Genomic DNA, 113,325 nt, shown 5'->3' with positions numbered 1-113,325 from the left:
CAAAGCCGCGCAGGAGACCGGCGAGGAGCAGGTCACCGCTGCCGAGGCCAAGGCCGCCGAAGCGGTCAAGGCCGCCGAGGCCGCCGAGGCCGCCGCCAAGCGGGCAGGCGCCCAGGTCCTCCCGGCCTTCAAGGCCGCCGCCGATGCCGCCAGGTCCTCGGCCAACGCCGCACGTTCCGCGGCCGCGGCCATGAAGTCCGCGGCCGAAGCCGCCGCCGACGGCGCCAAGGCACGAGCCGCCGCGGCGTCCGCCAACCAGGCCGACGCCCAGGCCAAGGCCGACGCCAACCTCGCCCGCCAGGCCGCCAACCAGGCCGCCGCGGACGCGGCCGCCGCACGCAAGGCGGCCAACGAGGCCGAGGCCGAAGCCGCCCGGGCCCGCAACGCCGCCGCCGAGGCGGACCGGCACGCCGCCGCGGCCAACAGCGCCGCCAACCAGGCCGAACACGAGGCCAGCGTCGCCCAGGGCGCCGCGGCCAAGGCCCAGGAAGACGCCGACGCCGCCGGCAAACTCGCCGACTCCGCCGAAAACCACGCCAAGTCCGCAGAAGCCGCGGCCAAGAACGCCAACAAGTACGCCAAGGAAGCGGACGAGGCGGCAAAGAAGGCCGAGGAATACGAGCGCGAGCAGGAACGGAAGCGGCGGGCGGAGGCCGCGAAGCTGGACGGCAAGAACGGCGGCGCTCAGCTGGATGGGGCAGAGAAGCAGGACCTTGAAGACGAGGGCATCTCGCCTGAGGAGTACGAGAAGGCCCGCAAGGCGGCAGAAAAGTCGATCAAGGACTTCCTGCTCGAAAATGGCGGCAAGGTCCTTGAAGAGCTCCTCGGTCTCGACGACATCAAGAAGTGCTTCACCGAAGGAAATATCGAAAGCTGCTTCTGGACACTGATCGGCGCTCTACCGTGGGGCAAAGCCCTCCAGGTGGTCAAGAAGCTTCCAGACGTCTCCAAGGCCATCTATCGCGTTGCCACAGGCATCGGCAAATTCCTCGAAGAGTCCGCTGCGGCAAAGAAGGTGATCGGCAAGAGCCAGGAGTTCCTGGACAAGATCCGGAAGGGCGCTGGGGCCTGCGTATATAAGGCCAGCAGCTTCACGTCAAAAAAATCGGTACTCACGACCGGCAACATACGCCAGCCAGTCAAGGGCATCCACGCATACCATGCGCTGGCGGGCGGGACTCCGATTCTCGCCGCCAACATCACGACCTGCCCGGTCACGCCGAGCGGCTTCACCAACCTCGGAGGGGGGAGTTACCAGTCTCCCGGGGGGCTGGTATACGGCACCGGGTCCGCTCATGGGCACCGCCTGACGCACGTGATGGAGCACGCAAAGCCGGATCCCTCGAAGCCCGCGCACAGCGTTTTCAAGAACAACACACAGAGCGATATTCTCTCACTTCTCGATGAGGGATGGGCTAAGCGAGGCACGCCGGACCCCAATGATCCAGCCAAGTACATCGTGGATATGGGTAAGGTTGTCGGCACGGGAGGCGAGAAGAAACTCCGGATTGTCGTAGCCCCTGGAACGAACAAGATCATTACCGCCTTTCCGCAGGCATAAAGGAAGGAATTAGCATGACATGCTGTCCGAGATGCGGGCAGGGCTGGGTGGTGCTGTGCCGCCTGCCGGGGCAATCAGACACTTTCCGCGTATGCGAAGAATGCGACACGGTATGGACAGAGGGGGAACCGACCAATGAGCCTCCTTTCGTGATCCTCGAAGAATACATGGCCAAGTTCGGAATGCCGCCTCTCTGGTCCAATCTTGAGCGCCTAGAAGGTTAAGCTCAACTTCCTCAGAATGGCCCGCCAGATCACTGGCGGGCCATTCTTTTTTACAGAAATGACCGCCCGGACCGCCCCTTCCGGAGTACGTTACGAGTTCGCCCACGACACCAATCTCCAGCTCACCAAGGTCGCCAACCCACAGGGCCTGGAGCGGAGTTATGTGTACGCCCCGCCGGCCGCCTGATCCCCGAGACCGACTTCGAGCACCCCCACCGAGCTTGTGGACACGGCGGGAGAGAGTACCTGGCGGCCCCGTGCCACCATCTGGGGCACGACCACCTGGACCACCAACAGCACGGCTTACACCCCGCTGCGATTCCCCGGGCAGCACTTCCTACCCGGAAACGGGCCTGCACTACAACGTCCATCGCTACGACGACCCAGAGACGGCCCGCTACGCGAGTTGCGACCCGTTCGGTCTTTCCGCTGCCCTCAACCCGGTCGCCTACGTCGGCAATCCGCACTCGTGGGCAGACCCGCTCGGACCCGCCCCCAAGTGCAACCCGCGACCTCGGGACGGGTATTCGTCCGCCCCGTTCGTGAAGGACGACCCCTATTCACCCGAATCGTTCAAGAAACGCAGCGACGCCAATCCGGCATATCATGAAACGCCGCAGGATATTCATGACCTGGTGGGCAGAGTAGTCGTGGATCCCAACCATCCGCAGCGTGAAACCGGGCCGCGCCATGACCGGCGACTGGACTTCTACGAAGCCCCCGGGGCGTTCGAGGAAGCGCAGAACCCGACGAGCCGCGTCTGTGGCGGTGGGCCAGGGTCTCACTGTCGGATCAGTGGGACATCGCGGGCGCCGGTGCGGCCACCGGAATCCACCACGGAGCCGTCCAAGGCCGCCATCGAACGCTGGCTGACCGCCACTGCGGATTGACGCTCACCGGAAGGGGCATGCCTGCCAGGGTCTGCCTCACCGGACGGACCCCAGTACCCAACCAGTGACAACAAGTGCACAACCAGTGCGCAACCAGTGCACATCCGCGCGGGAACTTGCGGGAAGCCGCAGGTCAGGGAGGGAAGCGCGGCGGGACGCACAACGGCCCCGACCAGGGCGTTTGCCCTGGTCAGAGCGGTAATGGCGGACGAGTCGGCCTGTACGCCGGGTTCTGTCTCCGGGCGACCTTGCGGTCGGCCGGGAGGCGGCCATCCATCTAGGGCTGTCGTTGCCGGCAGCCTCGTGCGGTCTACCCGCGGACTCGGGCGGGCAGCCCTCGATCGTCCGCGCAGGGCCATCAGCCGATGGCCCCTCTTGACCTTGCTCCGGGTGGGGTTTACCTAGCTGCCCAGGTCACCCTGGGCACTGGTGGTCTCTTACACCACCGTTTCACCCTTACCCGGGCCGTGCGGCCCGGGCGGTTTGCTTTCTGTGGCACTGTCCCGCGGGTCACCCCGGGTGGGCGTTACCCACCACCCTGCCTTGTGGAGCCCGGACGTTCCTCGGGGGGATCGATGATCCCCACGCGGCCGCCCGGCCGGCTCGTCCGCCGTGCCGACCATGCTACCTGGCGGATTCCGGCGGCTTGACCTTGCCGTTGCGACAACGTTTCTACTGGGCTCATGCGTATCGGGGAACTCGCCGGGCTTGCCGGCGTCAGCACGCGGACCGTGCGGCACTACCACCACCTGGGGCTGCTTCCGGAGCCGCAGCGGAAGGCCAACGGGTACCGGGAGTACGGGCTGCGGGACGCGGTGGCGCTGGCGCGGGTGCGGCGGCTGACGGAGCTGGGGCTCGGGCTGGAGGAGGTTCGGGACGTGCTGGCCGACGACGCCGGCCGGGAGCTGCGCGAGGTGCTGACGGAGCTGGACGAGGACCTGGCGCGGCAGGAGGAGGCGATCCGGGCCCGGCGGGCGCGGTTGGCGGAGGTGCTGCGGCGCAGCGAGGAACCGGGCGGGCTGCCGGAGGAGGGCCCGGTGTCGGAGCAACTGGCCGAGGTGTTCGCGAAGATGGCGCGGACGTCGGCGACGCTGCCGGAGCCGGCGATGGCGGTGCGGGAGCGGGAGGTGCTGGCCCTGCTGGACGCGTCGGGCGACGGCCGGGCGCGGGGGGCGATGGCGGCGGCGCTGCGGGAGATGTTCGTGACGCCGGGCTCGATGGAGCGGGCGTATGCGGCGTGCGGGCTGCTGGACGAGCTGGCGGGGGCGGCGGTGGACGATCCGCGGGTGGTGGAGGCCGCGCGGGCGCTGGTGGAGTGCGTGCCCGACAGGGTGCTGGCGGCGATCGCCGCCGCGGCCGGGCCGGTGACGGCCCCGGGGCGGGCGACCGAGGTCTGGGCGGAGCTGCTGGTGAGGGAGCTGGCGCCGGCGCAGGCGGAGGCCATGCGGGTGGCGATGCGGATGATCGGGGAGGGAACGCGATGAGCACGAGGAACGGCGCCCGGTTCGGGGAGCGGGTGGGGCGGCTGCTGCGGCACGAGGGGCGGTGGCTGACGAGTCTGGTGCGGTGGGTGGCGCGGCGCCGGGTGGAGGTGCCGGAGGGGGCGCGGGCCCTGCCGTACGCGGGGGCGCAGGCGGCGCTGATGTACGGGCTGACGTTCGTGTTCGTGGTGGAGACGGTCGGGATGGGCCTGCTGTTGCGGGACCGTCCGGGCCTGCACGCGGTGGCGCTGGTGGCCGACGTCTACACCGTGCTGCTGGTGCTGGGCAGCCAGGCCGCGGCGGTGACCCGGCCGCATGTGCTGGGCGCCGAGGACCTGCTGGTGCGGAACGGTGCGCGGATGGAGCTGCGGATTCCGCTGGCGTCGATCGCGTCGGTCCGGTACGACCTGCGGTCCCGGCAGGACGCGGGGAGCGGCGCGGGCGGCGAACAGGGGGACGGCGGGCCGCTGGAGTTGGCGATCGCCGGGCAGACCTCGGTGACGGTGGAGCTGGCCGAGCCGGTGGTCGTGGTGCGGCTGCTGGGGCGGCGGGAGACGGTGCGCACGGTCCGGTTCCATGCGGATGACGCGCGGGGCGCGGTGGGTGCGGTGCGGGGCGCGGTGGACGCCGTGCGGGCGGCGGGGGCCCCGGAGCCGGTCACACCGGGGTGAAGCGGACCGGTTCCCGGCCCGGTTCGGCGCCGGCCAGGCGGACCCTGATGCGCCGGCCGAGGGGCAGCTCGGGGCCACCGGGGGCGGCCTGGACGGGGCCGATGACGGCCGGTTCGCAGAGGTGGACGGTGCCCTGGGTCGGGTCGTCCGCGTGGCGGTCGACGACCAGGGCCTCGAAGGTCTCGCCGACCCGGTCGTGCAGCAGGGCCGCCTCGACGAGGTCGACGCAGGCCCGCTCGACCCGGTTGGCGTGCTGGGCGCCGGTCTCCATCTCGTGCGGGAGGGCGGCGAGGGCGGCGCGGACCCAGCCGGGCGGGGCGTGGCCGGCCGCGGCGGCCAGGCAGAGCTCGGAGGTGTAGCGGTCCACGAGCCGGCGCAGCGGGGCGGTGGCGTGCGCGTACGGGGCGGCGACCGCGGCGTGCACGACGCCGGCGGCCGGCGGGGCGCCGCCGTCGAAGACGGTGTAGCCGGCGCCGCGGAGCAGGGTGGTGCACTCCTGGAGGAACGCGGCGTCGCCGGCGCGGCGCGGGTCGAGGGTGCGGATCAGCGCCGCGTACGAGGTGTGGTGGGGCCATGCGACGCCGAGGGCCTGTGCGGTCAGGCGGAGCCGGGCGACCGAGCCGGTCGGGGGGTTGGGGTCCTCGCCGCTCGAAGGGGGTTGCGGGCCGGGGGGCGGGAGGGTGCGCAGGATGCCGGTGCCGGCGGCGAGCATCAGCTCGGCTGCGGCCATGCCGGTGAGCAGGGAGATCTGGGCGTTCCAGGCGGCGGCCGGGAGCGGGGCGCGGTAGGCGAGGGTGTAGCGGCCGTCGCGTTCGACGATCTCCTGCTCGGGGAGGTTGAGCGAGATCGCGCCGCGGGCCGCCGCCAGCTCCTCGCGGAGCAGCCCGATCTCGCGGAGCAGGGCGAGCGGCTCCTCGGCGGTGCCGTCGTCGAGGACGCGCTGGACGCCCGGGTAGTCGAGGCGGGCGCGGGAGCGGACCAGGGCGCGGCGGACGGTGCTGCCGGTCAGCGCGCCGGCGGCGTCGAGGTCGAACTGCCACAGGACGGCCGGGCGGTCCTGGTCGGGCAGCAGGCTGGCGGCGCCCTCGCTGAGCACGGTGGGGTGCAGCGGGACCCGCTCGTCGGGGAAGTAGAGGGTGGCCACCCGGTGGTGCGCCTCGGCGTCCAGGGCGCCGCCCGGGGTGACGAACGAGGCGACGTCGGCGATGGCGTAGTGGACGCGGAAGCCGCCGCCCGGCCGCCGGGACAGGAACATCGCCTGGTCCAGGTCCTGGGAGCCGGGCGGGTCGAGGGTGAACAGGGGCAGGTCGGTGGCGTCGTCCAGGGTGTGCTCGGTGACGACCTCGCCGTCGCCGGCCGGGATGCGCGGGGCGCGGGCGGCGCTCTCCGCCTCGGCCTGGGCGGTGGGCGGGAAGTGGTCGGGGATCTCCAGCCGCACGCGCAGCTCGTGCAGGGCGGCCCGGAGGGGGGCCTCCGCTGCGTCGGTCACATGCATATGGCGACGGGGCATGGAATCGAGCGTATGACCGCCGGGCGCTCCCGGCGCGGCGTACGGGTGCCGGGCGGGGCCGCGGCGGGGCTGCGGACACGCCCTAAGCTTTCGACGGGGCCGCACCCCCTGCCCGTATTGCCGTGAAGGAGAAACACCGTGCTCGTGCTGTTGCCGCCGTCGGAGGGGAAGGCCGCCGGAGGGACCGGGAAGCCGCTGGACCTGGAGGGGCTGTCGCTGCCGGGGCTGACCGCGGCGCGGACGGAGGTGCTGGCCGAGCTGGTCGAGCTGTGCGCGGCCGACGCGGCCAAGGCGCAGGAGGTTCTGGGGCTGAGCGAGGGCCTGAAGGGCGAGGTCGCCAAGAACGCGGGGCTGCGCACGGCGGGCACCCGGCCGGCCGGGGAGATCTACACCGGGGTGCTCTACGACGCCCTGGGGCTGGCCTCGCTGGACGCCGCGGCGCGGAAGCGGGCCGAGCGGTCGCTGCTGGTGTTCTCGGGGCTGTGGGGCGCCGTGCGGATCGGCGACCCGATCCCGTCGTACCGCTGCTCGATGGGGGTGAAGCTGCCGGGGCTGGGCGCGCTGGGCGCGTTCTGGCGGGGGCCGATGGCGGAGGTGCTGCCGGAGGCCGCCGGGGAGGGCCTGGTGCTGGACCTGCGGTCGGCGGCGTACGCCACGGCGTGGAAGCCCAAGGGCGAGCCGGCCGGGCGGACCGCGACGGTGCGGGTGCTCCAGTCGAAGATCGTGAACGGGGTCGAGAAGCGGTCGGTGGTCAGCCACTTCAACAAGGCGACCAAGGGCCGGCTGGTGCGGGACCTGCTGATGGCGGGGTCCACGCCGGCGGATCCGGCGGAGCTGGTGGAGGCGCTGCGCGTGCTGGGGTACGTGGTGGAGGCGCAGGCCCCGGCGAAGGCCGGCAGGCCGTGGGCGCTGGATGTGATCGTCACGGAGCTGTGAGGGATCGGCGAACCGACCCTCGCATTGCAACATGCGCAACGGCCGTTGCGGAGGATGAGGGCCGGGCGCAGGATGGGCGGCGTGACTGACGCCGCCCCCTCCCCCGTGCCCTCGTCCCCCTCGGTCCTCGACCTCGCCCCGGTCATCCCGGTCGTGGTGCTCCAGGACGCCGCGGACGCCGTTCCGCTCGCCCGGGCGCTGGTCGCCGGCGGGCTGCCGGCGATCGAGGTGACCCTGCGCACGCCCGCCGCGCTGGACGCGATCTCGGCCATCGCCGACGAGGTGCCGGAGGCGGCGGTCGGCGCCGGGACCCTGCTGGACCCGGCGCAGGTCGCGGCGGCCGGGGCGGCCGGGGCGCGGTTCCTGGTGAGCCCCGGTTGGTCGCCTCGGCTGCTCGGCGCGCTGCGGGACTCCGGACTGCCGTTCCTGCCGGGTGTCTCGACGGCCTCGGAGGTGGTGACCCTGCTGGACGAGGGGGTCACCGAGCTGAAGTTCTTCCCCGCGGAGGCGGCGGGCGGCACCGCCTATCTGAGGTCGCTGGCCGCGCCGCTGCCGCAGGCCCGCTTCTGCCCGACCGGCGGGATCGGCCCGGCCTCGGCCCCCTCGTACCTGGCGCTGCCCAACGTCGGCTGCGTCGGCGGCACATGGATGCTGCCGGCGGACGCGCTGGCCGCCAAGGACTGGGCGCGGGTCGAGGGACTGGCCCGGGAGGCGGCGGCGCTGGGCGGCTGACGCCCCGGGCGGCGCCGCCCGCCGTACGACCGGCACCGCCCGCGAACGCGTCCGGCCCGGCACACGATCGCCGTGTGCCGGGCCGGAGGCGTTCGACGCAAGCGCGCCGGGGCGCCGTCTACCGCAGGTGGGAGGTGTCGTTCAGCAGCCGCAGCGAGGCGTTGCCGTCGGCGTAGTACGCGACCGCGGTCAGGGACGCCGCGGAGAGCTCCATGCGGAACAGCGACTCCGGCGGGGCGCCCAGCGCCAGACGGACCAGCGTCTTGATCGGGGTGACGTGGGTGACCAGCAGGACGGTCCTGCCGGCGTAGCGGGAGAGCAGCTTGTCGCGGGCGACCGCGACCCGGCGGGCGACCGCCGCGAAGGACTCGCCGCCGCCGGTGGGCGCCGCCTTGGTCGAACCGAGCCAGGCGTCCAGGTCGTCGGGGTAGCGTTCGCGGACCTCGGCGAAGGTCAGCCCCTCCCAGGCACCGAAGTCGGCCTCCCGGAGCCCTTCTTCGACGCGGACGTCGAGGCCGAGCCGGGCGGCGACCGCCCCGGCCGTCTCCTGGCAGCGGCGCAGCGGCGAGCTGACCACGGCCTGGATGGTGCCGCGGGCGGCGAGCGCGGCGGCGGCCGCCTCGGCCTGCCGGCGGCCGGCGTCGGAGAGTTCGGGGTCGGTCCCGCCGCTGCCGGAGAAGCGCTTCTGCGGCGTCAGGGCGGTCTCGCCGTGCCGGAGCAGGACGAAGGTCGCGGGGACGCCGAGGTCCGGCGAGCCCCAGCCGACCGGCGGGGCGGCCGGTGCGGCGTGCGCGGTCTCCGCGGCCTCGGCGGCGGCGTCGGCCGCACGGGCCGCGGCGCTGCGGGCGGGGGTCGCGTCGACCGGGCCGGCGAGCGCCGCCCGGGAGTCGCGCGGCTCCCACTGCTTGCCGCGCTTGCCCGCGTCCATCGCCTCGTTGGCGAGCCGGTCGGCGTGCTTGTTCCGGGAGCGCGGGATCCACTCGTAGGTGACCTGGGCGGACGGGAAGATCGACGCGGCCTCGGCGGCCAGCGGCTTCATGTCCGGGTGCTTGATCTTCCAGCGGCCGGACATCTGCTCGACGACGAGCTTGGAGTCCATCCGGACGTGGACGGCGGCCTCCGGGTCCAGGGCCCTGGCGGCGCGCAGCCCCGCCAACAGGCCCTTGTACTCGGCGACGTTGTTGGTCGCCGTCCCGATGAACTCGGCGGCCTCGGCCAGCGCCTCACCGCTCGCCGGGTCGAGGACCACCGCGCCGTAGCCGGCCGGCCCCGGGTTGCCCCGGGAACCGCCGTCCGCCTCGACGATCAGCTCGCGCGCCACGGCCTACAGCCCCGAGTCGGGCGTGCGGACCAGGATGCGGCTGCAGTTCTCGCACCGGACGACGGTGTCGGCGGCGGCCGCCCGGACGTCGTTCAGCTCGGTGATGTCCAGCTCCAACCGGCAGCCCTCGCAGCGGCGCTGGTAGAGGCGGGCGGCGCCGATGCCGCCCTGCTTGGTGCGGATGCGGTCGTAGAGCGTGACCAGCGCCTCGGGGATGTCGGCGACGGTCAGTTCGCGCTCCTTGTTGACCGTGGCGACCTCGGCGTCGATCTCGGCGTGGGCGGCGTCCCGGCGGGCGGTGGCGTCGTCGACCTTGGCCTGGATGGCCTCGACCCGGGAGGTCAGCTCGCGGACCCGCTCCTGGGCGCCCTCGCGGCGCTCCATGACCTCCAGGACGACGTCCTCCAGGTCGCCCTGGCGCTTGGCCAGCGAGGCCAGTTCGCGCTGGAGGCTCTCCAGGTCCTTGGGCGAGGTCACGGCGCCGGAGTCGAGGCGCTTCTGGTCGCGGGCGGCGCGCTGGCGGACCTGGTCGACGTCCTGCTCCGCCTTGGTCTGCTCGCGGCTGGTGTCGCTCTCCTCGGTCTGCGCGGCGACGAGCAGATCGCGCTGCTGGGTGAGGTCGGCCTCCAGGGTCTGCAGCTCGGCCAGCTCGGGGAGGTTCTTGCGCCGGTGCGCGAGCTGGGTGAGCCGGACGTCGAGGTTCTGGACGTCCAGGAGACGGATCTGGTCGGCGGGCGCGGCGTTCAGCGGGGGGCTCCTGTGGTGTGCGAATGGTCAAGGGGGCTGGTGAGCGGGGCGGACGCCGCGTGGGCGGTCCAGGGGTCGGTGACCGTGCGGGAGACGTGCGTGCGCAGTCCCCAGCCGTGCCGGTCGGAGACCGCGTCGAGTTGGGCCGCGGCCTGCTCGCACCACGGCCATTCGGTGGCCCAGTGGGCCGCGTCCAGCAGCGCCAGCGGGCTGTGCTGGGTGGCCTCGGAGGCCGGGTGGTGCCGCAGGTCGGCGGTGAGGAACGCGTCCACGCCGGCCGCCCGTACGTCGTCGAAGAGGCTGTCGCCGGAGCCGCCGGAGACCGCCAGGGTGCGGATCTCGCGGTCCGGGTCGCCGGCCGCCCGGATGCCCTGCGCGGTGGCGGGCAGGCGGGCGGCGGCGTACGCGGTCAGCTCGGCGAGCGTCATCGGGTGCGGGAGTTCGCAGATCCGGCCCAGGCCGCGACGGCCGGCCGGGTCGCTCGGGTCCGGCACCAGGGGGCGCAGGATCCGCAGGTCCAGGGCGCCGGCCAGGGCGTCGGAGACGCCGGGGTCGGCGGTGTCGGCGTTGGTGTGGGCGACGTGCAGGGCGATGTCGTGCTTGATGAGCGTGTGCACGACCTTGCCCTTGAAGGTGGACGCCGCGACCGTCGTCGTCCCGCGCAGGTAGAGCGGGTGATGGGTGACGAGGAGGTCCGCGCCGAGCCGCACGGCCTCGTCGACGACCTCCTGGACCGGGTCGACGGCGAACAGCACCCGGCCGACCTCGGTGTCGAGGTCGCCGCAGACGGTGCCGACGGCGTCCCACCCCTCGGCCCGCTCGGGGGGCCAGAGGACGTCGAGCGCGGCGAGGACTTCAGACAGTGCGGGCACGGGGGGAAGGTTACCTCTCCCCCGCGCCCGCGCGCCGGGTCGCGGTCCGCGCGGGGACCGCGGGCCCCTCCGGGCGAAGGATTCCGGCCGCCGATCCGGGCGCCGTGGCCGTGATCCGCCGGTGCGGCGGCGCGACGAGGTGCACGGGTCGCCGCTCCAGGGCCGCTACTTCACGAGGCCGCTGCTACTTCACGAGGCTGCTACTTCACGAGGAGGGCGCGCAGATCGTCCAGGACGCTGTTGGCCGCGGTGACGCCGAGGCCGAGGTACCAGGTCTCGTCCTTCACGTTCTTGGCGTGGCCGTCCTTGACCGCCTTGAGGTTCTTCCACAGCGGGTTCTGCTCGGCGGTGTCGCGCTTGGTGGACTTGGGGTCGCCGTAGACGCCGGTGAAGATCCAGTCGGCGTCGGCCTGGTTGATGTTCTCCGGGCTGACCTCGGTGGCGAGGTCGTCGACCTGCTGGTTCTTGGGGCGGGGCAGACCGACGTCCTTCAGGATGGTGCCGATGAAGGAGCGCTGGGCGTAGAGGCGGGTGAACTGCGGCATGTAGCGCAGCATCGTCACGGTCGGCTTCTTCGGGCCGATGTCCGCGCCGAGCTTCGCGGCCTTGGCCTCGTAGGCGGCGAGGGCGGTCTTGGCCTGCGCGGTCTTGTCCAGGGCCGCGGCGTTGAGCAGGTAGTTCTGCTTCCAGGTGAAGCCGGGGCGGATCGAGAAGACGGTCGGCGCGATCTTGCTGAGCTGCTGGTACTGCTTCTCGGCGCGCAGCTTGCTGCCCAGGATGAGGTCGGGCTTGAGGGCGTTGATGGCCTCCAGGTTGAGGCCGTTGATGGTGCCGACGCTCTTGGGGTGGCCGGCGTCCTTGGCGAGGTAGTCCGGGAGGGCGGCGTCGCCCTCGGTGGGCGCGTAGCCGACCGGCTTGATGCCGAGCGAGACGACGTTGTCGAGTTCGCCGACGTCGAGGACGATCACCCGCTTGGGAGCGGACGGGAGGGTCGCGGTGCCCATGGCGTGCCGGACGGTGCGCGGGAACCGGCCCGGCTCGGCGTCGGTGCCCATCTTCGCGGTCTGGTCGGCGGCCGAGCCGAAGTCCTTGCCGCCCTGGGCCACGGACTTCGAACCGGCGCCGCGGTCGCTGCCGCCGTCCGCGCCGGACGATCCACAGCCGGCGAGGGCGAGCGCGCCGGCGGCGGCGAGGACTATGGCGGCGGCGCCACGGCGGCGAAGGGGCATCACGAACACTCCAGGTCGAAGGCGGGCGCCGCCGGGCGGACCAGGACATCCCGGACCGCCCGTCGACAACTTAGGTCCGCCTAACTTTAAGCATCCTTGAATCGCGAGGCACACCCACCCCTCCCTACACCGGCGAATCGGACAACCGCCACCCTTATGCGTGAAGACCGGCAACTGCCGTTGATCGGCCGGAAGTGCGAAAACTAACGTCCCTCCACTGGAGGTGGCACCTGATGACGATCTGTGCCAGTGAGGACGCCTCGGCGCTCGACAGCCCGCCTCGCGCGGCGCTGACCCTCGCCGCCGACGGCTCGTACGCCGCCCGGCTCGCCCGTCACGACGACGCGGCCGGGAGCTGGTATCCGGAGCGCTGGACGATCGGCGGTCCGGAGCCGTACGCGGTCCCGCTGGCCGGCAGTCAGCCCGAGGAGCCGGACAGCGCCCTGCTGCCGCTCGCGGACGGCCGGGTGGTGATCGTCCGCCGGGTCGCCGACCGCTTCACCGTCTCCCTGCTCTCCCCCACCGGGCCCGGGACCCAGGAGGTGCTGGTCGGCGCGGTGGCGGCGCGGGCGCTGTCCCTGCTGCCGCCCGCCCCCGGCGGGACGCTCGGCTATGCGCTGGCGCCCGGCGCCGAGAGCACCGCGCTGTGGCGGGTGCACGGCGGGACGGGGGGACCGGAGCGGGTCGCCGTGGTACCGGGCCGCTGTACCGGCGGGGTCTGGCTGGATCACGACGGGCGCCTGCTGGCGGTGGACCGGGAGGTGGCCGGCCGCACCAAGACCGTACTGCTCGACCTGGCCCGCGATGCGGAGATCAGCCCGCTGCTGCAGATCACCGAGGAGAGCGACGACCGGCTGCTGCTCGCCGATCCGGACAGCGGGCTGCTGCTCGTCCGGTCGGACGCCCCCGGGCACGACCGGCTGGGCTGGGGCGTCCTGGGCAGCAGCCTGCCGGTGCGCTTTCCGGAGTGCCTGCGGGCGCCCGACATGGCGGTGACGCCGTTCGCGATCCAGCCGGGGCGGGCGCTGCTGCCGGAGAGTTGCGCGGTGGCGTTCCGGCTCGACGGCCCGGCCGGGACCCGGCTGGGCGTATGGCGGCCCCCGGAGCGGCAGTTGCGGCAGTTCCCGGCCCCGGAGGGCTGGTTGGCGGGCAGCGGTCGGTGGACACCGGACGGCGAACTGCTGCTCCCCTACACGACGGCGGCGGTGTCGTGCGGGGTGGCGCGGATGGCGGTGCCGCTGGGGCCGTTGGAGCCGGTCGCGGGGACGGGGGGTCCGCGCACGGAGGAGGCCCCGGCGGCGGGCGTTCCGGTGGCGGTGCGGGAAGAGCGGGAGGGCCCGGAGGCCGCCGTTCCGACAGGCGGCGTTGCGGACGCAAAGATTCCGGAGGTCGCGGTTCCGCCCGATCCGGGGCCGCCGGACGGCGGGGAAATCGTCCTGGAAACCAGCGATATCGTCGCCGACTCCACAGCATCTCCACAACCGAAGCCCCTCGACGCGGAACCGCTCGACCTTCCCCCACATCCCCGGATGTGCAGGCCAGTTCCCCTGCAACAGGCGCCTCTCTCGGCCCGGTAGTCCCCGTGGAGTGCCGAAACCCGCCCCGTTAGTATTCCGGGCGGGGGCTGTGCAGCCGGTTGACCCGGCCACCGACGGCACCGCACGGGTCGCTTCCCGGCGGGAGCCGGGGAGGTCCCGACGCGTACAGCTGTAAGCGATCCGACGGAGTGACTCTTTTCATGTCCGAAGCCCAGACCGAAACGACCCAGGCGCGCCCGTACGAGGCGGCCGCCGAGGCCGCAGGCTCCGGCAGGCACCGCGGTCCGGCCGCCGCCACAGAGGAGGCGCAGGACACCGCGCAGGGGCGGCACCGCCGGGACCACCAGGTCCATACCTTCTGAGCGCCAGACGCCGCAGGCCGTGGCCGCCGCACCGCGAACGCGGGCGGCGGCCACGGCCGTTGTGTGCCCGGACGCCGTCCGGCCGGGCGGCCGTCAGTCGTGCTTGAGGCCCAGCACCTCGGCCGCCGCGAAGGTCTCGTGCGCCGGGCGCTCGGCGAAGTACGGGGTGAGCAGGCCGTCCAGCTCCTCGTAGCTGAAGATCTCCTTTGCGGTGTCGAACTTTGCGGCGATCCGCGGGCGTTCGGCGATCGCGACCATGCCGCCGTGGACGACCAGCAGCTGGCCGTTGACCCCGGCGGCGGCCGGCGAGGCGAGATAGCCGACGAGCGGCGCGACGTGCTCGGGCGCGAGCGGGTCGGGCCGGCCGTCCTTCGCCACCGCGCCCCCCTGAGGGGCGGGAAAGCCGGCGAAGACGTCCTCGGTCATCCGGGTGCGGGCGCGCGGGCAGATGGCGTTGGCGGTCACGCCGTACTTGGCCAGCGCCAGCGCCGTGGACGTGGTCAGGCCGACGATGCCGCCCTTGGCCGCGGCGTAGTTGGGCTGGCCCGCGGAGCCGGCCAGGAACGCCTCGGAGGAGGTGTTGACGATCCGGCCGAAGACCGGTCCGCCGGCCTCCTTTGAGCGGGCGCGCCAGTGCGCGGCGGCGAAATGGGTGGTGTTGAAGTGGCCCTTGAGGTGGACCCGGATGACCGAGTCCCACTCGTCCTCGGTCATCGAGAACACCATCCGGTCCCGCAGGATGCCCGCGTTGTTGACCAGGATGTCCAGCTGGCCGTAGGTGTCGATCGCCAACTGGACGAGCGCGCCGGCCTGTTGGTGGTCGGCGACGTCGCCGGTGTGGGCGACGGCCCGTCCGCCGGCCGCGCGGATCGCCTCGACGACCTCCTGGGCGGGAGCTGCCGAGGCCGCGCCCGTCCCGGCCCGGCCCGGCTGGCCGAAGTCGTTGACGACGACCCGGGCTCCGAGGCGGGCGAGCTCCAGGGCCTCGGCCCGGCCTATTCCGCGGCCGGCACCGGTGACGATCGCGGTCAGGCCCTCCAGTGGCTGTGCCATGCGTGTCCTCTCCTGTGCTTCCGGTGCGGTTCCGCGCGGCCCTCGGCGCGCCGTGCGGACCGCCGCTCAGATCTCGATGCAGGTGCGCAGCGCGGTGCCCGAACGCATCTGGTCCAGGGCGTCGTTGATGCCCTCCAGCCGGACCCGGTGGGTGATCAGCCCTTCGAGGTCGATCCGGCCGGCCCGCCACAGGGCGATGGCCCGCTCGTAGGAGCGCAGCACGTCCGCGCCCCCGTACAGCGACGGCAGGATCCGCTTCTCGTCGAAGAACAGCTCGAACATGTTGACCTGGAAGGTGTCGTCCAGCGCGCCCGCGCCGACCACGCAGAGGGTGCCGCCGCGCCGGGTCGTCTCGTACGCGGTGCGGGCGGTGGCGGACCTGCCGACGACTTCGAAGACGTAGTCGAAGCCCTCGCCGCCGGTGATCCGGGCCTTGGCGTCGGCGAGTTCCTCGGGGGCGACGGCCTCGGTGGCGCCGAACCGGAGGGCGGCCTCGCGGCGGGCGACCACCGGGTCGACGGCGATGATCTGGGCGGCGCCGCAGGCCCGCGCCCCCTGGATGACGGAGATGCCCACGCCGCCGCAGCCGATCACCGCGACCGAGGAACCGGCCTCCACCTTCGCGGTGTTGAAGGCCGCGCCGAGCCCGGTGGTGACCCCGCAGCCGATCAGGGCGGCGATCTCGTAGGGGACGTCGTCCGGAATCGGGACCGCGCAGTTGGCGGCGACCACCACCTCCTCGGCGAAGGTGCCGGTGCCGGCGAAGCCGAACACCTCGGAAGGGCTGGCGCCGGCGCGCTTGAAGTTGGGGGTGCCGGCGTTCATGAACCCGGCCAGGCAGAGGTGGGTCTGGCCGCGCTTGCAGGACGGACAGCTGCCGCAGGCGGGCAGCCAGCACATCAGGACCCGGTCGCCCGCCTTCAGGCCGGTGACCCCGTCGCCGACGTCGAGGATCTCCCCGGCCCCCTCGTGCCCGGGGACGAAGGGCGCGGGCTGCGGCAGCACCCCGCTCATCGCCGAGAGGTCGGAGTGGCACAGGCCGGTGGCCCGGATCCGGACCCTGACCCGGCCGGGGCCGAACCCTACCGCCTCGACGTCGTCGAGCACCTCCAGCTTGTCCCGTCCCGTCTCGTGCTGTACGGCTGCGCGCATCCGAGCGGCTCCTCTCGTACGTACGACATTCCGGCGGGTCCGGCCGTGCTCCGCCGACCGGGCCCAGGCTCTTTGCGGACCCGACCTAGCCGTGCTCGACCACCGTGTCCGCCAGTACCGGCGCGTCGTCCCGCTCGGCCGCGGTGACCGAGACCCGGATGCGACCGCCCGCGCCCGCCTCCGCCGGCTCCCGCCACAGCCGGATCCGCAGCGTCTCCCCCGGGAACACCACCCCCGTGAACCGTGTGGTGTACGACCGCACCCGGGAGACGTCCCCGTCCAGCGCGGTGTCCACCACCGCCTTGAGCGTCACGCCGTACGAGCACAGGCCGTGCAGGATCGGCCGGTCGAACCCGGCGAGCTCGGCGAACTCGGGGTCGGCGTGCAGCGGGTTCCAGTCGCCGGAGAGGCGGTACAGCAGCGCCTGGTCCGCGCGGACGAGGCGTTCGGTGGTCAGGTCGGGTGCCCGGTCGGGCAGTTCGCCGCGGACCGAGGGGCCCCGCTCGCCGCCGAAGCCGCCCTCGCCGCGGACGAAGATCTGGGTGTCGCAGGTCCACAACGGCCCGTCGTCGTCGGCCACTTCGGAGCGCAGCACGATGACGGCCGCCTTGCCCTTGTCGTAGACGGCCGGGACGGTGGAGGTCTGGGTGGCGCGACCGTTCACGGGGAGGGGGCGGTGCACGGTGACGGTCTGCCCGCCGTGCAGGACGGCCGCCAGGTCGACGTCGATGCCCGGGGCGGAGAGTCCGCCGGCCAGGGCCATTCCCCCGCCCGCGACGGTGGCGAAGCTGGGGAGCACGTGCAGGGCGCTCTCCAGGGTGTAGCGGAGTTCGTCGGGGTCGGTGGCGGCGTGCGGCCGCTCCGGGGTGGCGGCGCCGGCGCCGATGCCGAGGTGGTAGAGCTGGACGTCCTTGTGGTCCCAGGCGAGTTCGGTGGTCCGCGGCTCGGCGGAGGTGGCCTTGGCGGCGTCGATGGGCATGGGGGTGCTTGCTCCTTCACCACGGTGTGAGACCCCGGCCCGGCCGTCCGCACCGTCGGCCGCGCCGGGGTCGTATCGGGTCGGCGGGCCCGCGCTCCTCGGCGCACTCCGCCGGCGCCCGGCGCACTGCACTTCTAGAACGCGTTCTAGCCGATGGCAGTCATGTATAGCCGATACGGGCGAGACCCGGAAGACCTCTGACGGTATGTCAGATGCCGGTGGCCGACGCCCGCCCACGGACGCGTCCGGCCGCGCCCCGCCCCGCCTTCCGGCCTCCGACCGCACCGTTCGGCCCACCGACCGATGACATTTGTCAGGGCCGTTCCCCCACATTCGCATCTGCCGCCGCGGCGGCGACTCTCCGTAGCGTCTGAGGCAGCGGGTGACGAGGTCGCCCCACACCGCACGGCGCGGACCTCTCGCGGCCGGACGGCACCGCCCACCGGCGCACGGAGCTGCGTCGACACCACGGGGAGGCAGTTGTGACAGGGACGACGAGCAGGGTGCGGGGGCCCGGCGCGGCACCGGCCGCGGGCCGGGCGGGGGCCGCGGTGGCGTTCACCGGCGTCACCCGGAGCTACGGCGCGGTGCGGGCCGTGGACGGGCTGGAGCTGACCATCGCCCCGGGCGAGACCGTGGCCCTGCTCGGGCGCAACGGCGCGGGCAAGTCCACCACCGTCAACATGCTGCTCGGCCTGCTGCCGCCCACCGAGGGCGAGGTGCGGCTGTTCGGCGACGCGCCCCAGGCGGCCATACGGGCGGGCCGGGTCGGGGCCATGCTCCAGGACGGCAAGCCCGTCCCCCGGGTCACCGTCCGCGAGCTGGTCCAGTTCGTCGCCGCCAGCTACCCCGACCCGATGGACGTCGGCGAGGCCCTGCGGCTGGCCGGGCTCGGCGAACTCGCCGGCCGCCGCATCGACCGGCTCTCCGGCGGCCAGGCCCAGCGCGTCCGCTTCGCGGTGGCGCTCGCCGGCAACCCCGAACTCCTGGTGCTGGACGAGCCGACGGCGGCGCTGGACGTGGAGGCCCGACGCGACTTCTGGAGCTCGATGCGCCGCTACGCCCGGGGCGGCCGCACGGTGCTCTTCTCCACCCACTACCTGGAGGAGGCCGACGAGCACGCCGACCGGATCGTGGTCCTGGACCGTGGCCGGGTCGCGGCCGACGGCAGCGGGGCCGAGATCAAGCAGCGGGCCGGCAGCGCACGGGTCTCCTTCGACCTCGCCGGCGCGCAGACCGGGGCGCTGGCCGGACTGCCCGGGGTGTGCGCGGTGGAGGTCCGCGGCGACCGCGCCCGGCTGCGCACCACGGACTCCGACGCGACGGTCCGCGCGCTGGCCGGCCTGGATCTGATCCGCGGCCTCCAGGTCGCCCCGGCCAGCCTGGAGGACGCCTTCCTCGCCCTGACCACCGCGGCGCCCGCCGCCCGCCCCACGAAGGAGACGGTGTGATGCTCGACTACGTCCGCCTGGAAGTGCGCCGCACCCTGCGCGACAAGACCTTCGCGATCTTCGGGATCGGGATGCCGGTGGTGATGTACCTGCTGTTCACCCATGTCGGCGCCGGTTCCGGCCCGGCGGCCGCGGAGTGGCGGGTCTCCTCCATGGTCGGCCTCGCCGCGTACGGCGCGCTGGGCGCGGCGCTCGGCTGCGGCACCGGCGTCGCCGAGGACAAGTCCCTGGGCTGGCTGCGGCAACTGCGGATCACCCCGCTCCCCCCGGCACAGGTGGTGGCGGGCCGCGGGCTGACCGGCTCGGTGACGGTGCTGCCGGCCATCGGCGCGGTGCTCCTGGTGGGCGCGCTGGTCAACGGCGTCCGGATGGCGGCCTGGCAGTGGGCCGCGCTGGTGGTGCTGCTGTGGCTGGGCTCCGTCCCGTTCACCCTGCTCGGACTCGGCAACGGCTACCGCCTCTCGTCCCAGGCCACCGGGCTGGTCAACACCGGCTGCCTGCTGCTGCTCTCGATCGTCGGCGGCCTGTGGTTCCCGATCGAGGCGTTCCCCGGCTGGCTGCGGACGCTGGCCTCCTGGACGCCCGCCAACCGCTTCGCCGACCTGGGCCAGAGCATCGCCCAGGGCGGCGCGCCGGGACCGGCCACGGTGGCGATACTGGCCGCCTGGCTGGCACTCTTCGGCGGTTACGCGGTGTACGCCTACCGCCGGGCGGCGCGGACACCGTGACCAGCGGCACGAGCGGCGGCGTGACGGCAGGTGCCGTCGGCGGCACGAGCACGGGGAGAGCACGGTATGAGGCGAGGAACGACATGATCCTGACAGGACGGCGGCGGGAGCGGGACGGCGCGCCCGGCTGCGGGCCGGAGCAACGACCGGGCCCGGCGGCGAAGCGGCCGGACGAGCGCGAGCCCAGGGGCCCCGGCCGGGGCGCCTTCCTGCCCTGGCTGCTGATGGGACTGGGCGCGTTCTCCAACATCATCCAGGGCAAGTCCGGCAACCCCTGGCTGGCCGGCGCCGGGCTCCTCGCCTTCAACTCCCTCTACCTCACCGTCGTCTTCGCCGCCTTCAGCCCCCGGCTGCGCGACACCCGCTACCCGGTCTACGCCCTGGCCGCGCTGACCGCCGTCACCGTCGCCGTCGCACTCGGCTTCGGCGGCAACTGGTTCCTGTTCTTCCCCCTGCTGTCGCTGGCCTCCGGCACGGTGCGGGCGCTGCGCGGCAAGCCGCTCGCGATCTGGCTGATCACGCTCAGCGGGTCGGCCGGCTTCCTGTCCGGCTGGTCGGACGCGGGCGCCGCGGGCGCGTTCGGCATCGGCTACGGCACGTTCCTGTCCGGGATGGTGACGGCCACCGTCCTCAGCCTCTTCGACACCATCCAGGAACTGCGCGCCACCCGCCAGGAACTGGCCCGCAGCGCGGTGGAGAAGGAGCGGCTGCGGTTCTCCCGCGACCTGCACGACCTGCTGGGCCACACCCTGTCCGTGGTGGTGGTCAAGGCCGAGGCGGTCCGCCGGCTGGCGCCGCGCGACCTCGACGCGGCGCTGGCCCAGGCCGCCGACATCGAGGCGGTGGGCCGGCAGGCGCTGACCGAGGTGCGCGAGGCGGTCACCGGCTACCGCCAGGGCAGCCTGGCGACCGAACTGGACCGGGCCCGTTCGGCGTTGGACGGCGCCGGGATCGAGCCGGTGGTGCGGCAGTCCGGACCGCCGCTGCCGCCGCAGGCCGCCGCGCTGCTGGGCTGGGTGGTCCGCGAGGGCGTCACCAACGCCGTCCGGCACAGCGGCGCCACCCGCTGCGAGATCACGGTGCACGCGGACGACGACCGGGTGCGGTTGACGATCACGGACGACGGCCGCGGTCCCGTAAGCTCCGGTGCGTCCTTCGCGGACGAGGCCGCCGGGGCCCTCGCACCGCCCGACGCCACCACCGGTCCGGTGGGCGGCACGGGCCTGAAGGGGCTGACCGAGCGGCTGGCCGCGGCGGGCGGCACACTGCGCAGCGGCCCCGACGGGCCGCGCGGCTTCCGCGTCACCGCCGAACTCCCGGTGGGCGCGGGCGATCTGGCGGATACGGAGGAACTGTCCAGGTGATCAGGCTGCTGCTGGCCGAGGACCAGCGGATGATGATGGGCGCGCTGGCGCTGCTGCTCGGCCTTGAGGACGACATGGAGGTGGTGGCACAGGTCCCGGCGGGCGACCAGATCGTCGCGTCCGCGCTGGAGACCCGCCCGGACGTCGCGCTCCTGGACATCGAACTCCCCGGGCGCAGCGGCCTGGACGCCGCCGCCGACCTGCGCGACGCGCTGCCCTCGTGCAAGGTGCTGATCGTGACGACGTTCGGGCGGCCCGGCTATCTGCGCCGCGCCATGGAGGCCGGGGCGTCCGGCTTCCTGGTGAAGGACGGGCCGGTGGAGGACCTGGCGGCGGCGATCCGCCGGGTGCTGGCCGGTGAGCGGGTGATCGACCCCGGCCTGGCCGCCGCGGCCCTGAGCGCCGGCCCCAACCCGCTGACCCCGCGCGAGCGCGATGTCCTCACCGCCGCCGTGGACGGCGCCACGGTCTCCGACATCGCCGCCAAGCTGCACCTTTCGCAGGCCACGGTCCGCAACTACCTCTCGGCCGCGATCGGCAAGACCGGCGCCCGCAACCGCATCGAGGCGGTACGGGCGGCCCGGCGCAACGGCTGGCTGTAGGGCCCGGCGGGGCGCCCCCGGCCGCGGCCGGGGCGCCCGCTCAGCCGTGCGCGGTGTCCGTACGCCGCCGCGGCAGCGCGAGCAGCATCAGCGCGACGCCGCCGGCCAGCACCACCGCACCGACCAGGAAGGCCGTGCCGTAGCCGCTCGCCAGCGCCGCCCGGCCGGAGCCCGAGGCGATCCGGGAGGCCGCGACGGTGGAGAGCACCGACAGGCCCAGCGCGCCGCCCATCTGCCGCGAGGTGTTGATCAGGCCGGAGACCAGCCCCTGGTCGTCCGGGTCGGCACCGGAGGTGGCGATGGCGGCGATCGGCGTCGCGGTCAGCCCGGCGCCCAGCGCCATCAGCACGCCCGGGCCGAGGATCGTCCCGAGATACGTCCCGTCGACCGCCATCGTGCTCTGCCACGCCATCCCGGCCAGCGAGAGCACCGCCCCGCCGACCGCCAGCGTCTTGGCGTCGAGCCGGTGCATCAGCCGGGGCGCGATCTTCGACCCCAGCACGATGCACAGCGAGTGCGGGATGAAGGAGAGACCTGCCTGCAGCGGCGTGTACGACAGGACGTTCTGCGTGTAGAGGGACAGGAAGTACCACATGGAGAACATCGCGGCGCCGGACAGCACCATCGCCGCGTTGGCCGAGGAGACCGACCGCAGTCGGAACAGCCCCAGCGGCATCAACGGCGCCTTGGTGCGCGCCTCGACGGCGACGAAGACCGCGACCACCACCAGCCCCGCGACCAGCGGCAGCAGCGCCGACGCCGACCCCCAGCCGTGCGTCTCGGTCTGCACGATGCCGTACGCCACCAGCCCGAGCCCGCCGGTGACCAGCAGCGCACCGGGCACGTCCAGCCGCCGCGCGGCGCCCTGCCGGCTCTCGGTGAGCCACAGCGCGGCACCGGCCAACACCAGCGCGCCCACCGGGACGTTGATCAGCAGCACCCACCGCCACGACAGGTACTCGGTCAGCACCCCGCCGACCAGGCCGCCCACCGCGCCGCCGCCCGCGCCGACCGCCGTCCACGTCGCGATGGCCCGCGTACGGGCCGGGCCGGCCGGGAACGACGTGGTCAGGATGGTGAGGGTGGCCGGGGAGAGCACCGCGGCCCCCACGCCCTGGATGGTGCGGGCGGCGATCAGCTGCCAGGGCTCCTGGGCGACCCCGCCGGCCGCGCTCGCGAGGGTGAACAGCGCCAGCCCGACGAGGAAGATCCGCTTGCGGCCGAAGATGTCGGCGGCCCGGCCACCGAGCAGCATGAAGCCCGCGAAGGTGATCACGTAGGCGTTGACGATCCACTGCAGGCCCAGCTCGGACAGGCCCAGTCCGGAGCGCATGGCGGGCAGTGCCACGTTCACGACGGAGACGTCCAGCACGACCAGGAACTGTCCGGCGCAGACCAGCAGCATCACCAGCCAGGCCGGCGCGGCCCTCCGGCGCACGGACGCGGACAGCGTGGAGGAGGCGGCTATCGGGGGCATGCGGACCATGCTCGCACCCGGCGCTCGCCTCCCGCATCGGGATATCGGTGCATACGCCGGCCGCTCGGGCCTAGGTCCGGAGGCGTAGGGCCGGGGCGGGCGGCCTGCTGGCTTCGACAAGACGATCTACAAGCGCAGGAACGAAGCCAGCAGACGATCAACGCGTTGAAGAACTTCCGGGCGGTGGCCACGAGGTTCGACGAGAGGGCCCACATCTTTCACGGCACCGTGACCGTCGCAGCAATTCGCCTGTGGCTTGGCTCTTCAACCCGCCAAACCCGCCAAACCCGCCGAAGAGCCTGTGAGTACCCGGCATCACCGGACGAGTCCGATGGCCTCAATCTCGATCATCCACTCAGGGTTGGCGAGTGAGGAGACCTCTACGAACGACTCCGCGAGGTGCGGCTTGTCCGGGAAGTGTTCCGCGCGCAACGTGGCAAAGATGTCCTGCTGCGCTATGTCCGTGACGAACACGGTCGCCTTGATTACCTCGGCGAGGCTGGAGCCCGCGTTGGTCAGGACCGTCGACAGATTCGCGAGCGCCTGACGGGCTTGCGTCTCGAAGTCCCCGGCGCCGACCGTGGCTCCCTGGGCATCGATCGGCGCCTGCCCTGAGGTGAAGACCAAGTTCCCGACCCGGACGCCGAGCGAGATACCGGCCGACTCGTACCAGTCGGGTTCCGCGGAGACGCGCACACGCTCGGCGGCAGGCTGTGTAACGGACATGTTGCTGACACTCCCTCAAAACTGCACACGCGGAGCCGGGCAGCTGTGATCAACCCGGCTTGATCGACAGCCACGAGACCCTGGGATTCATTCCCGAGGGCTCGCAAGACCGCCCCGGCACAGCTCGGGTGGACCAACTGCCTGCCGAGGGGCGGTGGTTAACGTGCGATGCCGCCCCTCGCCGTCGTCACCTGCGCAGCAGGGTCACCACCGCCGCGCCGCCCAGGCCGATGTTGTGGGCGAGGCCGACGCGGGCACCGGGGACCTGGCGCTCGCCGGCCGTGCCGCGCAGCTGCCAGACCAGCTCGGCCGCCTGGGCCAGCCCGGTGGCGCCCAGCGGATGCCCCTTGGAGATCAGCCCGCCGGACGGGTTGACCACCCAGCGCCCGCCGTAGGTCGTGGCACCGTCGGCGACCAGCTTCCCCGACTCGCCCTCCGCGCACATCCCCAGCGCCTCGTAGGTCAGCAGCTCGTTGATCGAGAAGCAGTCGTGCAACTCGATCACGTCGACGTCCTCGATGCCCAGACCGCTGGCCTCGTAGGCGCGGCGGGCCGCGGCCCGGCTCATCGGCGCGCCGACCACGTCGATGCAGGAGCCGGTGGCGAAGCTCTCCTCGGTGTCCGTGGTCATGGCCTGCCCGGCGATCTCCACCGCGCGCGCCGCCAGCCCGTGCGCGCGGACGAAGCGCTCCGAGACGACCACCGCCGCCGCGGCGCCGTCGGAGGTCGGCGAACACTGGAGCTTGGTGAGCGGGCGGTGCACGGTGCGGGCGGCGAGGATCTCCTCGACGGTGTACACGTCCCGGAACTGGGCGTACGGGTTGTGCGCGGAGTGCCGGTGGTTCTTGGCGCCGACCATGGCCAGCTGCTCGGCGGTCGTCCCGTGGCGCGCCATGTGTTCGCGGGCCGCGTTGCCGAAGATCTGGGCGGTGGGCGGGGTCATCTCGAAGCCGTGGGCCGCGGCCATCACGCCGTAGTGGCGGGCGACCGGCGAGGACGCGCCCCCCACATCAGTGGCTCCGCCACGGGCACCGCCGTCCGCGCCGGCGCCCAGCGCGCCGCGCTTCATCTTCTCGAAACCCAGCGCCAGGACGCAGTCGTTGAGGCCCGACGCGACGAACTGGCGGGCCATCATCAGCGCGGTGGAGCCGGTGGCGCAGTTGTTGTTGACGTTGTAGACGGGGACGCCGGTGAGTCCCAGTTCGTAGACGGCGCGCTGACCGGCCGTGGACGCCTGGTAGCAGTAGCCGACCGGCACCTGCTCGACGGCGTCGTAGCCGATGCCGGCGTCGGCGAGCGCCGCGCCGCCCGCCTCCTTCGCCATGTCCCAGTACTGCCAGTCGCGGGTCTCCGGTTTCTCGAACCGGGTCATCCCGACGCCGATGATGTACGCCGTGCCGGCCATGCGAATCCTCCTGGGCCAGATGACGGATACGGATGCAGGTCAGATGAGGGGGCGGGGTTCGGGGTCGCGGGGCAGGCCGAGGAGGCGTTCCGCGACGACGTTGAGCTGCACCTGGGTCGTGCCGCCGGCGATGGTCAGGCAGCGCGACATGAGGAAGCCGTGCAGCGCGGGTGCGCCGGGGCCCTCGCGGACCGCGCCGGCCGGGCCGAGGAGTTCCAGGGCCAGGTCGGCGACCTTCTGCTGGTGGGCGGTCTGCACCAGCTTGCGGATGCTGGCGCCGGCGCCCGGCTCCAGGCCCGACACCCGCTGGAGCGTGGTGCGCAGCCCGATGCAGCCGAGCGCGTGCGCCTCGGCGACCAGCGCCCCGACCCGGGCGCGGACCGCGCCGTCCAGTTCGGCGGTGCGGGCGACGAGCGCCTCCAGGCCGGTGTCGAAGGCCATCTGGTCGGCCATGTGGACGCGTTCGTTGCCGAGGGTGGTGCGGGCGACCCGCCAGCCGTCGTCGACCGCGCCGACCACCGCGTCCGCCGGCAGCGGCACGTCGTCGAAGTAGACCTCGTTGAAGAGGGCGTCGCCGGTGATCTCCCTCAGGGGCCGGACGTCGATGCCGGGTGTCGACATGTCGATGAGGAAGAAGGTCAGGCCGCGGTGCTTGGGCGCGTCCGGGTCGGTGCGGGCGAGCAGGATGCCGTGGTCGGCGGTCTGCGCCGCCGAGGTCCACACCTTCTGGCCGTTGATCCGCCAGCCGCCGTCCGCGGTCCGCTGCGCGCGAGTGCGCAGCGAGGCCAGGTCCGAACCGGCCTCCGGCTCGGAGAACAGCTGGCACCACAGCAGGTCGCCGCGGAGCGTCGGCGGCAGGTACCGCTCCTGTTGGGCGGCCGTGCCGTGCGCGAGGAGCGCGGGCACCACCCAGGTGGCGATGCCCAGTTCGCCGACCCGGACGCCGGCGGCGGCCATCTCCTGCTGGATGGCGAGCTGTTCGACCGGGCCCGCGCCCCGTCCGTACGGGGCGGGCAGATGCGGTGCGGCGTATCCGGTGGGGGCCAGGGCGCGGCGGGCGGCGGGCGGGTCCAGGCCGCGCACCGGGTCGAGGGCGGCGCGCGCCCGGTCCCGGAACTCCGCGGCTTCGGCGGGGAGTTCCAGCCGCAGTGCGCGGCGGGCGCCGGCCGCGGCGTGGCGGGCGGCGCGCAGCCGGTGGGCGTCGCCGCCGCCGAGCAGCTGGCGGGCGGTGATCGCGCGGCGCAGGTGGAGGTGGGCGTCGTGCTCCCAGGTGAAGCCGATGCCGCCGAGGATCTGGATGCAGTCCTTGGCGCAGCCGACGGCGGCGTCCAGGGCGGTCGCGGTGGCCAGCGCGGCGACCAGACCGCGCACCTCGGGCGGTGCGCCGTCGGCCCGGGCCGCGTCCCAGACCAGGGCGCGGGCCTGCTCGCAGCGGACGAGCAGCTCGGCACAGAGGTGTTTGACGCCCTGGAACTGGCCGATCGGGCGGCCGAACTGCTCGCGGACCGCGGCGTGTTCGGCGGCGGTGTGCAGCGCCCAGGCGGCGGTTCCGCAGCCTTCCGCGGCGAACAGCACCCCGGCGAGGTCCCGGACCAGCGCGCCGTCGAGCGTCAGTCGCCGGTCGGCGGGCACCGTCGCCCCGTCCGCGCGGACCTCGGCGGTCGGCCGGGTCGGGTCGGCGCTGTCGTGGACGCGGACGGCGAGGTCGGCGGCGTCCACCGCCAGCCACACCGTTCCGGTCGCGGCCTCCGCGGCCAGCACGATCAGGTCGGCGTCGCCGCCGCCCAGGACGGGCGGCGCGGTGCCGTCGAGGAGGTGGCCGTCGGCTCCTTCGACCGCGGTGAGGGAGCCGCTGTCGAGGGCGACGGCGGCGATCCGCTCGCCGGTGGCCAGCGCCCGGACGAGGTGCCGGGGGGCGCCGCCGCGGTGCAGCAGTGCCGCGGCGAGAACGGTGGGCAGGTAGGGGCCGGGCAGCGCGGCGCGGCCGAACTCCTCCAGGACGACGGCGAGGTCGAGCAGATCGCCGCCACCCCCGCCGTCGGCCTCCGGGAGGTGGAGGCCGAGGAGCCCCTGTGCGGCGAGCCCGTCCCAGTGGGCGGGGCGGCCGGTCCGTGCGGGCGGGGCGTCGAGCAGCTTGCGCACGTCTTCGGGCGGTACGGCGCGTGCGGCCCAGCCGCGCGCCGCCTCCGCGAGGTCACGATGGTCCTGCGTGATTCCGATCCCCATGGCGGGCAGAGTAGAACACGTTTCAATCTGACGGAAGGTCAGCCGAGCGGTGGGTGCCGGGCCGGAACGGCGCGGCACGACACGGCGCGAGGCGGCACCGGCACCGGCACGCCACGGCCCCCGGTGCGGCGACCCCGACGGTCGACGGGAATCGACCGCCTCCGACGCGGACCGGAAACGCACCGCGAATTCGCGCGGGCCGCTCGCCATTCCCCGCGCCCGCCCCGCACGGCGGTTTATCCGCGCGCCTTTATCCCGCACCGTTTCGGGACGCCGCCGGCTTTCCTTCCCGATCCGGTCCCGACACCCGTGCCGGTGCGCGTTCCGGCGCGTGTTCCGGTGCGCGTTCCCCCTTCCGTTCCTCGGACGCCGGAATGCGCGGAATTCACGGATGCCGGGAACCACCGTCCGCTATTGGGAACGGACGACTGCGGAAGCAGCGGGGGCAGGAGAAGCACCCCGGCGGGCACACCGGGCGCCCCGGGCGCACCGCCACCCGGGAACCGGCAAACCGGGAGCCGGAACCGCCGGACCGGAACCCGGAACCCGGAAAACGAACCCCCGTTCCGATATCGCGCCCGCCGTACGGCACGATCCCTACGGCACGATCCGCACGACCCCGTCCGCGCGGCCCGTTCCCCGTACACACCCCGTCCCACCAGGAGGAAGCCCATGACCGCTCCCACGGCCCCGACCGCCCCCCGGCCGGAGATCCTCGCCGCGTTCGAGGCGGCGAAGGGCTTCATGCCGGTGGACGAGGGGCTCGCCCTGTACGCGGCGGCCGGCGAGGCGGCGGCGCTGGGGCTGCCGCTGGTGGAGATCGGCAGCTACTGCGGCCGTTCCACGCTGCTGCTGGCCGAGGCGGCGCGCGCCGCCGGCGTGATGGCCGTCACCGTGGACCACCACCGGGGCAGCGAGGAGCAGCAGCCGGGCTGGGAGTACCACGATCCGGAGGTGGTCGATCCGGTCGTCGGCCGGATGGACACCCTGCCCGCCTTCCGCCGCACCCTGCACGCCGCGGGCCTGGAGGACCGGGTGATCGCCCTGGTGGGCCGTTCACCGCAGATCGCGGCCCTGTGGCAGGCGCCGGCCGGCCTGGTCTTCATCGACGGCGGGCACACCGACGAGCACGCCACCGCGGACTACGAGGGCTGGGCCCCGCACGTCGCGGAGGGCGGGCTGCTGGTGATCCACGACGTCTTCCCGGATCCGGCGGACGGCGGCCAGGCCCCGTACCGCATCTACCGCCGGGCCCTGGAGTCCGGCGCGTTCACCGAGGTTTCCGTCCACCGTTCGCTGCGCGTCCTACGACGCACGGGGCCCAAAATCTGAGGCGGCTACCATCGCGCAGGTGTCGAACGGCAGTACTTTCCCCCCGCCCCGCCGCTCACGCGGCCCCCTGCTGATCGTGTTGGCGGTGGTGGTGGCCGTCGGGGTCGGCGGCTGGCTGCTCTGGCGGCCACCGGGCGGCGGCCTCTTCCCCGCCGGCGGCCCGGCCTCCGGGTCGCCGTCCGCGGACGGCGGCGGGGCCGGCGACGACGCCCCCACGGCGGGTGCCGACCGCCCGGCCCCGGCCGGCGGTCCGCGCCTCAAGGGCAGGACCGTGCTCCTGGACCCCGGCCACAACCCGCGCAACCGGGACCACACCCGGGAGATCGCCCGGCTCGTCGACATCGGCAACGACCGCAAGGAGTGCGACACCACCGGCACCGCCACCGACGGCGGCTACGCCGAGGCGGAGTTCACGCTGGACGTGGTCCGACGGGCCCGGACGCTGCTCCGGGCGGAGGGCGCCCGGGTCGTCCTCACCCAGGACGGCGACCGGCCGTACGGGCCGTGCGTGGACGGGCGGGCGGCGGCGGGGAACACGGCGCACGCCGACGCCGCGGTCTCCGTGCACGCCGACGGCTCGGTCGCCGGCAACCGCGGCTTCCACGTCATCCTCCCGGCGCGGGTCACCGCCGGCGCGGCCGACACCTCACGGATCGTGGGGCCGTCGCGGGACCTGGGCGAGCGGCTGGCCGACCGGTTCGCGGCGGTGACCGGAAGCGCACGTTCCAATTACGTCGGCCACGGGACCGGGCTCGACGTCCGCTCCGATCTCGGCGGGCTCAACCTCTCCACGGTGCCGAAGGTGTTCATCGAGTGCGGCAATATGCGCGATCCGAAGGACGCCGCGCAATTGACCGATGCACAGTGGCGGGAAAAAGCGGCCCGCGGGATCACGGAGGGCATTACGGACTTCTTGACGCGCTGAACACACTCCCGACCAGCCGAACGGACTTCCGGCCGAGGGCCCTACCGATACCCGGGGCGGCCCACAGGATTCGACGATAGGTTCCCTTTACGATGGGGGACCATCGCCGTGCCTCGCACCGCGCCAGCGACAGCGTCGACGCCCTCACGAAGTCGACCAGGAACACGAAACCGACAAAGGACCTTTACGTGAACATCCGCTCCCTCAGTCGAGGCGACGGCGTGGTGATCGGAGCAGCGGTGCTGCTGTTGATCGCCTCGTTCCTCAGTCTCTACGCGTACGGCGACACGAACGCCTGGCAATCGCTGCACCTGCTGATGAGCGTCTACCTGGCCGGCGTCATCGCCGCCGGCCTGATCGTCACGGCGCGGGCGCTGCCGCAGCCCCGGAAGGTCGCCGGGCTGGAGCTCGGGCAGTTCGGAGTGGCGCTGTCCGTGTTCGCCGCCTGGACCGCGTTCTGGGCGATCATCGACAGCCACGGCGCGGGCGCCGGCCTGATCCTCGGCCTGATCGCCGCGCTGGTCCAGGCGGCCGCCGCGGTGGCCACCCCGCTCGTCCCGGCGCTGAAGGTCGCCCTGGTCGGCGCGGTCCGCCCGCAGGTCTCCGGGCCGTACGGCAACGCCGGCGCCACCCAGGGCTACGGCTACCCGGGCGCCCAGCAGCAGGGCGGCTACGGCTACCCCGGCGGGCAGCAGCAGGCCGGCCAGAGCTACGGCGGCCAGCAGGCCCCGGCCGGGGACGCCGGCGCCACGGCCGGCGGCGCGGCGGGCGCCACCCCGGCGGCCGGCGGCCCGGCGGACTTCGCCCCGTTCTGGTTCGCGGTGCCGGTGGCCCGCCCGCTCTACAGCGAGGAGGGCTCGCCGTCGCCGATCGCCGAACTGGCGCCCGGCACCTGGTACCTCGCGGTGGAGCAGCGCGGCGCGGCGCTGATCGCGCAGACCCAGGACGGTCGGCGCGGCATCCTCCAGGACACCACCGGCATCCAGCGCGGCTGACGCAGCCGGCACCCCGCGGTCCTGTCGCGGCCTTCGGGCCGGCCCGGCCCCTCGCCCTCCCGGGCGGGGGGCCGTTGCCATGTCCGCGACGGCGCCGTACAGTGCGGCGGACCAGCGAACTGACGCATCGTCACCTACGGGTGGACCACCGGACGTCGGAGAGAGGCGGGGCCATGCGACTCGGTCTGGCACTCGGCTACTGGGGCCGCGGCCCCGACCCCCGGCACCTCGAACTCGCCCGCGAGGCAGAGCGGCTGGGCTACGACTCGGTGTGGACCGCGGAGGCGTGGGGCTCCGACGCGTTCACCGCCCTCACCTGGATCGCCGCGCACACCTCCCGGATCAAACTGGGCACCGGCATCGCCCAGATGGCCGCCCGCACCCCCACCGCCACCGCGATGCACGCCCTCACCCTCGACCACCTCTCCGGCGGGCGGATGCTGCTGGGCCTGGGACTGTCCGGGCCGCAGGTCGTCGAGGGCTGGTACGGGCGGCCGTTCCCCAAGAGCCCGCTGACCGCCACCCGGGAATACGTGGACGTCATCCGCCAAGTGCTGCGCCGGCAGGGCCCGGTGGCGTCGGACGGCACCTTCCACCCCCACCCCTACCAGGGCCCGGACGGCACCGGCCTCGGCAGACCGCTGAAGCCCATCACCCACCCCCTACGGGCCGAACTGCCGGTCCTGTTGGGTGCTGAGGGACCGCGGAACATCGCCCAGACCACCGCGATCGCGGACGGCTGGCTGCCGCTGTACTGGTCGCCCACCCGCACCGAGGTCTACGCGAAGTCGCTGGCCGACGCCCCGGACGGCTTCCTGATCGCCCCCATGGCGCGCGCCGTGGTCTGCGACGACATCGCCGAGGGACTGCTGCCGGTCAAGGCGATGCTCGGCTTCTACATCGGCGGGATGGGGCACGCGGCCAAGAACTTCCACGCGGACCTGATGGCGCGGATGGGATTCGAGGACGAGGCCCGGCGGGTCCAGCGGCTCTTCCTCGAAGGCCGCCGGGACGAGGCGGTGCGGGCCGTGCCGGACGCCTTCGCCGACGAGATCTCGCTGGTCGGCCCGCGGGAACGGATCGCGGAACGACTGGAGTTGTGGCGCGCGGGGCCGGTCACCGACCTGCTGGTGACCGCCCCTGACCCACGGACGCTGCGGGTGCTGGCGGAACTCAATTCCTGACGCTCTGCCGGTTTCTCTGGCTTCCCACGTTGTCGACTCCCCCGCCGTGGGCCTGCGGCCGGCTGCTTCCCACGTTGTCGACTGCCCCGCCGCGGGGGTTGCTCGTTTTTGCGCCTGCGGCGCGGGGCCGCTGCGCGGGGCTGTCGGGTGCGGTGCCGGGTCTGCGGGGTTGGGGGTGTCCGGACTGCTGCGCTTTACGTCCGGACACCCCAACCCCGCAGACCCGGCACCTCCCGTGGGTGGTCATGAAGACGGTGGGTGGGGGTCGACGTCAGTGGGGCGGTGGTGGTTCAGGAGAAGGAGGCGTAGGTCAGCCAGCGGTCGAACAGCGGGCGGTCACCGAGCACCTCGATGCGCTCGCCGCCCTCGTCGTCGAGGGAACGTCGGCGGTAGAGGGCCAACAGCAGGTCGGTGAGCGGGCCGCGGAGGGCGACCGCGGCCTTCTCGTGGGCGCGGCGGTGGGTGAGCCGGTCGCCCGTCAGGTCCAGCACCCATTCGGCGTGCAGGGCGGGCGGGGCGTCGGTGGCGTGCAGGTGAAGCGTCCGGCCGGGGCCGAACAGGCCCTCGGCGCGGTCCGCCCAGCGCTCCGCCGCCGTTGGCAGCGCGCACAGTTCGAGCCACTCGTCCAGGCAGTCGGCGGCGACCTCCGGCGGGACCTCGTAGGCGGCGCCGGTGGTGAGCGCGGCGTCGGCGCGGTGGATCACCGTCTCGTGGACCATCCGGCGGGCCCAGAACCCGGCCCGGTCGTCCGACGCCCAGGACCAGGCGGCGGTGTCCGGGCCGGCCTCGCGCAGCGCCGCCACGGTGCGCTCGGCGCCCTCCGCCAGCCAGGCGTCGAGCGCCTCGGGGGTGTCGTCGTCCGGCCCGCCGGCGCCCGGAATCGTCGTCGGGTCGATCACGGCGGTGGCGCGGGTGGCGACCAGCTCACCGGCCCAGCGGTGCGCGCCGCCGACGTGCCGGGCGAGGTCGGCCAGGGTCCAGTCGGGGCAGGTCGGCACGGTCGCGGAGAGGTCGGCGTGGCGGATGGATGCCCGGAACTTCTCGGCTTCTGCGAGCAGTTGGGCGCAGTATTCCTCGTAGGTGAGGGAGCCTTGGAGCGACATACGTCGCACAGTAGTGCGCCGCCGCGCGGTTCCACCCCCCATTTGCGGGACGACCGTCACCATGTCGATCCACCCGTCTTCCCGTCTCCGCGTCGCCCACGGTCGGAACGCCGCGGAGATCCGTCGGAAGCGTCCCGGAGTGGGGCCACAGAGTTCCGGCGCCGGAGCCCCTCGACCGACAACGGGTCACCAACCCACCAAGGCGCACCCCCACGGCCTGAAACCCACCCATCAACGGGAGGGGACGGGTCTGTGGGGTGGGGGATGTGCGGACGTAAAGCGCAGCAGTCCGCACATCCCCCACCCCACAGACCCGGCACCGCACCCAACAGCCCCGCGCAGCGGACCCGCCCCGCACCCGACCAGCCCCGCGCAGCGGCACCGCCCCGCGCAGCGGATCGGCCCCGAGCAGCGGAACCGGCACACCCCGCCGTCAGGCGGACCGGCGTCGTCAGCCGCCCAGTTGGGACGTGCTGGGCACCTGGTCCTTCACCTCGGCGCCGTTCTTCTTCCCGACGTCCTTGACGTTGTTGATGACGTTCTGGAACTGGTCGACGTCGGCGGAGCCGGCCTCGCCCTTGCGGAGCTTGGTGCCGAGGTTCTTCAGCGAGTCGATGCCGCTGTTGAGCGGGGCCAGCGCCTTGGAGAGCGTCGGGTCGCCCTCGGCGTTGCGCACCGCGGCCTTGAGCCGGTTGTAGGTGAAGACCCCGGCCAGGCCCGCCTTGACCAGCGCGGTCTTGCGGTGCTTGGCACCCTTGTTGAAGCCGCCGGCCTTGTACGGCTTGATAATCCACTGGTAGGTGGCGCCGGCCGCCAGCCCGGCGTTGGTCACGAAGCGGGTCTTGGCGAACTTCTGCTTCTCCGCCGAGCTGGTGGGGCTGGGGGAGCCGCTGGCCCCGCCCTCGTTCTTCTTCGAACCGCCGCAGGCGACGGCGCCCAGGGTCAGGGTGCAGGCCAGCAGCAGCGCGACGACGCCCCTGCGCAGGGCGGCACGGTCGCGGACGGGGGACTGCGGAACGGTCACGGCGCGCCTCCGGCGGGCTCGGGTCGGCTGGGGAACATCGTCCGCAGCCTGACCCGCCCGCCGGAGGGCCGCCACCGGGCAACGGCCAGATGGGGGTGGCCCGTACGCCGGGCCGGTGGGCGGGTGCCCCCGGGGGGCGACTACCGGCAGCAGTCCGGCGCCAGTCCGGTCGGCAGCCGCTCGCCGCCGAAGACCGAGGTGGTGGCCTCGTCACCGCCGAGCGCGGCGACCGCCAGCAGCACCGAACCGGCGGTCCACGACGTCAGCTCCTGCGGCCAGATCGTCTCGTCCTCGAAGACGTAGCCGGTCCAGTACATGCCGTTGTCGGCGCGCAGGTGCTGGATCCACTTGAGGACCGTCACGGCCCGGTCGGACTCGCCCATCGCCCACAGCGCCAGCGCCAGTTCCGCGCTCTCGCCGCCGGTGACCCAGGGGTTGGGCACCACGCAGCGCACGCCCAGACCGGGGACGACGAAGCGGTCCCAGTCCGCGTCGATCCGCTCCTGGGCCGCCGTGCCGCGCACCGCGCCGCCCAGCACCGGGTAGTACCAGTCCATGGAGTAGCGGGACTTGTCGAGGAACCGCTCGGGGTGGTGGCGTATCGCGTGGCCGAGGCGGCCGACGGCCAGTTCCCAGTCGGGCTGCGGCTCCTCGCGCTGCTCGGCCATCGCCAGGGCGCAGCGCAGCGCCTGGTAGACGGAGGACGAGCCGGTCAGCAGGGCGTCGCGGACGGGCGTGCCGTCGTCCTCCCGCTTCCAGCCGATCTCGCCACCGGGCTGCTGGAGTTCCAGGACGTACTCGATCGCCGCGTGGACCGCCGGCCACATCCGGTCCAGGAAGGTCTCGTCCCCGGTGGACAGGTAGTGGTGCCAGGCCCCGACCGCGAGGTACGCGCAGAAGTTGGTCTCCCGGCCGCGGTCGGTGGGGGCGTTCGCGTCGCCGTCGGCGTAGGCGGCGTACCAGGAACCGTCCGGGTTCTGGTGCCGGACCAGCCAGTCGTAGGCGGCCTCGGCGCGCTCGTGCTCGCCGGCCGCGTCCAGTGCCATGGCGGCCTCGGTGTGGTCCCACGGGTCGAGGTGGTGGCCGCGGAACCACGGGATGGCGCCGTCCGTGCGCTGGGTCGCCAGGATGCCCTCGACCGTGCGGGCGGCCTGTTCGGCGGTGAGCACCCCCGGCAGGACGAGCCGTTCGGTGCGCCCGGGACTCGTCACTTGGCGGCCCCGCGGGCGGTGGCGGGCTTGGCGGCGGCGGTCCTGGTCGCGGAGCGGGTGCGCTTGGCTGCCGGCTCGGCGGCGGCCGTCGTCTCCGGCGCGGTCGCCGTCGCCGTCTCGGGCTCGGCCTCGGCCTCGGGCAGGTGCGGCTTGGTGGCGTAGGCGACGAAGCTCTTGCCGATGAGCGGGTTGAGGGCCTGTTCGGCGAGGCGGGTGGCCAGCGGCTTCTTCATGATGTCCCAGACCAGCAGCTTGTGGTACGCCTTCACCGGCAGCGCCTGGTCGTTGTCCACGCCGAAGGCGCACTTCAGCCACCAGTAGGGGCTGTGCAGCCCGTGCGCGTGGTGGGTGCCGTACGGCTCCAGGCCGGCCTGGCGCATTTTGCCCAGGAGTTCGTCGCCGCGGTAGATGCGGATGTGTCCGCCCTCGACCTCGTGGTAGGCGTCGCTGAGCGCCCAGCAGACCTTCTCCGGGCCGTAGCGCGGGACGGTGACCGCGATCCGGCCGCCGGGGCGCAGCACCCGGACCATCTCGGCGAGCACGCCCTTGTCGTCCGGGATGTGCTCCATCACCTCGGAGATGATCACGACGTCGAAGCTCGCGTCGGGGAACGGCAGCGCCAGCGCGTCGCCCTCCATGGCCACCGCGGAGGCGCCCACCGGGGCCTCGCCGGCCTCCTTCATCGCGGCGAACCACTTGGCGACCTCGCGGATCTCCTCGCCGTTCCGGTCCAGGGCGACGACCTGCGCGCCGCGCCGGTAACACTCGAAGGCGTGCCGGCCGGCGCCGCAGCCCAGGTCGAGTACGCGGTCGCCGGGAGCGAGCGGGAATCGGGAAAAGTCGACGGTCAGCACGGCGTTTACGCTTTCGTCCGGCGGTCAGGGGCGGGGTGAGGTGCGGCGTGGGCGGTGGGAGTGCGGCATGGTGCGGGTCACCGGCGGCCGGCGACCGGCGAGGCGGCGGACCGGCCCGCCTGGCGGGCGATCGCCTCGCGGTAGCGCTCGGCGGTGCCGATGGCGGCCTGCCGCCAGGTGAAGCGGGCCAGCACCCGCTCCCGGCCGGCCGCGCCCAGCCGGCGGCGGAGCGCCTGGTCGCCCAGCAGCCGGAGCAGGCCGGCGGCGAGCGCCCCGGCGTCGCCCGGCGGCACCGCGAGGCAGGTCTCGCCGTCCGGTCCGGCGACTTCCGGGATGGCGCCGCCGGTGGTGGCCAGCAGCGGTGTGCCGGTGGCCATCGCCTCGGCCGCGGGCAGCGAGAAGCCTTCGTAGAGGGAGGGCACGCAGGCGATCTGGGCGCCGCGCACCAGGTCGACGAGTTCGGCGTCGCTGATGCCCTTGACGAACTCGATGGCGTCGGACAGCCCGAGGCGTTCGATGGCGGCGGCGACCGGCCCGTCGTCGGCCCGCTTGCCGACCACGACCAGGTGGGCGTCGGGGTTCTCGGTACGCACCTTGGCCAGCGCCTCGACGAGGTGGATCAGCCCCTTGAGGGGGACGTCCGCGCTGGAGGTGGTGACGATCCGGCCGGGCACCTCCGGGACCGACGGGTCCGGGGAGAAGAGGTCGGTGTCGGCGCCGATGGGGACGACGTGGATTCGGCCGGGATGGACGCCGAGGTCCTCGACGATCTCCTGGCGGGAGGAGCCGGAGACGGTGAGCACCGACGGCAGCCGCCGGGCCACCCGCTTCTGCATCCGGGTGAAGCCGTACCAGCGGCGGACCGAGGCGCGGCGCTTCCAGTCCTGCGCGGCGGCCAGGTCCAGTCGCCGGTCGACGGTGATGGGGTGGTGGATCGTGGTGACCAGCGGGGCGCCGAGCGCGGTCGGGCCGCCGAGCAGCCCGTAGCCGAGGGTCTGGTTGTCGTGGACGACGTCGAACTGCCCGCGGCGGGCGGCCAGATGGCGCCGGGCGCGCAGGGAGAAGGTCAGCGGTTCGGGGAAGCCGCCGGTCCACATCGTGGCGACTTCGAGGCCGTCGATCCAGTCGCGGAACTCGTCGCGCCCGGGGGTGCGGAACGGGTCGGGCTGGCGGTAGAGGTCGAGGCTGGGCAGCTCGGTCAGCGTCACCCCCTCGTCCAGGACGGGGTAGGGCTGGGCGCCGATCACCTCGACGGTGTGGCCGAGGCGGGCCAGCTCGCGGGAGAGGTGGCGGACGTAGACGCCCTGACCGCCGCAGAACGGGTTCCCCTTGTACGTGAGCATGGCGATCCGCAGGGGACGCTCGGGGTCCATCGGGGCGGAGGCCGAGGGGGTCTCCGCCGGGCGGGGCGCGGCTGCCTGGACGGCCTCTGCGGTCACGCACGGCCCCCTTCTCACTGGACTTTCGCCGGAGCGTAACCGCTGGCGGTAATCTAGAACAAGTTTCAGAACTGAAAAGCTACTGATCAGTTCACCGAGTTTCGAATCTACCGGCCGGGAACGGAGCGAAAAGAGCCGCACCAGGTGATTCGCGCCACGACAGGACCCCTGCCATGCTGTGCCGATCACACACCACCGGCACTCACCGCATCGCGGACGGAAAGCCACGGAATGGGACACATGACTACGGAATCCAGGGCGGCCGGGCCGGCGCTTCCGGCGAGTCCTCCCCTGACCGAGCGTCAGGAGGCCCGGCGCCGCCGCATCCTGCACACCAGCGCCAAGCTGGCCAGCCGCGGCGGCTTCGACGCCGTCCAGATGCGCGAGGTGGCCGAATCCTCCGGAGTCGCGCTCGGCACCCTCTACCGCTACTTCCCGTCCAAGGTGCACCTGCTCGTCGCCACCATGCAGGACCAGCTCCAGCACATGCACGAGACGCTGCGCAAGCGCCCCCCGTCGGAGGAGGACCCCGGCGCCCGGGTCGCCCAGACGCTGATGCGGGCCTTCCGCGCCCTGCAGCGCGAACCGCACCTGGCCGACGCGATGGTGCGCGCGCTGACCTTCGCCGACCGGTCCGTCAGCCCCGAGGTGGACACCGTCTCCCGGCTGACCACCGCGATCATCCTCGACGCCATGGCCCCGCCCGTCGCCCACCCCCCGTCGAAGGGGCCGGCGCGCCCCTCCGCCCCGCCCACCCCCGAACAGCTCTCCGCGGTCCGGGTCATCGAGCACACCTGGCACTCGGCGCTGATCACCTGGCTGTCCGGGCGCGCCTCGATCGCCCAGGTGAAGATCGACATCGAAACCGTCTGCCGCCTGATCGATCTGACGACCCCGGGCCGGACGCAGGACCGTCGCCCTCCCTCCGCATAACCTCCCCCCGCACACGGGTAATTGGCCCGCAAGGGGCCCTCCCGCCCCCTACGGGTCCGACCACTCCGCCCCTTACGGGCCCCGCCACGTGCATTTACGGAGCCCGGCCAAGCCCCACGCCCCTCCAGGCTCCGGAGAACCCTGGAGGGGGTGGGGCCTTGCGACGTCCCTCACCGCCGAAGCGGCACCCCGCATACGAGGGCGGACGGGGCCGGAGTCACCACACATCTGCCGTGATCCGGCTGATCCCCGTCGGGAGACGCCGCGCCGCCGCAATGACCGCTCACCGCAGCGGAGTTCATCGGGTCACTCTTCGGGCGTGGCCTGTCGCCCCTTCGCCTTGCAGATCGCACATGGATCTGGACACGCCGGCACTGGATCACCAGGGGGCACGTAGATGACGCCCTCGCCCGTCGCCACCAACGGTGGTCGTAGCTCCGGCGGCCTCAACCTGGCCCGCCCGGTCACGACTTCGCCTTTCGTGCGTGGGGGTGGCGTCGCATCTCGACGTTGCGGTCGATCACCGTCGTCCTGTCTCCGACGGAATACGCCACCGCACGCTGCTCGGCCAGGGCGGCACACACGTCACATCCGGCGACAGGTTCGGGTTCCGGCGCCGGAAACGGGTCGGACAGGTGAACCGGGCGGCACTCGCGGGGCATCAGACCATCGCCTCCACCCCGTAGATCCGGCGCGGGCCGGTATCGATACCATGCGCGGCTGGCCACAGCGCCCGCCGCTCCTCGGGAGTCAGGATGTAGGGGCGGATCAGGGGTACGTCCTCACCGCGCAGCAGCCCCGCGTGCTTGGAGAGCACACGGAGGGGAACGGGTGCCGCCGCGTCCTCGCACCCCGCTTCAGGTGGTGCGTCGGCGGACCGGTGACGCCCTCCTGCGGGCAGGAGCACCCGCAACAGCAGTTCGAAGAGCCACGCGCTATGTTTGCGCATGTCGTCAACCTCCCAGGGGTTGGTGGCCACGCCCCCGGACCGGTCGCACGGTCGCGGGGGTTCGATCGGTCCAACTGTCCACGCTGGTAGGGCCAGTGGCTTCCCGGCCACAGGTATCCCCATCATGGGTAGGCTGAGGCTCTGACCAATGCGGCACTCTGTCACCATCAGTCGCGACGGGGCACTTCATGACCGGTTACGTACCGCCTACCGCGCTCCCGCGCGGACTCCTGGATCATGCGGAGATGAGAGCCGCGTTTGCGGCCCATGATTTCGGGACGGTGTTCCGTCTCGCTCGCAGTGAGGCAGGGATCAGTTACTCGAAGATCGCGGCCGAGTGCGACATCAAGCCGGAACGCGTCGGGTTACTGGCACGCGGCATCGGCAGCGTGACGACCTTCGAGAAGGTTGCGCGGATCGCCGACGCGTTGCGCATTCCAGGAGGCCTGCTCGGTCTTGCGCCCCGCGAGTGGGAGGCACCCGCCTGCCGCGCGCTCCCCACGCCTACACGTGCCACCGCTACGGACGGAAACGGAGACGAAGTGCGGCGCAGAGAGTTCTTCAAGGCAACGGCCGTGACTGGCCTCGCCGTCGGATTGTCCGACCTGGCGCGCCCTCAGACCGGCCGGCGAATCGTGAGCAGTGTCCCCGATCAACTTCGAGAGCGTACGGCCAGACTGCGGCGCCTTGATGACGTGCTCGGCGGAGGTGACACATATCGGGTCTACCTCGGCGAGTACCAGGCCACGAAAGCACTGATGCGCGATGCCACATACACCGAGGAGACAGGCCGAGCCCTCCTCTCCGTGCTCGCCGAGCAGGCGCAGCAGGCCGGTTGGGCGGCATTCGACGGCGGCAAACACGCCGTCGCGAGCAGCCTGTACGAGGCCAGTCACAAGGCCGCGACGGAAGCAGGAGACAAGGCTCTGGCGGGCAACGCGCTCGCCTTCCTCGCTTACCAGAAGGTCAATGGCGACCGACAGGCCGGCATCGAGACCGCCGCCCGCTCCTGCGCAACGGCGGGTGCCGACGCAGCCCCGGGCGTTCGAGCCCTCCTGTACGAGCGGCTCGCATGGGCATACGCGGTCGCTGGGCTTGCCACCGAGACGGAACGCGCGCTCGACTCCGCCGCATCTGCCCTCGCCGAGGCCGACGACACTCCGCAACCGGATTGGGTGGCGTGGGTCGACCGCAATGAGTTGGAGATCATGACCGGCCGATGCTGGACGGAGTTGCGGCGTCCGTTGCGCGCCGTTCCCGTTCTGGAATCAGCACTCGCCGCGTACGACGACACCCACGCTCGGGATAAGAGCCTGTACCTGTCGTGGCTAGCCGACTCCTACCTGACAGCCAGGGAGGTTGAGCAAGCCGCGGCCGTCACCAGCCGAGCGCTGGATCTCTGCGCCGGGGTGGCTTCGGTACGCCCACGGGAACGGCTCGCTCCCGTCCTGCGACGGCTCGGCGAGCACCGGACCGTGCCCGACGTCGCCGAGGTCTTGGAAAAGGCCCGTGCATGACCGTTACTGCTCGCGGACCGGCCCGACGGTAGTGGCGATCCAGCGGAGGTACGCATCCGACCCGGCCACGAGCGGAACGGCCGAGACTTCGGGGTTCTTCCACGGGTGATGTTGCAGGAGGTGCGCCTCCAGCGCGGCGTATCCGTCGGCCCGGCTCTTGAGCAGGAGTTGCCACTCCTCGCCCGTCCCGAACTCGCCCTCATGCCAGAAGGCGGAGACCACAGGGCCAACGATCTGGGCACCAGCCGCGAGACGGCGTGTCACTACGGAACGGGCCAGCTCTACCGCTTGCTCGCGTGTCTCCGTCGCTGTGGAGACCTGCAGGAAGTCAGCCATGCGGCGAGCATAGCCGCCGGCCGTTGGCGTTCTCCGCGGCTACGGGTTCCGGTGCCCGGAGTGAGCGGCCCCGTCGCCGGCGGGGGCCGTTGCTGTGTCGGCATGCGAACGGCCCCCTCCTGGGCCGCCGCTCACTCCTCCGGCGGGAACACCGCCTCCCCGCTCTCCACCGCGGTGATCGCGATGGCCTCCACCGGGCACCCCTCGGCCGCCGCCAGCACCCCGACCGCGGCCTCGGCCTCCGGCTCGACGGGGTGCGACTGCCGCGCCGCGTCCAGCCGGAACCGCTCCGGCGCGGTCCCCGCGCACAGCCCGGACCCGATGCAGACGCCCCGGTCCACCGCCACCCGCCAACGCTCCGCCATCAGGCACCCGCCGGCAGGCGGATCATCTTGTGCTCCAGGTACTCGCCGAACCCCTCGGGCCCGAACTCCCGCCCGATCCCGGAGTTCTTGTAGCCGCCGAACGGCCCGAGCATGTCGATGCTGAAGGTGTTCACCGAGTACGTCCCGGTCCGCACCCGCCGCGCGATGTCGATGCCGCGCTCGACGTCGGCCGTCCACACCGACCCCGACAGCCCGTACTCCGAGTCGTCGGCGATCCGCACCGCCTCCTCCTCGTCCCCGTACGGCAGCAGGCAGATCACCGGCCCGAAGATCTCCTCGCGCGCGATCCGCATCCCGTTGTCGACCCCGCCGAAGAGCGTCGGCTCGACGTACCAGCCGGTCGGCTGCCCCTCCGGCCGGCCGCCGCCGGTCAGCACCTCGGCGCCTTCCTTCTGCCCCAACGCGATGTAGTCCAGCGAACGCTGCTGCTGGCGACGGGCGACCAGCGGCCCGACCTCGGTGGCCGGATCCAGCGGGTCGCCGACGGTCAACGCGCCCGCCGCCGCGGCGAACCGCTCGGCGATCTCGTCGTAGCGGCTGCGCGGGGCGAGGATCCGGGTCTGCGCCACGCACGCCTGCCCGTTGATCATCCAGGCGAACGGCACGATCCCGGCCACCGCCGCGTCCAGGTCCGCGTCCGGCAGGATCACCGCCGCCGACTTGCCGCCCAACTCCAGCGTCACCCGTGTGAGGTTGCGGGCCGCCACCTCCATGACCCGCTTGCCGGCCGCCACCGACCCGGTGAACGACACCTTGTCCACGCCCGGGTGCCCGACCAGGTACTCGCTGACCTCCCGGTCGGCCGGCAGGATCGACAGCACCCCCGCCGGCAGCCCCGCCTCCGTCACGATCTCCGCGAGCAGATAGGCGTCCAGCGGGGTCTCCGGCGAGACCTTCAGCACCACCGAGCACCCGGCCAGCAGCGCCGGCGCGAGCTTGGCGGCGGCGGTGAACTGCGGGACGTTCCACGGCACGACGGCCGCGACCACTCCCACCGGCTCCCGCCGCACCAGCAGCGGCCCGAGCACCCCGGCCCGCCGTTCCTCGAACGGGAACTCCCGCGCCACCGTGAGCGCCGCGTCCCACGCCATCATCGCGGCCAGCGACTGCACCATCACGCCCGAGGTGACCGGCGTCCCGTTCTGCGCCCCGATGACCCGCGCGAACTCCTCGCTGCGCACCGCGAACGCGTCCTTGATCCGGCTCACCACGGCGATCCGCTCGTCCAACGGGGCGTTCGCCCACACCCCCGACTCGAAGGACGCCCGGGCGGCGGCCACCGCCCGGTCCACATCGGCGCGCGCGGCGTGCGGCACCCGCCCGATGACCTGCTCGGTGTGCGGCGAGACGACCTCGATCGTTTCCGGCCCGGCCGGGTCGACCCACTCACCGCCTATATAGAGCTTTCCGTGCTCGACGAGGTCGCTCATAGCTGCCCGCCTCCCGACGGTCTCGACGGATTGCGCTCCGGATGGCGGTTTTCTGACACTCCATCAGAATCGCCATCAGAACTGATACCAGCTCCCTCCCGCGGAGTCCACGCCCACCACTCGAATCCCAACTCCCCGCCCACCACGAGCCGTTCCCCTGGCACTGAAACTCGTTCTAGTTATAGTTGGGGCGACAACGGCGCAGGAGGGGGCGGGACCCATGGCACCGCAGGTGATCGACCACAGGGGCGGGGTGTGGAGCATCGCCGTCCCCATCCCGGACAACCCGCTCGGCCACACCCTCGTCCATCTCCTGGAGACCGACCGCGGCCCGGTCCTCGTCGACACCGGCTGGGACGACCCGGACTCCTGGGACACCCTCACCGCCGGCATCACCGCCTGCGGCTTCGCCCCCGCCGACATCCACGGCATGGTGATCACCCACCACCACCCCGACCACCACGGGCTCTCCGCCGCGGTGCGGGAGACCTCCGGCGCCTGGATCGCCATGCACGCCGCCGACGCCGCGATGATCCGGCGCGCCCGCGAGGCACGGCCCGGCCAGTGGCTCGACTACCTGCTCGTCAAGCTCACCGCGGCCGGGGCACCGGACGACCACCTGGAGCCCCTCCGGGCCGCCCGCGCCGCCCGACGCGGCCGGAAGGCGCCCGCCCGACGGGCCGCGCTGCCCGACCGCGGGATCGAGCCCGGCGCCCTCCTCGACCTCCCCGGCCGCCGCGTCCGCGCCATCTGGACACCGGGCCACACGCCCGGTCACGTCTGCCTCCACCTGGAGGAGGCGCACCCCGCCCAACAGGACGCCCGACCCGCCACCTTCGGCCGGCTCTTCTCCGGCGACCACCTGCTCCCCGGCATCACCCCGCACATCGGCCTGTACGAGGACCCCGACGACGTCGCCCCCGACCTGCACGACCGGGGCGACCCGCTCGGCGACTACCTCGACTCCCTCGAACGCGTCGCCCGCCTCGCACCGACCGAGGTGCTGCCGGCCCACCAGCACGCCTTCCCGGACGCCGCCGGCCGCGTCCGCGAGCTGATCGCCCACCACGAGGACCGCCTCAGCGACCTCCGCACGCTGCTCCGCGTACCGCGCACCGCCTGGCAGCTCGCCGCCGCCATGCAGTGGAACCGCCCCTGGGACCAGATCCCGGCCGCCTCCCGCAACATCGCCGTCTCCGAGGCCGAGGCCCACCTCCGCCACCTGGTCAAGCACGGCCACGTCGAGCCGGTTTCCGGTTCGGATCCGGTCCACTACCTGGCGACATAGACCGGTTGCCGCGGTCAGGTGACGGGCGGGCGGACGGCCACCAACGGCACCCGGGCCGGGCACCGGCGCTGGTGATGCCCGTCCCCCGCGGGAGAGCGCAGAGCCGGCGGCCGGTCCCGAACCGGCCCGGCGGCCCCACCACCCCGGCCGCACCCGGCCCACCCGACCGCCGGCGTTAAGGTGTGCGGGACAATTTCATCCGTACCCGATCGGGGGGAAGCCGGTGCAAATCCGGCGCTGACCCTCCCCCTGGCTCCCGGCTTCGTTCGAGCCCGGCGGCACCTCGTCCGTGAGCACGGCCGCCCCCACCGCGGCCGGACGAGCCGGAGCACCCGATGGGGCACGACCAAGGCTCCCGCCACCGGATCCACCGCCCCCGCGGCCGACCGGTGCGCGGCGCCGTCGAGGTATGCGGAGCCGAGCCCGGTGCCACCGCGCCGCTCGCCGCACGGGCGGCGCGGCCGGTCGCCCGAGCGCGGCTCGGCTTCGTACCCCGCCGCGACCCGACCGACCCGAGAGGCACCCATCCGATGGCCCGCATGGCCCCCACGGCTCCCCTGACCCCCGCGCCGCAGCCGCAGCCGCGCTCCGCCGCCCTCCGGGCGCGCCGCGCCGCCAGGACGCTGGCCGCCGTGGCGACCGCCGCCGTACTGGCCGGCGCCGCGGCCCCCGCCGCGTACGCCGACGGCCCGGCGGCCCCGCCGCAGCCGAAGCAGCAGAAGCTGCCGAAGGGGCTGTACGGCACCACGGACCCGCAGTACGACGGCGTGTGGCGGCAGTCGCTGGCGCTGCTGGCGCAGCACACGGTCGGGGTGCGCCCGGCGGCGAGCGCGGTGGACTGGCTGGCGGGGCAGCAGTGCGCCGACGGCGGGTTCGCGGCGTACCGGGCCGACCCGGGCAAGGGCTGCGACGCCCACACGATGCGGGACACCAACCAGACGGCCGCCGCGGTCCAGGCGCTGGCCGCGCTCGGCGGGCACGGCGACGCGGTGCAGAAGGCCGTGACGTGGCTGAAGTCCGTCCAGCACGCGGACGGCGGCTGGAGCTCGATGCCCGCGGGGCCGGGCGGCGAGGCGAGCGACGCCAACTCCACGGCCGTGGTGATCGGGGCGCTCGCCGCGACGGGCACGAAGCCGGAGTCGGTGACGGCGAAGGGCGGCAAGTCGCCGTACGACGCGCTGCTGGGCTTCCGGCTGGGGTGCGACGCGAAGGAGGCGGAGCGCGGGGCGTTCACCTTCCAGCTGAAGAACCCCGCGCCGAACGCCGACGCGACCGCGGCCGCGGTCACCGGCGCGCTGGGCAAGGGCTTCGTCGTGGCGCCGGCGGGCAAGGACGCCGACCGGCCGATCACGGCACCGGACTGCGCGAAGGGCGAGGTGCGGGGCAGCGACGCGGCGGCCCGGACGGCGGCCGCGGACGGCGGCGCCGCCTGGCTCGTCGGGCAGTTGGACGCCGACGGGCAGCACCTGCGGTCCGCGATGCCGGGCGCCGAGCAGCAGCCGGACGTCGGCAACACCGCGGACACGGTGGTCGCGCTGGCGGCCGGCGCGTACGGCGCGGAAGCACAGAAGCCGCTGGCCTGGTTGGAGAAGAACGCCGGGGGCTGGGCGAAGCAGAGCGGCCCGGCCGCGTACGCCCAGTTGATCTTCGCCGCGCACGCCACCGGCACCGACCCGCGGGCCTTCGGCGGCACCGACCTGGTGGCCGCGCTGAACGCCACCGGGCCCGAGCCGGCCGGCAGCGGTGCGCCGTCCGCGCAGAAGGACGCCGCGGACGGGAAGGACGACGGCGGCATCGGGATGTGGTGGGTGATCGGCGTCGGGCTCGCCTTCGGTGCCGGCATCGGCTTCCTGATCAGCGGTCGCAACAAGAACAAGAACGCGCTGTGAGGGTGCTGCGGCAGGGGCTGACCCGGCGGGTCGCCGGGTCGCTGCTGCTGGCGGGGGTGGTGACCGGTCTGGGTGCCGGGCCCGCGCAGGCGCAGGAGTACCGGTACTGGTCGTTCTGGGACGGCAGGCCGGCCACGGCCGGGGGCACGGGCGCCTCGTGGGGGTACGCCACGGAGGGGCCCGGCACCGCGCGGCCGGCTAACGGCGGCGTCGTCGGGTTCCGCTTCACGGTGAGCGCGGACTCCGCGAAGGCGGCCGGTCCGCGCACCGCCCCGGACTTCGCCGCGCTCTGCGGGCGGACCCCGGCCGAGCCCGGCAGCAAGCGGGTCGGCGTGGTGATCGACTTCGGTACCGCGGGGGACGCGCCGGCCGGCGAGCGTCCGCCGGCGGGCCAGACGGCCTGTGCGCAGGTGCCGACGGACGCCTCGGCGGGCGAGGCGCTGGCCGCGGTCGCCAAGCCGCTGCGGTACGACGCCAATGCGCTGCTGTGCGGGATCGCCGGCTATCCGCGGTCGGGCTGTGCGGAGCAGGTGGACGGCGGCGGGGCGACGGCGGCGAAGCCGACGCCCGGTGCCACCGGCGCCGCGGGCGGGGACGACGGCGGTGGGCCGTCGGCCGGGCTGATCGGCGGGATCGCCGCCGTGGTGGTGCTGGGCGCGGCCGGCGCGTGGCAGGCGCGCCGGCGGCGCGGATGAGCGCCCCGCACGCCACCCGCAGTACCGCGTTGCACGCCGGCGCCTGGTGGGTGTGGGCGCTCGGTCTGGCGACCGCGGCGTCCCGGACCACCAACCCGCTGCTGCTGGGGCTGTTGATCGGGGTGGCCGGCTATGTCGTGGCGGTGCGCCGGACGGATGCGCCGTGGGCGCGGTCGTACGGCGCGTTCGTCCGGCTCGGGCTGGTGGTGCTGGGCATCCGGTTGGTCTTCGCGTTCGTGCTGGGCTCGCCGATCCCGGGTACCCACACCCTGGTGACACTGCCCGAACTCCCGCTGCCCGACTGGGCGAAGGGGGTCCGGGTGGGCGGCCGGGTCACCGCGGAGGGGATGCTCTTCGCGCTGTACGACGGGCTGAAGCTGGCCACCCTGCTGATCTGTGTGGGCGCCGCGAACGCGCTGGCCAATCCGGCCCGGCTGCTGAAGTCGCTGCCCGGCGCGCTGTACGAGGCGGGGGTGGCGGTGGTGGTCGCGATGACGTTCGCGCCGCATCTGGTGGCGGACGTGCAGCGGCTGCGGGCGGCCCGTCGGCTGCGCGGCCGTCCGGACCGCGGGGCGAAGGCGCTGTTGCAGGTCGGGCTGCCGGTGTTGGAGGGCGCGTTGGAGCGGTCGGTGGCGCTGGCCGCGGCCATGGACGCCCGCGGCTACGGGCGGACCGCTCAGGTGCCGCCCGCCGTGCGGCGGTTGACGTCGGTGTTGACCCTGGGCGGGCTGCTCGGGGTGTGCGCGGGGACGTACGGGCTGTTGGGCGACTCCGGGGGCGGCTACGGGCTGCCGCTGCTGGTGGTCGGTCTGGGGGCGGCGATGGCCGGACTGTGGCTGGGGGGCCGCCGGTCGGTCCGGACCCGCTACCGGCCGGAGCCGTGGGGAGTGCGGGCCTGGTTGGTGTCGGGGTCGGGGGTCGCGGTCGCGGCGTTGATGATCGCGGCGAACGGCTACGCACCGGGGGCGCTGCATCCGCCGGCGGTGCCGCTGACGGCGCCGGTGCTGCCGCTGTGGCCGGCGTTGTCGCTGTTGGTGGGGCTGGTGCCGGCGGTGGTGGCGCCGGTGCCGGCGCGGGCCGGGGTCGGCACCGGGGCCGGCCGGTCCGCCCGGTCGTCCTCCCCCGCCCGGTCCGCCCCGTCCGCCTCGTCCGTCCGTCCCTCCGCTTCCGATCCGTTCACGAAGGAGCCCACCCATTGAATCCTCCCCTCCCTGAAGGGGAGGGGCTTCCTCACCCTCCAGGGCTGAGGTGGGGATTTCCAGCTCAGGCTGCCAGGCCAGGCGGCGCCTGGTCTGGTCTTACGCCCTCAACACTGGCCGGGTTGAAACCAGCCCGGACCAGCATCACGTGTGCGGAGTTCTTATCCCGGGGGGATACGGCTCCGCACGCGGTGCAGGCATACGTTCGTTCCGAGAGAGGTAGTGCGTGCTTGGCTCTCGCTCCGCACTGCGCGCAGTCCATCGTGGTGTGCGCGGGGTGCACCAGGTGCACGATGCGCCCGTGCTTACGGGCCATCTCCAACAGGGCCGCCTTCGCGGCGCCGATCGCGGCATCGGCCGCCTTACGAGCCATGGTCGTCTTCGCGAGGAATTTCGGTCGGAAGTCCTCCATCGCGAGTTCGTCATGGTCGCGGACCACGGACTTGGCCCACTTGCGGGCGGTGTCCTGCCGCTGACGGGCCACCTTCTTGTGCAGCTTTGCCGTCTGCGTCTTCGCCGCGCGGTAGCCCTTCGAGGCAGCCTGTCCCCGCTTGGGCTTCCTGCGGGCCATCATCCGCTGGTAGCGGGCGAGTCGCTGCGCGGCCGTCTTCCCATGCTGGGCGTGGGGAAGATCGTGGGTGTCGGATGTGGTGGTCGCGGTTTCCTTCACGCCCCAGTCGATCCCGATCACACGGCCCGTGGGAGCGAGAGGTTCGACCGGTGCGGACACGACGAACGAGGCATGCCACGCGCCGGTGGGGTCCTGGTAGACGCGGACGCTGGAGGGGACGGCGGGGAGAGCCCGCGACCACACCACCCGCAGCGCGATCCCACCGGCGAGGTGCAAGCGCCCGTCTTTGAGGCGGAAGCCACGCCGCGTGTAGTTCAGTGTCGGCCACGCCTCGCGCTTCTTCTTCCAGCGGGGCATCCCTGCCCGGCGATGCTGGGGAAGACGGTCCTTGATGTCTTTCTGCGCCTTCGCACGGGACTTTCCGAAGTCCCGTATCACCTGCTGCTGCGGAACGCTGGAGCCTTCCCGCAGCCACGGCATGGTCTTGCGGGCCTCGGAAAGCACCTTGTCGAGCTGGGCCGGGCCGCAGGTCTCCTTGCCGCCGGTGGCCTTGTTTCGCAGGTACACACCCTTGGACTTGGCGACACATTCGTTCCAGATCCACCGGCACCGGTCCCACTCGGCATCCAGTGCCCGCCGAGCCGTGGACGACAAGCGCACACGAAAGGTGTACCGGGCATACCCGGCGTCCTCCGTGATCGCTCCTGCCGTCATGCATGCGAACCTACCTGGAAGGACTGACAGTTGAGAAAAATCAATCTTGCTCTACCTCGCCCCGCCAGGGGATGGACACCCAGTCGCCCTGGCGGCGATTCGGCTGTACCCGCCCTGCTCCGCAGGAGTCCGATTCTCCCCCGCAAGCGGGAGGTACCCCCACCCCGGCCTGAAGGCCGGGGCATCCTCGGAGGAAGCCAGTGATCCGCTTCGAGCAGGTCTCGGTCACCTATGCGGACGCCGCCGAGCCGGCCGTCCAGGGGGCCGATCTGACCGTGCCCGAGGGCGAGTTGTGCCTCCTCGTCGGCCCGTCCGGGGCCGGCAAGTCGACCCTGCTGAACGCGGTGTGCGGGCTGGTGCCGCACTTCACCGGCGGCACCCTGCACGGCCGGGTGACCGTCGACGGGCGGGACACCCGCACCCATCCGCCGCGCGAACTGGCCGATGTGGTCGGCACGGTGGGCCAGGACCCGTTGGCGCACTTCGTCACCGACACCGTCGAGGACGAGCTGGCCTACGGCATGGAGTCGCTGGGGCTGGCCCCGGACGTGATGCGCCGCCGGGTCGAGGAGACCTTGGACCTGCTGGGCCTGGCCGACCTGCGGGACCGGGCGATCGGCACGCTGTCGGGCGGGCAGATGCAGCGGGTGGCGATCGGCTCGGTGCTGACCGCCCACCCCAAGGTGCTGGTGCTGGACGAGCCGACGTCGGCGCTGGACCCGGCGGCCGCGGAGGAGGTGCTGGCGGTCCTCCAGCGGCTGGTCCACGACCTGGGGACGACGGTGCTGATGGCCGAGCACCGCCTGGAGCGGGTGGTGCAGTACGCGGACCAGGTGATCCTGCTGCCGGGGCCGGGCGCGGCTCCGGTGATGGGTGAGCCGGCCGGCATGATGGCCGCTTCCCCGGTCCGGCCGCCGGTGGTCGAGCTGGGTCGGCTGGCCGGCTGGTCGCCGTTGCCGCTGTCGGTGCGCGACGCCCGTCGGAAGGCGGCCCCGCTGCGGGAGCGGTTGTCGGCGGTGGCCGTGCCGTCGCCCGGCCCGGCGGCGGTGCCGGCGGCGGACGCGGAGCCGGTCGCCACGGTCGCGGGGCTGGGCGTCCACCGGGACCGGACGCCGGTGCTGCACGGGGTCGGGCTGACGGTCCGGCCGGGCGAGACGGTCGCGCTGATGGGCCGCAACGGGGCGGGCAAGTCCACCTTGCTGCGGGCGTTGGTGGGGATGCACCAGCCGTCGGCGGGGTCGGTGCGGGTCGGTGGTGCCGTTCCGCACCGGACCCGGCCGCGGGATCTGCTGCGCCGGGTCGGTCTGGTGCCGCAGGAGCCGCGGGACCTGCTGTCCGCGGACACCGTGGACGCGGAGTGCGCCGCGGCGGACCGGGACGCGGGCGCGCCCGCCGGGACGTGCCGGGAGGTGGTGGCGCGCCTGCTGCCGGGCGTGCGGGGTGCGGCGCATCCGCGGGACCTGTCCGAGGGGCAGCGGCTGGCGCTGGCGCTGGCGGTGGTGCTGACCGCCCGGCCGCCGTTGCTGCTGCTGGACGAGCCCACCCGGGGCCTGGACTACGCGGCCAAGGCACGGCTGGTCGAGGTGGTGCGCGGGCTGGCCGCCGAGGGGCAGGCGTGCGTGTTGGCCACGCACGACGTGGAGTTGGCCGCCGAACTGGCGCACCGGGTGGTGATCCTGGCGGACGGGGAGGTCGTCGCGGACGGCCCGACCGAGGACGTGGTGGTCTCCTCCCCCGCGTTCGCCCCGCAGGTCGCCAAGGTGCTGGCGCCGCTGCCGTGGCTGACCGTCGGGCAGGTCGCCCGCTCCCTGGAAGGAGCCTCGGCGTGACGGCGTCGGCCCCGCGGGTGCGGGCGGTGCGGCTCGGCCCGCGGGCGGTGGCCGCGCTGTGCCTGGTGTCGGCGGTCGGTGTGGTGGCGTTCGGCTGGCCGTTGTTGGCCGGTCCTGGTTCCGGGTTGGCGCATTCGCAGGACGCGCCGTGGTTGTTCGCCGCGCTGCTGCCGCTGTTGCTCGCGGTGGTGGTGGCGACCATCTCGGACACGCCCTCGGCGCGGGCCGCGGGGACCCGCGGTCTGGACGCCAAGGCGATCGCGATGCTCGGGGTGCTGGCCGCGGCGGGGGCCGCGCTGCGCCCGCTCGGCGCGGGGACCGCGGGCATCGAGCCGATGTTCTTCCTGATGGTGTTGTCGGGGCGGGTGTTGGGCCCCGGGTTCGGTTTCGTGCTGGGGTCGGTGGCGATGTTCGCCTCGGCGCTGCTGACCGGCGGGGTCGGGCCGTGGATGCCGTTCCAGATGTTGTCGATGGGGTGGGTGTCGATGGGGGCGGGGCTGCTCCCGGGCGCCCTGGAGGCCCCCGCCGGGCATGGGGGTGCCCCCGCTCGAACGAAGTGGGGAGTGGGGGAAGGATCGAGAGCGCGGGGGCTGCGCGGCCGCCGCGAGTTGGTGCTGCTGGCCGGGTACGGGGCGGTGGCGTCGGTGGGCTACGGATTGGTGATGAACCTCCAGGGCTGGCCGTACATCGGGGGGCTGGCGTCGGGCGTGTCGTTCGTGCCGGGTGATCCGCTCTCCGCCAACCTGACGCGCTTCCTGGCGTACTGCCTGGCCACGTCGCTGGGGTGGGACCTGCCGCGGGCGGTGGTCACCGTCGTGCTCACCCTGACGCTGGGCGGCGCGGTGTTGAAGGCGTTGCGGCGGGCGACCCGGCGGGCGGCGTTCGAGGCGCCGGTGACGTTCGCGGACGAGGCCGGGCGGCCGGGCGGGTCCTGACGGTCCGGCGGCGGGTGCCGGGTGCCGCCCGACGGCCCGGCCGGGTCACTCCTCGGGCGTGCCCTGCCGCCCCTTCCCAGCGCAGAGGGCACACGGCTCCGTGCACGGGGGCACCGGATCGCCGGGAGGCACGTAAACGACACCCTCACCCGTCGCCACCAGCGGTGGCCTCAGCTCCGGCGGCCTCAACTCGGCCTGGTCGGTCATGCCATCGCCTTCCGCCGATGAGGGTGGCGACGCAACTCGACGTTGCAGTCGATCACCTTCGACCTGTCCCCGACGGCTCGCGCTTGTGCACGCTGCTGGACCAGCGCCCCGCACACATCGCACCCGGTAACCGGCTCGGGCTCGGGCACCGGTTTAGGGTCCGGCAGATGCACGGGACGGCACATGCGGGGCATTAGCCCACCACCTCGACCCCGTGGATTCGGCGCGGCCCGGCATCAATCCCGTGCACCGCGAGCCAGAGCGCCCGTCGCCGCCCCCGCTGCAACCGTCGCTCCTCCGCCGTCAGAACGTACGGGTGGAGCAAGGCAGCGTCCTCTCCTCGCAGCAGCCCCGACTGCCGACCGACGGGCCCGCGGGGCAGGACGAGCGTCGGAGCGTCGGTGTACCCAGTGGCGGGTAATTGGCCGGCGGACCGGTGACGCCCCCGTGCAGGCAGGGACGCCCGCAACAACAGTTCGAAGAGCCACGCGCTATGTTTGCGCATGCCGTCAACCTCCTAGCGGTTGGTGGCCATGCCCCCGGGCCGCAGCCACGGTCGCGGGGGTCTGTCATAGCTAGTCAACGGCTCAGGCGGGGAAGCCACTTGCACACTTCTTGCACAGTTGTCGGGCGTGCTGGCTGGATCTTTGGCACGATGGGCAGGTGAGCATGCTGCCGAGCGGGTAAGGCGAAGGACATGGGCGCTACACCACAGGTCCCCGGTCCCGGCACGAACGTGGCCAAGCGACGCAGGGAACGCGGGCTGACCCAGGTGGCCCTAGCCCAACGCGCGGGGTTGTCGGCCTCACTGCTCAGCAAGATTGAAGTAGGCGACCGGGCGCTTACTCAGGGAGTAGCAGCAGCGCTGGCACACGCGATGGGACTCACTCTCAATGAGCTTCTGGGAAGCGCACCGGAAAAGAACCTCAACGAGCTCAACTACGCAATCCGTAGGTTCGATATCCCTGGAGAGCCGCCGGAGCATCCCGAACTCCTGCAGCAACAAGTCGATGAACTGAATGCGCTTCGCTGGAACACGGAGCTTGCCGAGATTCTTCAGCGAATTCCATCAGCACTTACTTCGGTGACCAATCATGCCCATCTTACGGGAAGCCCTAAAGCCTGGAGTCTAGTTGCCGATGTTTACGGCATTATTTACTGGCTGGCGGCCCGTCATAGGTGGATGCATCTCGCCGAATTGGCGACGATGAAACAGCGTATGGCCGCAGAACGAGCAGATCCGATGGCGGCTATCGTTGCGGCACGCGATGACGCGGGCACATTCCTTAACTCTGGCGACTTTGCCGGTGGGCTCGCTGTCATCGACCGCGCCATTGTGCAAGCCGAGTCGGAGCTCAGAGGGCGCGATCGTGCGTTTGGCCTTGGGATTCTGCACCTTCGGGGCTTGACTCTCGCCGGGCGGTTGATGGATAAGCAAACAACCAACAAGCATATCGATGCCGCCTGGCGCGCTTCTGCGGAATTCCGTGAGGATTTCGCCGAGCACGGTATCCACTTTGGCCCTGAGAACACCGCTACGCACATCATCAGTACGGCATCCGACATGGAGCAACATCGCAGGGCGCTAGATACGGCCGAAGATCTGATTCAGAGCGGCTTGACGCTTCCAGCCACCCGGGTAGCCCCCTTGTACATGAATCTCGGGCGTTCGCAACTTGCTCTAGGTGATCGAGATGGGACACTTGAGAGTTTGGAAAAAGCGTGGGCAGTCGCTCCGGAAATGATGACGGTCCACCCGACCAGCCTTGAGCTGACTCGGGTGCTGGTTTCGCAGCACAAACGAAGCAACGAGCGACTTACCCAGATTGCCCAAAGAGTGGGTGTCGCCGTGTGAGCAAGCTACGTTTTTCGGGATTGACCCGACGACCAAGCCCAACGGCCGCCCTCCGACACCACGGAGGGCGGCCGTTCGCGTGCCCCGGAAGCGTTCCGGCTGGGCCACCCGACCGGGGGCCGACCGGAGCGCCCGGCCGGTCCCGTCGGGCGCGGCCTACAGCCGCTGGATGATCGTCGCGGTGGCCAGCGCCCCGCCCGCGCACATCGTGATCAGGGCGAACTCCTTGTCGCGGCGCTCCAGTTCGTGCAGGACGGTGGCCAGGAGGCGGGCGCCGGTGGCGCCGACGGGGTGGCCGAGGGCGATGGCGCCGCCGTTGACGTTGACCTTCTCCAGGTCCTGGTCGAAGACCCGGGCCCAGGAGAGCACGACGGAGGCGAACGCCTCGTTGATCTCGACCAGGTCGATGTCCTTGAGGGACATGCCGGCCTTGCCGAGGACGGCCCGGGTGGCGTCGATCGGCCCGTCGAGGTGGAAGTGCGGGTCGGAGCCGACGAGCGCCTGGGCGACGATGCGGGCCCGGGGCTTGAGTTTGAGGGCGCGCGCCATCCGCTTGGACGCCCACAGCAGCGCGGCGGCGCCGTCGGAGATCTGCGAGGAGTTGCCGGCGGTGTGGACCGCGGTGGGCATCACCGGCTTGAGCCGGCCCAGCGCCTCCATGCTGGTGTCCCGCAGCCCCTCGTCGCGGTCGACCAGCCGCCACATCCCCTGGCCGGCGGCCTGCTCGTCCTCGGTGGTGGGGACCTGGACGGCGAAGGTCTCCCGCTTGAAGCGTTCCTCGGCCCAGGCGGTGGCGGCCCGTTCCTGGGAGAGCAGGCCGAGCGCGTCGACGTTCTCGCGGGTCAGGCCGCGGTGCCGGGCGATCCGTTCGGCGGCCTCGAACTGGTTGGGGAGGTCCACGTTCCACTCGTCCGGCCAGGGCTTGCCGGGGCCGTGCTTGGAGCCGCTGCCGAGCGGGACGCGGGACATCGCCTCGACGCCGCAGCCGATCCCGATGTCGATCACGCCGCCGGCGATCATGTTGGCGACCATGTGGTTGGCCTGTTGGGAGGAGCCGCACTGGCAGTCCACGGTGGTGGCGGCGGTCTCGTAGGGCAGGCCCATGGCGAGCCAGGCGTTGCGGGCGGGGTTCATGGACTGTTCGCCGGCGTGGGTGACGGTGCCGCCGACGACCTGTTCGACGCAGTCGGGCTGGATGCCCGTACGGGCGAGGAGTTCGCGGTACGTCTCGCCCAGGAGGTAGGCGGGGTGGAGGTTGGCGAGCGCGCCCTGGCGCTTGCCGATCGGGGTGCGTACGGCTTCGACGATGACGGGTTCCGCGGCCATGACTCAACTCGTCCTCTCCTCGCGTCCGCGGACGTCCCGGCGCCCACGGAGGGAAGAACTAGTACGCGTTCTAGTTCTGCGCACAGTCTTATGAGCCGTCCGGCACGGCGCAAGAGGGCTGCAGGCCCTTGTGCGCAAGAGGTGTTGCCGTGACCCTTGCCACTTGTGGAACTCGTCACTACCTTCACCGCGACCTGCATCTGATGGCCCGTCAGACACTCGATGGTGGGACGACGGTGCCGTCAGGGCGTCCCACGCCAGCTGGACCAGGAGTCGCCGATGCACTGCCCCGCGCTGCCCGAAGGGTTCGACTTCACCGACCCCGACGTCTACCAGTCCCGGGTCCCGCTCCCGGAGTTCGCACGGCTGCGCCGGACCGCGCCGGTGTGGTGGAACGCCCAGCCGCACGGCATCGCCGGCTTCGACGACGACGGCTACTGGGTCGTCACCCGCCACCAGGACGTCAAGGAGGTCTCCACCAAGCCGGAGGTCTTCTCGGCCAATCTGAACACCTCGATCATCCGGTTCAACCAGGGCATCTCCCGCGACCAGATCGAGGTCCAGAAGCTGATCATGCTGAACATGGACCCGCCGGAGCACACCCGGGTCCGCCAGATCGTGCAGCGCGGCTTCACCCCGCGGGCCATCCGCGCCCTGGAGGACGCCCTGCGCCGGCGGGCCGAGCAGATCGTCGAGGAGGCCCGGCACAGGGGCTCCGGCGACTTCGTCACCGACATCGCCTGCGAGCTGCCCCTCCAGGCGATCGCCGAACTCATCGGCATCCCGCAGGAGGACCGGGCCCGGATCTTCGACTGGTCGAACAAGATGGTCGCCTACGACGACCCGGAACTGGCCATCACCGAGGAGGTCGGCGCCAACGCGGCGGTGGAGCTGATCTCGTACGCGATGAACCTCGCCGCGGCCCGCAAGGAGTGCCCGGCCAAGGACATCGTCAGCCGACTGGTGGCCGCCGAGCACGAAGGGAACCTCGGCTCCGACGAGTTCGGGTTCTTCGTGCTGCTGCTGGCGGTGGCCGGCAACGAGACCACCCGCAACGCCATCACCCACGGCATGCACGCCTTCCTCACCCATCCCGACCAGTGGGAGCTCTACAAGCGCGAGCGCCCGGGGACCGCGGCCGAGGAGATCGTGCGGTGGGCGACCCCGGTGGTCTCCTTCCAGCGCACCGCCACCCAGGACACCGAACTGGGCGGCGCACGCATCAAGAAGGGCCAACGGGTCGGGATCTTCTACTCCTCCGCCAACCACGACCCTTCGGTCTTCGACCACCCCGAGCTCTTCGACATCACCCGCGACCCCAACCCCCACCTGGGCTTCGGCGGTGGCGGCCCGCACTTCTGCCTCGGCAAGTCGCTGGCCGTGCTGGAGATCGACCTGATCTTCCACGCTATCGCGGACGCCGTGCCCGGGATCTCCCTGGCCGGCGACCCGCGGCGGCTGCGCTCCGCCTGGCTCAACGGGGTCAAGGAACTCCGGGTCCACTACCGCTGAGGGAGGGCACCGCCAGGGTGATCGCCGTCAGAGCGAGCACCGCCAGGACGCCGGCGCCCAGCAGCCCGGCCACCATGCGGCGGCGCAGCGTGCGGTAGACGCCCTCGTATTCGGCCCGCAGCGACGCGCTGCGGGCCGCGACGCGCTCCAGATAGGAGCGGGAGACCTCGCGCCGCTCCCGGCAGTAGTGCCGGACGACGTCCTCCCGTTGGGAGTCGGTGAGCCAGGGCAGCCGGGCGCAGAACTCCTCCGCCTGGCCGCGGGCCCGCTCCCGCTCCGCCTCCCACAGCAGATAGCCCTCGATGTCGTTGATCGCCTCCGCCATCCGAAGGTCCTCTCCCCCGCCGGTCCGCTCGGTCATGGGCCTTCCCTCAGTGCTCGATCGCGGCCGCGATGTCGGGGTGGTGCAGGTCGAATGCCGGGGATTCGGTGCGAATGCGCGGCAGGGACGTGAAGTTGTGCCGCGGCGGCGGGCAGGACGTCGCCCACTCCAGCGAACGGCCCCAGCCCCACGGGTCGTCCACCTCGATCTTCTCGCCGTATTTGGCGGTCTTCCAGATGTTGTAGAGGAACGGCAGGATCGACATGCCCAGCAGGAACGAGAAAATGGACGAGACGGTGTTCAGCGCGGTGAAGCCGTCGGCGGCGAGATAGTCGGGAATACGGCGCATCATGCCCTCGGCGCCCAGCCAGTGCTGGACGAGGAAGGTGCCGTGGAAGCCCACGAACAGCGTCCAGAAGGTGATTTTCCCCAGCCGCTCGTCGAGCATCTTGCCGGTGAACTTCGGCCACCAGAAGTGGAATCCGGCGAACATCGCGAAGACGACCGTGCCGAAGACCACGTAGTGGAAGTGGGCCACCACGAAGTACGAGTCGGAGATGTGGAAGTCCATCGGCGGCGACGCCAGGATGACGCCGGTCAGACCACCGAAGGTGAAGGTGATCAGGAAGCCGATCGCCCAGAGCATCGGCGTCTCGAAGGACAGCGAGCCCTTCCACATCGTGCCGATCCAGTTGAAGAACTTCACACCGGTCGGAACGGCGATCAGGAACGTCATGAAGGAGAAGAACGGCAACAGCACGCCGCCCGTCACATACATGTGGTGCGCCCACACCGTCACCGAAAGACCGGCAATGGAAACCGTCGCGGCGATCAGACCGATGTAACCGAACATCGGCTTCCGAGAGAAGACCGGAATGACCTCGGAAATGATGCCGAAGAACGGCAGGGCGATGATGTACACCTCCGGATGGCCGAAGAACCAGAAGAGGTGTTGCCAGAGCAATGCGCCACCATTGGCGGCGTCGAAGACATGGGCACCGAATTTACGGTCCGCCTCCAGGGCGAACAGCGCGGCGGCCAGCACCGGGAAGGCGAGCAGGACCAGCACACCGGTCAGCAGCACGTTCCAGGTGAAGATCGGCATCCGGAACATCGTCATGCCCGGGGCGCGCATGCAGATGATGGTGGTGATGAAGTTGACCGAACCGAGGATCGTGCCGAAGCCGGAGAAGGCCAGACCCATGATCCACATGTCCGCGCCGGCACCCGGTGAGTGCACGGCGTCGGACAGCGGCACATATCCGAACCAGCCGAAGTCCGCCGCCCCTTGAGGGGTGAGGAAACCGCCCACCGCGATCAGCGAGCCGAAGAGGTAGAGCCAGTAGGCGAACATGTTCAGCCGCGGGAACGCCACGTCGGGCGCGCCGATCTGCAGCGGCATGATCCAGTTCGCGAAACCGGCGAACAGCGGCGTCGCGAACATCAGCAGCATGATCGTGCCGTGCATCGTGAACGCCTGGTTGAACTGCTCGTTCGACATCAACTGATGTCCGGGCCGGGCCAGCTCGGCGCGCATCAGCAGCGCCAGCAGTCCACCGACGCAGAAGAAGCCGAAGGCGGTCACCAGATAGAGCGTGCCGATGGTCTTGTGGTCGGTGGTCGTCAGCCACTTCACCGGGTTCCGCGGCACGGCGGGCCGCGCCACGGCGGCCCGCTGCGCGGCGGGCCCGGCCGCCGGGGAGGACGTTGCGGGGAGCTTCATGCCCCGTAGGTGTCCGCCTTCCCGCGCATCGTCACGAGTGACGGGTGCGAAACGGCCCACCACGAGGGTGGGATGTGTCACGCGGGAGGGGTGTGACGATCGGGGCGATGCCGGACACAGGGGTTTCATGAGCACGGACGACGCCTTCGCCGAGGCATATCGCGCGCACTACTGGGCGGTCAGCCGCTTCGTGGCGCGGCGGTTGGACGCCCCGGCCCACGAGGTCGAGGAGGTGGTGGCGGACGTCTTCTCCATAGCGTGGCGGCGGCGCGCCGAGCTCCCCGACGCGCCGCTGCCCTGGCTGTACGGGGTGGCCCGGAACTGCCTGGCCAACACGGTGCGCGGGCTCGGCCGCTACCGGCGGCTGCTGCACCGGCTCGGCAACCACGAGGCGGCGCACGGCCGGGGGACCGTTCAGAGCCCGGACGCCGAGCGGCCCGGCTCCTGGGTGCACGAGGCGCTGGACCGACTGCCCGTCGGCGACCAGGAGGTGCTGCGGCTGACCGCCTGGGAGGAACTGACCGTCGAGGAGCTGGCGGTGGTCCTCGGCTGCGGCCGGAGCGCGGCCGCCATGCGGCTGCACCGGGCCCGGCGCCGACTGCGCGCGGAGATCGACCGTACCCGGACCACTGTGTCCGTTCGAGGAGGAGGCGACGGCCATGCGTGACGAACTGGAGCTGCTGCGGGCGGCCAACCCGGTGCCCGCCGACGACGGCCGCTGGCGGGACCGCCCGTTGGACGCCACCGCGCAGCGCGCCCTCAACCGCCTGCTGCACAGCACCCGCACCCGGCGGGCCCGCCGCCGTCTGGTGCTGCGCGCCGAGGCGGCCGTGCTGGCCCTGGTCGCGGTGCTCGCCTTCACCCTGACCGACGCCGGCAGCAGCCCGGCCGTCGCGGCGCCGTCCGCGCTCGTCCCGCACGCCGGCCGCCCCGTGCCCTCGCTGGACGGGCTGGCCCGCATCGCGGAGGCCCTGGCCCGCACGGCCGGCCCCCAGGACGGACCGCGCCGCGGCAGTCATCTGCAGAGCTGGAGCCTGTCCATGGGGACCGGCCCGGACACGGCGTCCCCGGTGACCGTCCCCGAGGAGCGCATCACCCGGTGGAACGCCGACGGCAGCGGCTCCGAACTGGTCGTGGCCACCGACCCGCAGCACCCGGGCCGCCCGGTCATCCACGACGACGACGGCAGCTGGCGGACCGTCGGCGACGGGAAGGTGCTGCACCGCGCGACCTATCCGGCGGGGTCGGGCGCGCGGCACGACGGGCTCGCCGCCCGGACGAAGCCGCCCACCGACCCCACGGCGCTGCGGGCACTGCTCGCCTCCCTCTACGGCGCGGCGGACGGCGACGGCAGGGACACCGGCGCGGCGGCCGTCCCGCAACTACTGATGGCGCTCTCCTCGTTCCGGCAGGAGTGGACGCCGGGGCCGCGGGAGACGGCGGCGATCGTACGGATGCTGGCGGACACCAAGGGCCTGCGGCCGGTCGGCGCGGTCACCGACCGACTGGGCCGGCGCGGGCAGGCGTTCGTGCACGACGGGCCCGACGGCGCGATGGACGCCACCCGCCAGATGGTGATCCTCGATCCGCGCACCGGCCAACTCCTCGGCACGGAGATCACCTTCACCAAGGACCTGCCCGACTTCCGGATCACCGCGGGCGAGGTGATGTCGTATGAGGCGTGGATGCCGTGAGACGTCCACCGGGAGGCGCCGGCCACACGGCGCGTGCGGCGGGGCGACCGCGCCCGCCCGGTGACCGCCCCGGCGACCGCCCGAGTGGCGGGGCCCGGGCCCATGGCCGATCCTGGAGGGACGCGACGATCCTTCGGCGCGGTGGTGCGGGTGCACCGCCGCGCCGTTTCCGTATGCCGCGCCCCCGGACCCCGGCCCGCCCCTCCCCCTGTCGTTTCCGTGCGCGAACGAACACGCCCCGAATCCGCACCCACCCGTGACGCGGGCCACACATAGCCCCTCGGTTGCGGTCGATCCCCGCGAGATGGATCACAAACAAGGGCCGGGCAAAAAAGTTCGCGGATGCATGTTTGCCCAGCGAGGAGGGGGTAGGCGGACGACTGTGCAGTCATCTGCACACTGTCCGTGATGACCCGGTCTGCCCGTATGGTCGTCCTTTGCCTCGTCGCGCCACGGCGGGGCAGGTCCTTGTAGTCGTCCCAGAGAGCGCAGGCGAGCGAACACGTGCCGACGCAGTCCCCCCTCGCACCCGGGTCCCGTACGGGCGACGGCGGAATCGCCGGCGCCGCCACCGGGCCGCAGCAGACGGCCCCCCGGCCGCAGACCCCGGGCGAGGTGACGGTCGTCGACCCCGCGATGGTCAAGCGCGCGGTATCGGCGGCCGCCCTCGGCAACGCGATGGAGTGGTTCGACTTCGGCGTCTACAGCTACATCGCGGTCACCCTCGGCCATGTCTTCTTCCCGTCCGGGAACCCGACCGCGCAGCTGCTCTCGACCTTCGGCGCGTTCGCCGCGGCCTTCCTGGTGCGCCCGCTCGGCGGCATGTTCTTCGGCCCGCTCGGCGACCGCATCGGCCGCCAGAAGGTCCTCGCCATCACCATGATCATGATGGCCGTGGGCACCTTCGCCATCGGCCTGATCCCGTCGTACGCCTCGATCGGCGTCGGCGCGCCCATCCTGCTGCTGGCCGCCCGCCTGGTGCAGGGCTTCTCCACCGGCGGCGAGTACGGCGGCGCCTCCACCTTCATCGCCGAGTACGCGCCCGACAAGAAGCGCGGATTCCTCGGCAGCTGGCTGGAGTTCGGCACCCTCGCCGGCTACGTCGGCGGCGCCGGCCTGGTCACGCTGATGACCGCGCTGCTGTCCACCGAGGACCTCCACTCCTGGGGCTGGCGGATCCCGTTCCTGATCGCCGGTCCGATGGGCATCATCGGCCTCTACCTGCGGATGCGGCTCGAAGAGACCCCGGCCTTCGCCCAGTTGGAGAAGGAGGCGCACGCCAAGGAGAAGGAGCGCCGCGCGGCCGAGAAGCGGATCGGCATCCGCGAGATGGTCTTCGGTCAGTGGCGGGCGATGCTGCTGTGCATCGGCCTGGTCCTGGTCTTCAACGTCACCGACTACATGCTGCTGTCGTACATGCCGAGTTACCTCACCTCGGAGCTCAAGTACGACGAGACGCACGGGCTGTTGGTCGTGCTCGGCGTGATGGTCGTGATGATGGGCGTGCAGCCGTTCGCGGGCAAGCTGTCCGACCGGTTCGGTCGCCGCCCGGTCATCGGCGCCGGCTGCGTGGGCTTCCTGGTCCTGTCCGTCCCCGCACTGCTGCTGATCCGGCAGGGCTCGCTGATCGCCATCGCCCTGGGCATGGGCGCGCTCGGCCTGCTGCTGGTGTGCTTCACCGCGGCGATGCCCTCCGCGCTGCCCGCGCTCTTCCCGACCAAGGTGCGCTACGGCTCGCTGTCGATCGGCTTCAACATCTCGGTGTCGCTCTTCGGCGGCACGACGCCGCTGGTGGTCACCGCCCTGATCGGCGCGACCGGCAACAAGATGATGCCCGCCTACTACATGATGGCGGCGGCCGTGATCGGCGGCATCGCGGTGCTGCTGATGTCGGAGAGCGCCCGCAAGCCGCTGCCCGGCTCGCCGCCGGCGGTGGAGACCGAGGCCGAGGCCCGGCAGCTCCTCGCGGCGACCGCGGCGCGCTGACCCGCCCCGCACGCGCACCACGACCCGCGCACGGCCGGTCGTCGGACCCCACCAGGGGCCCGGCGGCCGGCCGTCGCCGTACCGGATGGCGGTACAAGGGGAACCGGTGACACCGCTCGCCCCGTCTGTGACCCTGGCGATCGCGGGGATCGCCGGCACGGAACGGGGGACCACCATGCGGGTGGCGGCAGACGCGACGACGGGGACGACGGCCGCGGCCGGGCGGCGACGGGCGCTGTGCGTCGTCCTGCTCCTCCTGGCGGTGCAGCTGGTCTGGCTCGCCCGCCCCGCCTACGCCTGTGGCTGCGGGGCGATGGTGCACGGCCCGAACACCACGATCGGGGTGCACCACGAGACGTCGGTGGTGCGCTGGGACGGCGCCACCGAGCAGATCTCCATGAGCCTGTCGGTCTACGGCACCGCCCCGGACGCCGCCTGGATCATGCCCGTCCCGCACCGCGCCACCGTGCGACTGGGCGATCCCGAACTCGCCGACGAGCTGAGCCGGATCACCGAGCCGGTCACCGAGTACCGGCACTACTTCTGGCCGCACGCCGGCGACTGGCCCTTCAGGTCGGACTTCGGCGGCGCCGGCGACGCGGCCGCCCCGCCCGCCGACTCGTCGGTCGGCGTCGTCGGCCGTGAGCGGCTGGGCCCCTTCGACGTCGCCCGGCTGACCGCCACCGACCCCGACGCGCTGCGCGGCTGGCTCGCCGCCAACGGCTTCACGCTCCCGCCCGCGCTGGCCACCGCCCTCCGCCCCTATGTGGACCGGCACTGGGAATACGTGGCGGTCCGGCTCGCCCCCGCCGACCACGGCACCCGCCTCACCGGCACCCTCGACCCGCTCCTGCTCTCCTTCGCCTCCGGCCACCCCGTCTACCCCATGCGGCTCTCCCGCCTCGCCACCACCCCGCAGGAGCTGAGCCTCTACCTCCTGGCACCCCACCGGATGGCACCGCGCAGCGCCATCGGCGGAGCCCCGCCGCACGTCAGCTACGCCGGCCGGATCCAGCCGCAGGGCGCCGTCCGCGACTTCGCCGGCCCCGCGCCGGCCTTCCTCACCACGTTCGACCAGAGCTTCCCCCGGCCCCAACGCATCGACGACGACCACGAGTTCCGCCGCACGGCCGCGGACACCCCGTACCACCGGGTGCACTACGCCTACTCCCTCCTCCAGGTGGGCGGCATCCCCCTCTGGATCCCCACCATGGGCGGCGGCACCCTGCTCCTCCTCATGGCCGCCGCGGCCCTGACCGCCGGCCGACGCCGGCCGACGGCCACCCCGGCACCGCCACCCGCGTCCCCCGTGTGAGCCGCGCGACTACGCCAGGTCCGCCATGCCCTTGACGAGTTCTGGGACCTCCGGGGATTCCAGGGCGTCGGCGTAGGCGCCCGCGGTCGCCGGCCGTGACGTCGCCGACCATCGAGGTTCTTTCTCCTACGCCAGGTGATCCACCTCGTACGCTGCCACAGCCCCCCACCGGACGGACCACCGTCCCCGCGCGGGGACGGCACCCCGCCCACGCCACCGGGCGGAGCCCCACGCGCCGACGGACGAAGCCATGCGGCACGATGGGCCCATGAGCATCGTGAAGATCAATGTGCTGACCGTGCCGGCCGAGCAGCGCGAGGTGTTGGAGAAGCGCTTCGCGGCGCGCGCCGGGACGGTTGATTCGTCGGACGGCTTCGAGTGGTTCGAGCTGCTGCGCCCCGTGGAGGGGACCGACCAGTACCTCGTCTACACCCGGTGGCGCGACGAGGAGTCGTTCCAGGCGTGGATGGAGGGGCCGATGAAGGCCGCGCACCAGCACGGCGGCGAGGGCGGCGAGCGGCCGAAGCCGGCCGCCAGCGGGTCGACGCTGTGGTCCTTCGAGGTCGTGCAGCAGGCCGCGCCCAAGAACGCCTAGCCCGAGCTTGTCCCATCCTGGCGCGAACCGCGCGGCTGCTTCGTCACGGCCGCGCGGTTGCTGGTTTTCGCGTGTTCACACGAAGGCCGGCTGGAGGTACCGGACGCCGATGGAGTCGATCTCGGCCGCGGACGGGTCCGGTGTGTCCGGCGGGTCAGCCGTTCGGCGGATGCCTGATCGCGGGCGGCCTCACGCGTTGCCATGGTGGACGAGGTACCCCGTGGCCGGCAGCTCGTCGGTACACACGAGCTGGTCGACTTGGACGGAGGCGCGCAATGAAGGTCAGGCTCGTGGACGAGCACTTCATGAAGGCCCGATGGGACGACATCGAGTCGACACTGCGCCGTACGTTTCACGACTCGCAGTTCAACGATGACGGGTACACGGTCGACAACCCCGTGGACTTCACACGTTCCGCGATCGAGGGCGGGCTGGGCCCCGGCGTCAAACACCTGGTGGCACTCGACGACTCGGGGAACATGATGGGTGGTTTCTTCTGTATCCCGACGGAACGGAAAGAAGGCCAGGAGGCGACTGATCTCGGCTGGTTCTTCGTCGTTCCGGAAGTCGATCGTGACACCCGGCGGGAGATCGTCGACACCTTCCTGGAACGGGTTTTCCACATGCTCCGCGACGCGGGGTTCAAGCGGATCGAGTCGAACATGGGAACCCCGGCCGGCGCCAAGTCACTCGGCCGACGCTATGGCTTCGTGCACGCGCCCACCGCCGAGTGGTCGAATCGTTGGCTCAAAGAGCTGTAACGCGCCTCGCTCCCTGGGGCGCCGGAGGGCCAGTACCTGGTCTGCACCCGTCCTTCGAGGTCGTGCAGCAGGCCGCGCCCGAGCAGGGCTGACGGCTTCGCAGCGCGTTCGGCAGGGGTCCCGTCCGTATGGTCCGTATGCGGCGGGGCCCTTTGCGTGGGGCGGCGGGGCCCGGGGGCAAGGCGAAAAGCGATTGACGGCGAGGTCCGTGCCGTCGTGACAATGCGGGCATGAGCGATGTCGCCGCCCCGCCCTGGACGATCACCGCCGAGTCGGTCGACGCGCCGGTCGCGCGGGCCCTGTTCCGCGAGTACTACACCGAGGTCGCCGACCGCTATTTCGCGCTGTACGAAGGGCGTCGCGCGAGGCCGGAGGAGATCGACGAGGGCGTGGCCGGGCACCAGGGCGCGGTGCTGATGCCGCCGCACGGGGTACTGCTGGTGGCCCGGCACGGCGGCGAGCCGGCCGGTTGCGCCGGGGTCCGGCTGTGGGACGCCCGGACCGCCGAGCTGAAGCAGGTGTTCGTCCGGCCCGGCGCGCGCGGCCTGGGCGTCGCGAGCGGGTTGGTGGGGGCCGCGGAGGCGGCGGCCGTGCGGCTGGGCGCGGAGCGGATCCGGCTGGACACCCGGCTGGACCTGACGGAGGCCCTCGCCCTCTACCGGCGACGCGGTTACGTCGAGATCGCCCCTTACCACTACGGCGACCCCTACGCGGAGATCTTCTTCGAGAAGCGGCTGGCGGGGCCGCGGCGGTCGGGGGCCGGCGCCGGGCGGCCCGACGGGGCCGAGCCGACGCTTACTCGGTGAGGTCCGGCGGCTGCGGCGAGCGCGGCGTGGTGCGGGCCGGGGTGCGCGGCACCGGTGGCCGGGCGTCGCCGTCGTGCGGTTCCTCCTCGTCCGAGCCGCACAGCTCCGCCGTCAGCTCCTGGACGAGTTCGGTCAGGTCGGTGGGCCGGTCCTTGGTCCACCAGTCGCCCAGCAGCTCCGCCAGCGACTCCTGGCGGGCCGCCGAGAGTTGTTCCGCGGCCTCCTTCCCGCGGTCGGTGAGCAGCAGCATCAGCCCCTCGCGGGCGGCCAGGCCGCGCTCCTCGATCTGCCGGACGCCCTCGGCGACCACGCCGAGCGGCACCCGGCTGCGCTCCGCGAGCAGCGCGGGTTCCACCGAGCCGTAGCGGTGGGTGCGCAACACCAGCCAGCTCGCGGCCGGTTTGAGGTCCAGGCCGGCGCGCGCGGTGATCCGCCGGTAGATGTCCTTGCGGCCCTCCATGCTGCCGAGTTTGGACAGCGCGCGGGCGACCTCCTCGCGGGAGGACCGCTCGACGGGGTTGGAGCAGAGGACCTCGCTGGTGTCGGGGGCGGTGACGCTGCCGCGCAGCGGCTCCTCGCGGAGGAACCAGGCCAGGGCGAAGGCGACGAGGACGACCGGGACCGCGTAGAGGAAGACGTCGGTGATGGAGGAGGAGTAGGCGCCGAGGACGCCGGCGGCCTGTGAGGGCGGCAGTTGGGCGATGGTCCGCGGGTCCTGGGCGACCTTCGCCGGGGAGATGCCGGGCGGCAGCGACGCACCGGCGAGCACGGCGGCGATCCGCGGGCCGAGCCGGTTCGCGAAGATCGTGCCGAAGATGGAGACGCCGAACGAGGCGCCGATGGAACGGAAGAAGGTGGCGCCCGAGGTGGCCACCCCGAGGTCCTTGTAGGGGACGGCGTTCTGCACGATGAGCACCAGGACCTGCATGACCAGGCCGAGCCCGAAGCCGAAGACGAAGAAGTAGGTGCTCATCAGGGCGACGCCGCTGGACGGGTCGAGCTGGTGCAGGAGCAGCAGGCCGAGGGTGACCACGGCGGTGCCGGCTACGGGGAAGACCTTGTAGCGGCCGGTGCGGGAGACGATCTGCCCGGACGCGGTCGAGGAGAGCAGCATCCCGAACACCATCGGCAGCATGTGCACGCCGGACATGGTCGGCGAGACCCGCTGGACGACCTGGAGGAACGTCGGCAGGTACGTCATCGAGCCGAACATCGCGAAGCCGATGACGAAGCCGATGACCGAGCAGAGGGTGAAGGTGCGCGAGGTGAACAGGCGCAGCGGGATGACCGGTTCCGCGGCCCGGCGCTCGACGAGGACGAAGGCGACCAGCAGCACGACGCCGAGTCCGGCGAGCAGGGCGGTCTGCCAGGAGGCCCACGGGTAGCTGACGCCGCCGAGCGAGGTCATCAGGACCAGGCAGGTGGCGACCGCGGCGATCAGCGCGGTGCCCAGGTAGTCGATGCGGTGCGGGGTGCGGTGGACCGGTATGTGCAGCACGGCGGCGATGACGGCGAGCGCGACGGCGCCGATGGGGAGGTTGATGTAGAAGACCCAGCGCCAGCTGAGGTGGTCCACGAACAGCCCGCCGAGCAGCGGCCCCAGGACGCTGGTGCCGCCGAACACGGCTCCGAACAGCCCCTGGTACTTGCCGCGTTCGCGGGGCGGCACGATGTCCCCGACGATCGCCATCGACAGCACGATCAGGCCGCCGCCGCCCAGGCCCTGGAGCGCCCGGAAGCCGATCAGCTCGCCCATGTTCCGCGCGAGACCGCAGAGCACCGAGCCGATCAGGAAGATCACGATGGCGGCCTGGAACAGCTTCTTGCGGCCGTACTGGTCGCCGAGCTTGCCCCACAGGGGCGTCGCCGCCGTGGACGCCAACAGATAGGCGGTCACCACCCAGGAGAGGTGGTTGAGGCCGCCGAGGTCGCTGACGATGGTGGGCAGCGCGGTGGCGACGATGGTCTGGTCGAGTGCCGCGATGAGCAGGCCGAGCAGCAGCGCGCCGATCGCGACCAGGACCGTCCGCCGGGACCGGTCCTCGCCGGGAACGGCAGGAGCGCCGGTGTGCTGCGCCATGAGCGTCGTCTCCCTCGTGTCCGGCAGGTACGTGCTCGCGTCCGGCACGTACGCGCGTCGCCGGCCGTCCGTGCGGTCGCCGTGCGGCGGTCCGTACGGCAGTCCGCGGTGGCCTCGGGCCTTCTCTCCATCGTGGGCGGTTCCGCCCGATCCGGCCCGCCGAGCGGGCCCGGCCACACCGGGGGCGGGCGGGAGACGTGGGGCGGATCTCGTGGAGCGCCTGCGGGGACGGCGGGCGCTCTGCATAATCGGCTGCCGGTTCGCGCCTCCAGAGAGGGGACCTTCGTGACGGCAGCATCCACCTGCCCGCACTGCTTCGCCCCGGTACGCGGGGACGGCCGGCCGACCTGCCTGTGCGCGGCGGCCGAGGCGGAGGACTTTGATCCGCTGCGCTTACGGCCGTACGTCTCCCTGCCGGACCGGGTCGCCGCGCCCGACGAGGGCGGGGAGGGCGGGGACGCTCCTTGCGCGGGCCCCGGCCCCGGCGGCGGCGAACGGGACTGGCGGGGCTCGCTGAACCCGCTGGAGGACTTACCGGGGGTGGACGCCGCGGTCCACAGATTCCCCCGTCCCGCCGGACCGACATCCAGGACCTTCCATACGTCCGGTCCCTTATCCGGTCCCTTGTCCGGCCCCTTATCCGGTCCCTTAAGGGAGGACGAGACGTCCGACTCGTTCCCGGAGGGCGAGACGTCCGACTCGTTCCCGGAGGGCGAGACGTCCGGCCCGTTCCCGGGGGACACGGCACCCGGCCCGTTCCCGGAGGACGCGACGCCCGGCCCGTTGCCGCGGGTCGCGGCGCCCGACGGGAGCGGCCCTCCCGCGGGGCGTCGCCGGGCCCGGCCCGTCCTCCTGGCCGCCACCGGCACCGCCGTGACCGCCGCGGCGATCATGGTCGGCACCGGGCTGCTCCCGGACGGCGACCGCGACCGTGTGGCGCCCCCGGACCGCGGCACCAGCGCCCCCACCACCACCGCCCCCGCCACCCCCACGCCGACGCCCGTCCGCCCCTCCCCCGCCACCTCGCGCTCCAGGCCGCCCGGCACCCTCCCCCGCCCCTCCCGGTCACCGGCCCCTCCCCTGCCGCCCCCGGTACGGGCGTCCGGCAGCGTCGCGGTCCCCTCGGGCGACGCCTCCCCCAGTACGGCCCCCACCGGGCCGATCGTGCTCCGCGAGGGCTCCAGCGGTCCGGAGGTGCTGGAACTCCAGGGGCGGCTGCGGCAGTTGGCGTTCTATACGGGGGCGGTGGACGGTCGGTACGGCGCGGAAGTACGGGACGCGGTGGCGCGCTACCAGCAGACCTATGGGGTGCACGACGACCCCGACGGCGTCTACGGGGCCGCGACCCGGGCCTCCCTGGAGGCGCGCACCCAACAGTCGTGAGCCCGTCGCCTCCTCAGGTGCGCCACACGCCGGTGGCAGGTACGCCACGGGGCGGCCGCGGGTGCGCCATGGAGCGACATGGTCGGACATGTCAGCCCGAGCGTGACGAATGCCATGCCGATCCGAGGGGTCCGTCGGTTGTCGCCGCCCGCCCTCGTTTTGTATCGTGAAAAAACAAAGTGGTTCCGCCCGCACTCCCTGACCAGCGGGCGGGACCGCTTGTGTACTCCCCGCACGTCCTGGCAGTCCCGCTGCCGGCCCACCGCGCCCAGGAGCCCGCCGATGACGTCCACCACCACGCTCATAGCCCGCGCCCTGCTGCTGGACATGGACAGCACCATCGTGAACTCCGAGGCCGTCGTGGAGCGCTGCTGGCGGCGCTGGGCGGCCGAGCAGGGGCTGCCGGCTGAGGACGTCCTCAAGGTCGTCCACGGGCGACAGGGCTGGGCCACCATGGCGGCGCTGCTGCCGGACCGCCCGATGGAGCAGAACCTGGCGGACAACCGCCGGATGCTGGAGCAGGAGACCGCCGACGTCGAGGGCGTGGTCCCGGTACCCGGCGCGCCCGCTTTCATGGCCGCCCTCGCCCGGCTCCCGCACGCCCTGGTGACCTCGGCCGACATCGCGCTGGCCGAGGCCCGCATGGGGGCGGCCGGGCTGCCCATGCCGGACGTGCGGATCACCGCGGAGAGCGTGAGCGCCAGCAAGCCGGACCCCGAGGGCTTCCTCAAGGGCGCCGCCGAACTGGGCTTCGCCCCCGAGGACTGCCTGGTCTTCGAGGACTCCGAGGCGGGCATCGAGGCCGGCCGGGCCGCCGGCATGCGGGTCGTGGGGGTCGGCGAGCGCGCCGCCCGGTTCGCGCCCACCGCCCACGTCCGCGACCTCACACAGATCCGCATCGAGGGACTGGTCGACGGCGGGATCGCCGTCCGGATCACGGCCTGAACGACCCCAACGGCCTGAACGACTCCAACGGCCCCAATGGCCCGAACGGCTGAGTAGTCGGCGCCGTAAATCCTTCGGGGGTTGTTCACGGCGCCGGTGCGACAACCGCCGCGTCCGTAGGCGTGATTGACGCGCATCGCCCTGGCCTTGCCGGGGGCGAGGGCGGGGTGGCAGCGGCACCGGGCCTGGATGAAGCTCTTCTCGTCCGCGCGGATCGCGTACTCGTCATCGCCGAGCCGTTCGCCCTGCCAGGTGCGGGCGTACAGGTCCAGCACCCAGGCGGCCTTCAGCCGGAAGCCGGGGCGTGCGGCAGCACCCCGCAGCCCGCCCCGCCCGTCACCGCCCCACCCGTCACCGCCCCAGCCCCCGCCAGGGCCTGTGCAAGAAGCCACTTGGACAGGGAAAACGCAACTTCGACAGGGCCCGCAAAGGCAGCTACCTTCACCTGGTCTTCGGCGATCGCCCACGGTCGCACAGGAGTTCCTTCAGGCTGAGCCACCCGCAACGGGATGAGTCGGTCACGCCCCACTAGGGCTCGCCCCCATGCGCAAGCCACCGAACCGGGTCCACACCAGGCACCCTCGACCAGGGAGAGACGCATGCCCCATCTTGCTCTGTACACATTCGGCGTCCTGAAGTCACCCCTCGCCGATCCGGCGCCTCTCACGCGCGAGTTCTACGACATCGGTGAGGCCGTCTACCGGAAGATCAGTCAGCACCCCGGATACCTCGCGCATGCTGAAGCGGGAGACGGCAACCGGGGCTCACACTTCGACTTGGACTGGGGTGCATGGGGAGAGTTCGCCGTACCGACCTGGTACGCCAAGGGCCGCACGGCGGAAACCACCGCCCTGGCCACGACCCTCTCGCTCTGGACCGACCTGCGCCCCGCCTTCGACGCCATCTACACCGGTCTGCACCGTGAGGCGCTGAACAGGCGTTACGACTGGTTCGAGAGGACAGAACACCCGAATTACGCGTTCTGGTGGGTCCCCGACGGCGTGATACCCACCTGGCAGGACGGGGTTTCCAGGCTGGGGCACCTCCGCGACCACGGCCCCGCGCCGCACGCCTTCACCTTCCACCACTCGTTCGCCCCGGACGGAACTCCGACCAGGATCAAAGACATCGGGCCGAAGAGCGACCAGGTCCGCTGACAAGGAAGCCCGAACGACCGGGTTCGCCGTCACACGCCCGTACGACGTGAGCAGCCCGTACAGCCCGACCCCTGGGGCCCGTCCGACCGACCGCGGTCGAACGGGCCCCACGTTTTTCCCCGCGGGCGCCGGACCGTACCGACCAGCACGAGCAGCTATGTGACGCACCGTCACTAGCTGCTTCCGTACGGCTGTTGGCTGCCCATCCCCACGGGGAGCCGCCACCCTCACCCCACTTGAAGCGACGTGAGCATGTCGCCACGCTGTCACCCGGTGCCCATGTGCCGGCAACCCCACGAACCCACCATGGGCCCGACCGCACGCCAACTTCCCCCCACTTCAAGGGAGTTCCGATGGCATTGGGCTACGCGCGTCGCGTGTCCCTCGCCGCGGCCACGGCCGCCGCCCTGACCAGCATGCTCGTCCTGAGCGGCCAGACCGCCGAGGCCGCCCCGCCCGCACCGCCCGGCGCGGCCACCGCGCGGACGTACCTGGCGCAGATCAAGGAGCAGCCCGAGGGCCCGCAGGACGGCTACAGCCGCGCCAAGTTCCCGCACTGGACCGACCAGGGCCACCACTGCAACACCCGCGAGGTGGTGCTCAAGCGCGACGGCAGGAACGTCCAGCAGGACGGCAACTGCGCCGCGGTGAGCGGCACCTGGGTCTCCGCCTACGACGGGGCGACCTGGACCAAGGCGTCCGACCTGGACATCGACCACGTCGTCCCGCTGTCCGAGGCGTGGAAGTCCGGCGCCGCGCAGTGGACCACCGCGCGCCGCCAGGCGTTCGCCAACGACCTGACGCACTCTCAACTGATCGCCGTCACGGACAACGTCAACCAGGCCAAGGGCGACAAGGACCCGGCGGAGTGGCTGCCGCCGAAGGCGTCGTACCACTGCGAGTACGCCCGGATGTGGGTGTGGGTGAAGCACACCTATGGGCTGACCGCGGACAGGGCGGAGAAGGCCGCGCTGAAGAAGATCCTCGACGGCTGCTGAGGTCCGGGCCGGACGGGCGGGCCCGCCACCGGGGCGCGACCGATACAGGCTGATTCTGCACCGTATGCGGCCGTTGCCGGTGAAAGCCCGGGTGCGGTGCGGTTCGCCGCCACGGACACCCGGCCCACCTGCGAATCCCGCGGAATCTTTGCCCACCCGGGTGCCGCACCGGCGCCTCGGGCGGTGATGATGGGGCGCACATTTGCCGTCGTCCGCCCCTTGACGGCCGGCGCGCCCTCCCGCGCGCCGGCCGTCCGCCGCCCCAGGGAGAGCAGCTCTTGGCCGCCGCCCACCCCGTCGACCACCCCACCCGCCCCGCCGCCCGTCTCGCCGTCGTCGGCGCGGGACCGCGCGGGACGAGCGTCCTGGAGCGGATCTGCGCCTCGGCCGCCGGGCTGGTGCCGGGCACCCGGCTGACCGTGCACGTCATCGACCCCGCGCCGCCCGGCGCCGGCCGGGTGTGGCGCCCCGATCAGCCCGCCGACCTGCTCATGAACACCGTGGCGTCGCAGGTCACCCTGTTCACTGACGACAGCGTGGAGTGCGATGGCCCGATACGCACCGGGCCGAGCCTCCACGACTGGGCGGGCCGCGACGTCGGACCGGACGACTATCCGGGGCGCGCGCTGTACGGCCGCTATCTGGAGTGGGTGTTCCGGCGCACGGTGCGGACCGCGCCGGAGGCGGTGACCGTGGTGACGCACCGGGCCCGCGCGGTGCGGCTGGCGCAGGCCCCCGACGGCACCCAGGAGCTCGCCCTCGACGACGGCCGGACGCTGACCGGCCTGGGCGCGGTGGTCCTGGCCCAGGGCCATCTGCCGACCCTCCCGGACGCCGGACAGCGGGAGTTGGCCGGCTACGCCGCCGCCCACGGGCTGCACTACCTGCCGCCCGCCAATCCGGCCGACCTCACCGCCGAGCTGGCCGCGCTGCCCGCGGGCCGGCCGGTCCTGCTGCGCGGCCTCGGCCTGAACTTCTTCGACCACCTGGCGCTGCTGACCGCCGGCCGCGGCGGCCGCTTCGTCCCCGGCCCCGACGGCACCCTGACGTACCGGCCGTCGGGCCGCGAGCCCCGGCTGTACGCGGGCTCCCGGCGCGGCATCCCGTACCAGGCGCGGGGCGACAACGCCAAGGGCCCGCACGGCCGCCACCTGCCGCTGCTGCTCACCGCGGACGTGATCGCGGCGTTCCGCAAGCGGGCGGACTCCGGGGATCCGCCGGACTTCCTGGTCGAGGTGTGGCCGCTGGTCGCCAAGGAGGTGGAGGCGGTCTACTACGAGGCGCTGCTGGCGCGCCGGGCCGCCGCCCCGGGCGGCCCGTCCGGCGCGGAGCGGGACCGCTTCCGGGAGCGCTTCCTGGCCGGTGCGCACCGCAGTCCGCAGGAGGCCGCGAGCCTCGACGCCGTCGGCGTGGCGCCCGCCGACCGCTGGGACTGGGACGCCGTCGCCCACCCGTATCCGGATCTGCCGTTCGCCGACCGGGCGGCGTTCCGCGCCTGGCTGCTGGACCATCTGCGGGCGGACGTCGCACACGCCCGGCTGGGCAACGTGGCCGGCCCGGTGAAGGCGGCCCTGGACGTGCTGCGGGACCTGCGGAACGAACTGCGGCAGATCGTCGACCACGGCGGGCTGGCGGGCGCGTCCCGCCGCGACCACCTGGACCGCTGGTACACGCCGCTGAACGCGTTCCTGTCGATCGGGCCGCCGCGCCGCCGGACGGCGGAGATGGCGGCGCTCGTCGAGGCCGGCGTACTGGAGGTGGTCGGCCCCCGTATGGAGGTCCGGACGGGGGCCGGGGACGGGGCGGCGCCCGGTTTCACGGCGCACTCCCCGGCCGTCCCGGGGTCGGGGATCACCGCGGAGGCCCTGATAGAGGCCCGGCTCCCGGAACCGGACCTGCGGCGCACCGGGGACGCGCTGTTGGCCCGGCTCCTGACGGACGGCGGCTGCCGGCCGCACACCGTGGACGGATACGAGACCGGCGGCCTGGACGTGACGCCGAGTCCGTACCACGTCATCGAGGCGGACGGCCGACCGCATCCGCGGCGGTTCGCGGTGGGGGTGCCGACGGAGGGGGTGCACTGGGTGACGGCGGCGGGGGCCCGCCCAGGGGTGGGGTCGGTCACATTGGCCGACACGGACGCGGTGGCGCGGGCGGCCCTGCGTGCCGCGGGAGCCATGCCGCACCCCATTGGTTCGGACCAATAGCCCCCCTATTCCCAGAATGTTGAACTTGCAAGTACTAGTTAGGGGGGCCTAATCTACAAGACTCCGACGGGCGCGCCCGTCCCCCGCGCCCGCTCGTCCCCCCAAGACCTAGGAGTCACCGCAATGTCCGCTCCCCTGAACTCCCTCACCCAGCGCAACACCCCGCACGTCCTGGCGCTGTTCCGGGTCGTCATCGGCCTGCTCTTCGCCTGCCACGGGGCGTCCTCGCTGTTCGGCATCCTCGGCGGCGCGATGGGCACCGGCCACACCGTCCCGACCGGCACCTGGCCCGGGTGGTACGCGGCGGTCATACAGCTGGCCGGCGGCGTCCTGGTGCTGCTGGGCCTGGGCACCCGCGCGGCGGCGCTCGTCAGCTCCGGCTCGATGGCCTACGCCTACTTCTCGATGCACCAGCCCAACGCGCTGTGGCCGATCCAGAACGGCGGCGAGGCGGCCGCGCTGTTCTGCTGGGCCTTCCTGCTGATCGTCTTCACCGGCCCCGGCTCCTGGGCACTGGACCGGCTCTTCTTCGGCGGCGCGCAGCGCGAGCAGGCGCCCACCGTCGAGCGCGCGCCGAGCACCGTCTGACGCGCGGCAGCAACGAGCGACCACGGGCCGGGACGGGCACAACCGCCCCGGCCCGTGGTGTCTTTTCGGCCAGGCGTACGCTGTATGGCCGTAGTGCCGCCCCTGCCGCGCCGAGCGACGTCGCGGCGGGGTCCGGACCGGGAGCAAGACGTTGGTGGAGAGCCTGGGGTCGCTGAGCGGCACCCCGTGGGTGTATGTGATCGTCGGCCTCTCGGTCGTCCTCGACGTCTTCGTCCCGATCCTGCCGAGCGGGATCCTGGTGATCACCGCGGCCACCACGGCCGCCGGATCCGGCACCACCGCCGACGTCGCCGCCACCGTCCACAGCGGGAACCAGCTGGCCGAAATGGCCTCCCTGGTGCTCTGCGCCGCCACCGCGTCCGTCCTCGGCGACCTGGTCGCCTACCGGCTGGCCTGGCGCGGCGGGGACCGCTTCGACCGGGCCATCAGCCGCTCCCGGCGACTGACCGCGGCCCAGCAGCGGCTGGGCGCGGCACTCACCCGGGGCGGCGGCGGCATCGTCGTCCTGGCCCGCTTCGCGCCCGCCGGACGCTCCGTGGTCAGCCTGGGCGCCGGCGTGGCCCACCGGGCGGCGCGCGATTTCCTCCCCTGGTCGGCGCTGGCCGGCCTGGTGTGGGCCGCGTACAGCGTCAGCCTGGGCTACTTCGGCGGGCACTGGCTCGGCGCGTCCTGGGTGAGCACCGCCCTCTCCGTCCTCGCGCTGTTCATCGCCGGCTCGGTGGCCGTCTACCTCGTCCGGCGCCCGGAGCGGGAGACCGCCGCCCGCTGACCGGCGACCGCCCGCGTCACTCCCCGGCCGCGCCCTCAGAAGCGTCGCCCTCGGCCCCGCCGCTCTCGGCGGGGCCGTTCTCGTCCCGGGTCTCCGGCACCACGGCGATCGGGCAGATCGCGTGCAGCAGGACCGCGTGCGCCACCGAGCCCAGCCGCGGCCCGATCGGCAACCGGCGCCGGTGCCGCGCCACCACGACCAGGTCGCTGCCGGCGGACGCCGCCACCAACTGCCCGGCGGCGTCCCCTGCGCGCAACTGGACCGCCACCTCGACCCCCGGATACCGGACGCGGTGCGGGGCGAGCGCGTCCACCAACTGGAGGCCGAGCGCGTCCTCGTACTCCTGCTGCGTGGACTCGTAGACCGCCGCGTACTCGAAGGCCGGCGGCAGCAGCATCGGCCAGGTGTAGCCGGAGACGACCTGGAGGCGGGCGCCGCGCCGGGCGGCCTCGGCGAAGGCGAAGCCGATCGCTGCGGGCTCGTCGGAGGACGCGTCCACGCCCAGCGTCACCTGCCGGACGGCCGGCGGCACCAGTTCGCCGTCCGGGCCCCGCTCGGCGCCGGCGCGGTCCGGGCGCGGCACCACCACGACCGGGCAGGCGGACCGGGCGGCGCAGGCCAGGCCGTTGGAGCCGAGCAGCAGGCTGGCGAACCCGCCCCGGCCGCGCGACCCCAGGACGAGCAGCTGGCCCTCGGCGCCGAGCGCCGGCAGCTCGGTGTCGGCCAGCCCGCTCAGCCCGCGGAACGCCACCTGCGGCAGCTCCGCGAGGAAGGGCCGGTCCCGGAGGTCGGCCAGCACCGGGTCGCCGCCCTGCTCGCCGGCCGCGGCGCGCTCGGCGGTGGCGTACGGCCAGACGTGCACCACCTGGAGCGGCGCCGACCGCTCCCGGGCCGCGTCCGCCGCCCAGCGCAACGCCCGCTCGCTGTCCGGCGATCCGTCCACGCCGACGATGACCGGCAAGGTGCCCATACACGCCTCCGCCCATGAGTCCGTACACGCCCGTGCATACGAGTGTTTTGCCCCGATTCACCACCATGAGTTCATGTTCAGGACGAATTGACCGCACTGGACAGCTTTTGGGCGACTGCCCCCATCCTGTCGCGGAGCCGGTGGCGGAGACAGGGACAAAGGTCCCGCCCCGGGCACCGAGTAGAGTCGAACGTCCCCACCTCCCCCCTCCCGCCCCGGAGGCGCGGGTCCGAACCACTGACGCGAGGCACACTGCGGTGAACCACCCCCCGGTCGTCGAATGGACCGAGGACGAGCAGGTCCGTACCGCCCGTTGGCATTCCGAGAACGGCGCCCGGCCACCCCGCCGGATCGTCGTCGCGGACGACCGCACCCGGGCCGACGAGGCGTACCGGCTCGCCTGCGAGGGCACCGCGCTCCTGTGGCGCGGCGACTTCCACAACGCCCGCCAGCTGCTGACCGCACTGGCCCGCCGGGTGGACCGCCGCCCGCGCAAGGCGCCGCCCGCCGACGTCACCCAGGCGTTCCACCTGCACCGCGCCGCCCAGAACCAGCGCGCCCGGATCCTCGGCATGCTGCTGATCCCGCTGGACGCGGACCTGGCCGTCCCGTTGCCGCGCGCCCCCGACGTCCGCGAGGCGTGCGCCCGGGCCTACGGTCCGCCGGAGGGGGCGGAGCCGCCCGCCGGCGCCTCCGGGGACACCGCCACCCTGGTCTCCCTACGGGAACTGCTCGGCGTGATCGGCGCCGACGAATGGCGCCGCAAGGGCGTACAGATCCCGGCCCTCGGCGGCGACCGGATCCATCCGCACTACGGCGTCTTCTCCCCGGCCCGCGGCGAGTACGTCGACCTGGTCGCCGAGGCCCCGCTGCCCGGCCGCGACCTGGCGTTCGACATCGGCACCGGCACCGGCGTCCTGGCATCGGTGCTGGCCCGTCGCGGCGTGCGGCGGATCGTGGCCACCGACCAGGACCCGCGCGCCCTGGCCTGCGCCCGCGAGAACACCGCGCGGCTGGGCGTCGCCGAGCAGGTGGAGATCGTCGCGGCCGACCTGTTCCCGGCCGGCCGCGCCCCGCTCGTCGTCTGCAACCCCCCGTGGGTGCCCGCCAAGCCGACCTCTCCCGTGGAGCACGCGGTCTACGACCCCGGCAACCGGATGCTGCACGGCTTCCTGACCGGTCTGGCCGACCATCTGACCCCGGGCGGCGAGGGCTGGCTGATCCTCTCCGACCTGGCCGAACACCTCGGCCTGCGGTCGCGCGCCGAACTCCTCGACGCCTTCGCCCGGGGCGGCCTCACCGTCCTCGACCGGCTCGACATCGCCCCCCGGCATCCGCGCGCCCAGGACACCTCCGACCCGCTCCACGTGGCCCGCGCCGCGGAGGTCACGTCCCTGTGGCGGCTGGGCGCGGCGGACTGAACGAGGACGGGGCGGCCGGGCGAGCCCCCCAGGGGCGGCCGACGGGAGTACCGGAAGTGCGCCGCCCCGGGCCGCCGGGCCGCCCCGGGCGGTCCTCCCCTGCTGCCCCGCCGCCCCGCCGCCCCGTTTTCTCGTCTCCGCGTCTCCGCGTCTCCGCGGACAGTTCCTACGGCCGCAGCCCGGCGCAGACGGTGCGCACATAGCGGTGCCAGTCGCCGGCGTCGTTCCGGATCACCGCGGCCAGTCCGCACACCGCCATCACCACGTCCTCGACCTCGGCGTCCGCCCGGACCGCCCCCTCCTCCTTGCCGCGGGCGAGGAGTTGGGCGGCCACCTCCTCGGCGCGCTCCCGGCCCTCACCGGCCGGTTCGGTGGAGCCGAACGCCGCCTCGATCGCCGCGGAGAGCCCGCGCTCGGCGTCGAGCACCTCCCCGATGTGCGTGAGATAGGCGGCCAGCCCCTCGGCGGCGGTCGGGCAGGCCAGGCAGCGGCTGCGCCCGAACTCCACGATCTCCGCCTGCCGTTGCTCCCCCACGGCCGCGATCAGCGCGGCCCGGTTGGGGAAGTGCCGGTAGACCGTCCCGATCCCGACGCCCGCGGCACGCGCGATCTCGGGCATCTGCGCCTCGTCGCCGTGCGCCCGCAGCATCTCCCGTGCGGCGTCCAGCACCCGGCCGCGATTGCGCTCGGCGTCGGCGCGCGGCCGGCGCCGCGGGGCAGGAGAGCTGGCGGAGGCGGCGGTACGGGGCACACTGCCGATGCTACTGGCCGCACACCGGGCGGAATCGGACGACGTCCGGCGGGCCGGGCCGGTTACCCGGCGCCAACCCCGCCCCATCAGGCACGATGGACCCATCATGAACCTCGACGACCTCGCGGCCCGGGCCCGCCGGCTCGCCTCTTCCGCGACGCCCGGCCGGCGCCGGCTGCTCGGCATCGCCGGGCCTCCGGGTGCCGGTAAGTCCACCCTCGCCGCCTGGCTGGCGGCGGAGCTGACCGGCCAGGCGGCGCTCGTCCCGATGGACGGCTTCCACCTCGCCGAGACGGAGTTGCGCCGCCTGGGCCGCATGGACCGCAAGGGGGCGCCGGACACCTTCGACCCGGCCGGTTACGCGGCCCTGCTGTCCCGTCTGCGCTCCCCCGAACCCGGCACGCCCGTCTACGCCCCCGCGTTCGACCGCCGTATCGAGGAGCCGGTCGCCGGCAGCATCCCGGTGGCCCCGCACATCCCGCTCGTCATCACCGAGGGCAACTACCTCCTGCTGCACTCCGACCCCTGGGCGCGGATCCGCGAACTGCTCGACGAGGTCTGGTTCATGGAACTGGACGGCCAGGAGCGGGTGCGGCGGCTGATCGCCCGCCACGAGCGGTTCGGCCGCCTGCGCATCGACGCCGAGGACTTCGTCCGCACCTCCGACGAGGCCAACGCCCGCCTCGTGGCGGCCACCCGCCCCCGGGCCGACCTCGTCGTGACCTTCACCGAGGACGAGGCGCCGCCCCGGTCGGACGACTGACCCGCCCGGACCCCACCGCCCCTGCCCCACCCCTCCGCCACCGGTCCCGACTCGGCCCCAACTCGGCTCCGCGCCAGGTCCCTTCTCCTCGGCCGGGTATCAACACCCCTTCCGAAATGACATCATGGATGTCATCATGACAGCATGAGTGTCATTGAGGGGGGTGCCGGCCAGGGTGCCGGCCAGGGCATCGGCCCGGATTCCGATGCCGTCGACACCCGGCGGACCGCCGACCCGCCGGCGGCGACCGAGGAGCTGTTGTACGGCGTCATCCGGCGGCTGTGGCCGCTGCACCGGACGATCGTGCGCGCGGTGGAGCGGGAGCTGGAAGGCACCGGCATGACCGCCGGCGAGCACGCCCTGCTCGACGCGCTGCGCACCCACGGACCGCGCACCGTCCCGCAGTTGGCGCGCTCCCTGGGCCTGGACCGACAGCCGGTGCAGCGCTGGGTGAACCACGCGGCGGATCTGGGCCTGGTCGTGACGGCTCCCAATCCCGCGCACCGCCGCTCGTCGCTGATCCGGCTCACCGACGAGGGCACCGAGGTGATGCGCGGGATACAGGACGCCGAGGCGGCGGAACTCCGCCGCGGGCTGGCCGACCTGTCGCCCGGGGAGGTCCGCACGGCGCTGCGGGTGCTGGATCGGCTCGGGGAGGAATTCCGGCACTTGGCGGACGGCTCGCGCGTTCCCCCGGAGGAAAGCGGCAATCCCGAAATGCCGGACGCTGCCGACCAGGAGGCCGCACAGGCCGCGATACCGCCCGCACAGGGGCACCGACCGCCGGTGCCCGCCCGACCAGCCGACCGCCCGACGCAGACAGAAGGCCCCGCAGCATGACCCACGACTTCCAGGCATGGTCCGAGATCGACAACGGCACCGTGCCGATCGCCGACGACGGCGAGCTGTTCTACGAGACGGCCGGCTCGGGACCTGCGGTGGTGCTGCTGCACGGCGGCATGCTCGACCAGCACATGTGGGACGAGCAGTTCTCCTGGCTGGTCAACTCCGGCCTGCGGGTGGTCCGCTACGACTCCCGCGGCCACGGCCTCTCCTCCACGGTGACGGGCGACTGGGCCAACCACGACGACCTGGCGGCCCTGCTGGACGCGCTCGACATACCGCGCGCCGTCCTCGTCGGCCTCTCGCACGGCTCCCGGGTCGCGCTGGACACCGCGCTCGCCCACCCGGACCGGGTCTCGGCCCTCTTCCTCGCCGCCCCCGGGGTCAGCGGTCGCCCCTTCACCGACCCCTTCGTCCTGGAGCACATCCGGGAGCAGGTCGCCGCGATCGGCGCACCGGACGGCGCGGAGCGCTATGTGGAGCACTTCCTCCGGATGTGGGTGGACGGGCCGTACCGCGCGCCGTCCGCCGTGCACCCCGGCTTCCGGGAGCGGATGCGCGCCTCCGCGAGCGCCAATGTCGAGGTGCACGCCGACGGTGTGGGCGCCGGCATGCCCCTGGAGGTCGGCGCCGCGGACCGCCTGACCGAGATCAAGGTGCCGACCACCGTCCTCGACGGCGACCTCGACTCCACCGACATATCCGCCAACGCCCACGCCATAGCGCTCCAGGTCCCCGGCGCCCGCCGTGTCCGCATCCCCGCCGCGGGCCACATGGTGAACCTGGAGAACACCCCGCTCTTCGACCAGGAACTGCACGCCTTCCTGTCGTCCTTGGCCCTCTGAGACGGCCCGCCCCGCCCCGGGCGAGGGCCCGGGGCGGGGCGGGCCCGCCCGCTCTCCCCGGCGCCCGCTAGAGTGACCGGGCCGTGGTGATCGGGAAGACCGGTGCAGGACCTTGTGTCCCAGGCCGGCGCGGCCCTCGCCACTGTGATCGGGGAGTTTCCACCCCTCTCCGTACGCGCCCGGTGCGCGTACGGCGCCACTGACCGCAGCCTGCGGCCGGGAAGGCGGGGCGGACGCGTGCACCCGTAAGCCAGGAGACCGGCCACGGCATCTCACGAACTGATCCACGAGGTGCTGGAGCGTGATGGCCGAATGGCCCTGTCCACGAATACCCCGGGAAATTCCCCTTCCCCCCGCGACGCGTCCCCTGGCGGCATATCCGGATCCACCGGTTCCTTCCGCTGGCAGCGCCGGGACACCGTCCGCACGGCCGGACTGATGACCGTGATCGCCGTGCTGCACATCGTCGCCTTCGGCGTGCTGTTCCTGCTGGTCGTGCCGGGCCACTACACGGTCGGCAGCCAGGTGTTCGGTGCCGGCCTCGGCATCACCGCGTACACCCTGGGCATGCGGCACGCCTTCGACGCCGACCACATCGCGGCGATCGACAACACCACCCGCAAGCTGATGGCCGACGGCAAACGGCCGGTCTCGGTGGGCTTCTGGTTCGCCCTCGGCCACTCCAGCGTGGTCGTCGTGATGGCCGCGCTGGTGGCGGGCGGCGCCCAGCTCGCCGGCACGCTGATGAACGACAACTCCCGCACGCACCAGGTGCTCGGCCTCGTCGGCACCACCGTCTCCGGCACCTTCCTCTACCTCATCGCCGCCCTCAACCTCATCGCCCTGGTCGGCATTCTGAAGGTCTTCCGGGCGATGCGGGCGGGCGCGTACGACGAGCAGGAGCTGGAGCGCCACCTGGATTCCCGGGGCTTCATGAACCGGATCCTGGGCCGTCTCACCAGGTCCATCAGCCGGCCCGGCCAGATGTTCCCGCTCGGTTTCCTCTTCGGCCTCGGCTTCGACACCGCGACCGAGGTGACGCTGATGGTGATGGCGGGCAGCGGCGCCGCGGCGGGCCTGCCCTGGTACGCGATCCTGTGCCTGCCGCTGCTGTTCGCCGCCGGGATGAGCCTGTTCGACACCCTGGACGGCACGTTCATGAACTTCGCCTACCAGTGGGCGTTCTCCAACCCGGTGCGCAAGGTCTACTACAACCTCACCATCACCGGCCTGTCGATCGCGGTCGCGTTCCTCATCGGCACCATCGAGCTGGTGACCGTGCTGCACGACAAGTTCGGGCTGGACGATCCGCTGACGGCGGGGATCTCCTCCCTCGACCTGGACAACGTGGGCTTCATCATCGTCGGCCTGTTCGTCGTGGTGTGGGCCGCGGCGCTGGCGTACTGGCGCCTCGGCGGCGTCGAGAAGCGCTGGACGGCCCGCACGGCGAACGCCCGGCCCGCCGACGACACCGTCCCGGCACCCCGCACCGGAGACACCGACACCCCGGCCCCCGACACCCCCTGAGTACCACCGCCCGTGGGGTGCGGCCCCCCTCCTCTTCCCCCCTAAAAGGGACGGACTCTTCCCCCTTGAAAGGGATGGCAGGAAAGGCCGCACCCCACCGGCAGCACGCACACCGGCAGCACGCACACCGACAGTGCTCGTCCCGGCGGCGCGTCAGGTGGCCGAGCCGGCCGCCGCTCCGGTCAGCAGGTCCGGGCCCCAGCGCTCCAGCGCCGCCGCCAGGTCGAGCGGCCGCAGCCGGTCCGCCACCTCCGCCCCCGGCCAGTCCTCCCGCGGCACCCGCCACATCACCTCGAACTCGTTGCCGTCCGGGTCCCGGGCGTAGAGCGACTTGGAGACCAGGTGGTCGCTGGTCCCCACCAGCGCGCCCCGCTCCTGCAGCCGTCCCGCGATCACCGAGAGATCGCCCAGCGTCCCGACCTCCCAGGCCAGGTGGTACAGGCCGATCCGGCCGCCCTCCGGCCCGGGCGCGTCCGGCCCCACCGCGAACAGCCCCAGATCGTGGTCGTTGTGCGAGTCGGGCGCGCTCAGAAAGGCCGCCCGCCCCGGAATCTCCACGTCGACCGTGAACCCCAGCACCTCGGTGTAGAACGCCACCGACCGCGCCACCTCACGGATGTACAGCACCGCGTGATTGAGCCGCCGTACGGACATCGGTCCTCCATTCCTTACCTCAACTCGTCCCCCGCCGTTTTCCTGCCGCCACCGCGCCGAGGCCGGGTCCGCGCCGCCGTCGCCGCCGTCGCCGCCGTGGCGATGACCAGCACCTCGCACTCCACGCACTCCACGCCCGCGGGCGCGATTTACTTGAAACTTCAAGTCATTAGCCACGATACACCTCCCTCCGAGGCCACCGAAGCCCCCATTCGCCGCCAAACAAGGACCTTCCGACACCCACCCCCTCCCCGAGACAGCGCCACCACTTTTGTTTTCCAAGCGTCTACTTGGAAAACAAAAGCAACATCACTACGATCCCACCATGACCACAACCAGGGAAGACGGATACGAACTGTCCACGGACCCGAACCGGCTCGACGTCGACCTGGTCCACCACTGGCTCTCCACGGACGCGTTCTGGGCGCTCGGCCGCAGCCGGGAGACCGTCGAACAGGCCGCGCGCGCCTCGGTCAACTTCGCCGTCCACGGCCCCGACGGCTCCCAGGTCGGCTACGCCCGGGTCGTCACCGACCGGGCGACCTTCGCCTGGCTGTGCGACGTCTACGTCGCGCCCGAGCACCGCGGCAGAGGTCTCGGCACATGGCTGGCCGGCGCCGTTCGCGACCACCTCGCCCCCTACCGGCTCAAGCGCGTGCTGCTCACCACGCTGGACGCCCACGACATCTACGCCCGAGCCGGCTTCGTCCCCTTCCCCACCCCCGAGAACCTGATGATCCTGGACTCGGCGGCATGAACGACCCGGGCAAGCGCGTGGTGGTCCTGTGCGGCGGAGAGAGCGCGGAACGCGACGTCTCCCATGCTTCGGGCCGGTCGGTGGCCCGAGCCCTGCTGGAGCGCGGACACGAGGTGACACTGATCGACCCGGCCGCCGCCGTGCCGGTCGTGGCCGGGCCGCTGCGCCCCGGCGACGACGTCAAGGAGTGCGCGGTCGGCACGACTCCGCCACCGCGCGCGGACCGGCCACGATTGCGGCGGCGGATGCACGCGGCGCTGACCGGCGGCCCGGTCCTGGAGCTGCTGCGGGACGCGGAGTTGGTCTTCCTCGCGCTGCACGGCGGCTGGGGCGAGGACGGCCACGTCCAGGCACTGCTGGAGATGGCGGGCCTGCCCTTCACCGGCGCCGGCAGCGCCGCGTGCGCGGCGGCCTGGCACAAACACCGGGCCCGGGCGGTGCTGGCCGCCGCGGGCCTGCCGGTGACCGAGGGAGTGCTGTGGCGCCCAGGGACGGACGAGGTGCCACCGGACGTGCAGCGCCTGCTGGCCCACGGCCCGGTGGTGACCAAGCCGGTCGCGGACGGCTCCAGCGTCTTCGTCCACCGGGTCGCGTCACTCCCCCACCTGGCACAGGTCGCCGCCGACGTACCCGCCGACGAGGAGCTCCTGGTGGAACCGTTCCTCCCGGGGCGGGAGTTCACCGTGGCCGTCGTCGGAAGCCGACCGCTCCCCGTGGTCGAGATCGAGCTGACGACTCCGTTGTTCGACTACGCGGCCAAGTACCAACCCGGCGGCGCCAGCGAGATCTGCCCGGCCCGGATACCGGCCGACTTCGCCCACCGCCTACAGGAGATGGCCCTCCGCGCGCACCGGGCCCTCGGCTTCGGCGCGCACGCCTACTCGCGCACCGACTTCCGCTGCGACGCCCACGGCGAACCCCACTGCATCGAGGTCAACGCCCTCCCCGGCCTGACGCCGACGAGCCTCCTCCCCCTCGCAGCAACCGGCGCCGCCTGGACCTACCCCGATCTGATCCACCGCCTCATGAACCTCACACAACCCTGAACCCGCCCCCGCGACACCGCCCCACCCCGCCCCTGCCTCGACGACCGTCACCAGCCCCGAGATTCACTCAACTCGCCACCCTTCAAACGACGTTGAGACCAGCCGACTACGTCCACGAACAGGGCCTCGCCGCACTCCACAACGGAACCGCCCCCCAAGACACCCGCACCGCACGCGCCCGGCCGGCACCGGCCCGAGTCGCCCGCCCGGCTGCGCCCCGAGGTTCGACTGCCCACCGGTACGGACTGCTGACGCAGTCCCCATACGGGAGGGGGAGCCTGCGGGCTAAGGGTGAGTGCGGACGTGGCACGGGAGGCGCAGCGTTGGAGTGACATGGCCGCCCGCCTGAGGTGGCTGGGGCGATGAGGGGAAGGATGGCGAAAGATTCTGCCGATGAGTTGCCTCGACGAGTGGAGATCCCCATGAAGCGCCTGCCCGCGCTCGCTACCGCGGTAGCGGCCTCAGTACTGATCATCCTCGGAGCCGGCACCGCCAGCGCCGACGGCAAGCCCGACAACGGATCTACTCGGATCGGAACCGCCCCGATCACCGAAGGTCTGCAAAAACTCGTGAGCGGCTCGTTCCTTCTGGACATGTGAGCCCCTCAGGGACAGGTCCGTAGCCATCACCCCGCGCCCAGCCCGGGCGCGACACCCCCGTTCATGCCCGCCCAAGGGCGAGGACGGGGGGCACAGTCGTCTGCGGTACCGCGGCGTTCCGTAAGTCACGGTCGGACGGATCCCCACACCTCGCCCACGGGACCGGCTCAATGCAACCAAAGGCCCCTGCCGCTCGGCCTGCCGGTGCCCTCCGAGGACATGTGGTCCCTCAACCGGCTCCGGCCAACCAGCTCCGGCCAACCGGCTCCGATCACGGAAACGGCCCCTCACTCAGTGGAGTGGGGGGCCGCTGACCTCACGGTTCACCTGTGTGGGCACAGACGGATTTGAACCGCCGACATCTGCTTTGTAAGTTCCGCCCGGGTGCGGTAACGGCCACCGTCCCGAGGGGCTGCGCGGCTACTCAAAACCGCTCGACGCTGCCGCTGTGCACCAACGTTGATGTCAGCCGTGGATGTCAGCAACCTTCGCTAGCAGCCTCAATGACGTCGGCCCAGACGTGGGATTCCCAGGGATTGCCGCCCAGCCCGAGCCGCGCTGCCACCACGTCATCCAGGAAGCGGGCGGTGGCAGCCTCCACAGCCTCGTGCGGCCACCAAAGGGAGTCACACTCAGTACACAGCGAGAAGGCCGCCCCATCGCCTTTGAAGCGATACGGGTGGACCCAATCCTGATCACACCGCGGACACGGGGGCAAAGAAGCCTGCATGCAGATCAGGCTACTAGCACCCCTCGTTGTGAACTACATGCAGCGAGGTTGCTGGGGTCATCCCGCCTGATCAATCAGTCTGTACAGGCCGACGACAGGCGCCGAAAGTCGTCACGGTTGTTGTACTTCGCTGCTGTACCGCAGCACTGCCACGGAGCACGCGAGGGAGTGGGTCCATCCGCTGTAGCGTTGCGATCATGATGCTTTCGATCTCTATCGCTTTGGCCACCATAGTTCTCGGCAGCGTGACAATTTGGCTGTCTTTGCGCAGCAGGCGTGAGCAGCAGGAGAGCGTTACCCGGTAGCGCTGCTACGGCTCTCCTGTACCGCGATCGACCGGCCCGCGTGTGCGGGGCCGGCGGGGTGTAATCCGTAGCGGCGGCTGGCAAGCCGCTGGCCTGCGCGCCGGATGCTGAAAGCAAGAGCCCCCGCAAGGCCCGAACCGCGTGCCGTACGTCCCTTCCGGGCACGGTCGCGGGGCATCGGCCAAGGGGAAGGGAGAGAAGGCTGCTTGCTCGTCAGCTCCGGTGGTGTCGGATTGTGGCTACCTGGCATCGGCACAGGGAGGCCCGGCAAGGAAACGGCATCCCCGCGAAACCCCTCAGGCTCCCCCATACCTCTCCTCCCCGGCCGAAGGGCGGGGCTTGATGAGGTAGAGAAACCTGTAACAGGTCACGCTCGCTTGGCAGTCTTGCCGGACTGCGGGATGGCTGATGCCATGTATGTGGGGACGGCACAGATTCGGGGGCGAGCCATTGAGTGATCTCACGGTGAATCCGTGGAAGCGGCACGGCAAGGACCGGCTCTACGTGAACCTCCCTGGTGGGGTTGCCGTCGCTTGGGCGGATCGGCCGACGAAAGTCGTCACGATCAAGGTAGAGAAGTACCGAGACGAGGCACTGGCTCTGCTGCGGCCATACCTCGGTAACTCGATGACAGTCCGCCCTGCACCCTCGCGGTCCACCAAGGCTCCTGAAGCATTGCGCGCGAACCCGGACCGGCGGTCCGAGCCACCGCGGCAGCGCGATCCTGCACGACCGGTGCAGCTGCCCAACCTCACTGTCGCTGACGACCTGGCAAGGAACCCTCCAGGTGCAGCGCTATTAGAGGCAATCGCCGTACGCGGTCCGTCGCCGGTTCAGCGACTCTGGACGAAGGTGCTGCGGCGCCCTTCGGAGTGGGACAGCTGGTACGCCGGGTTGGAAGGCGAGCGACGGGTAGGCCGAGAGCTAAAACGTCTGTCGTCCTGCGGCTGGCAGGTACTGCATGGCGTGCCCAAGCGCAACGGCGGCGATATCGATCACTTACTGATTGGCCCTGGAGGCGTGTTCAGCATCAACACCAAGTCCCACCCTGGTGCTTCGGTCTGGGTCGGCGACACCATGGCGAAGGTCAACGGTGGCCAGCCAGTTCCGTACGCCGCTGCGAGCAAAGCAGAAGCCGCCTATGCCCAGGGCGTATTGGAGCGGTATTGCGGATTCGCTGTCCCGGTAGAACCGGCTCTCGTGTTCGTCGGCGTCGCTTCCTTGCGTCGCGCTGCCACGCAGTACACCGTGCGGATCTACCAAGACCGCGAGGTTTCGGCGTTGGGCCCCCTTGGAGGCAAACTCACTCCGGACCGGATTGAGAGGGTGTACACGGTTGCCCGCCACCGCCGCGTCTGGCTGCAATCCTGATCTACACAGTTGATCGTGGCAGCCAACGTCATCGGGGCCATCCAGGTTCCCTCTACGCGATGAGCCTCTGGCCATCGTGAGAGCGAACCTGTGGGTCGTCGTTCCTGAAAGCATCGAGAACGCGAATCGCGTAGACGTCTCCCATGAGCTCGCTGATCTCTTCGCGCGTCAGCCACTCAACCGCGGCGGACTCGTCCGAAAGGCGCTCGTGACCGCTCTCTGCATGGCAGCGGAACACCATGGCGACGACTCCGCGAGACATGTTCTTGTACACCCCGGTCAACCGATCCACACGGACCGTGATCCCGGTTTCCTCGTAGACCTCGCGGCATACGCCGTCCTCAGCTGTCTCGTCCAGCTCCAGCACACCGCCCGGCGGGAGGTAGGGCGTAAGCGGTCCACGGCCACGGCCACGGCCACAGCCACAGCCACAGCGAAGGAATCGCAATGAGTGAGTGGAGACGGGGTACGCGGGGTCGCTCCCCGGGTCGTCATGGAGATCTTGGGACACCCCCAGATCGCCATCACAATGAACACGTACACGCACGTCGTGCAAGACACCCAACGTAAAGCCGTGAGCCACATGGACCGGCTTCTGAAGCGGTGACCCGTCTCGGGCTGATCACCGCCGTTGATGTCACTTATGGATGTCAAAGACCCCCCGCCATGATCGACGGGGGGTCTTTTGACTGGTGGGCACAGACGGATTTGAACCGCCGACATCTGCTTTGTAAGAGCAGCGCTCTACCGCTGAGCTATGCGCCCTGGCCGAGCCGACAGACTACCTTGCCCTGGGGTCGGGACCGCAAACCCGGGCCAGGGGGCGGGCGAGCGTGCGGCGGGGGGTCGTGGGGCGGGGTGGGGCGGGCGTGAACTCACCGGTCGGGATGTTCGTTGGGGCGGGTGGGAGAATGTCAGCCGGTCCTGGGGCGATCCGATCGGGAGAGGGATGTGACGGCGACACACATGCAGCCGCAGCCGCGGCCGTCCGGACAGGGGAGCCGTCGTCGCAGCCGCGGGGGCCGGTTCGGTCGAGCGGTGCGGGAGACGGTGGGGCTCGTCCTGCTGCCGTTGCCACTGCTGGTGGCGGTGGCGCCGATGGCGTTCGCCGGGGGCGGCACCCGGCGCTGGTTCGGGCGCGGGGAGAGCCAGCGGGCCGATGCCCAGGCCGCGAAGGACGCCGCCGCGGCGGCGTTCTACGACCTCGACACCGCCCACCGCGACCTGCGGATCTCGGTGGAGACGATCACCGCCGTCGACGACTCCCAGCGGGCCCGGCAGGCCGCGGCGGAGTACGAGAGCTTCGGGCAGCGGATCGACCAGGTCAGCCAGGGGTACATCACCGCGGTCGACTCACATGATCTTGACCGGGACGACATCGACGGCGCCGCGCTCGCGCGGGCGCGGGCCGATCTGACCCGGGCACGGGAGGAGCTGGAGCGGGTCCGCGGGGAGCTGGACTGGTTCGCACAGAGCCTCGCGCCACTGCTGGAGAACGCCGAGACCCAGCTGGCACGCGTGGCCCCGGCCGTGGAGCAGGCCCGGCAGGCGCTGCTGGCGGCGAGCAACGGGCTGGACGCGGTCCGGGCGCAGGGCCTGCGGGCGGACGACCTCGCGGCCCGGCTGGCGGCGCTCGGCCCGGAGCTGACCCGGCTGAACCAAGGGGCCGCGCAGCACGGCGTACCGGACACGATCCGGCGGGCGGAGGAGGTGCAGCGGCAGGCCGGGGCGATCCGGTCGGAGGCCGAGCGGCTGCCGGCGACGGCCGCGGAGATCGACAAGCGGCTGGTGTCGCTGCGCACCCGCGCGGAGGCGATCACCACCCGCGCCCAGCAGGTCGCCCCGGTCCTCAGCGAGTTGCGGCGGCGCTACAGCGCGGCGTGCTGGCAGGACCTCCAGAAGGTGCCGGAGCAGGCGGTGGACTCCGTCGAACAGGCCCGGACGGCGCTGCAGGAGGCCGGGCAGGCCCGCGCGGAGCAGCGCTGGGCGGACGCCACCAGCCGGCTGGCGACCGTACGGGCGCTGCTCAACACCACCGACGAGGCGGTGTCGGCGGCCGGCGACCGGCTGCGGCGGCTGGACGCGGTGGCGGCCGACCGGCAGCAGGAGGTCGAGCGGACCCGCTTCGCGCTCCGGGACGCACAGCGGCTGGCGATGGCCGGCCGCAGCACGCCCGACCCCCGGCACGCCGGGCCGCTGGACGAGGCGGTGGCGCGGTTGGACCGCGCGGTCGCGGGCCTGGAGGGGCGGCATCCGGACTGGTGGCACTTCCTGACCGAGACCGAGGCGGTGCGGGAGACGGCGGCGCGGGTGGTGCAGGAGATCCGCGACCAGCGGGGCGGGGCGACGACCGGCCGCTGAGGCCGGCGGGCGCTCTCCGGAAGCCATCGATCCGCCGCCGGGCCGTCGCCGGTTCACCGCCGGCCCGTCGCCGGTTCACCGCCGGGCCGCCGTCCGGTCCTCCGCCGGGCCGCCGTCCGGTCCCTGTCCACGGCCTTCCCCCTCGCCTCCCCTGCCCCTTCCTCTCCCTTCCCCTCTCGTTCCGCGATGGCATGAAATGTCCCCTTGGCGGATGCTGGAGTCCTGGAGTGAGTACGGCCCAGGCTGCTCATCTGCGCGAAGGAGGCCGGACATGGCTGCTACCGGTGCAACCGACCACGTGCTGCACGGGCCCGCTAACCCCCTCCGCCGGTTCAAGCGGCGGCGCACCCAGTTCAACGAGCACCTGCCCGTGGACCACCGGCTGAGCCGGGTCTACCGCATCGGTGCGGGACTGATGGGGCTGGTGCTGGTCGCGTTCGGCATCCTCGGTCTGACCCATCACATCGGGTTCTTCGACACCGGCGGCTCGACCGTGGCGGGGCTGAACACCAACGGCTCGCTCAGCGTGCTCTCGATCGTCGTCGGCGCGATCCTCTTCGCCGGCATGGTGATCGGCGGGAACTTCGCCTCCACCCTGAACATCGTGCTCGGCGGGCTCTTCCTGCTGAGCGGATTCGTGAACCTGGCGCTGCTGCAGACCGACGCCAACTTCCTCGCCTTCAAGATCCAGAACGTTCTGTTCAGCTTCGTGGTGGGGGTGCTCCTGCTGGTGTTCGGGATGTACGGGCGGGTCAGCGGCGGACTGTCGCACGACAACCCCTACTGGCGCGCCCGGCACCCGGAGGAGGCCGAGCGCTTCGAGCGCGGCGAGCTGCACCCGGTGTCCGGGATGACGGCCGGCCGGCAGTCGGCGCGGGTGCGGATGCAGGGCGCCTGGCACGGCGGGATCGGCTCGCTCGGCCCGGGCACCAGCCGCACCGGCCCGCACCCCCGGCACGCCGCCGCCCGCGTCGAAAAGGGCCCGGGCGCGCTCACGGCGGACACCGGGACGGAGAAGAAGGGCGCGGGACCCGGCGGCGCGCCCCCGGCCGGCAGCGCCGAGGAGCTGTGAGGGCACGGCGGGAACGGAACGGCAAGGAGTGGTGAGTCGGACGGCGGGACTTCAGGGCGTACCGAGGCGGGGTCGTGTGCTCGGTACGCCCTGACGGCTGCGGGGCGGGCCGACCGGCGACCGACGGGAGCACCGAACGGCAGGCGGAGTACGGGTTCCCGGGAGTACCGGGCATGTGGGAGCGACCATGGGGCAGTTGGGCAATCCGGCGTCGCAGGCGGGGCACGGGCTGCACGGAGCGGCCGTCGAGGCGCTCGCCAAGCGGATCTTCGAGGGCGGTTACGGCGAGGGCGAAGTCCTGGCCATGCCGGAGCTGATGGCGGAGCTGGAGGTCAGCCAGACCGTGCTGCGCGAGGCGGTGAAGGTGCTGACCACCAAGGGCCTGCTCGCCACCCGCCAGAACCACGGCACCTATGTGCGGCCCCGGGAGGAGTGGAACCTCCTCGACTCCGACGTGCTGCGCTGGAAGCTCGCGGTCGGCGCCTCCTCCGACTTCTTCGCCGACATGCTCGAACTCCGCCGGTCCATCGAGCCCGCCGCGGCCGCCCTGGCCGCCGAGCGCCGTACCGACGACGACCTGGACGCCCTGAACGCCGCGCTGACCGCGATGTCGGCGACCGAGGACGATCCCGTGCTGCTCGTGCGCGCCGACGCCTCCTTCCACACCGCGATGCTGCTCGCCTCCAACAACCGCTTCTACGCGCAGATGCACCGGGTGATCGTGCCCGTGATCATCCAGCGCGGCCGGGAGGTGTACGCCTCCGGCGACGCCTTCGAGCATCCGTACGGCGTCCATGCGGCGGTGGCCGAGGCCGTCCGGGACCGGGACCTGGACGGGGCGTACATGGCGATGCTGGAGCTGCTCGACAAGTCGGCGCGCGAGCATCCGTAGCGCGGGACCGGGGCAACGGCGGTCGGCGAGGGGCCGGGGGCGCCGGGCGCGGGTAGACCGGGTCGTACGGAGGGGCGGGCGCCCCTCGACGGACCCGCGACGGAAGGACGGTCCCCGCGCCATGGCCGGATCCCCGAAGATCACCCGCATCGAGACCTTCCTCGCCCCGCCGCGCTGGCTGTTCGTCCGGGTGGAGACCGACGACGGCGTCGTGGGCTGGGGCGAGCCGGTGGTCGAGGGGCGGGCCGAGCCGGTCCGGGCGGCCGTGGCGGTGCTGGCGGAACACCTCCTCGGGCAGGACCCGGCGCGCATCGAGGACCACTGGCAGGTGATGACCAAGGGGGGCTTCTACCGGGGCGGCCCGGTGCTCTCCTCCGCCGTCGCCGGCCTGGACCAGGCGCTGTGGGACATCAAGGGGAAGCGCTGCGGGCTGCCCGTCCACCAGTTGCTGGGCGGGCCGGTGCGCGATCGGGTGCGGGCCTATGCCTGGGTCGGTGGCGACGAGCCGGCGGAGATCCGGGACGCGCTGGCCGCGCAGATTGAGGCGGGCTTCACCGCCGTGAAGATGAACGGCTGCGGGCGGATGTCCCCGCTGGCGACCCGGGCGGAGGTGCGCGCCTGCCTGCGACGCGCCGAGACCGCCCGTGAAGTCCTCGGCGACGAGCGGGACTTCGCCCTCGATTTCCACGGCCGCCTCTCCCCCTCCAATGCCCGCAGGCTGCTGCCGCTGCTGGCGGAGTACGCGCCGCTGTTCGCCGAGGAGCCCGTCCTCCCCGAGCAGGTGGAGGCCCTCCCCGGCCTCGTCGGCGCGTCCGGCGTTCCGCTCGCACTCGGTGAACGCCTCTACACCCGCCGTGAGTTCCTGGCTCCGCTCCAGGCCGGGGTCGCGGTCGTGCAACCCGACGTCTCGCACGCCGGCGGGATCTCCGAACTGCGCCGGATCGCCGCCCTGGCGGAGACCTACGGGGCGCATCTCGCCCCGCACTGCCCGCTCGGCCCGGTCGCCCTCGCCGCCAGTCTCCAAGTGGCGTTCACCACCCCGAACTTCCTCATCCAGGAGCAGTCCCTGGGCATCCACTACCACCGGGGCGCCGAGCTGCTGGACTACGTCGTGGACTCCGCGCCGTTCCGCTTCGACCGCGGCGCACTGCTGCGGACCGACCGCCCGGGGCTCGGGGTGGAGGTGGACGAGGCGGCCGTCCGGGCGGCGGACGCGGCGGGCGGCCACACCTGGCGGAACCCGGTCTGGCGGTACGAGGACGGCGCGTTCGCCGAATGGTGACGGGCGCCCGGACGGCGGCGGTACGGGGCGACGCCGTCCGTCGGCGCGCCGCGTGGCAGGGTGGCGCCGACGCACCGTTCGCACGCCCCAGGGGAGGACACGTGGACGCCACCGCGCAGGACGGCACCGGGACACCGGACGTCACCGGGACACCGCCCGGGCCCGCCGGTCCCGACGTGCTCACCTTCGGGGAGACCATGGTGGCGCTGCGCGGCGACGGCCCGTTGAAGCTCGGTGGCACCCTGCGGGTCTCGGTCGCCGGCGCGGAGAGCAACGTCGCGATCGGCCTGGCCCGGCTCGGCCACCGCGTGCACTGGACCGGTGCGGTCGGCGCGGACGAGGCGGGGGAACTGGTGCTGCGGACGCTGCGGGCCGAGGGCGTCGAGGTGTCCGGCGCCACCCGGGACGCCACGGCGCCGACCGGTCTGCTGCTCTTCGAGCCGCGGCTGCCGGAGGTCACCAGGGTGCACTACTACCGCACCGGCTCGGCCGGTTCCCGGCCGGCACCGGCCGCCGTGGAGCGGGTCTTCGCCACCGCACCGCCGCGGGTGCTGCACCTGACCGGCATCACCCCGGCGCTGGGCCCCGCGGCGCGCGCGACGGCCCGGCACGCGCTCCGGCTGGCCCGCCGGCACTCCACGCTGGTCTGCCTGGACGTCAATTTCCGGGCCCGGCTGTGGACCGCGGACGAGGCCGCCGAGGTGCTGCGCGGCTGGCTGCCCTGGGTGGACGTGCTGATCGCCTCCGGCGACGAGCTGCCGCTGTGTCTGCCGGGGCCGGCCGGCGAACCCGGCGAGGACGCCGCCCGGCTGCTGGCCCTGGGCGTCCGCGAGGTGGTGCTGACGCACGGCGCGGACGGCGCGACGGCGTTCACCGGCGCGGACGGCCCGCACCACCAACCCGCCGTCCCCGTCCGGGCGGTGGACCCGGTGGGCGCCGGCGACGCCTTCGTGGCGGGGTACCTCTCGGCGCTGCTGGACGGCGCGGACCTCGCCGGGCGGCTGGCGCGGGCGGCCACCACCGGCGCGTTCGCCGCCGCCTCCCGGGGCGACTGGGAGGGCGCGCCGACCCGCGCGGAGCTGTCCCTGCTGGGCGCGCCGCCGGGCACCGTGGTGCGCTGACCGCGGGCGCGGCGGGGCCCGGCCGGCGGCCCGGACCCGACGGGCGCCCCCGAGCCGCGGCCGTGCCCCGTAATCTGTGGCCATGCCCCGTTACGAATACCGCTGCCGTCCCTGTGGGACCACCTTCGAGCTGAACCGGCCGATGGCCGAGTCGTCCGCCCCGGCCGCCTGCCCGGAGGGCCACCAGGACACCGTGAAGCTGCTCTCCACCGTCGCCGTCGGAGGGACCGCGGCGGCCCCGGCCGCCCCGCGCGGCGGAGGCGGCGGAGGCTGCTGCGGGGGCGGCTGCTGCGGCTGACCGCGGCCCCGGCCCGTCAGAAGCGCCCTAGCGTCTACGGGCCAGCGTCAGCCCGTCGGCCACGGTGAGCAGCACGGCCTCCATGCGGGTGTCCGCCAGGACGTGGTCGTTGAACTCCCGGATCGCCAGGGCCGATCCGGTGGCCGCGGGGTCGACGACCGCGCCGTGGAACAGGACGTTGTCCGCCACCAGCAGGCCGCCGGGCCGCAGCCGCGGCACCAGCTCCTCCCAGTACGCGATGTAGCCGCTCTTGTCGGCGTCGAGGTAGGCCAGGTCGATGTGCGGCTCGGCCGGCATCGCCCGGAGGGTCTCCAGCGCGGGCGCGATCCGCAGCCGGATCCGGTCCGCGACGCCGGCCTTCGCCCAGGCGTCCCGGCCGTGGGCGGTCCACTCCTCGGAGACGTCGCAGGCGGTCAGCGTCCCGCCTTCGGGCAGCGCCCGGGCCATGGCCAGGGTCGCGAAGCCGGTGAACGTGCCCACCTCGACCACGTGTCGGGCTCCGGTCAGACGGACCAGGAAGGCCAGCAGCGACGCCTGTTCCGGTGCCGACAGCATCCCGGCCGCCTCGGGGAACCGCTCGCGGGTGAGGTCGGCGAGGTCCTGCAGTACGGGGTCCAGCGGTGGGTTGTGCGCCAAGACGTAGTCGTACAGCTCCGGGGTGATCGGTGCGCTCTTGGGCTCTGCCATGTGCTCTCCTCCCAGTCGCGGGCAGCCTATTGCGGGCACCCGCGGGGTGTCACCAGGCTCGCCCCGGGGCCGTGACGCCGTCCAGGAAGGCGCGGGCGATCATCTCGCCGGCGGCCACTCCCCGTTCGTCGAGCGCGGTGACGTGCGGGGCCCGCCAGCCGGTGTCGGCCAGTTCGCCGTGGCCCGGGCGCCAGCCGCGGTCCGCGGCCAGCAGCAGGTCGGTGTCGAGCAGCGAGTCGCCGGCCGCGAGGATCCCGGGGGCGCCGGTGCGGCGGGCCACCTCGGCCACCGCGGCGCTCTTGGTGAGCGGCCGGGGAACGGCGTAGATCTTGCGGCCCTGGAGGGAGACCGTCCAGCCGCGCGGCTCGGCCCAGGCGGCCAGGTCCTTCACCCAGGTCTCCGGGAGCAGGGACCGTTCCACGACGAGGTAGGCGAAGAGGTCCTCGGCGGTCCGCTCCCTGCGCAGCCAGGCCGGGTCGGCGGTGCGGACCAGGTGCGCGCGGATCTCGTCCAGCGGCGCGCACTGGGCGGCGAGCCGGGCGGCGACGGTGCGCTGCCAGTCCGGGTCGGACTCGCCCCGGACGAGCAGGTGGCCGCCGTTGGCGCAGACCGCGAACTCCGGCGGCGGGCCGGGGAGACGGATGCGCCGGTACTGCTCGCGGGTGCGGGTGGTGGCCGGTACGAAGGTGGTGCGCCGGGCCAGTTCGGTGAGCAGCGCGGCGGCCGTCTCGGTCAGGTAGGAGAGCGGCCGGCCCTCGTAGATCTCGACGCACAGCAGCCGGGGGGCCGCGGCGTCGGGGCCGGTGAGGTACAGCGCGGCGGCCGAGTAGATCAGGGTGCGGTCGAGGTCGCTGGCGACCAGCGGTGCGGACGTGGTCATCAGCAGGCCACCGCCTTGCCGTCGGCGCCGGTGGCCCCGCGGGTGAACCGGGGGTGGATCAATCCGACGCAGGTGTACGGGAGTTCGTCGACCTCCTCGACGGGCACGCCGCGCTGTTCGGCCAGCAGGCGGACGTGGTCGAGGTCGCTGCCGGCGCCGCGCCGGGCGAGGATCCGCCAGGGCACCCGGCGCAGCAGGACCCGGGTGGTCTCGCCGACGCCGGGTTTGACGAGGTTGATGTCGTGGATGCCGTACTCCTGGCTGATCCGCTCGACGGCCGCCCAGCCCGCCCAGGTAGGGGTGCGGTCGGCGGCGGCCAGTTTCCGCACGTCGTCGGCGACCGCGTCGGCGACCGCGGTGAAGCGGGCGGCGACGGTGTCCAGGAACTCCGCCGACAGGTCGGCGCCGGCCAGTTCGCGGTAGAACTTGGCGCCGTGGAAGTCGTCCGGTCCGACCAGGTCGGCGCGGAGGACGGTGCGCGAGACCAGCCCGGAGACGGTGGAGTTCAGGCAGGCGGACGGGATGAGGAAGTCGTCCCGGGTGCCGTAGGTCGTCACGCAGCCGCCGGGGTCGGCGAGCACCGCGATCCGCGGGTCAAAGCCGGAGCCTTCGGCGGAGCCGGGGTACTCCGCGGAGCCGGGGTACCCCGTGAAGTCGGCCAGCGCACCGGCGAGTTCGCGGGTGATCGCGCCCTTGCCCGTCCAGCCGTCCACGAACACCACGTCCGCCGGGTCGTGGTGGGCGGCCAGCCAGCGCAGGGCGGTGGTGTCGATGCCCCGGCCGCGGACGATGGAGACGGCGTAGTGCGGCAGGTCCAGGCCGCGGGTGTGCGCGGCCCAGCGGCGCATCAGGATGCCGACGGGGGTGCCGGCCCGGGCCAGCGAGACCAGGACCGGGCGGGGGCCCCGCTCGGCGAGGACGGTCTCGGTGACCGTCCCGACGGCGCGGGCGATCCGGCCGGCGGAGGCGTCCAGCGCGGCGCGGAACAGCTCCTGGTACTCCTGGCTGGGCTGGTACTCGACCGGCAGCGACTCCGCGTAGTGGGCGCCGCCGCGCTGGATCGCCTCCTCGCGCTCCTCGGTGGGCGCCTCCAACGTGACGTCGGACAGGTCCTGGAGCAGCCAGCCGACCTCCTCGGGGGCGTAGGAGGAGAAGGCGGGGCCGCGCAGCGGGCCGGGGAGCGCGCCGCGCGGGGTGTGGGCGGGGACGACGGCCAGCAGCAGCCGGTCGGTGTGGCCGGCGAGCCGGTCCAGGAGGCCGCCGGGGGCGTGCAGTTCGGGCCGGTCGCCGGCGGAGTCGACGACCGCGACGACGGCGTCGAAGCGGCGCCGCGGGTCGCCGCCGGGGGCGACGTTGTAGGCGTAGCGCTCCCCCGGGCCGTCCGCCGGGCGGTCGTGGGCGGGGAACGCCAGCCGGGTGCGGATGGCGTAGCCGGGGTCGTCCACGGCGAGCACCGGCGAGCGGGTGGTGGTCGAGAAGTGGACGGTCGCGCCGGTCCCGGCGACGTGCGCGTCCAGGGCTCCGGCCAGCCGCAGCGGGGCGTACATCAGCTCCTCGTTGCCGAGGACGAGGATGCGGCGGGCGGCGCCGAGGTGCCCGGCGAGCCGCTCGGCCATGGCGGGCAGGTGCTCCTCCAGGCGCGCGCGGTGGGCCGGGGTGAAGCCGTGCCGTCCGCCGTCGGGCAGTCCGGCGGGCCAGCCGAGGTCGACGCGCACCGCCTGCGGGGGCGCGGCCGCGGCGCTCCCGGGGAGCGCGGGCGGCTCCTCGTGGGCGGCGACCAGTTCCCGGCCGCGCTCCAGGACGTCGTCGGGCAGCTGGACGCCGCCGCCGGCCAGCGCGATCAGGTCCACGCGGGCGCCCAGTTCGGCGGCGCACTCGGCCAGTCGCACGCGGTCGGCGGCGGAGCGCATGTCCACCAGGGCGACGACGACGTACCGCGTCCGCGGATGGCGGGCGTGCAGCGCCCGGATGGTGTTCAGCACCGTCCGCCCGGTGGAGAACTCGTCGTCGACGAGGACCAGGGGGCCGTCGCCGGCGAGCAGGGTGCGGTCCTCGGGGAGCAGCAGGTGCGAGGTGGCGTGGCTGTGCTCCTCCTCGAAGCCGGCGGTGTGCGGGACGCCCGGGACCGGGCGGCGGGTGGAGTGCAGGTACGGCGCGAGCGCCAGCCCGTCGGCGACCGAGTGGCCCAGCCCGGTGGCGGTCTCGGCGTAGCCGAGGACGACGGCGCGGGCGGCGTCGGCGTCGCCGAGCAGCGCGCGCACCCGACGGCCCAGCCCGACGCCGGCGCCGTGCACCACGTCCGGGCGCTGCGGTACGTGCTTGCCGAGCACGTTGGAGACCAGCAGGTGGGCGCGCTTGGGGTTGCGCCGCAGCGCCAGCCCGAGCAGCTCCGGCAGCTCGTCCCCGCCGCTCAGCGCGACGCCGAGCCGTCCGGCGACCCACTCTCCCGTCCACACCACGTGCTGCGTCTCCTCCGTCGTCGCGTCCATGCCGTCGTTCATGTCATCGCTCTTGCCTGTCGTGCTTGCTGTCGTGCGCGGTGCTGGTCCCACGGGGTGCTCAGGCCGGTTGGAGGCTCGCGGTGAGCAGCTCCACGAAGCCGATGTCCTCGCGGGCCACGCCGAACACCTCGGCGCGCAGCAGCGTCCGCTCGGCCCAGGCGCGGTGCGGCTTCACCTCGTTCATCTTGTTGGTGTACGAGGAGCGCAGCACCCCGCCGTCGCCGCGCTCCGGCCGCAGGATGTCGGTGGCGTCGCTGTATTCCTCGTGGCTGACGACCGACAGGGCGTGCACCGGGGCGACGTGCGAGGGGTGGATGCAGGTCTTGCCCTGGAGGCCGTTGGCGCGGTCCAGTTCGATCTCGCGCAGCAGGCCGTCCATGGCGTGCTCGATCAGGCTGGTGCGGAGCTCCTCGGCCTGCCCCAGGAACGGGCTGCGCCGCAGCTGCGGCTTGAACATCCGCTCGTGCAGCCGGAAGTACTCCCACACCGGGCCGGTGACCGTGAAGCCGGTGCCGTCCGCGCGGCCGAGGACGTTCACCACGTCGGCGATCACGGAGGCGACGATCTGGACGTCGTAGGCCGTCATGTCGGGGGCCCGGCGCAGGCCGTAGGCGGAGCAGAAGTCGGTGACGCCCAGGCGCAGGGCGAGCACCCGGTCGCGGTAGCCGCCGACGGCGCGGGCGATGCCCTGTAGGGTCGCGGCGCGGCTCTCCAGATGGAGCAGCTGCGGGGACTCCAGGACCGGCATGGCGAACAGCCGTCGCCCGCAGGCGGATTCGGCGGCGGCCAGCGCCTCCAGGAAGGGCACGCCGCGCTCGGCGGTGAACTTGGGAAGTACGAATCCGGACAGCCTGCGCACGGCCGGCCCCAGGCGGCCCACCAGGTCCGGGATCTGGGCCGGTTCGCGGACGCGGATGAAGAGCAGCGGCAGATCCTCGCCACGGTCGGCGGCCTCGTCGAGCAGGGCGAACTGCCGGACGAGGTTCTCCTCGCCGGCCGCCACGTCGCCGTCGCCTATGGAGTCTTCGAGGCAGAGCACCATGGACGTGACGCCGAGGGCGACCTGCTTGCGGATGTCGGCGGCGAGCCGGGGGCGGGTGGCGGGGCTGTAGAGCGTGGCACCGAGGGCGGCCGCGAGCGTACGGGCCGAGGAGTCGGCGGTGAACTCCACCGGCTCCTTATGGAACAGCGTCTTCCGAATATCGGGCGGAAGATGCCCAAAATGCCGCATACGACTCCCCGTATAGAAGCGGGACCCGGGCCCCCCGCCGTGTCCCGCTGTCTGGATCCAGCCGGTAATCGTACGTGCGCGGGGGTGCCGAAAGTTCCCGCCGGGGCGAAAATCTCGCCATCCTCGGGTGGCGGCCGGGTGTCCGGGAAGCACCGTGCCCGGCCCCCACGTTGTGACCGTCAGCAGAGGGAAGGCAGGATTGCCGCATGACGCACGCGATGCTGAAGGGGTCGAACGTTCCCCTCGACGCCACGGCCGTCCGGGCCGTTCTGCGCTGGACGCCGGGCGCCGGCGTCCCCGATGTCGACGCCTCGGCCCTGCTGGTGGGACCGGACGGACGCGTGCGCTCCGACGAGGACTTCATCTTCTACAACCAGCCGCGGCACCCCAGCGGCCTGGTCCGGCACCTGCCCAAGACCCACCGGGCCGACGCGCTGACCGACACCATCGAGGCGGATCTGACGGCGCTCGACCCCTCGGTGGCGCGGGTGGTGCTCGCCGCCTCCTCGGACGGCGGCCCGTTCGCCGGCGTGACGGACCTGCGGGTGCTGCTGTACGACGCGGCGGCGCCGGACGGCGAGCCGCTGGCGGTCTTCGACGTGGCGCCCGAGACGGGCGAGGAGACCGCACTGATCTGCGGGGAGCTGTACCGCCGCGGCGACAGCTGGAAGTTCCGGGCGCTCGGCCAGGGCTACGAGAGCGGACTGGTCGGCCTGGCCACGGAGTTCGGCATCTCGGTGGACGAGAACGACGCGTCCGGCGCCGGCCCGTCCGCGGACTCCCCGTCCCCGGAGGCGTCCGCCGCGGACCCGCAGGGCGAGGCCCCCACCGCTGCCGTGGCGCGCCCCGTGGACGGCGCCCCGCCCGCCGCCGCGCCGGGCCCCGCACCGTCCGGCCCGGTTTCCCCGCCGCCCGGCGCCTGGCCCGAGGAGGCGACCGCGCCGCCCGTCGGCGGCCCGCAGGCGGATCCGGCGGCGGTCACCCAACACGTACCGGACCGGATGCCGGAGCCCTTCTCCGCCGCCCCGCTGCCGCCCGCGCCCACCGGCGGCTACGGCTACCCGGCCAACGTCCCGCCCCCGCCGGCCCAGCCCCCGGCCCAGCCCGCCTACGGCTACCCGGGCCCGCCGCAGCAGCAGCCGCTCTACCCGCAGCAGCCGCCCGCCTACGGCTATCTCCAGCAACCGCCGCAGCCGCAGCCGTTCGTGCCCGATCCGTCGTTCGTCCTGCCGCCCCAGGGGCCGCAGTTCCAGCGCCGCTGACGCACCGACGGAAGCGGCCGGGTCCGCCGGGTCCTCAGACCTTCGACTTGTAGCCCCGGCCCCACTGGAGTCCCCAGCCGTAGAGCCGGTCGAGCTCGGCCTGGAAGCCGTAGACGTACTTCACCTCGCGGCGCACCGACAGGCCGTCCTTGCCGTTCTCCAGCATGAAGACGGCGCACGAGCGGGCCTGCGGCGCCCGCTCGTCCAGCTTGAGCTCCACCCGCGGGCCGGTGCTCGGGTAGAGCGTGATCACCGCGTGCGTGCGGTCGAACGCCGGGGTCCCGTCGTAGATGTAGACGAAGATCAGCAGCCGCTTGATCTCGTCGCGGTGGTCGAGGTTGATGTACAGCGTCTCGCCGGAGCCGGAACCGAACCGGTCGTCGCCGCTGAGCTTGACGAACGGCGGGGCGTTGAGGTCGCCGAGGAAGTCGCCCAGCGGCTGCACCACGCCCTTGCTGCCGTCCTGGAGCTCGTACATGCAGGCCAGGTCCAGGTCCACGTTGACCACGGCCGGGCCCTGGGCCTGCACGATCTCCGGTTTGAACAGCCTGCTCGGGTTCCGCAGCAGGCTCGCGGAACGCTGCCCGCCCCGCTCGCCGAAGTCCGAGGTCCGCATCTGCCAGCTCAGATTGACCCGCAGATGGCCGCTGGCCGCCCCCTGCTTCGTCAGCGAGACGACCGGGTTCCGCTTCGTCAGCTCGACGACGTACGACGCGCCACCGCCGTCGAACTTCGGCGCGTTGCCACGCCACAAGTTCCCCAGGAACGACACCTTGCCCACCCCATAGTTCGGTCCAGGACCACCTACGGGGCGGCCGGTGGGTGTCTCCCCATGGCCGCCCCGCAGAAAGCGTTCCTCAATCAGAGGCCCGTCACACTCCGGACGTCACTTCCGACTGTGCCGACGACTCCGCGCCCGGCTTGCCCTCGCGCCGGTTGCGCAGCACCGACGAGCCGAAGGAGAGCGCGATCAGGACCACGCCGATCAGGCCGGTGATGACCTCGTGGATCTCGTAGCGGATCGTGACGAGCAGGATGACGCCCAGCGCGCCGATCGCGTAGTGCGCGCCGTGCTCCAGGTAGACGTAGTCGTCCAGGGTGCCCTTGCGGACCAGGAAGACGGTCAGCGAGCGGATGTACATCGCGCCGATGCCCAGACCCAGGGCCATCTCGAAGATGTCGTTGGTGATGGCGAACGAGCTGATGACGCCGTCGAAGGAGAACGAGGCGTCGATGACCTCCAGGTAGAGGAACATGAAGAACGCGGCCTTGCCGGCCAGGCCCACCGCGGCGCCGGTCCCGCTGCCCTTCTTCTCCGCCGCGGCCGGCTCGGCGCCGTCCTCGGCCTCCTCGGCCGCGTCCTCGTCTTCCAGCCGGCCCTCGAAGTAGCCGGAGATCCCGCCGACGACGAGGTAGGTGATCAGGCCCGCGACGCCGGAGAGCAGGACCGTGGTGGTCTTGTCGCCGCCGCCGTGCGCGGCGTGCGGCGCCACCGTGAGGGCGCTCACCAGCAGCACGACCAGGGCGACGATGACGGAGAGGGTGTCGAGCTTGCCGATCCGGGCGAGCGGCTTCTCGATCCACGACAGCCACTTGTAGTCGCGGTCCTCGAAGATGAAGTCGAGGAAGATCATCAGCAGGAAGATGCCGCCGAAGGCCGCGATGGCCGGGTGGGCGCTGGTGACCAGTTCCTGGTAGTGCGCCTTGTCGTTGACGGCGAGTTGGACCGCCTCGATCGGCCCCAGCTTCGCGGTGATCGCGACGATGATGACCGGGAAGACCAGCCGCATGCCGAACACCGCGATGAGAATGCCGACGGTGAGGAAGATCTTCTGCCAGAAGGCGTTCATCTTGCGCAGGATGCCCGCGTTGATGACCGCGTTGTCGAAGGAGAGCGAGATCTCCAGGATGGACAGGATCCCGACGATCGCGAGCCCCTGCCACCCCCAGAGGACGCCGGCCAGGCCGAGGCCGACCACCGTGACGGCGAACGACCAGCCAAAGGTTTTCAGGAGCACTGCCTACCCAATCCGTCTGTGTGGGTCCCCCCGCGCCGGTGCGGGGCGCTTTGCGAAACGTTGACCCGAAGTGTAGAGCGCGAAGTTTGCGGACGGGGCGGTCGGCCCCGACCCGGCCGGAGAGCCGCAGGTCGGAGTCCAGGTCGGCTGAGGCACGCGCCCCACGGAGCGCGCGGCGCGGCGGTGGACCGCGCCGCGCGCACGGCGCTCACGAGACGTCGACCCCGAAGTCCAGGGCGATCCCGCGCAGCCCGGAGGCGTACCCCTGGCCGACCGCGCGGAACTTCCACTCGCCGTTCCGGCGGTAGACCTCGCCGAAGATCATCGCGGTTTCTCCGGCGGCGTCCTCGCTGAGGTCGTAGCGGGCGAGCTCGCCGCCGTCGGACTGGTCGACGATGCGGATGAAGGCGTTGCCGACCTGGCCGAAGCTCTGGCCGCGCAGATCGGCCTCGTGGATCGAGACCGGGAAGACGATGGCCTCCACCTGCTCGGGGACCTGGGTGAGGTCGACCAGGATCGTCTCGTCGTCGCCCTCCCCCTCGCCGGTGAGGTTGTCACCGGTGTGCTCGACGGATCCCTCGGGACTCCTGAGGTTGTTGTAGAAGACGAAGTACTCGTCCCCCAGCACCCGGCCCGACCGGCACAGCAGCGCGCTGGCGTCGAGGTCGAACGGCGCTCCCGTGGTGGACCGCGCGTCCCAGCCGAGGCCGACCGCGATCCGGGTGAGATGCGGAGCGGCCTTGGAAAGGGAGACGTTGCCCCCCTTGGCGAGTGTGACGCCCATGGTGTTCGTTTCCTCCCCGGTGTCGGTGCGGGGCGCGGCTCACGCCCCTCAAACGCGTCCGGCGCCGCACTCCCCGGGCAGGGGCGTACGGCGCCGGACGCGGTTGCGTCGTGCGGTCAGACGTTGACGCCGAAGTCCTGCGCGATGCCGCGCAGGCCCGAGGCGTAGCCCTGACCGATGGCGCGGAACTTCCACTCCGCGCCGTTGCGGTACAGCTCGCCGAAGACCATGGCGGTCTCGGTCGAGGCGTCCTCGCTCAGGTCGTAGCGCGCCAGCTCCTTGCCGTCGGCCTGGTTGACCACGCGGATGTAGGCGTTGCGGACCTGGCCGAAGCTCTGCTGGCGGGTCTCGGCGTCGTAGATCGACACCGGGAACACGATCTTGCTGACGTCGGCGGGGACACCGGCGAGGTTCACCTTGATGGCCTCGTCGTCGCCCTCGCCCTCACCGGTGGTGTTGTCACCGGTGTGCTCAACCGAACCGCACGGGCTCTTGAGGTTGTTGAAGAACACGAAGTTCTGGTCGTTGGCGACCTTGCCCTGGTCATTCGTCAGCAGGGCGCTGGCGTCCAGGTCGAAGTCCGTACCGGTGGTGGTACGCGCGTCCCAGCCCAGACCGACGAGAACGGCGGTCAGATTGGGGGCTTCCTTCGTCAGCGAGACGTTGCCGCCCTTGCTGAGGCTGACTCCCACGAGTCCTCCCGTAGATTCGAGGGGTACGTCATGATGTGCGCCCCCATCGTGCATGGCATCGGATCAACGATTTGATCCTAGTGACCGGTTCCCGCCGAATGCAGAAATCGCACATGGATCTTGACGGATGTCCGGCGCCGCGCCCTGCGTGACGAAAGGACTCAGAGGGTTTCGAGGGCCTTGACGTAGTCGTTGAGGTCGCGGGCGTCGGGCAGGCCGTTGACGACCGTCCAGCGCACCACGCCCTCCTTGTCGATGACGAAGGTGCCGCGGACCGCGCAGCCCTTCTCCTCGTCGAAGACGCCGTAGGCGGTGGACGCCGCGCCGTGCGGCCAGAAGTCCGACAGCAGCGGGTACTCCAGGCCCTCCTGCTCGGCGAAGATCCGCAGCGAGAACGGCGAGTCGTTGGAGACCGCCAGCAGCTGCACGTCGTCGTTGACGAACTTCGGCAGCTCGTCGCGGAGCGCGCACAGCTCACCGGTGCACACGCCGGTGAAGGCGAAGGGGTAGAAGAGCAGGACGACGTTCTTCTCGCCACGGAAGTCGGAGAGCTTCACCAGCTCGCCGTGCTGGTTCTTCAGCTCGAAATCCGGAGCCTTGGTGCCGACCTCGATCGCCATGGGACTTCCTTCCCGCGTCACTCTCAACTGGACGCGACCACCCTACGCGCCCGGGCCTAGGCCCTGCCGTCGCACTCCCGCCGTCTGCCCGGAGGGCAGGCCGGGCGGCGTTCGGTGCGTGCTCTCGGCGTGCCGGGCGACGACCTCTGTACTGGAGTACTGGGGTCGTCGCCCGGTGCGGCGAGAGTGCGTGCCGGGCGACGACCGGCAGGCGGGAGTGCGACGGCAGGGCCTACGGCCGGTGCACCGCGCCTGAACTGCGCCGAGCCCCTTCCGGAACGCTTCCGGAAGGGGCTCGGCGAGGACGTCGAGTGACGCGGCAGGGTCAGCGCTTGGGCGAGATCAGCCGGCTGCCGGTCCAATCCTTGCCCGCGTTGATGCTCCGGGTCTGCGACAGACCCGAGGTCTGTGCGGCCTCGTTGATGTCGCTCGGCTCGATGTAGCCGTCGCGGCCCGTCTTGGGCGTCAGCAGCCAGATCTGGCCGCCTTCGTCGATCAGACCGATGGCGTCCACCAGCGCGTCCGTGAGATCACCATCGTCGTCTCGGAACCACAGGACGACGACATCAGCGACATCGTCGTAGTCCTCGTCCTCGAGTTCCTGGCCGATGATGGCCTCGATGCCTTCGCGGAGCTCCTGCTCGACGTCGTCGTCGTAGCCGATCTCCTGGACCACCTGTCCGGGCTCGAACCCCAGCTTGGCGGCAGGGTTGGTCCGCTCCTCCGCGTGGTCCGCGGTCGCGCTCACGGATTGCCTCCTGTCATGTTTCGGAAAATACTCGGGGACCCCGCGCGTGCGCGGAGCATTGGGCGTAGTCCACACGTGCCGGGCGGATCGCGCAAGTACCCGGCGATCGAGACCGCCGAAACGGTGACGATCGACGGGCCCGCCGTCGCGGCCCGCCCCTCACCAGGACACCATGAAGTGATACGCACCACAGCATTGTGCCGGGTATATGGGGTACGCGGGAAGGAATGGCCCCCGCGCAGGGTATCGGAGCATCCGCGCTCCCCCACCGGCCGCTGCGCGGCCGCACGCCGGGGCGTTTCGCGATGGGCGTATGGTTGCGATTTGGCCGACCACACGAATCGGCCCTCTCAGCGCCCTCTCCCAGCGGGTGGTTACCCATCGGTAGAGGTGACGTATCCCAGTGGCTCGGTACACGATGGAAGACGGCGCGACACAAGGCCCAGACAACATTCGTTCCCGTGCGCAGCGGCAGCAGCAGGCGCAGCACGACACGAACCGAACACGAAGGAACAGCGTGGCTTCCGGATCCGATCGAAACCCGATCATCATTGGCGGCCTTCCCAGCCAGGTCCCGGACTTCGATCCCGAAGAGACCCAGGAATGGCTCGACTCGCTCGACGCGGCCGTCGACGAGCGAGGCCGGGAACGCGCCCGCTACCTCATGCTCCGGCTGATCGAGCGCGCCCGTGAACGGCGTGTGGCCGTGCCCGAGATGCGGAGCACGGACTACGTCAACACCATCGCGACCAAGGACGAGCCGTTCTTCCCGGGCAACGAGGAGATCGAGCGCAAGGTCCTCAACGCGACCCGGTGGAACGCCGCCGTCATGGTCTCGCGCGCCCAGCGCCCGGGCATCGGCGTCGGCGGCCACATCGCCACCTTCGCCTCCTCCGCCTCGCTGTACGACGTGGGCTTCAACCACTTCTTCCGCGGCAAGGACGAGGGCGACGGCGGCGACCAGGTCTTCTTCCAGGGCCACGCCTCCCCCGGCATCTATGCCCGCGCCTACCTGCTGGACCGCCTCAGCGAGGCCCAGCTGGACGCCTTCCGCCAGGAGAAGTCCAAGGCGCCCTACGGCCTCTCCAGCTACCCGCACCCGCGGCTGATGCCGGACTTCTGGGAGTTCCCGACCGTCTCGATGGGCCTGGGCCCGCTCGGCGCGATCTACCAGGCCCGGATGAACCGCTACATGGAGGCCCGCGGCATCGCCGACACCTCCAAGTCGCATGTCTGGGCGTTCCTCGGCGACGGCGAGATGGACGAGCCCGAGTCGCTCGGCCAGCTGTCCATCGCCGCCCGTGAGGGCCTGGACAACCTGACCTTCGTCGTCAACTGCAACCTCCAGCGGCTGGACGGCCCGGTCCGCGGCAACGGCAAGATCATGCAGGAGCTGGAGTCGCAGTTCCGCGGCGCCGGCTGGAACGTCATCAAGCTGGTGTGGGACCGCAGCTGGGACCCGCTGCTGGCGCAGGACCGCGACGGCATCCTGGTCAACAAGCTCAACACCACCCCCGACGGCCAGTTCCAGACCTACGCCACCGAGACCGGCGCGTACATCCGCCAGCACTTCTTCGGTGACGACCACCGACTGCGCGCGATGGTCGAGAACATGACCGACGACCAGATCCTGCACCTGGGTCGCGGCGGCCACGACCACCGGAAGATCTACGCGGCGTACGCGGCGGCCAAGGCCCACAAGGGCCAGCCGACCGTGATCCTGGCCCAGACCGTCAAGGGCTGGACCCTCGGCCCGAACTTCGAGGGTCGCAACGCCACGCACCAGATGAAGAAGCTGACGGTCGAGGACCTCAAGCGCTTCCGCGACCGGCTGCACCTGCCGATCCCGGACAAGGACCTGGAGGACGGCCTGCCGCCGTACTACCACCCGGGTGAGAAGTCCGAAGAGATCCAGTACATGCACGACCGCCGCAAGGGGCTGGGCGGCTATGTGCCGACCCGTGTCGTGCGCGCCAAGCCGCTGGCGCTGCCCGGCGACAAGGCGTACGCCACCGCCAAGAAGGGCTCCGGGGCGCAGAAGATCGCCACGACCATGGCGTTCGTCCGCATCCTGAAGGACCTGATGCGGGACAAGGAGATCGGCAAGCGCTTCGTGCCGATCGCGCCGGACGAGTACCGCACCTTCGGCATGGACGCGTTCTTCCCGTCGGCCAAGATCTACAACCCGCTGGGCCAGAGCTACGAGTCGGTGGACCGCGAACTCCTGCTGGCCTACAAGGAGTCGCCGACCGGCCAGATGCTGCACGACGGCATCACCGAGGCGGGCTGCACCGCGTCGCTGATCGCGGCCGGCTCCGCGTACGCCACCCACGGCGAGCCGCTGATCCCGGTCTACGTCTTCTACTCGATGTTCGGGTTCCAGCGGACCGGCGACCAGTTCTGGCAGATGGCCGACCAGCTCTCGCGCGGCTTCGTGCTCGGTGCGACCGCCGGTCGCACCACCCTGACCGGTGAGGGTCTGCAGCACGCCGACGGCCACTCCCAGCTGCTGGCCTCGACCAACCCGGCCTGTGTCGCCTACGACCCGGCCTACGGCTACGAGATCGCGCACATCGTCAAGGACGGTCTGCGGCGGATGTACGGCGAGACCGCCGACGGCCGGCCGGGCGAGGACGTCTTCTACTACCTGACCGTCTACAACGAGCCGATCGTGCACCCGGCCGAGCCGGAGGACGTCGACGTCGAGGGCATCCTCAAGGGTCTGCACCGGATCAAGCCGGGCGGCAAGGGCGAGCACTCGGCCCAGATCCTCGCCTCGGGCGTCGCGGTGCCGTGGGCCCTGGAGGCCCAGCAGATCCTCGCGGACGAGTGGAACGTCAAGGCCGACGTGTGGTCGGCGACGTCCTGGAACGAGCTGCGCCGCGACGCGGTGGAGGTCGAGGAGCACAACCTGCTCCACCCGGAGGAGGAGCAGCGCGTCCCGTACGTGACGCAGAAGCTCCAGGGCGCCGAGGGCCCGACGCTCGCGGTCTCGGACTGGATGCGTTCCGTCCCGGACCAGATCGCGCGCTGGGTGCCCGGCACGTACCAGTCGCTGGGCGCCGACGGCTTCGGCTTCGCGGACACCCGCGGTGCCGCCCGCCGCTTCTTCCACATCGACACCCAGTCGATCGTGCTCGGCGTGCTCACCGAGCTGGCCAAGGAGGGCAAGGTCGACCGCTCGCTGCTGAAGCAGGCCATCGACCGCTACCAGCTCCTGGACGTGGCGGCCGCCGACGCGGGTGAGGCCGGCGGCGACGCCTGACCTTCCCGCGGTCGTCCGCCGCACCCTCTCCCCCGCGCCCCCCGACCGGCGAAGCCCGCCGGTCGGGGGGCGCGGTGCGTCCGCCGCGGACGACCGGCTCAGTGCTCCCACAGCTTGAACGCCCTTACCTGGTAGGGGGATCGGGGCACCCAGCTGCCGCCGCCCGGGTAGGTGTCGAACTCGCCGGTCTCGGCGCAGACGGCGCTCTGGTAGGTGGTGACCGGGCGGCCGGTGCGATTGGCGAGCGAGGCGGCGGTCATCCCCTTGGGGAGGGTCACACAGCTCTCGATGTCGGTGCCGGACAGCTCGTAGGTCTGCCGCCGGCCGCCGAACTCCGTGCCCGGCCAGAGGCACAGTTGACCGGCCGCGCAGTTGCCTGCGGCGGTCCGGGCGTGGCCGCCGCCGGACCCGTGGGCGGTCGGGGCGCCCAGGGCGGACGGCGTGAGCAGGGCCGCGGCCAGTGCGGCGAGGCCGGTGACGAGCGCGGTGCTGCGGAACGTGCGGGACGCGTGGATGCGCATAGGAGTCTCTCCCCCGTGTCGTGGCCGTGGCGGGCCGCGCGGTCTCGGCGCGGCCACGGCGGTGGCGTCCGCTGCGGGCGGGGTGCCCACGGCGGGTTCGGGATCGAGCGTGCGGCGGAGCGGGGCCGTCCGCCAAGGCCGTGGCCGCTCCTCCACCCGGATCAGGTATGGGGATAACTCGTCGGGGGTGAATCGGCCTGCTGCCACGCGGAGTTGACGCGTCGCGGGCGGCCGGGGCGGGGTGCGGAAACCGTTCCTCGCCGGCGCGGCACGGGAGTCGGGCGGGCCGCTCGCCCAGGAGGCGGGGACCGGGGGCGGCGGTTCCCGGCTCGCTTCATCCGGATGAGGGATCCGGTGTGCGGTCCCGTGGCCAACTGCCGTCTGGCGTGTGGCGATTGCCGGCGGACGCGGGAGGAGAGCGACGGGTTGACGCGGAGGGGCGGGGGCCGGGCCCCGTGTTCGCTCCCGTACGCGCGACGGCGCGCGGCCGACCGAGGGGGTGCCTCGGCCGGTCGCGCGCCGTGGGACGGACCGGGTGACGCCGCGGGGCGTCGGTGCGGCGAGGGTCAGATGTGGCCGACGCCTGCGCCCGCCTCCGCGTTCTCGCCGCGCTTGGTGAAGAGCGCGACGGCGGCGGCGAGCACCGCCACCCCGCAGGCGACCGTGAAGGCCAGGCCCATGCCGGAGACGAAGGTGTCGTGGGCGACCGCGGTGATCTTCTCGGCGTACAGCTTCGGGGTGCCCTTCGGCACCGGCGCGAGGCCCGCCGAGACGGCGTCGGACGCCATGGAGAGCTGCTCGGGCCGCAGCGGCGGGAGGCCGGCGCCCTGCCACTTGCCCGGAAGGTCGTGGTCGACGCGGGAGGCCATCACCGCGCCGAGCACGGCGGTGCCGAGGCTGCCGCCGACCTGCATCGCGGCCTGTTGGAGACCGCCGGCGACGCCGGAGAGCTCCAGCGGGGCGTTGCCCACGATGACCTCGGTGGCGCCGACCATGACGGGCGCGAGGCCCAGGCCGAGCAGGGCGAACCAGACGGACATCGGGCCGGTGGTGGTGCCGGCGTCCAGCCCGGACATGCCGTACATCGCGACGGCGGTGACGACCATGCCGCCGACCAGCGGGATGCGCGGGCCGAACTTGGTGATCAGCGCGCCGGCGAGCGGCGAGCCGACGATCATCATGCCGGTCAGCGGGAGGAGGTGCAGGCCGCTGTCGACGGGGGACATGCCGTGGACGTTCTGGAGGTAGAACGTCACGAAGAACAGGCCGCCCATGAAGGCGAAGGCCATCAGGACCATCAGGACCGTGCCCGCGGTCAGCGGCACGGAGCGGAACATCCGCAGCGGGATGAGCGGCTCGCGCACCCGGGTCTCCAGGACCGCGAAGAGCCCGAAGAGGACGACCGAGCCGATCAGGAAGCCCCAGGTCGTCATGGAGCCCCAGCCCCACTCCGTCGCCTTGATCAGCGGCCAGATCAGGCAGAACATCGCGCCGGACAGCAGCACGATGCCGGGGATGTCGAAGGAGCGGGGGGCGTTCTCCGCGCGGTGGTCCTTGAGGATCACCAGGCCGAGGACCAGGGCCAGCGCGCCGACCGGCACGTTGATGAAGAAGACGGACTGCCAGCTGACGTGCTCGACCAGCAGTCCGCCGACTATCGGGCCGCCGGCGGTGGAGGCGCCGATGACCATGCCCCAGATGCCGAGGGCCATGTTCAGCTTCTCGGCGGGGAAGGTGGCGCGCAGCAGGCCCAGCGCGGCGGGCATCAGCAGCGCACCGAACAGCCCCTGCAGCACGCGGAAGACGATGACCAGCGCGACCTGGCTGGAGAACCCGATGGCGGCGGAGGCGACGGCGAAGCCGGTGATGCCGATCAGGAAGGTCTGGCGGTGGCCGAAGCGGTCACCGAGTTTGCCGGCCGTGATCAGCGAGACGGCCAGGGCGAGCATGTAGCCGTTGGTGATCCACTGCACGTCGGCGAGCGACGCGTCCAGATCCTGCTTGATGGCCGGGTTGGCGATGGCGACGATCGTGCCGTCGAGCGCCACCATCATCACGCCGATGGCGACGGAGAACAGCGTCAACCAGGGATGGCCCCGCAGCCCCTTGCGAGGCTCCGGTACGGGAAGTTCCGGTGCGACGTGGGCAACCGGGGTCTGAGAGCTCATGATTCGAGGCTAATGTCAGCTACTGACAGTTGACAAAGTAATTCATGAGTCGGTAACTGTCATTTAGCTCACAGGTATCCTGAGCAGCGAGAATTCCACGGAAAGGCGGCGCAGG

General features: G+C 72.5%; 99 protein-coding genes, 1 tRNA gene, 1 other RNA gene, 4 pseudogenes and 1 riboswitch (1 of these 106 running past the window's edge). Of the genes and pseudogenes, 61 read left to right on the top strand and 44 right to left on the bottom strand.

Going from position 1 to position 113,325, the window contains the following annotated elements; genetic code table 11:
- From MOV08_RS28920 to MOV08_RS28905, 4 genes and pseudogenes are all read left to right on the top strand, one after another.
- On the top strand, positions 1 to 1,561 hold the 3' end of the coding sequence (locus tag MOV08_RS28920) for a hypothetical protein (protein ID WP_275309451.1). 2,426 nt of this gene lie to the left of the window's left edge; only the last 1,561 of its 3,987 coding nucleotides appear in the window; its start codon lies beyond the left edge, outside the window; the stop codon is at positions 1,559 to 1,561.
- Between the two features lie 282 nt (positions 1,562 to 1,843).
- Positions 1,844 to 1,972, top strand: a complete 129-nt coding sequence (locus MOV08_RS28915; RefSeq protein ID WP_275309450.1) for a hypothetical protein — start codon at positions 1,844 to 1,846, stop codon at positions 1,970 to 1,972.
- Between the two features lie 21 nt (positions 1,973 to 1,993).
- Positions 1,994 to 2,282 (top strand): annotated as a pseudogene (locus MOV08_RS28910) (RHS repeat-associated core domain-containing protein); the annotation flags it as partial.
- A gap of 45 nt (positions 2,283 to 2,327) precedes the next feature.
- A complete protein-coding gene (locus MOV08_RS28905; protein ID WP_275312062.1) occupies positions 2,328 to 2,675 on the top strand; it encodes a hypothetical protein in 348 nt (115 codons plus the stop codon).
- Between the two features lie 205 nt (positions 2,676 to 2,880).
- On the opposite strand, the gene rnpB is transcribed toward MOV08_RS28905, so the two are convergent.
- An RNA gene (gene rnpB, locus MOV08_RS28900) (RNase P RNA component class A) lies at positions 2,881 to 3,281 on the bottom strand.
- 77 nt (positions 3,282 to 3,358) lie between these two features.
- Between rnpB and MOV08_RS28895 the strand changes: the two genes are divergently transcribed.
- Both MOV08_RS28895 and MOV08_RS28890 read left to right on the top strand, forming a co-directional pair.
- A complete protein-coding gene (locus tag MOV08_RS28895) occupies positions 3,359 to 4,159 on the top strand; it encodes a MerR family transcriptional regulator (protein ID WP_275309449.1) in 801 nt (266 codons plus the stop codon).
- The gene (locus MOV08_RS28890) at positions 4,156 to 4,827 is read left to right on the top strand and encodes a hypothetical protein (protein WP_275309448.1); all 672 of its coding nucleotides are present in this window, start codon (positions 4,156 to 4,158) and stop codon (positions 4,825 to 4,827) included. Before MOV08_RS28895 ends, MOV08_RS28890 begins: the two co-directional genes overlap by 4 nt.
- Here the strand turns inward: MOV08_RS28890 and MOV08_RS28885 are convergent.
- Complete coding sequence (locus MOV08_RS28885) at positions 4,814 to 6,337, bottom strand: RNB domain-containing ribonuclease (RefSeq protein ID WP_275309447.1); 1,524 nt, start codon at positions 6,335 to 6,337, stop codon at positions 4,814 to 4,816. The two genes, MOV08_RS28890 and MOV08_RS28885, sit on opposite strands and share 14 nt — an antisense overlap.
- Positions 6,338 to 6,475: 138 nt before the next feature.
- Between MOV08_RS28885 and yaaA the strand changes: the two genes are divergently transcribed.
- Entirely contained in the window at positions 6,476 to 7,273 is a 798-nt protein-coding gene (gene yaaA, locus MOV08_RS28880; protein ID WP_275309446.1) for a peroxide stress protein YaaA, read from the top strand.
- Between the two features lie 72 nt (positions 7,274 to 7,345).
- Entirely contained in the window at positions 7,346 to 8,005 is a 660-nt protein-coding gene (eda, locus tag MOV08_RS28875) for a bifunctional 4-hydroxy-2-oxoglutarate aldolase/2-dehydro-3-deoxy-phosphogluconate aldolase (protein ID WP_039637036.1), read from the top strand.
- Between the two features lie 118 nt (positions 8,006 to 8,123).
- Here the strand turns inward: eda and MOV08_RS28870 are convergent, their stop codons facing one another.
- The 4 genes from MOV08_RS28870 to MOV08_RS28855 form a co-directional block, all read right to left on the bottom strand.
- Complete coding sequence (locus MOV08_RS28870) at positions 8,124 to 9,326, bottom strand: bifunctional RNase H/acid phosphatase (RefSeq protein WP_275309445.1); 1,203 nt, start codon at positions 9,324 to 9,326, stop codon at positions 8,124 to 8,126.
- Between the two features lie 3 nt (positions 9,327 to 9,329).
- Positions 9,330 to 10,073: a zinc ribbon domain-containing protein gene (locus MOV08_RS28865; protein ID WP_275311927.1), complete on the bottom strand. Its 744-nt coding sequence runs from the start codon at positions 10,071 to 10,073 to the stop codon at positions 9,330 to 9,332.
- Entirely contained in the window at positions 10,070 to 10,945 is an 876-nt protein-coding gene (locus MOV08_RS28860) for a Nif3-like dinuclear metal center hexameric protein (RefSeq protein WP_039637030.1), read from the bottom strand. The genes MOV08_RS28865 and MOV08_RS28860 overlap by 4 nt, the downstream gene beginning before the upstream one ends.
- 200 nt (positions 10,946 to 11,145) lie before the next feature.
- Complete coding sequence (locus MOV08_RS28855) at positions 11,146 to 12,174, bottom strand: ABC transporter substrate-binding protein (protein WP_275309444.1); 1,029 nt, start codon at positions 12,172 to 12,174, stop codon at positions 11,146 to 11,148.
- A 233-nt stretch (positions 12,175 to 12,407) separates the two neighbouring features.
- Here MOV08_RS28855 and MOV08_RS28850 point away from each other — a divergent pair, with 233 nt between their 5' ends.
- Both MOV08_RS28850 and MOV08_RS28845 read left to right on the top strand, forming a co-directional pair.
- The gene (locus tag MOV08_RS28850) at positions 12,408 to 13,751 is read left to right on the top strand and encodes a hypothetical protein (protein WP_275309443.1); all 1,344 of its coding nucleotides are present in this window, start codon (positions 12,408 to 12,410) and stop codon (positions 13,749 to 13,751) included.
- A 161-nt stretch (positions 13,752 to 13,912) separates the two neighbouring features.
- A complete protein-coding gene (locus tag MOV08_RS28845) occupies positions 13,913 to 14,074 on the top strand; it encodes a hypothetical protein (protein ID WP_203232587.1) in 162 nt (53 codons plus the stop codon).
- 93 nt (positions 14,075 to 14,167) lie between these two features.
- Here MOV08_RS28845 and MOV08_RS28840 read toward each other — a convergent pair whose 3' ends face one another.
- The 3 genes from MOV08_RS28840 to MOV08_RS28830 all read right to left on the bottom strand — a co-directional run bounded on the left by MOV08_RS28840 (position 14,168) and on the right by MOV08_RS28830 (position 17,258).
- Positions 14,168 to 15,127, bottom strand: coding sequence for a 3-oxoacyl-ACP reductase (locus MOV08_RS28840; protein WP_275309442.1), 960 nt, complete (start codon positions 15,125 to 15,127; stop codon positions 14,168 to 14,170).
- Between the two features lie 66 nt (positions 15,128 to 15,193).
- Positions 15,194 to 16,279, bottom strand: coding sequence for a Zn-dependent alcohol dehydrogenase (locus tag MOV08_RS28835; protein ID WP_039637022.1), 1,086 nt, complete (start codon positions 16,277 to 16,279; stop codon positions 15,194 to 15,196).
- 85 nt (positions 16,280 to 16,364) lie between these two features.
- Positions 16,365 to 17,258 carry a MaoC/PaaZ C-terminal domain-containing protein gene (locus tag MOV08_RS28830; RefSeq protein ID WP_275309441.1) on the bottom strand — a complete coding sequence of 298 codons (894 nt, stop codon included), beginning with the start codon at positions 17,256 to 17,258 and terminating at the stop codon, positions 16,365 to 16,367.
- Between the two features lie 551 nt (positions 17,259 to 17,809).
- Here MOV08_RS28830 and MOV08_RS28825 point away from each other — a divergent pair.
- The 4 genes from MOV08_RS28825 to MOV08_RS28810 all read left to right on the top strand — a co-directional run bounded on the left by MOV08_RS28825 (position 17,810) and on the right by MOV08_RS28810 (position 21,403).
- Positions 17,810 to 18,709 carry an ABC transporter ATP-binding protein gene (locus MOV08_RS28825; RefSeq protein ID WP_275311926.1) on the top strand — a complete coding sequence of 300 codons (900 nt, stop codon included), beginning with the start codon at positions 17,810 to 17,812 and terminating at the stop codon, positions 18,707 to 18,709.
- Positions 18,709 to 19,437 (top strand): ABC transporter permease, encoded by a 729-nt coding sequence (locus MOV08_RS28820; RefSeq protein ID WP_275309440.1) that lies wholly within the window; start codon positions 18,709 to 18,711, stop codon positions 19,435 to 19,437. The genes MOV08_RS28825 and MOV08_RS28820 overlap by 1 nt, the downstream gene beginning before the upstream one ends.
- A gap of 83 nt (positions 19,438 to 19,520) precedes the next feature.
- The gene (locus tag MOV08_RS28815) at positions 19,521 to 20,801 is read left to right on the top strand and encodes a sensor histidine kinase (protein ID WP_275309439.1); all 1,281 of its coding nucleotides are present in this window, start codon (positions 19,521 to 19,523) and stop codon (positions 20,799 to 20,801) included.
- Positions 20,798 to 21,403, top strand: coding sequence for a response regulator transcription factor (locus MOV08_RS28810; protein WP_039637015.1), 606 nt, complete (start codon positions 20,798 to 20,800; stop codon positions 21,401 to 21,403). The genes MOV08_RS28815 and MOV08_RS28810 overlap by 4 nt, the downstream gene beginning before the upstream one ends.
- Positions 21,404 to 21,443: 40 nt before the next feature.
- Here the strand turns inward: MOV08_RS28810 and MOV08_RS28805 are convergent, their stop codons facing one another.
- Positions 21,444 to 22,889: an MFS transporter gene (locus MOV08_RS28805; protein WP_275309438.1), complete on the bottom strand. Its 1,446-nt coding sequence runs from the start codon at positions 22,887 to 22,889 to the stop codon at positions 21,444 to 21,446.
- An 85-nt stretch (positions 22,890 to 22,974) separates the two neighbouring features.
- On the opposite strand from MOV08_RS28805, the pseudogene MOV08_RS28800 reads away from it, so the two are divergent.
- Positions 22,975 to 23,138 (top strand): annotated as a pseudogene (locus MOV08_RS28800) (IS5/IS1182 family transposase); the annotation flags it as partial.
- A gap of 57 nt (positions 23,139 to 23,195) precedes the next feature.
- On the opposite strand, the gene MOV08_RS28795 reads toward MOV08_RS28800, so the two are convergent.
- The 3 genes from MOV08_RS28795 to MOV08_RS28785 all read right to left on the bottom strand — a co-directional run bounded on the left by MOV08_RS28795 (position 23,196) and on the right by MOV08_RS28785 (position 27,237).
- Complete coding sequence (locus MOV08_RS28795; RefSeq protein ID WP_275309437.1) at positions 23,196 to 23,606, bottom strand: RidA family protein; 411 nt, start codon at positions 23,604 to 23,606, stop codon at positions 23,196 to 23,198.
- Positions 23,607 to 23,793: 187 nt separating this feature from the next.
- On the bottom strand, positions 23,794 to 25,011 hold the full coding sequence (locus tag MOV08_RS28790) for a thiolase C-terminal domain-containing protein (protein WP_338057210.1): 1,218 nt from the start codon (positions 25,009 to 25,011) through the stop codon (positions 23,794 to 23,796).
- Positions 25,012 to 25,050: 39 nt separating this feature from the next.
- Complete coding sequence (locus MOV08_RS28785; protein WP_275309436.1) at positions 25,051 to 27,237, bottom strand: acyl-CoA dehydrogenase family protein; 2,187 nt, start codon at positions 27,235 to 27,237, stop codon at positions 25,051 to 25,053.
- A 672-nt stretch (positions 27,238 to 27,909) separates the two neighbouring features.
- On the opposite strand from MOV08_RS28785, the gene MOV08_RS28780 reads away from it, so the two are divergent.
- The 4 genes from MOV08_RS28780 (at position 27,910) to MOV08_RS28765 (ending at position 31,673) form a co-directional block, all read left to right on the top strand.
- A complete protein-coding gene (locus tag MOV08_RS28780) occupies positions 27,910 to 28,569 on the top strand; it encodes a class I SAM-dependent methyltransferase (protein WP_039637007.1) in 660 nt (219 codons plus the stop codon).
- A gap of 19 nt (positions 28,570 to 28,588) precedes the next feature.
- Positions 28,589 to 29,494, top strand: a complete 906-nt coding sequence (locus tag MOV08_RS28775; protein ID WP_275309435.1) for an N-acetylmuramoyl-L-alanine amidase — start codon at positions 28,589 to 28,591, stop codon at positions 29,492 to 29,494.
- 188 nt (positions 29,495 to 29,682) lie between these two features.
- Positions 29,683 to 30,489 (top strand): DUF5336 domain-containing protein, encoded by an 807-nt coding sequence (locus MOV08_RS28770; protein ID WP_275309434.1) that lies wholly within the window; start codon positions 29,683 to 29,685, stop codon positions 30,487 to 30,489.
- A gap of 173 nt (positions 30,490 to 30,662) precedes the next feature.
- Positions 30,663 to 31,673 (top strand): LLM class F420-dependent oxidoreductase, encoded by a 1,011-nt coding sequence (locus MOV08_RS28765; protein ID WP_275309433.1) that lies wholly within the window; start codon positions 30,663 to 30,665, stop codon positions 31,671 to 31,673.
- A 290-nt stretch (positions 31,674 to 31,963) separates the two neighbouring features.
- Here MOV08_RS28765 and MOV08_RS28760 read toward each other — a convergent pair whose 3' ends face one another.
- The 5 genes from MOV08_RS28760 to MOV08_RS28740 all read right to left on the bottom strand — a co-directional run bounded on the left by MOV08_RS28760 (position 31,964) and on the right by MOV08_RS28740 (position 37,304).
- Positions 31,964 to 32,776, bottom strand: coding sequence for a maleylpyruvate isomerase family mycothiol-dependent enzyme (locus MOV08_RS28760; protein ID WP_275309432.1), 813 nt, complete (start codon positions 32,774 to 32,776; stop codon positions 31,964 to 31,966).
- Between the two features lie 451 nt (positions 32,777 to 33,227).
- Positions 33,228 to 33,800 carry a hypothetical protein gene (locus MOV08_RS28755; protein ID WP_078875927.1) on the bottom strand — a complete coding sequence of 191 codons (573 nt, stop codon included), beginning with the start codon at positions 33,798 to 33,800 and terminating at the stop codon, positions 33,228 to 33,230.
- A 140-nt stretch (positions 33,801 to 33,940) separates the two neighbouring features.
- Entirely contained in the window at positions 33,941 to 35,011 is a 1,071-nt protein-coding gene (locus MOV08_RS28750; protein WP_275309431.1) for a prenyltransferase/squalene oxidase repeat-containing protein, read from the bottom strand.
- Positions 35,008 to 35,865 carry a class I SAM-dependent methyltransferase gene (locus tag MOV08_RS28745; RefSeq protein WP_039636995.1) on the bottom strand — a complete coding sequence of 286 codons (858 nt, stop codon included), beginning with the start codon at positions 35,863 to 35,865 and terminating at the stop codon, positions 35,008 to 35,010. Before MOV08_RS28745 ends, MOV08_RS28750 begins: the two co-directional genes overlap by 4 nt.
- A gap of 77 nt (positions 35,866 to 35,942) precedes the next feature.
- Positions 35,943 to 37,304, bottom strand: coding sequence for a glycosyltransferase family 4 protein (locus MOV08_RS28740; protein WP_039636993.1), 1,362 nt, complete (start codon positions 37,302 to 37,304; stop codon positions 35,943 to 35,945).
- A gap of 240 nt (positions 37,305 to 37,544) precedes the next feature.
- On the opposite strand from MOV08_RS28740, the gene MOV08_RS28735 reads away from it, so the two are divergent.
- Positions 37,545 to 38,237: a TetR family transcriptional regulator gene (locus tag MOV08_RS28735; protein WP_275309430.1), complete on the top strand. Its 693-nt coding sequence runs from the start codon at positions 37,545 to 37,547 to the stop codon at positions 38,235 to 38,237.
- A 661-nt stretch (positions 38,238 to 38,898) separates the two neighbouring features.
- Here the strand turns inward: MOV08_RS28735 and MOV08_RS28725 are convergent.
- Entirely contained in the window at positions 38,899 to 39,186 is a 288-nt protein-coding gene (locus MOV08_RS28725) for a hypothetical protein (protein ID WP_275309428.1), read from the bottom strand.
- Positions 39,187 to 39,431: 245 nt separating this feature from the next.
- On the opposite strand from MOV08_RS28725, the gene MOV08_RS28720 reads away from it, so the two are divergent.
- On the top strand, positions 39,432 to 40,703 hold the full coding sequence (locus MOV08_RS28720) for an NsdA family TPR-like regulatory protein (protein WP_275309427.1): 1,272 nt from the start codon (positions 39,432 to 39,434) through the stop codon (positions 40,701 to 40,703).
- A gap of 3 nt (positions 40,704 to 40,706) precedes the next feature.
- Here the strand turns inward: MOV08_RS28720 and cutA are convergent, their stop codons facing one another.
- The 3 genes from cutA to MOV08_RS28705 all read right to left on the bottom strand — a co-directional run bounded on the left by cutA (position 40,707) and on the right by MOV08_RS28705 (position 42,855).
- Positions 40,707 to 41,039, bottom strand: a complete 333-nt coding sequence (gene cutA / locus MOV08_RS28715; protein ID WP_078875926.1) for a divalent-cation tolerance protein CutA — start codon at positions 41,037 to 41,039, stop codon at positions 40,707 to 40,709.
- A 131-nt stretch (positions 41,040 to 41,170) separates the two neighbouring features.
- Positions 41,171 to 41,404 (bottom strand): ferredoxin, encoded by a 234-nt coding sequence (locus MOV08_RS28710; RefSeq protein WP_039636984.1) that lies wholly within the window; start codon positions 41,402 to 41,404, stop codon positions 41,171 to 41,173.
- Entirely contained in the window at positions 41,404 to 42,855 is a 1,452-nt protein-coding gene (locus tag MOV08_RS28705; protein ID WP_275309426.1) for an aldehyde dehydrogenase, read from the bottom strand. Before MOV08_RS28705 ends, MOV08_RS28710 begins: the two co-directional genes overlap by 1 nt.
- A 220-nt stretch (positions 42,856 to 43,075) precedes the next feature.
- Between MOV08_RS28705 and MOV08_RS28700 the strand changes: the two genes are divergently transcribed.
- The 4 genes from MOV08_RS28700 to MOV08_RS28685 all read left to right on the top strand — a co-directional run bounded on the left by MOV08_RS28700 (position 43,076) and on the right by MOV08_RS28685 (position 47,926).
- A complete protein-coding gene (locus tag MOV08_RS28700) occupies positions 43,076 to 44,143 on the top strand; it encodes an MBL fold metallo-hydrolase (protein ID WP_275309425.1) in 1,068 nt (355 codons plus the stop codon).
- A 539-nt stretch (positions 44,144 to 44,682) separates the two neighbouring features.
- Positions 44,683 to 46,032 carry a prenyltransferase/squalene oxidase repeat-containing protein gene (locus MOV08_RS28695; protein WP_275311923.1) on the top strand — a complete coding sequence of 450 codons (1,350 nt, stop codon included), beginning with the start codon at positions 44,683 to 44,685 and terminating at the stop codon, positions 46,030 to 46,032.
- Positions 46,029 to 46,727, top strand: coding sequence for an SCO2322 family protein (locus MOV08_RS28690; RefSeq protein WP_275309424.1), 699 nt, complete (start codon positions 46,029 to 46,031; stop codon positions 46,725 to 46,727). Before MOV08_RS28695 ends, MOV08_RS28690 begins: the two co-directional genes overlap by 4 nt.
- Positions 46,724 to 47,926 (top strand): energy-coupling factor transporter transmembrane component T, encoded by a 1,203-nt coding sequence (locus tag MOV08_RS28685; RefSeq protein WP_239010155.1) that lies wholly within the window; start codon positions 46,724 to 46,726, stop codon positions 47,924 to 47,926. The genes MOV08_RS28690 and MOV08_RS28685 overlap by 4 nt, the downstream gene beginning before the upstream one ends.
- 64 nt (positions 47,927 to 47,990) lie before the next feature.
- Here MOV08_RS28685 and MOV08_RS28680 read toward each other — a convergent pair whose 3' ends face one another.
- Positions 47,991 to 49,211, bottom strand: a complete 1,221-nt coding sequence (locus MOV08_RS28680; RefSeq protein WP_275309423.1) for an RNA-guided endonuclease InsQ/TnpB family protein — start codon at positions 49,209 to 49,211, stop codon at positions 47,991 to 47,993.
- A gap of 200 nt (positions 49,212 to 49,411) precedes the next feature.
- On the opposite strand from MOV08_RS28680, the gene MOV08_RS28675 reads away from it, so the two are divergent.
- The 3 genes from MOV08_RS28675 (at position 49,412) to MOV08_RS28660 (ending at position 54,037) form a co-directional block, all read left to right on the top strand.
- Positions 49,412 to 51,040 (top strand): ABC transporter ATP-binding protein, encoded by a 1,629-nt coding sequence (locus tag MOV08_RS28675; RefSeq protein ID WP_275309422.1) that lies wholly within the window; start codon positions 49,412 to 49,414, stop codon positions 51,038 to 51,040.
- A complete protein-coding gene (locus MOV08_RS28670) occupies positions 51,037 to 51,975 on the top strand; it encodes an ECF transporter S component (RefSeq protein ID WP_275309421.1) in 939 nt (312 codons plus the stop codon). Before MOV08_RS28675 ends, MOV08_RS28670 begins: the two co-directional genes overlap by 4 nt.
- Before the next feature lie 943 nt (positions 51,976 to 52,918).
- Positions 52,919 to 54,037, top strand: a complete 1,119-nt coding sequence (locus MOV08_RS28660; protein ID WP_275309419.1) for a helix-turn-helix domain-containing protein — start codon at positions 52,919 to 52,921, stop codon at positions 54,035 to 54,037.
- A 156-nt stretch (positions 54,038 to 54,193) separates the two neighbouring features.
- On the opposite strand, the gene MOV08_RS28655 is transcribed toward MOV08_RS28660, so the two are convergent.
- The gene (locus tag MOV08_RS28655) at positions 54,194 to 55,363 is read right to left on the bottom strand and encodes a steroid 3-ketoacyl-CoA thiolase (protein ID WP_275309418.1); all 1,170 of its coding nucleotides are present in this window, start codon (positions 55,361 to 55,363) and stop codon (positions 54,194 to 54,196) included.
- A 279-nt stretch (positions 55,364 to 55,642) separates the two neighbouring features.
- Here MOV08_RS28655 and MOV08_RS28650 point away from each other — a divergent pair, with 279 nt between their 5' ends.
- A complete protein-coding gene (locus MOV08_RS28650; RefSeq protein ID WP_275309417.1) occupies positions 55,643 to 56,875 on the top strand; it encodes a cytochrome P450 in 1,233 nt (410 codons plus the stop codon).
- Here the strand turns inward: MOV08_RS28650 and MOV08_RS28645 are convergent.
- Together MOV08_RS28645 and ctaD are read right to left on the bottom strand one after the other, a co-directional pair.
- Entirely contained in the window at positions 56,847 to 57,236 is a 390-nt protein-coding gene (locus tag MOV08_RS28645; protein WP_275309416.1) for a hypothetical protein, read from the bottom strand. The two genes, MOV08_RS28650 and MOV08_RS28645, sit on opposite strands and share 29 nt — an antisense overlap.
- A 25-nt stretch (positions 57,237 to 57,261) precedes the next feature.
- Positions 57,262 to 58,920, bottom strand: a pseudogene (gene ctaD / locus MOV08_RS28640) (aa3-type cytochrome oxidase subunit I); the annotation flags it as partial.
- A gap of 127 nt (positions 58,921 to 59,047) precedes the next feature.
- Here ctaD and MOV08_RS28635 point away from each other — a divergent pair.
- The 7 genes from MOV08_RS28635 (at position 59,048) to MOV08_RS28605 (ending at position 66,077) form a co-directional block, all read left to right on the top strand.
- Entirely contained in the window at positions 59,048 to 59,587 is a 540-nt protein-coding gene (locus MOV08_RS28635; RefSeq protein WP_275309414.1) for an RNA polymerase sigma factor, read from the top strand.
- Positions 59,580 to 60,614: a CU044_5270 family protein gene (locus MOV08_RS28630; RefSeq protein ID WP_275309413.1), complete on the top strand. Its 1,035-nt coding sequence runs from the start codon at positions 59,580 to 59,582 to the stop codon at positions 60,612 to 60,614. The genes MOV08_RS28635 and MOV08_RS28630 overlap by 8 nt, the downstream gene beginning before the upstream one ends.
- Positions 60,615 to 61,118: 504 nt before the next feature.
- The gene (gene proP / locus MOV08_RS28625) at positions 61,119 to 62,600 is read left to right on the top strand and encodes a glycine betaine/L-proline transporter ProP (RefSeq protein ID WP_420834224.1); all 1,482 of its coding nucleotides are present in this window, start codon (positions 61,119 to 61,121) and stop codon (positions 62,598 to 62,600) included.
- Between the two features lie 175 nt (positions 62,601 to 62,775).
- Positions 62,776 to 63,915 (top strand): DUF2330 domain-containing protein, encoded by a 1,140-nt coding sequence (locus MOV08_RS28620; RefSeq protein ID WP_275311921.1) that lies wholly within the window; start codon positions 62,776 to 62,778, stop codon positions 63,913 to 63,915.
- A 268-nt stretch (positions 63,916 to 64,183) separates the two neighbouring features.
- Positions 64,184 to 64,510 carry an antibiotic biosynthesis monooxygenase family protein gene (locus tag MOV08_RS28615; RefSeq protein ID WP_039636958.1) on the top strand — a complete coding sequence of 109 codons (327 nt, stop codon included), beginning with the start codon at positions 64,184 to 64,186 and terminating at the stop codon, positions 64,508 to 64,510.
- A gap of 290 nt (positions 64,511 to 64,800) precedes the next feature.
- Positions 64,801 to 65,271 (top strand): hypothetical protein, encoded by a 471-nt coding sequence (locus MOV08_RS28610; protein ID WP_275309412.1) that lies wholly within the window; start codon positions 64,801 to 64,803, stop codon positions 65,269 to 65,271.
- Between the two features lie 230 nt (positions 65,272 to 65,501).
- Entirely contained in the window at positions 65,502 to 66,077 is a 576-nt protein-coding gene (locus tag MOV08_RS28605; RefSeq protein WP_275309411.1) for a GNAT family N-acetyltransferase, read from the top strand.
- Here the strand turns inward: MOV08_RS28605 and MOV08_RS28600 are convergent.
- A complete protein-coding gene (locus MOV08_RS28600) occupies positions 66,067 to 68,157 on the bottom strand; it encodes an MDR family MFS transporter (RefSeq protein WP_275309410.1) in 2,091 nt (696 codons plus the stop codon). The genes MOV08_RS28605 and MOV08_RS28600 overlap by 11 nt on opposite strands.
- A gap of 873 nt (positions 68,158 to 69,030) precedes the next feature.
- On the opposite strand from MOV08_RS28600, the gene MOV08_RS28595 reads away from it, so the two are divergent.
- The 7 genes from MOV08_RS28595 (at position 69,031) to MOV08_RS28565 (ending at position 76,225) form a co-directional block, all read left to right on the top strand.
- Entirely contained in the window at positions 69,031 to 69,540 is a 510-nt protein-coding gene (locus MOV08_RS28595; protein ID WP_275309409.1) for a peptidoglycan-binding domain-containing protein, read from the top strand.
- Positions 69,541 to 69,822: 282 nt separating this feature from the next.
- Positions 69,823 to 70,485, top strand: a complete 663-nt coding sequence (locus tag MOV08_RS28590) for an HAD-IA family hydrolase (RefSeq protein ID WP_039636952.1) — start codon at positions 69,823 to 69,825, stop codon at positions 70,483 to 70,485.
- 599 nt (positions 70,486 to 71,084) lie between these two features.
- Entirely contained in the window at positions 71,085 to 71,642 is a 558-nt protein-coding gene (locus MOV08_RS28585) for a DUF3291 domain-containing protein (RefSeq protein WP_275309408.1), read from the top strand.
- A 353-nt stretch (positions 71,643 to 71,995) separates the two neighbouring features.
- A complete protein-coding gene (locus MOV08_RS28580; protein ID WP_275309407.1) occupies positions 71,996 to 72,640 on the top strand; it encodes an HNH endonuclease family protein in 645 nt (214 codons plus the stop codon).
- 278 nt (positions 72,641 to 72,918) lie between these two features.
- Positions 72,919 to 74,847, top strand: a complete 1,929-nt coding sequence (locus MOV08_RS28575) for an FAD/NAD(P)-binding protein (protein ID WP_275309406.1) — start codon at positions 72,919 to 72,921, stop codon at positions 74,845 to 74,847.
- Positions 74,848 to 74,970: 123 nt separating this feature from the next.
- A complete protein-coding gene (locus MOV08_RS28570; RefSeq protein ID WP_039636939.1) occupies positions 74,971 to 75,435 on the top strand; it encodes a DoxX family protein in 465 nt (154 codons plus the stop codon).
- A 151-nt stretch (positions 75,436 to 75,586) separates the two neighbouring features.
- Positions 75,587 to 76,225, top strand: coding sequence for a DedA family protein (locus tag MOV08_RS28565; RefSeq protein ID WP_275309405.1), 639 nt, complete (start codon positions 75,587 to 75,589; stop codon positions 76,223 to 76,225).
- 16 nt (positions 76,226 to 76,241) lie between these two features.
- Here MOV08_RS28565 and MOV08_RS28560 read toward each other — a convergent pair whose 3' ends face one another.
- On the bottom strand, positions 76,242 to 77,195 hold the full coding sequence (locus MOV08_RS28560; RefSeq protein ID WP_275309404.1) for a universal stress protein: 954 nt from the start codon (positions 77,193 to 77,195) through the stop codon (positions 76,242 to 76,244).
- A gap of 257 nt (positions 77,196 to 77,452) precedes the next feature.
- On the opposite strand from MOV08_RS28560, the gene MOV08_RS28555 reads away from it, so the two are divergent.
- Positions 77,453 to 78,616 (top strand): class I SAM-dependent methyltransferase, encoded by a 1,164-nt coding sequence (locus MOV08_RS28555; RefSeq protein WP_275309403.1) that lies wholly within the window; start codon positions 77,453 to 77,455, stop codon positions 78,614 to 78,616.
- A gap of 166 nt (positions 78,617 to 78,782) precedes the next feature.
- Here the strand turns inward: MOV08_RS28555 and MOV08_RS28550 are convergent, their stop codons facing one another.
- On the bottom strand, positions 78,783 to 79,367 hold the full coding sequence (locus MOV08_RS28550; protein ID WP_039636933.1) for a TetR/AcrR family transcriptional regulator: 585 nt from the start codon (positions 79,365 to 79,367) through the stop codon (positions 78,783 to 78,785).
- 106 nt (positions 79,368 to 79,473) lie between these two features.
- Between MOV08_RS28550 and MOV08_RS28545 the strand changes: the two genes are divergently transcribed.
- The 4 genes from MOV08_RS28545 (at position 79,474) to nicT (ending at position 83,345) form a co-directional block, all read left to right on the top strand.
- Positions 79,474 to 80,130, top strand: coding sequence for a nucleoside/nucleotide kinase family protein (locus MOV08_RS28545; RefSeq protein ID WP_039636931.1), 657 nt, complete (start codon positions 79,474 to 79,476; stop codon positions 80,128 to 80,130).
- A gap of 144 nt (positions 80,131 to 80,274) precedes the next feature.
- Complete coding sequence (locus MOV08_RS28540) at positions 80,275 to 80,970, top strand: MarR family winged helix-turn-helix transcriptional regulator (protein WP_275309402.1); 696 nt, start codon at positions 80,275 to 80,277, stop codon at positions 80,968 to 80,970.
- A complete protein-coding gene (locus MOV08_RS28535; RefSeq protein ID WP_275309401.1) occupies positions 80,967 to 81,818 on the top strand; it encodes an alpha/beta fold hydrolase in 852 nt (283 codons plus the stop codon). Before MOV08_RS28540 ends, MOV08_RS28535 begins: the two co-directional genes overlap by 4 nt.
- 67 nt (positions 81,819 to 81,885) lie before the next feature.
- A riboswitch (cobalamin riboswitch) is annotated at positions 81,886 to 82,099 on the top strand.
- Positions 82,100 to 82,130: 31 nt separating this feature from the next.
- The gene (nicT, locus tag MOV08_RS28530; RefSeq protein WP_078876272.1) at positions 82,131 to 83,345 is read left to right on the top strand and encodes a Nickel transporter NicT; all 1,215 of its coding nucleotides are present in this window, start codon (positions 82,131 to 82,133) and stop codon (positions 83,343 to 83,345) included.
- 153 nt (positions 83,346 to 83,498) lie between these two features.
- Here nicT and MOV08_RS28525 read toward each other — a convergent pair whose 3' ends face one another.
- The gene (locus tag MOV08_RS28525) at positions 83,499 to 83,999 is read right to left on the bottom strand and encodes a VOC family protein (protein WP_039636927.1); all 501 of its coding nucleotides are present in this window, start codon (positions 83,997 to 83,999) and stop codon (positions 83,499 to 83,501) included.
- Positions 84,000 to 84,324: 325 nt separating this feature from the next.
- Here MOV08_RS28525 and MOV08_RS28520 point away from each other — a divergent pair, with 325 nt between their 5' ends.
- The 4 genes from MOV08_RS28520 to MOV08_RS28505 all read left to right on the top strand — a co-directional run bounded on the left by MOV08_RS28520 (position 84,325) and on the right by MOV08_RS28505 (position 88,807).
- Complete coding sequence (locus MOV08_RS28520) at positions 84,325 to 84,756, top strand: GNAT family N-acetyltransferase (protein ID WP_039636925.1); 432 nt, start codon at positions 84,325 to 84,327, stop codon at positions 84,754 to 84,756.
- Positions 84,753 to 85,802: a D-alanine--D-alanine ligase family protein gene (locus tag MOV08_RS28515; RefSeq protein WP_275309400.1), complete on the top strand. Its 1,050-nt coding sequence runs from the start codon at positions 84,753 to 84,755 to the stop codon at positions 85,800 to 85,802. Before MOV08_RS28520 ends, MOV08_RS28515 begins: the two co-directional genes overlap by 4 nt.
- Positions 85,803 to 86,224: 422 nt before the next feature.
- Positions 86,225 to 86,401 (top strand): hypothetical protein, encoded by a 177-nt coding sequence (locus tag MOV08_RS28510; protein WP_159030904.1) that lies wholly within the window; start codon positions 86,225 to 86,227, stop codon positions 86,399 to 86,401.
- Between the two features lie 1,485 nt (positions 86,402 to 87,886).
- A complete protein-coding gene (locus MOV08_RS28505; RefSeq protein WP_275309399.1) occupies positions 87,887 to 88,807 on the top strand; it encodes a nuclease-related domain-containing protein in 921 nt (306 codons plus the stop codon).
- 52 nt (positions 88,808 to 88,859) lie between these two features.
- On the opposite strand, the gene MOV08_RS28500 is transcribed toward MOV08_RS28505, so the two are convergent.
- Entirely contained in the window at positions 88,860 to 89,174 is a 315-nt protein-coding gene (locus MOV08_RS28500; RefSeq protein WP_275309398.1) for an NUDIX hydrolase, read from the bottom strand.
- Between the two features lie 105 nt (positions 89,175 to 89,279).
- Between MOV08_RS28500 and MOV08_RS28495 the strand changes: the two are divergent.
- Positions 89,280 to 89,414 (top strand): annotated as a pseudogene (locus MOV08_RS28495) (site-specific integrase); the annotation flags it as partial.
- A gap of 83 nt (positions 89,415 to 89,497) precedes the next feature.
- Here MOV08_RS28495 and MOV08_RS28490 read toward each other — a convergent pair.
- Positions 89,498 to 89,572 (bottom strand) — tRNA-Val (locus tag MOV08_RS28490).
- 186 nt (positions 89,573 to 89,758) lie between these two features.
- Between MOV08_RS28490 and MOV08_RS28485 the strand changes: the two genes are divergently transcribed.
- The 6 genes from MOV08_RS28485 to MOV08_RS28460 all read left to right on the top strand — a co-directional run bounded on the left by MOV08_RS28485 (position 89,759) and on the right by MOV08_RS28460 (position 95,833).
- Positions 89,759 to 91,168 (top strand): hypothetical protein, encoded by a 1,410-nt coding sequence (locus tag MOV08_RS28485; RefSeq protein ID WP_420834223.1) that lies wholly within the window; start codon positions 89,759 to 89,761, stop codon positions 91,166 to 91,168.
- A gap of 298 nt (positions 91,169 to 91,466) precedes the next feature.
- A complete protein-coding gene (locus MOV08_RS28480) occupies positions 91,467 to 92,240 on the top strand; it encodes a DUF4383 domain-containing protein (RefSeq protein WP_039641752.1) in 774 nt (257 codons plus the stop codon).
- A 187-nt stretch (positions 92,241 to 92,427) separates the two neighbouring features.
- Positions 92,428 to 93,132: a FadR/GntR family transcriptional regulator gene (locus MOV08_RS28475; RefSeq protein ID WP_275309396.1), complete on the top strand. Its 705-nt coding sequence runs from the start codon at positions 92,428 to 92,430 to the stop codon at positions 93,130 to 93,132.
- A gap of 121 nt (positions 93,133 to 93,253) precedes the next feature.
- Positions 93,254 to 94,414: a galactonate dehydratase gene (dgoD, locus tag MOV08_RS28470; protein ID WP_275309395.1), complete on the top strand. Its 1,161-nt coding sequence runs from the start codon at positions 93,254 to 93,256 to the stop codon at positions 94,412 to 94,414.
- Between the two features lie 101 nt (positions 94,415 to 94,515).
- On the top strand, positions 94,516 to 95,535 hold the full coding sequence (locus MOV08_RS28465) for a sugar kinase (protein WP_420834222.1): 1,020 nt from the start codon (positions 94,516 to 94,518) through the stop codon (positions 95,533 to 95,535).
- A gap of 82 nt (positions 95,536 to 95,617) precedes the next feature.
- Complete coding sequence (locus MOV08_RS28460; RefSeq protein ID WP_039636915.1) at positions 95,618 to 95,833, top strand: FmdB family zinc ribbon protein; 216 nt, start codon at positions 95,618 to 95,620, stop codon at positions 95,831 to 95,833.
- Between the two features lie 27 nt (positions 95,834 to 95,860).
- Here the strand turns inward: MOV08_RS28460 and MOV08_RS28455 are convergent, their stop codons facing one another.
- The 4 genes from MOV08_RS28455 to MOV08_RS28440 are packed head-to-tail and all read right to left on the bottom strand — an operon-like array spanning position 95,861 to position 101,132.
- Complete coding sequence (locus MOV08_RS28455; RefSeq protein ID WP_039636913.1) at positions 95,861 to 96,520, bottom strand: O-methyltransferase; 660 nt, start codon at positions 96,518 to 96,520, stop codon at positions 95,861 to 95,863.
- Positions 96,521 to 96,569: 49 nt separating this feature from the next.
- On the bottom strand, positions 96,570 to 97,400 hold the full coding sequence (locus tag MOV08_RS28450; RefSeq protein WP_039636911.1) for an HAD family hydrolase: 831 nt from the start codon (positions 97,398 to 97,400) through the stop codon (positions 96,570 to 96,572).
- Entirely contained in the window at positions 97,400 to 99,901 is a 2,502-nt protein-coding gene (locus MOV08_RS28445) for a phosphoribosyltransferase (protein ID WP_275309394.1), read from the bottom strand. Before MOV08_RS28445 ends, MOV08_RS28450 begins: the two co-directional genes overlap by 1 nt.
- 58 nt (positions 99,902 to 99,959) lie before the next feature.
- A complete protein-coding gene (locus MOV08_RS28440) occupies positions 99,960 to 101,132 on the bottom strand; it encodes an HpcH/HpaI aldolase/citrate lyase family protein (RefSeq protein ID WP_039636909.1) in 1,173 nt (390 codons plus the stop codon).
- A 206-nt stretch (positions 101,133 to 101,338) separates the two neighbouring features.
- Here MOV08_RS28440 and MOV08_RS28435 point away from each other — a divergent pair, with 206 nt between their 5' ends.
- Positions 101,339 to 102,394 carry a TerD family protein gene (locus MOV08_RS28435; protein WP_039636907.1) on the top strand — a complete coding sequence of 352 codons (1,056 nt, stop codon included), beginning with the start codon at positions 101,339 to 101,341 and terminating at the stop codon, positions 102,392 to 102,394.
- 34 nt (positions 102,395 to 102,428) lie between these two features.
- Here MOV08_RS28435 and MOV08_RS28430 read toward each other — a convergent pair whose 3' ends face one another.
- The 6 genes from MOV08_RS28430 to MOV08_RS28405 form a co-directional block, all read right to left on the bottom strand.
- A complete protein-coding gene (locus tag MOV08_RS28430; RefSeq protein WP_039641745.1) occupies positions 102,429 to 103,166 on the bottom strand; it encodes a TerD family protein in 738 nt (245 codons plus the stop codon).
- A 100-nt stretch (positions 103,167 to 103,266) separates the two neighbouring features.
- Entirely contained in the window at positions 103,267 to 104,412 is a 1,146-nt protein-coding gene (locus MOV08_RS28425; RefSeq protein WP_275309393.1) for a DUF475 domain-containing protein, read from the bottom strand.
- A gap of 208 nt (positions 104,413 to 104,620) precedes the next feature.
- Entirely contained in the window at positions 104,621 to 105,196 is a 576-nt protein-coding gene (locus MOV08_RS28420; protein ID WP_275309392.1) for a TerD family protein, read from the bottom strand.
- Between the two features lie 116 nt (positions 105,197 to 105,312).
- Positions 105,313 to 105,888 carry a TerD family protein gene (locus tag MOV08_RS28415; RefSeq protein ID WP_039636901.1) on the bottom strand — a complete coding sequence of 192 codons (576 nt, stop codon included), beginning with the start codon at positions 105,886 to 105,888 and terminating at the stop codon, positions 105,313 to 105,315.
- Between the two features lie 161 nt (positions 105,889 to 106,049).
- The gene (locus tag MOV08_RS28410) at positions 106,050 to 106,508 is read right to left on the bottom strand and encodes a peroxiredoxin (protein WP_067352000.1); all 459 of its coding nucleotides are present in this window, start codon (positions 106,506 to 106,508) and stop codon (positions 106,050 to 106,052) included.
- 325 nt (positions 106,509 to 106,833) lie between these two features.
- Positions 106,834 to 107,256: a DUF3052 domain-containing protein gene (locus tag MOV08_RS28405; protein WP_275309391.1), complete on the bottom strand. Its 423-nt coding sequence runs from the start codon at positions 107,254 to 107,256 to the stop codon at positions 106,834 to 106,836.
- Positions 107,257 to 107,773: 517 nt separating this feature from the next.
- Here MOV08_RS28405 and aceE point away from each other — a divergent pair.
- Positions 107,774 to 110,521, top strand: coding sequence for a pyruvate dehydrogenase (acetyl-transferring), homodimeric type (gene aceE / locus MOV08_RS28400; protein ID WP_039636893.1), 2,748 nt, complete (start codon positions 107,774 to 107,776; stop codon positions 110,519 to 110,521).
- 98 nt (positions 110,522 to 110,619) lie between these two features.
- Here aceE and MOV08_RS28395 read toward each other — a convergent pair whose 3' ends face one another.
- Both MOV08_RS28395 and MOV08_RS28390 read right to left on the bottom strand, forming a co-directional pair.
- Positions 110,620 to 111,042, bottom strand: a complete 423-nt coding sequence (locus tag MOV08_RS28395) for a peptidase inhibitor family I36 protein (RefSeq protein WP_073442099.1) — start codon at positions 111,040 to 111,042, stop codon at positions 110,620 to 110,622.
- A 566-nt stretch (positions 111,043 to 111,608) separates the two neighbouring features.
- A complete protein-coding gene (locus MOV08_RS28390; RefSeq protein WP_039636890.1) occupies positions 111,609 to 113,210 on the bottom strand; it encodes an MFS transporter in 1,602 nt (533 codons plus the stop codon).
- Positions 113,211 to 113,325 lie beyond the last annotated feature (115 nt).

Origin of the sequence: Streptomyces yunnanensis, assembly GCF_029011865.1 — a bacterium.
Classification (GTDB): domain Bacteria; phylum Actinomycetota; class Actinomycetes; order Streptomycetales; family Streptomycetaceae; genus Streptomyces; species Streptomyces yunnanensis.
The sequence above is the reverse complement of the archived record's forward strand: the minus strand, read 5'-3'. Positions and strand labels throughout refer to the sequence as shown.

Excerpts from the sequence above, each read along its gene's own strand:
- MOV08_RS28915 (WP_275309450.1), top strand. The coding sequence starts at position 1,844 with ATGACCGCCCGGACCGCCCCTTCCGGAGTACGTTACGAGTTCGCCCAC.
- MOV08_RS28895 (WP_275309449.1), top strand. The coding sequence starts at position 3,359 with ATGCGTATCGGGGAACTCGCCGGGCTTGCCGGCGTCAGCACGCGGACC.
- MOV08_RS28890 (WP_275309448.1), top strand. The coding sequence starts at position 4,156 with ATGAGCACGAGGAACGGCGCCCGGTTCGGGGAGCGGGTGGGGCGGCTG.
- MOV08_RS28885 (WP_275309447.1), bottom strand. The coding sequence starts at position 6,337 with ATGCCCCGTCGCCATATGCATGTGACCGACGCAGCGGAGGCCCCCCTC.
- eda (WP_039637036.1), top strand. The coding sequence starts at position 7,346 with ATGGGCGGCGTGACTGACGCCGCCCCCTCCCCCGTGCCCTCGTCCCCC.
- MOV08_RS28855 (WP_275309444.1), bottom strand. The coding sequence starts at position 12,174 with ATGCCCCTTCGCCGCCGTGGCGCCGCCGCCATAGTCCTCGCCGCCGCC.
- MOV08_RS28850 (WP_275309443.1), top strand. The coding sequence starts at position 12,408 with ATGACGATCTGTGCCAGTGAGGACGCCTCGGCGCTCGACAGCCCGCCT.
- MOV08_RS28845 (WP_203232587.1), top strand. The coding sequence starts at position 13,913 with ATGTCCGAAGCCCAGACCGAAACGACCCAGGCGCGCCCGTACGAGGCG.
- MOV08_RS28840 (WP_275309442.1), bottom strand. The coding sequence starts at position 15,127 with ATGGCACAGCCACTGGAGGGCCTGACCGCGATCGTCACCGGTGCCGGC.
- MOV08_RS28835 (WP_039637022.1), bottom strand. The coding sequence starts at position 16,279 with ATGCGCGCAGCCGTACAGCACGAGACGGGACGGGACAAGCTGGAGGTG.
- MOV08_RS28830 (WP_275309441.1), bottom strand. The coding sequence starts at position 17,258 with ATGCCCATCGACGCCGCCAAGGCCACCTCCGCCGAGCCGCGGACCACC.
- MOV08_RS28820 (WP_275309440.1), top strand. The coding sequence starts at position 18,709 with ATGCTCGACTACGTCCGCCTGGAAGTGCGCCGCACCCTGCGCGACAAG.
- MOV08_RS28815 (WP_275309439.1), top strand. The coding sequence starts at position 19,521 with ATGATCCTGACAGGACGGCGGCGGGAGCGGGACGGCGCGCCCGGCTGC.
- MOV08_RS28805 (WP_275309438.1), bottom strand. The coding sequence starts at position 22,889 with ATGGTCCGCATGCCCCCGATAGCCGCCTCCTCCACGCTGTCCGCGTCC.
- MOV08_RS28795 (WP_275309437.1), bottom strand. The coding sequence starts at position 23,606 with ATGTCCGTTACACAGCCTGCCGCCGAGCGTGTGCGCGTCTCCGCGGAA.
- MOV08_RS28790 (WP_338057210.1), bottom strand. The coding sequence starts at position 25,011 with ATGGCCGGCACGGCGTACATCATCGGCGTCGGGATGACCCGGTTCGAG.
- MOV08_RS28785 (WP_275309436.1), bottom strand. The coding sequence starts at position 27,237 with ATGGGGATCGGAATCACGCAGGACCATCGTGACCTCGCGGAGGCGGCG.
- MOV08_RS28780 (WP_039637007.1), top strand. The coding sequence starts at position 27,910 with ATGACCGCTCCCACGGCCCCGACCGCCCCCCGGCCGGAGATCCTCGCC.
- MOV08_RS28765 (WP_275309433.1), top strand. The coding sequence starts at position 30,663 with ATGCGACTCGGTCTGGCACTCGGCTACTGGGGCCGCGGCCCCGACCCC.
- MOV08_RS28760 (WP_275309432.1), bottom strand. The coding sequence starts at position 32,776 with ATGTCGCTCCAAGGCTCCCTCACCTACGAGGAATACTGCGCCCAACTG.
- MOV08_RS28735 (WP_275309430.1), top strand. The coding sequence starts at position 37,545 with ATGACTACGGAATCCAGGGCGGCCGGGCCGGCGCTTCCGGCGAGTCCT.
- MOV08_RS28725 (WP_275309428.1), bottom strand. The coding sequence starts at position 39,186 with ATGCGCAAACATAGCGCGTGGCTCTTCGAACTGCTGTTGCGGGTGCTC.
- MOV08_RS28720 (WP_275309427.1), top strand. The coding sequence starts at position 39,432 with ATGAGAGCCGCGTTTGCGGCCCATGATTTCGGGACGGTGTTCCGTCTC.
- cutA (WP_078875926.1), bottom strand. The coding sequence starts at position 41,039 with ATGGCTGACTTCCTGCAGGTCTCCACAGCGACGGAGACACGCGAGCAA.
- MOV08_RS28710 (WP_039636984.1), bottom strand. The coding sequence starts at position 41,404 with ATGGCGGAGCGTTGGCGGGTGGCGGTGGACCGGGGCGTCTGCATCGGG.
- MOV08_RS28705 (WP_275309426.1), bottom strand. The coding sequence starts at position 42,855 with ATGAGCGACCTCGTCGAGCACGGAAAGCTCTATATAGGCGGTGAGTGG.
- MOV08_RS28700 (WP_275309425.1), top strand. The coding sequence starts at position 43,076 with ATGGCACCGCAGGTGATCGACCACAGGGGCGGGGTGTGGAGCATCGCC.
- MOV08_RS28695 (WP_275311923.1), top strand. The coding sequence starts at position 44,683 with ATGGCCCCCACGGCTCCCCTGACCCCCGCGCCGCAGCCGCAGCCGCGC.
- MOV08_RS28685 (WP_239010155.1), top strand. The coding sequence starts at position 46,724 with ATGAGCGCCCCGCACGCCACCCGCAGTACCGCGTTGCACGCCGGCGCC.
- MOV08_RS28680 (WP_275309423.1), bottom strand. The coding sequence starts at position 49,211 with ATGACGGCAGGAGCGATCACGGAGGACGCCGGGTATGCCCGGTACACC.
- MOV08_RS28655 (WP_275309418.1), bottom strand. The coding sequence starts at position 55,363 with ATGGCCGCGGAACCCGTCATCGTCGAAGCCGTACGCACCCCGATCGGC.
- MOV08_RS28650 (WP_275309417.1), top strand. The coding sequence starts at position 55,643 with ATGCACTGCCCCGCGCTGCCCGAAGGGTTCGACTTCACCGACCCCGAC.
- MOV08_RS28645 (WP_275309416.1), bottom strand. The coding sequence starts at position 57,236 with ATGACCGAGCGGACCGGCGGGGGAGAGGACCTTCGGATGGCGGAGGCG.
- MOV08_RS28635 (WP_275309414.1), top strand. The coding sequence starts at position 59,048 with ATGAGCACGGACGACGCCTTCGCCGAGGCATATCGCGCGCACTACTGG.
- MOV08_RS28630 (WP_275309413.1), top strand. The coding sequence starts at position 59,580 with ATGCGTGACGAACTGGAGCTGCTGCGGGCGGCCAACCCGGTGCCCGCC.
- MOV08_RS28620 (WP_275311921.1), top strand. The coding sequence starts at position 62,776 with ATGCGGGTGGCGGCAGACGCGACGACGGGGACGACGGCCGCGGCCGGG.
- MOV08_RS28615 (WP_039636958.1), top strand. The coding sequence starts at position 64,184 with ATGAGCATCGTGAAGATCAATGTGCTGACCGTGCCGGCCGAGCAGCGC.
- MOV08_RS28605 (WP_275309411.1), top strand. The coding sequence starts at position 65,502 with ATGAGCGATGTCGCCGCCCCGCCCTGGACGATCACCGCCGAGTCGGTC.
- MOV08_RS28600 (WP_275309410.1), bottom strand. The coding sequence starts at position 68,157 with ATGGCGCAGCACACCGGCGCTCCTGCCGTTCCCGGCGAGGACCGGTCC.
- MOV08_RS28590 (WP_039636952.1), top strand. The coding sequence starts at position 69,823 with ATGACGTCCACCACCACGCTCATAGCCCGCGCCCTGCTGCTGGACATG.
- MOV08_RS28585 (WP_275309408.1), top strand. The coding sequence starts at position 71,085 with ATGCCCCATCTTGCTCTGTACACATTCGGCGTCCTGAAGTCACCCCTC.
- MOV08_RS28580 (WP_275309407.1), top strand. The coding sequence starts at position 71,996 with ATGGCATTGGGCTACGCGCGTCGCGTGTCCCTCGCCGCGGCCACGGCC.
- MOV08_RS28570 (WP_039636939.1), top strand. The coding sequence starts at position 74,971 with ATGTCCGCTCCCCTGAACTCCCTCACCCAGCGCAACACCCCGCACGTC.
- MOV08_RS28560 (WP_275309404.1), bottom strand. The coding sequence starts at position 77,195 with ATGGGCACCTTGCCGGTCATCGTCGGCGTGGACGGATCGCCGGACAGC.
- MOV08_RS28545 (WP_039636931.1), top strand. The coding sequence starts at position 79,474 with ATGAACCTCGACGACCTCGCGGCCCGGGCCCGCCGGCTCGCCTCTTCC.
- MOV08_RS28540 (WP_275309402.1), top strand. The coding sequence starts at position 80,275 with ATGAGTGTCATTGAGGGGGGTGCCGGCCAGGGTGCCGGCCAGGGCATC.
- MOV08_RS28535 (WP_275309401.1), top strand. The coding sequence starts at position 80,967 with ATGACCCACGACTTCCAGGCATGGTCCGAGATCGACAACGGCACCGTG.
- nicT (WP_078876272.1), top strand. The coding sequence starts at position 82,131 with ATGGCCCTGTCCACGAATACCCCGGGAAATTCCCCTTCCCCCCGCGAC.
- MOV08_RS28525 (WP_039636927.1), bottom strand. The coding sequence starts at position 83,999 with ATGTCCGTACGGCGGCTCAATCACGCGGTGCTGTACATCCGTGAGGTG.
- MOV08_RS28520 (WP_039636925.1), top strand. The coding sequence starts at position 84,325 with ATGACCACAACCAGGGAAGACGGATACGAACTGTCCACGGACCCGAAC.
- MOV08_RS28515 (WP_275309400.1), top strand. The coding sequence starts at position 84,753 with ATGAACGACCCGGGCAAGCGCGTGGTGGTCCTGTGCGGCGGAGAGAGC.
- MOV08_RS28510 (WP_159030904.1), top strand. The coding sequence starts at position 86,225 with ATGAAGCGCCTGCCCGCGCTCGCTACCGCGGTAGCGGCCTCAGTACTG.
- MOV08_RS28475 (WP_275309396.1), top strand. The coding sequence starts at position 92,428 with ATGGGGCAGTTGGGCAATCCGGCGTCGCAGGCGGGGCACGGGCTGCAC.
- dgoD (WP_275309395.1), top strand. The coding sequence starts at position 93,254 with ATGGCCGGATCCCCGAAGATCACCCGCATCGAGACCTTCCTCGCCCCG.
- MOV08_RS28460 (WP_039636915.1), top strand. The coding sequence starts at position 95,618 with ATGCCCCGTTACGAATACCGCTGCCGTCCCTGTGGGACCACCTTCGAG.
- MOV08_RS28455 (WP_039636913.1), bottom strand. The coding sequence starts at position 96,520 with ATGGCAGAGCCCAAGAGCGCACCGATCACCCCGGAGCTGTACGACTAC.
- MOV08_RS28450 (WP_039636911.1), bottom strand. The coding sequence starts at position 97,400 with ATGACCACGTCCGCACCGCTGGTCGCCAGCGACCTCGACCGCACCCTG.
- MOV08_RS28445 (WP_275309394.1), bottom strand. The coding sequence starts at position 99,901 with ATGAACGACGGCATGGACGCGACGACGGAGGAGACGCAGCACGTGGTG.
- MOV08_RS28440 (WP_039636909.1), bottom strand. The coding sequence starts at position 101,132 with ATGCGGCATTTTGGGCATCTTCCGCCCGATATTCGGAAGACGCTGTTC.
- MOV08_RS28435 (WP_039636907.1), top strand. The coding sequence starts at position 101,339 with ATGACGCACGCGATGCTGAAGGGGTCGAACGTTCCCCTCGACGCCACG.
- MOV08_RS28420 (WP_275309392.1), bottom strand. The coding sequence starts at position 105,196 with ATGGGCGTCACACTCGCCAAGGGGGGCAACGTCTCCCTTTCCAAGGCC.
- MOV08_RS28410 (WP_067352000.1), bottom strand. The coding sequence starts at position 106,508 with ATGGCGATCGAGGTCGGCACCAAGGCTCCGGATTTCGAGCTGAAGAAC.
- MOV08_RS28395 (WP_073442099.1), bottom strand. The coding sequence starts at position 111,042 with ATGCGCATCCACGCGTCCCGCACGTTCCGCAGCACCGCGCTCGTCACC.
- MOV08_RS28390 (WP_039636890.1), bottom strand. The coding sequence starts at position 113,210 with ATGAGCTCTCAGACCCCGGTTGCCCACGTCGCACCGGAACTTCCCGTA.